This is a genomic window from Vibrio sp. 10N.286.51.E5 (genome assembly GCF_041469125.1).
Classification (GTDB): domain Bacteria; phylum Pseudomonadota; class Gammaproteobacteria; order Enterobacterales; family Vibrionaceae; genus Vibrio; species Vibrio crassostreae_C.
Window position 1 is genome coordinate 1 of the sequence record NZ_JBFRJZ010000020.1, and the last position, 93,866, is coordinate 93,866.

Here is a 93,866-nt window from a genome sequence, read left to right on the forward strand (position 1 = left end):
ACTATTGGGGGTCAGTTCAATATCGCTGGCTTTGTTTTTATTTACAGAGCTTTATTTATCAGCCCATGGACCTAATTAACCCGTTAACACCGTGTCTTCAGGGTATTTCAACAAGGAAGGTTCTGGGCGAGCTAGCATATAAGCCAAGGTCAGGGGGCCGATACGTCCAATCACCATAACCACAATCATGATGTATTTACCTGGCTCAGTCAGGTTTGCGGTTAAGCCAGCTGTTAAACCAACCGTTGCAAAGGCAGAAATCACCTCAAACATGACTCGATCAAACGCTGCCTTTTCAGTAAGCATTAACAAAAACATCGCGGTGGTTAATAACGCCCCACTTACCACAATAATGGCCAATGACTTTGTTACCGCTTGCCAAGTCACAGTGCGCTTAAACATCACCACGTGCTTTTTCTGACGGAGGAAGGTCCACGTTGCGACAAAGGCTACTGCAAAGGTCGAAACCTTAATACCACCACCTGTTGAGGTAGAACCAGCACCAATCAACATCAGTACAATCATTACCAGCAACGCAGGCTGTGTGTACTGAGACAAATCCACACTATTAAAGCCAGCAGTACGAGCACTTGCCGACTGAAAAAATGCGGCTAGCCACTGTCCTTGAGTCGATAACCCTTCCATGGTTGCTGAGTTATTTCTTTCTAGCAGCCAGAACAATACCGTACCTACCAACAATAGAGTCAGAGTGGCGGTTAGCATAATCTTGGTGTGTAAATGAAGATGTCGAAAACCTTTACGCCAGTTACTCGATAGGTCGCCGACGACTGTGAAGCCTAGCCCACCGAAAATAAACAAGCCAGCTAAGGTGAAGATCACCAGCGGATCATCAACAAAACTCATCATACTGTCTGAAAACAGTGCAAAACCTGCGTTATTGAATGCAGATATCGCATGAAATAGAGCATAAAAACTGCCCGTTGACCATCCCATCTCAGGTACCCAGCGGAAGCAGAGCAATACAAAACCGATAAATTCAGCCACTAATGCAAAGATGATGATCTTCTTAACCAATTTACGAAGGTTAATCTTACGATCTTGGCCAAGCGCTTCTTTCGCGAGTGCTTGTTGTTTAAGGCTTAACCTAACACCGAACATGTAAAGCAGTACCGCAGATAGAGTCATCTGCCCTAACCCGCCGACTTGCATCAAGAACATCAGTAAGATTTTACCCGCCAAGGTGAAATGCTCACCGGTATCGACAACACCTAATCCTGTCACACTGATCGCCGAGGTTGCTGTAAACAGTGCATCCGTAAAACTTAGGCCTGTCACAGAGAATACAGGCATCGTCAACAATATTGCAGAGGGGATAAGTACGCCTAAGAAGCTCGTAAGGATAATCTTAGGTTCAGAGCCTTTACGTGGCTTTTTATCACTCTTAAGCGTGTAGAAAGTACCTTTTCGTTTTAACGAATTCATACTGTTACCTTATTGCCAATTACCAATTGCGTAGCTTTCTAGATAAGGTCTCTTTCGGCCCAGCGATGATCACCACATCCCCAATTTCTAAACTCACATCCAGTTCTGGAGCTTTAGTTAGGTTCGGTCCTCGCTTGAAGCCAAGTACTTCAACACCATTTTCTTTACACAGCTTAAGGTCGCCAAGTTTCTTACCCAACAAATTAGAACCAATAACAATCTCCGTCATCGCTAAACCGCTGCCAAGATCGATAAACTCAAGAACGCGTCTATCCAACATTTTACGCGCAACACGAATGCCCATATCTCGTTCAGGCATGATGATATGGTCAGCACCAATCTTAGAGAGAATCTTGCCGTGAAACTTATCGTTCGCCTTTACCCAAACAGCTTTTGCGCCTGACTCTTTTACCACCAGAGTAGTCAGAATACTGGAATTAACATCAGAGCCAATCGACACCATCACCATGTCGTAATCGTCGAGTCTTAACTCTTTAACTGTCTCCTCGCTTGTACAGTTCGCAACAATCGCTTGTGAAACAAAAGCCGCCGCTTCTTTCACTCGCTCTTCATCAATATCGACGGCCAGTACCTGTGCCCCTGAACTTTGTAGCTCTTTGCAAACAGACAGACCAAATCGCCCTAAACCGATAACTGCATATTGTTTGTCGCTCATTTGAAATCCTGTTTAGAAATTTTAATTACACGGGATAGCCAAACCTACATTAGTTTCTATCTCAAAAAAAGTTAGTTCTGCAAGAATAAGGTTATACTATTGTCATAATCGCTTGATTTATAAAGGTAGAGAACAACTCGAGTTTCTGCTAATTTCCAATTCATAATTTCTGCGGCAGCACACACAATGAATGAATTCATAACCCAAGTACAAACCTACATCAACCAGAGCCATAGTGATTGGGCAAACAGCGTCCTATTCATCACTATTGCGAGTTTTCTCGCTTGGGTAGCTTGGCGAATTATCCATAATCGCTTAGAAATTCTGGTTCAGAAAACCCCATTCCACTGGGACGATCTACTGTTAGAAGCACTAAAAACCCCTGTCAGCACATTACTTTGGTGTTGGCCTGCTACAGTCTCTATCGGGCTAATACTTCAAGACCAGTTTGGCAATGAAATCAATTGGTTAAAAACGCTTAAACACATATTGATTATCTGTACATTCGTTTGGTTTACCTTACGAATGATCACTAACACTGAAGCCTATGTCTTAGAGCAAAAAACCAGAGACGAAACCACTGTACAAGCGATAGCGAAAGTCGCTCGCTTGTTCTTTATGGTGATGGGCGGCCTAACCATTATGCAGGCATTTGGGCTCAGTCTTTCCGGCTTACTCACCTTTGGTGGTGTTGGTGGCTTGATCGTCGGTTTAGCGGCTAAGGACTTACTGTCGAATTTCTTCGGTGGCATGATGATTTACTTCGACCGCCCTTTTAAAGTCGGTGATTGGATACGTTCTCCCGATCGTCAAATCGAAGGCACTGTCGAACGCATTGGTTGGCGCATGACGATCATCCGCACTTTTGATAAGCGTCCTTTGTACGTGCCAAATTCGGTGTTCAGTAGTATTGTGGTAGAGAATCCATCGAGAATGTTGAATCGTAGAATCAATGAAACCTTTGGTCTTCGTTATCAAGATGCAGACAAATTGGCGCTCATTGTTGATGATGTAAGAACCATGCTCGAGACCCACCCAGATATTGATGCCAAACAGACGTTGATCGTTAACTTTGACAAATTTGGGCCATCAACGCTCAACTTCTTTATCTATACCTTCACAAAAACAGTCAACTGGATCAGGTACCACAAAGTGAAGCAAGACGTTCTGTTACAGGTTCTGGCGATTATTCATAAACACAATGCAGACATCGCGTTCCCAACACAGACACTCAAGATTGACCCTCAAGACTTTTCTAATGTTCAAGATCATAACAGCGTTCAAAGCCTAGGTGATAATCAGAATATTAGCGATCCCAAAGACATGTTGAACTCCCCTACGGAAGGTCATCGATAGTCATATCCTTCTTGGTTATCGATAAGTAATAAGCGTGAAGCGTGGTAATATGATTGCAGTATTCTAATGCACCTAATTACCACGCTATGATTTTACCTGTCATTCTAGCCGGCGGCTCCGGAAGTCGTCTCTGGCCACTGTCTCGCGAGCTTTACCCTAAGCAATTTCTCAATATTGCCGGCGACCAGTCAATGCTTCAGCACACACTTCAACGCCTGCAAGGCCTTGAAGAGCACTTGATGGATAGTAAATGCGATGCCCCATTCATTATCTGTAATGAAGAGCATCGCTTTATTGCCGCTGAACAAGCTCGATCAGCTAACATTCAACATAGTGGTATTCTGCTAGAGCCAGTCGGTAGAAATACAGCCCCAGCCATTGCGCTTGCCGCCCTAAAGGCTTTAAGTAAACCACCGCTTAATGAACAAAGCGCATCCGACCCTATCTTGTTAGTGCTGGCTGCTGATCATCACATCGCGAAAACCTCTGAATTCCAACAAGCGATTAGTCGTGGTGTTGATTATGCAAAACAAGGCAAGCTGGTGACATTCGGTATAACACCTAGCTCCCCAGAGACTGGCTATGGCTATATCAAGCAAGGAGAGCCTCTTTCCTCCAGTGCTCAAACTGATACTAATGGAACAGAGCAGCCAATCAATCACGCCTTCGCCATAGAATGCTTTGTAGAAAAGCCAGACACAGCAACAGCAGAAGAGTACATCCACTCAGAACAATACTTATGGAACAGTGGCATGTTCATGTTTAAGGCATCACGCTATGTTAAAGAACTCGCCGAACACCACCCTGAGATAGTAGCGGCTTGTAAACTCGCTCTTGCAACGCAAAATACCGACCTCGACTTTATCCGTATAGACGCTGAAGCATTCAAAAGCAGTCCAAGTGATTCAATCGATTACGCCGTGATGGAAAAGACCTCGCACGCCGCGGTGATCCCGATGGATGTCGGCTGGAACGATATTGGCTCATGGTCCGCGATCTGGGATGTAAGCGAAAAAGATCAGCACAATAACGTCATTGAAGGTGATGTGTTAACCGTCGACTCTCAACACAACTACATCCATGCTGAAAATAAGCTGGTTGCGACGGTAGGTGTCGACAACCTGATTATTGTCGAAACCAAAGACGCTATATTGGTTGCAAATAAAGACAAGGTTCAGGGTGTTAAATCGATTGTCAGTCAACTAAATCAAGCGGGTCGCACAGAACATGTGCATCATCGTGAGGTGTTTAGACCTTGGGGTAAATACGATGTTATCGACCTAGGCAAGCGCGACAAAGTTAAACGTATCACCGTTAAACCCGGTCACAAGTTGTCGTTACAAATGCACCACCATAGAGCGGAACATTGGGTAGTCGTGGCGGGTACTGCGAAAGTGACCAACAATGAGAAAACCTATCTGGTTGAAGAAGATCAATCCACTTACATCCCTTTAGGTCATATTCACAGCCTAGAGAACCCAGGGGATCTCCCACTCGAGATGATTGAAGTACAAACAGGCAGTCATTTAAGTGAAGGCGACATCATTCGATATCAAGACAGTTATGGGCGAGACGTGCGCAAGCAACAAGTCCACTCATCAAAGCACAACCAAACGAAATAAAGCAGCGACAAATCGATGAAACCAACATTAGACCTAAACTGCTTTAAGAACAACGATATCCGCGGCGTCATTGGTAAACAAATCAATGAGCCACTCGCCTACCTGCTCGGTAAGGCATTTGGCGAATACGTCCTATCCGCTAAGCCTGAAACCTCACTCGATGGTTTGGCGCAGGTAGTGATTGGTCGTGATAACCGCAAAACCTCCCTGTCATTACAAGAAGCCATGACCAAAGGCTTAATCGAGTCAGGGATTACCGTCATTGATCTAGGTATGACTGGCACTGAAGAGGTCTACTTTGCGACTCGTTACCTAAAAGCGATTGGCGGAATACAAATCACAGCCAGCCACAACCCAATCAATTACAACGGCATGAAAATGGTCGGTGTAGACGCTAGCCCTATCAGTAAAAACAGTGGTTTAGATGAAATCAAACGACGCATTGAAGAACTTAATCAAGAGCTGAACTGCAATTTACCGTTCGTTCATGCACAACCAAGTAACTCTAGTAGATCGAACAGTATTCTTGCTCCGTACGTCGAGCACCTACTCTCGTACATAACCCCATCAAAGCTGTCACCAATGAAGATTGTGGTTAATGCTGGGAACGGTGTTGCAGGACATATCATTGATGCTTTAGATAATAAATTTAACGAACTCGGTGTCCCTATCACCTTCATCAAAGTTCATCATAACCCTGATGGAAACTTCCCAAATGGTATTCCAAACCCTTTGATTAGAGAGAACCAAGCAGCCACTCGAGATGCCGTTTTAGAGCATTCTGCCAACCTTGGAATTGCTTGGGATGGAGACTTCGACCGCTGCTTTTTCTTTGATGAGCAAGGCAATTACATCGAGGGTTATTACATTGTAGGGTTGCTTGCTGAAGCATTCTTGGTCAAACAGCCTAACACGACTGTATTGCACGATATGCGCATGACCTGGAACACAATTGAAATCGCAAAAACGCATGGTGGAAAAGCGATTGGAATTAAAGCAGGACACGCACTGATCAAAGAGAAGATGCGTGAAACGAATGCCGTCTATGGGGGCGAAATGAGCGCACACCATTATTTTCGTGATTTTGGATATTGCGATTCAGGCATGATTCCTTGGCTATTGGTTATCGAGCTGATGTCGAAAACTCAACAATCTCTTCACCAATTAACGAGTACTAGTATAGATAGATTCCCCTCTTCCGGGGAGATCAATCGAAGAGTCTCAGACCCAGAGCAGGTCATGGCTTGCGTGTTATCGCACTACCAAGATCATGCCGTTGAGATCGATCACACAGACGGAATCAGCATGAATATGGGCTCATGGCGCTTCAACTTAAGAAAGTCCAATACCGAGCCATTAATACGCCTTAACGTTGAAACCAAACAAGATAAAGCTTTACTGTCACTTAAAGTCGACGAGTTACTGTCTTTTCTCATTTAAGAATACAGACACTTCCAGTTTTCAACTAAGATCCACTAAAAAGCCCTTATTAGCTGTTGCTAACTAAGGGCTTTGAATTTTAAGTAGCTTAATCGCTGACTGTAATTAGTCTATTTGTTACGACGAGCTTCAACAGCGTCTGCCAGCTGGCGAAGTACTGTTTCAGTGTCTTCCCAACCAATACACGCATCAGTAACAGATTGGCCGTACGTTGCAGCTTTGCCCTCAACCAGGTCTTGGCGACCTTCAACAAGATGAGATTCAATCATCACACCAAAGATAGCTTTGTCGCCACCAGAAATTTGTGCGCTTACGTCATCAGATACGTTCATTTGACGCTTAAACTGCTTAGAGCTGTTTGCGTGGCTGAAATCGATCATCACTTTTTGTGGAAGACCAGAAGCTGCTAGCTCTTCTTTAATCTTACCAACGTGTTCTGCGCTGTAATTTGGCTCTTTGCCACCACGTAGGATGATATGACAATCAGGGTTACCTGCTGTTTCAACGATAGCTGAGTGACCGTACTTAGTTACTGATAAGAAGTGGTGAGAAGCGCTAGCAGAACGAATAGCATCTGTTGCAATCTTGATGTTGCCATCAGTACCATTCTTAAATCCAACTGGGCAAGATAGGCCAGAAGCCAGTTCGCGGTGAACTTGAGATTCTGTAGTACGTGCGCCGATTGCACCCCAGCTGATTAGGTCAGCAACGTATTGAGGCGTGATCATGTCTAGGAATTCGCTTGCCGTTGGCATGCCCATGTCAGTTAGGTCCAGCAGCAGCTTACGTCCTAGACGAAGGCCATCATTTAGCTTGAACGTATCGTTCATGTACGGGTCATTTATTAGGCCTTTCCAACCAACAGTTGTACGTGGTTTTTCAAAGTAAACACGCATTACGATTTCAAGGTTATCACCAAGTTCGTCGCGCAACACTTTCAAACGTTTACCGTACTCAAGAGCAGCTTCTGTGTCATGAATAGAACATGGGCCGACAATAACAAGCAAGCGATCATCGCTCTCTTCTAAAATATTGTGGATCGCTTTGCGGCTTTCAAAGGTTGTAGAAGAAGCAACTTCTGTCGCTGGAAACTTTTCTAAAACAGCAACAGGGGGTAATAACTCTTTTACTTTGTTAATTCTTACATCATCAGTCTGGAACATTGCTTACTTCTTCCTTTTTTCTATCCTTGAGCTGAATGTACGTTGTCTCACGTCACTTTCTATCAGCACTAATCTTCTTGTTCCCTGTAACTTAACTAGTAAAAACTCTAGTTTCAATCACTAATTAAAAATAAACGCAATTTTTTTTGTGTTTTATATTTAAAACACCCTGTATACCATTATTTACACGCTATCGATTGCGTATTTTATAGCAAGGTAAGAAGAGCCATTCTTCAAGCTACATCATGCATGTAAAATTGTGTCGAACTCAAAAACAAAAAAGCTCACGTGATCAGCGTGAGCTTTTATTTAATTACATTATTTTCAATGGCTTGACGACACTATCAAGCCCTTCAATTTTCAGAGCAAGGCACAGTTTCAATAAATCGCCGAGTTCACCAGACGGGAATCCCTTTTTATCAAACCACAGCAAATATTCTTCAGGTAAGTCAATCAGTGTACGACCCGCGTACTTTCCAAATGGCATCTGCATTCGAGCCAACTTAATCAGGTTCTCTTTCTCTAGCATTATTCGGTCTTTACTATGCGTCATCTATGTTGTGTAGAGTATCACCTAAACGTTCAACCCAATAGTTGATCGCGTCTTTGGCATCATCCAGCGAATCAATCATGGTTGAAAAATCTTTGTTACCCGCTTCACGGTCGATGGCTGCAAACAGTGGTGTGCCCTCTTGAGCATCACTGACCAATAACTCTACACTCGCACTCCCAACATTGGTGTGCTCACCAGTCGTGACCTTAGATATGGTTGACATCGCAAGGCCAAACGGCAGAACGCTGCTCGTTACAGCTAAGAGCGGATTGGGCGTTTCAACGTTACTCAGAGCGATACTCAAGCGGAGCGTTTTTCCTGTCGGTTCATCGACAATCGTTTTATGAGGCGATATTTTATCTTCCAAGCACGCAACCATGTGCTCAGTGAGTTCCTGAATCTCTTCCTGATCCAACGAACCTTCTTCTGCTAAAACAAAAATTTGGTCGATCACTACAGAATCGTAGTCATCTAACTTGGATTTCAAACGCTGCGCGTCACGTAGCCCAACCCTTGCCCAAACCAAGTCGACGCCTCCGTCAGGCCCAGCCTGAAAATCTTCGTAGCTGGTAAATTTAGTAGCGGTTCTAATTGGGCCGCCTGCACAACCAAGCAAGAAAATGCTGGTTGCAACAAGCAAAAGGACTTTTAAAGGGTTCATAACGCACTTAGTCAAAATTAAGGAATCTAATTAAGTATGACATACCCTATGTGAAAAGGTTGTAGAAAAAGGGGGTTAAAAATCAGAGCTAACTCTAAAATTAATCATGTTGAACAGTGTGTGCGTACTCTACAATTACCTGATTTCCTTCAATATAAGCATTTTGGATCTCACCATCAACACTCATTCTACTTTTCAGGTAGACCACTTTAGGCCCCGATTCATTGACCTCTTTTAGCGAGGGGAATACATTCCTTGGTTCCAAATGAAGTAAACGACAAAAATGACTAATGAAAGACATGGTTAATGGCGTCTCCCCTCTTAGCACTCTTGAGAAATCAAGCTGGTTCATGCCTAGCTTTTTTGAAAACTCCATCTGCGTAATTCGCATTCTCGATTTTTGTGACATCCACGTTTGATACAACGCGTCTCTGTCTAGTTCTGTGAATTCCATACCGGCTCCTTTATATAATTCATACCAATCAATTGTCCGGTTTTTCATACATGGCGTGTCAGGGTTCGGTTAGTGGAAACCAAAGGTTTGGTTTTGATATGTGCACAATTGTTGTACAGAGCGAAGCGAAACAACCCAAAGTCATTCACTAAAACGATTAGATCAAATACTTTCTTTATTTATATCAATAATTTATATGTTAACGAACTAAACATATAGCAAGTTAATTTGTATCAAGAATTAAAAGTTCGAGATTGGCATTCCACATTTCAATCGATTGATTCGCATTTATAAAACTGGTTGGCTACATTTCGATTGCTCAAACGCACTTCTGGCAAACTATTTGAAAGAATAGGACGCAAAGCCGCCGGTCTGTCGACAAATATTCTGTCTATGATAGCGGGGCCGCCACTTAATAGAATTTAAGTGTAAATGCATGCCGGGGTGTTCTCTTTTTTGTCGGCCAAATACAGTAAGGACAAATAATGAAACAACTCCAAAAAAAATCACTCATCGCGCTATCGCTTCTTAGCGTAAGCGGTGCAAGCTTCGGTCACGGTTATGTCTCGGCATACAACAATGGCGTAGCTGAGAGCCGTGTTGCCCTATGTAAGTTCCCTGCGAGCGATACGCAAGAGAAAAACACCAACTGTGGGGGTATCCAATACGAACCACAAAGTGTAGAAGGCCCTGAAGGCTTCCCAGAAGTTGGCCCTGCTGATGGGAAAATCGCCAGTGCGCAATCTTCTTTAGCAGCAGCACTAGACGAACAAAAGGCAGACCGCTGGGTTAAACGCCCTATCAAGTCTGGTTCTCAATACTTCGAGTGGACATTCACAGCTAACCACAAGACTCGCGATTGGAAATATTACATTACTCAACCCGACTGGAATCCAAACCAGCCGTTGGCTCGCAGCTCTTTTGACTTAACGCCATTCTGTGTTGTTGAAGGCAATATGGAACAGCCACCGATGCAAGTCAGTCACTTGTGTAATGTGCCAGAGCGTGAAGGTTATCAAGTGATCCTTGCCGTATGGGATGTAGGTGACACTGCAGCGGCTTTCTACAACGTTATCGACGTGAAATTTGATGGTGACGGCCCTATCATTCCTGATTGGGATCAAGGTGGTCAAATCAACCCGACACAAGACCTGAATGTTGGTGACGCTGTTTATACGCGTGTATTCGACCAGTCTGGTGAGAACGCTTCATACAGCACTGAGCTTGTGATTGAAACTTCTGAACAAGGCAAAGCCAATAACTGGTCTTACGCGCTTGCTTCTAAGATCAACCAAGAGCAGACGCAAATCAAAGCAGGTCAATTGAATGACCAAGGCGATTTCGCACCCGTTTACGGCACGAATCCTGTTTATCTAAAAGCAGGCTCTGGCTTTAACAGTGTCGAAATCGGCTACAAGATTGATACTCCAGAACCCGAGCATGATCTTGAAGTCTCGGGCTTAGAATCAGAGTACATTATCGATGAGAGCCAACCTACTCAGCTTGATCTTACGTTAGCGGCAACAGGCGATATCCAAGCTGAGCTTACCGTGTACAACCATCACCGTGAAGCACTTGCATCTCAGAAATCGGATCTAACAGACGGACAAGTTGAAGATGTTCAACTGACTCTTTCTAAGTCTGAAGCTGGCCACCACATGCTTGTGGTTGTGACGAAAGATGACCAAGGTAACTTAGTGGATCAGAACACGCTTGATTTTCATCTAATGGACGAGCAAACGCCGCCACCAGCGGGCGATTACGACTTTGTGTTCCCAGAAAGCATTGAATCTTACACTGCAGGAACAAAGGTTCTGAGCAGCGATGGTGGTGTTTATCAGTGTAAAGAGTTCCCATACTCTGGCTACTGTGTTCAATGGGCTCCAACAGCAACTCAGTACGAACCAGGTGTCGGTTCACACTGGCAAAGTGCTTGGAACAAAGTGGACTAAGTACTCGCTAGATACTTACTTTGTATTGGGTGAGTTTTAGTCATCAACCAAACAAAAACGGATGCCCAAAGCATCCGTTTTCTTATTCTGTAACAGCTGAAGCATCAGTTATCAAAGTAGATAGTGGTCCGCCAACAGAGCGACAAACAAGATCATGAGATGATAGATGGAGAACTTAAAGGTCTTCATGGCCATATTGGGTTCATCACGATATTTCAGTACCCAAGCGTGATAAACAAACCCGCCGTTGAGCACCAATGAAGCGCTCAGATATATCCAGCTGCTCATGCCAACCAATACAGGCAATATACACACGATGCTAAGCAAAAAGGTATACAGAAGAATAGACGTCTTGGTGTATTCGATTCCGTGAGTCACAGGTAACATGGGGATGTTCACTTTGGCATACTCATCACGACGATGAATTGCCAACGCCCAGAAATGAGGAGGTGTCCAAATAAAGATGATCATCACCAACAACCAAGCATTTGAATGCAGTTCATTGGTAACCGCCGTCCAGCCCAGTAGCGGAGGCATTGCACCAGCGATCCCTGCTATCACAATATTTTGCGGCGTTGCTCGCTTCAAGTACATGGTATAGATGACCGCATAGCCCAATAAACTTGCAAAGGTTAGCCAAGCCGTGAGTTGATTGACCCACACCACTAACGTAGCGAACCCAAATAAGCCGATACCTGCTGCAAAGCTAAACACACGCACACTACTCAGCTCACCGGATGGTAAAGGGCGTCGATTTGTTCGAGTCATCTGGCCGTCGATCTTTTTATCGATCAAATGGTTAAACGCAGCCGCTGAACCTGCCATTAACCCTATCCCAATCATTCCGAACAAAGTTTGTTGCAAAGGCAATCCATTCGGCACGGCCAAACACATCCCAACCAATGTTGTCAGCAACATCAAAGCCACCACTTTAGGCTTAGTCAGCGTTAAATAAACTTTCCAAGTGGCTTTGTTTTTTTCAGCCTTTTCGTTACTTAAAGTTATGTCATTATTGGCTGTTATCTTATGAGTTAAGGCTGCGTCTTGAGCCACCACTTCATACTGTGTTGACGTTCTACTGACCATGATTACCTCCTTGTAATACACTGTTCTTCACCAAGCTCTCACTCGGTTTGCGTTGCCACACCACAAAATTGGTTACAACCATGCTGATGAGCAACATTACTGCGACTAGGTTATGCAAAACCGCAACTGAGATTGGCAGGTGAAACCATACATTACTGATCCCAAGGCTGATTTGAGTAAACAACACTATTGCGACAATCATGCTCAGCTTTTGGTGAGGCACTTGGCCAAACTTCCATAACTGGTACACGACCATCAGCACCGTTAATGTCGCCACAATAGCCCCGAACCTGTGCATGACATGTATGGTAAGCCTCGCGGGATACTCCAACACACCAAACTCATAGTTATCGTGTCCGTGTTGAGCAAAATCGAACGCATTTTTGAAATCGAGGTAGCTCATCCAGTTACCTTCACAAATAGGCAATTGGGTACACACCAAAGCGGCATAGTTTGACGATGTCCAACCACCAAGCAGTATCTGCCCAACCACAATGAGTAACCCAAACAACGCCCAATATTTAAGTGTTGGAGAATAAGAAGCCTCGCCAAAACGGCTTTGGAATTGAGACAAACGGCAGTAGAGCAGACACAACAGTGACAGCAACGTGAAGCCCCCCATCAAATGCGCCATAACCACAACGGGCATCAACTTAAGAGTCACCGTCCACATTCCAAGCAAAGCCTGAAAAATCACAGTGGCAGAGATAAGTAATGGAAGACCAACTGGTGTGATGTTCTTTTTAATACACCAAGCTACAACGACAAAGATAAGCAACCCTAATGTTCCTGCAAAGTAGCGATGGATCATCTCTATCCACGCTTTGTCTGCTTCAAGAGCTCGCTCTGGAAATTGCAGATTGGCTTGACTCACCGCTTGGGCATCAGACGGAACGGTGATCTTACCGTAACAACCCGGCCAGTCAGGACAGCCAAGGCCAGCATCAGACAGGCGTGTATAAGCTCCGAGAACAATCACGGTAAGGGTTAACAAGATAGTTAATCTCATCACAAGCATCAGTAAATCAGGGGCTTTATTCTGCATCACTTATCTCCCTATACTTATTCCCTTTCGCTGCTTAAGCTCAAGCATTTGCGCCATCAACTACCCAACTCGTGACAGCTTAAGTAGCTTTCTTAAATCATGAATCATACCTTTGGATTGCCCGACTAACTGCGACGGTTCCGACACGCTTTTGTACTCCATAACCAACTGTCCTAGCGGGTCAATAATGACAATGGAAGCCGGCGAAAACTCGGTGCTTAACTGATCACCACCAGCTAACAAAGATAAATCAAGCTTGTTGAGCGAACCCGACAACGAGTTACCTTCTGAGACGAAAACAACGGCGGTCACTCGCTCTTTATTTTTCCCTAACGCTAAGTAGCTTTGATTCAAATAATGAAGCTGTTGTTCACACAAGCTTTCGCACTCCATCGGTGCGATATACCCCACAACCCAACCCTCTCCTGCCATGGGTACCGTTACGCCAAAATCCGCTAGTGTAATTCTTGGTTCTACCAATTCGCCTGAGTTAGTGACACCTGACGTATACCAATTCTGATCCAACACAGTTTTGGCGATAATGGCTGGCAAAGCGAAAATTAAAACGAGTCCGATTAATACCAAGCGTCCTTTAGTACGACGGCTTCTGAGCTCAGCCATGTTTGCCTCGGTAATTTCCCTGTTCACTTGTGCTTGAGATTTATCCATCCTTATTCCTCGTGATAGGTGTTGCTTTTAGGTACCGATAGCTAATCAACAACATCAAAAACAAAAGTACCGCAGCCATAACAAACCATTGAAATGAGTAACCAAAATGCTTCTCAGACCTCATCGCCGTTGGACGCCATAACATTTCATAGGGCCATGAATCTAAACTCTGAGGTTGGAAGACAAAGGGCAGCACTTCTTGTCCTGTATACTGTGATAACGCTGCTATGTTTAGGTTTTGGATTCTATTCGGTGTCGTATTTTCTAAACCCAACTCATGACTTAAAGGATTAATTGAGCGTGTATACAAGCGCCCTGACATTTTGGTTGGTACAGTGATACTTCCTAATTGCGGTAGTTCTCTTCTGTCATTACTTGCCGGAACAAACCCAAGATCGATCAACAACTGTTTTTCAGCCACTAAGGACTGGTTTCCATCTTCAAAGCGAACCTCACCCAACATGTAAATCACATACCCTACCGTTCCTTGGCTTATCTGGTTGTCTAACAAGAGCATCAAGCCGCTCGTATTGACTAATTCAACATCAGCCTTTAACCCGTTTAGGGTTTGAGGATTTAATGACTCTTGACCAGATAAATCCAGCTCTCGCAACTCAGAAATAACGACACCCAAAGGTTGTGACGAGAGATGTGCTCTCTCAGCTAATTGCTGTTCATAACGTAATTTCTCGTTACCACGATCGAGTTGCCACAAACCTAACTTGATTAAAGCGCCGACTGAAACCACAGTTAAAACAACCGCTATCCAAAAACCTTTACTGCGGAACTTGTGTTCATCATCAATCAATCGGTTTGGAGTTATCACTATGGCGTCATCTACCTTTGTTCTGTTATTTAAAGTCGTCTTGGTCGCTTTGCTGTTTTTTATCGCTTTCAATTTGATGAAAGGCCTAATCCAAATCGCCTCGGGCAAACACAATGGAAAAAGGCTCAGTCACTTCTTGGGGCGTCGTGTCATGTGGTCAGCCGTTGTCGTGCTACTTTTATTACTTGCTTTGGGATCAGGAGTGATAACTCCTAACCCTCGCCCCTATTAATCCCCGATAGGCTCAGCAGTTAAAGCACATAGACAAATACAAACAGGCCTAACCAAACCACATCAACAAAGTGCCAATACCAACTGCCCGCTTGGAACGCAAAGTGGTCTTTCGGAGTGAAGTGGTCTTTCGCAACCCTTGCCAGCAACACAATCAAAAAGATCGTCCCTAAACAGACATGTAAGCCATGAAACCCAGTAAGTAAAAAGAAGGTATTACCGTAGATGCCAGACTGAAGTGTCAGCCCCATCTCTTGATAAGCGTGAAGATACTCTTCAACTTGGAAGAACAGGAAGAAGCCAGCCAGAACAATGGTTATCTCCAACCACACGATCAAAGCCATACGCTTATTTTGTTCAAGACTGATATGTGCCATGTGCAGCGTCACAGAGGAAAGCAGCAGAATAATGGTGTTCTTAAGCGGGATACCTTGCCAAGGCATGGCTTGTGTCGTTACGCCATCAGGGGTCGTCGTTAGTGGCCAAATTGATTGGAACATCGGCCACAATACTTCATGGGTCATTTCATTATTGCCCGCACCACCAATCCAAGGCACAGAAATCATTCGAGCATAGAAAAGCGCGCCAAAGAAAGCGCCAAAGAACATGATTTCGGAAAAGATGAACCAACTCATTCCTTGTCTAAAAGAACGAGAAATCTGCTCAGAATAGAGACCACTCAATGATTCTGTGATCACATTGCTAAACCAACCTGCGAGCATGTAAAGCAGCACAGCAAACCCGACTAACAACACCGCTTTGCCAAACACACCACCTGCGGCGTCGGTGCCCATGTTTTGCACCGTCAAGCCAGCGCCAACTGCGACCAAAAACAGTGCTACAGCACCCACCAATGGCCAGTGGCTTTGGTGTGGAACGAAATAAACTTCCTTTTTAGAACTCATCGCTCAACTCCTTTTGTTGATACTGGTTCTGTAAATCCCTAGTTACTTGCGAGTACGTTAGACTCAGATTTATTGGCCGCAGCACCCACCTCATTCGTGATATTGAATAATGTGTAAGAGAGCGTCAGCGTATGTATCGATTCTGGAATATCTGGCTCAATGTAAAATATCAAACCCATTTCTGCGCTCTTGTGCCCGTCCAATGGCTGCTGATTAAAGCAAAAGCATTCCATCTTATTGAAGTAGGTTGCCCCCATACCTGGAGAAACCGACGGTACGGCTTGGCCAACCAATGAGGCTCCAGAAAGGTTTTTGGCAATGTAGTTAGTTTGAACCACCTCACCAGGATGAACCTCTAACACTCGAACTTCAGGCGAAAACTGCCATGGCATATCTGGCTTGATGTGGGACATGAATTCGACTCGAACCGTACGAGAGTAGTCTGGCTGCATTCCCTGAGGTTGCACCGCTGAAACAGTATTAGTTTTGCCATTGATGCCTAAGGCCTCACACATGACATCGTAGAGCGGCACCAAAGCGAAACCGAAGCAAAACATCGCAACCACGCTCAACACCAAGTAGCCCGTCAGCTTTTTGGTCGATCGCTTATTAGACACGCGCTTAGGTTGTTTTTTATCTTGATTGGGATCGCTTTGCTTATCACTCATGGTTCTGCCCTCTAATCCACTTTCGGCGGATGGGTAAAGGTGTGGTGAGGCGCAGGGCTTGGTACTGTCCATTCAAGACCTTCAGCTCTATCCCAAGGCTTACTTGGCGCAGGCTCTCCCCCTCTTACGCACTTAATCGCTAGCCATAAGAAAATTAGCTGAGACAACCCAAACGCAAAACCACCAATCGACACGACTTGGTTAACGTCAGCAAACTGAATCGCATAATCAGGAATACGACGCGGCATACCCGCTAACCCTAAAAAGTGCATCGGGAAAAACAGTACATTAACTGAAATCACCGACGTCCAGAAATGCCACAGGCTGAGCTTGTGGTCGTACATATGTCCGGTCCACTTAGGCAGCCAATAATAGGCAGCAGCCATACTCGAGAACACGGCACCGGTTACCAGAACATAATGGAAGTGAGCCACAACAAAATAAGTATCGTGGTATTGGAAATCAGCTGGCACGATAGCGAGCATCAATCCAGATAACCCGCCAATCGTAAACAAAACAATGAAGGCAATCGCAAACAGCATTGGTGTTTCAAAGGTCAAAGCACCGCGCCACATGGTCGCCACCCAGTTGAAGACTTTCACACCGGTCGGCACCGCTATCAACATGGTGCAATACATGAAGAACAGTTCGGCAAATACTGGCATACCCGTGGTGAACATGTGGTGTGCCCAAACCAAAAATGACAACAGTGCGATACTACAGGTCGCATAAACCATCGAGTGATAACCAAACAGGCGCTTACCACTGAATGCAGGGATGATGGCTGAGACAATACCAAAAGACGGCAAGATCATGATGTACACTTCGGGGTGCCCAAAGAACCAGAATATGTGCTGGAACATGACGGGATCACCACCACCAGCGGCATCAAAGAAACTAGTCCCAAAATATTTGTCAGTCAGTACCATGGTCACCGCACCCGCGAGCACGGGCATCACGGCTATCAGCAAGAAAGCGGTAATTAACCAAGTCCATACGAACATCGGTAGCTTGAACCAAGTCATGCCCGGTGCGCGCATGTTCACTATGGTTACGATCACGTTAATCGCCCCCATGATCGAACTGATCCCCATAATATGAACTGAGAATACGAATAGCGCGGTACTGTCTGGCCCATAAGTTGTCGAGAGTGGCGCGTAGAAGGTCCAACCAAAGCTCGGGCCGCCACCCTCTGTAAACAAAGATCCGATTAAGATTAGAAACGCAAAAGGCAAGATCCAGAAACTGAGGTTGTTCATTCTCGGCAGCGCCATATCTGGTGCACCGATCATCATCGGAATCATCCAGTTAGCCAAACCCGTAAATGCAGGCATTACGGCACCGAATACCATGATTAAACCATGGACTGTAGTCATCTGATTGAAGAAATCTGGCTCAACGAGTTGCAAACCCGGTTGGAACAGCTCCGCACGGATCACCATCGCCATTGCGCCGCCCGTTAAGAACATTGCAAAGCTGAACCACAAATAAAGTGTACCAATGTCTTTATGATTGGTTGAATACAGCCAACGAGCCCAGCCTTTAGGTGCCGCATGTGAATCGTGATCATCAACAGGCAAATCATTATTGCCCAAGGTGCCTTCCGCAGAATGGCTCAGTACTTGATCTTCTGCTGGAGCCGATTTCACCGGCTTATTGATTGGTGAACTCATAACTGATCCTTAGCATCATTTTGTGCATCATCCGTTGAGCTTTCAGAACTGCCTTCTTGCTTCGCCTTATAAGCGTTGATATCTGAGGCCTGAACAATATCGCCGGTATCATTACCCCAAGCGTTTCGTTGATAAGTTACTACCGCTGCGATCTCTTTCTCGGTTAACTGATTATCGAATGCTTGCATCGCCGTACCGCCACGACCATAAACAATTGTGTCGATATGAACATCCACATCACCAAGGGCAATAGGACTTCCTTTGATGGCAGGGAATGCTCCAGGAATGCCCTCACCGTTTGCTTGGTGACAAACCGCACATCGAGTTTTGTAAACCTCTTCACCGATGGTATTCAACTCCGCCAAGGAAAGTGACGCACCTAATGCATCTTTTGCGGCTTGTTGTTCGGCTATCGCTAACTCTTTCTGCTCCGCTAGCCATGCGTCAAACTCATCTTCTTCCATGGCATGCACCACGATCGGCATGAAACCATGGGCACGACCACACAACTCTGCACACTGCCCTCGGTAAACACCAGGCTCATCTATCTTAGTCCAAGCCTCATTAATAAAGCCCGGAATGGTATCTTTCTTAACGGCGAATGCTGGCACCCACCATGAGTGAATCACATCATCGGAAGTCATCAAGAAACGGACTTTACGGTCAACAGGCAGTACCAGCGGCTTATCAACTTCTAGCAGGTAATGCGCGCCTTTCACTTCGAGGCCTTCAATCTCTTTGTCACTGGTCGCTAGAAGGCTGTAAAACTCGACGTCTTCACCAAAATAGCTGTAATGCCATTTCCATTGTGACCCGGTGATTTTAACGGTCAGATCTGATTGGGAGGTATCTTCCATCGCTATTAAGGTTTTGGTGGCGGGTATCGCCATAGCGATGAGAATGATGATAGGGATGATGGTCCAAAGAATTTCGACTTTCGTGCTTTCGTGAAAATGGGCAGCAACTGCGCCCTTCGATTTCCTGTGCCTCAAAATCGAATAAAACATCACACCAAAAACAACAAAGGCAATCGCACAACAGATGTAGAAGATCAGCATATGAAGTTCATACACCTTACCACTGATCTCAGTGACGCCTTGAGTCATGTTGTAATCACTGCTAGCGTGCACTAAAGGCGATACTAAAAGCACAACAAAACTCTTCAAAAGCCACGCTAGCCTAACCAGTAATCTTTTCAAAAGATCTCTCCTTGTCCTTCCTAATTAGATACTTGCGACCTAAATGTCGTTGCGAACTGGACAACATTCATTGTTATTCCGGCTACACATGAAAAGGCTGAATCTCAATCTACAACTCACATGGAACTAGCCTGTGAGCAGGCTACTGACCTCATATAAACCCAAGAACTAATACGGTTCAAAAGCGTTGGAGGTTTCCATGAAAGATTCAAAAACGGCGAATTTGTTAAATTTTGTTATATTTATGTAAGAGGCTAGTTAGTGATATCCAATTATTCAAGGTAAGTTTACTTACTAAACAGTCAATTATTTGAAGTGGCTTAATCTACGTGCCCTCGTGCCGTTGGAATTTATTTTATATCGAGTTTTACGATTGCTTTCATGGAAATGAGAATTAATATCACTTAAATTAAATCAACGGTAAGTCATACAGACATTAATAGGTTTAGTGATTATGCAAGATGCAATGAATTGGTTAGCGAGAGACCCAGATCCAAGAACTCGTGAAGAACTTCAACACCTCATCGATGAGGGAATGCACGACGAACTTGAAGACCACTTTACTCAACGATTAGAGTTCGGAACGGCAGGACTTAGAGGCAAAGTTGGATGCGGCCCAAATCGAATGAACCGTTTAGTCATACAGGAAACAGCAACCGGGCTCGGCCACTACTTAATCGAACATATCGCTAATGCGACCATCCGCGGTGTGGTCGTCGGTTATGACGGCCGTTTAGATTCAAAGCAGTTCGCGATTGATACCGCTTCCGTACTCACGGCTTTAGGCATTAAGGTTTATCTAACCTCGAACGTCGCGGCGACCCCTATCGTTGCTTTTGGTATTGAGCACTTCAACGCCGCAGCTGCCGTTGTGGTGACGGCCAGCCACAACCCACCAGAATACAATGGTTTCAAAGTGTACTGGGAGAATGGCGCTCAAATCATTCCTCCTCACGACGCGGGTATTGCCGCTGAAATCGATATCGCATCAACCAAGCCGCTCCCTTTAATGAGCTTAAGTGATGCTGAAACGCAAGGTAAGTTGGTGTGGTTAACTGAAGGCTATTATCAAACGTACCGCGCTGCGATCAATCAGAGCCCATACGTGAGTAAAGAGATCGAATCGGCGAACACCACCATCACCTATACCGCAATGCATGGTGTCGGCGCACAAATGGCTGAGGATCTACTTCACGATTCTGGTTTCCATAAGGTGTTCAGCGTCGCCGAGCAAAGAGAGCCCGATGGTAACTTCCCGACCGTCAACTTCCCGAATCCGGAAGAAAAAGGCGCGATGGATCTGGTGGTTAACTTAGCAAAAAGTGTCGATGCCGACATTGCTTGTGCCAACGATCCAGATGCAGACCGATTTGCGGTTGCAGTGAGAACAGATGATGGCTCATACAAAATGCTAACAGGTGACCAAGTCGGCGTGCTATTCGCTCATTATCTACTCTCAAAGCCGCATACCAAAAACCAATTAGTTGGTAACAGTATCGTATCTTCAACCTTACTTGAAAAAGTGGCTCAATCTCATGGTGCGACTTATTTCCAAACGCTGACAGGTTTTAAATGGTTGGCGAATATTGGCATGCAATTAGAAGATGATCAGAACGAGTTCTTGTTTGCCTATGAAGAAGCGCTAGGCTACACAATTGGTACTCAAGTACGAGACAAAGATGGGCTGTCTGCTATTGTCGTGTTTGCTCAATTGGTTGAGGAGTTAAAATCTCAAGGTCGAACAGTTTGGGATCTTCTCGCTCAAATTTCATTTGAACATGGGGTTCATACCAACGCTCAGCGAAGTATTGCACTAGACCCAGACTCACCATCGATTGGTTCTAAGCTCCGCTCGGCACAGCCTAAAGCAATCAACGGTGTCGCTATCTCTGTAATTGAAGATTTGCAGTCTTCTTTACGCTTCGTCATTGGAGGCAATACTGAAGCCATTAACCTGCCTGCAAGTGACGTACTCATCTATCATCTCGAAGATGGTTCACGCATTATCGTAAGACCTTCCGGTACTGAGCCAAAAGTTAAGGTCTACTATGAGACGGTGACAAAATTTGAAGGGACAGAAACCTACGAAGACACTCGCCTGCGCGGTGAGAAGTACATGGAGAAACTGATTGAACAACACCAACAAGAGTTGAATTCATAGCGATTTAGCGCGTTCAACATGTAACGGTTAAATATAAAAAATGGACGCTCGTAGCGTCCATTTTTGTCTCAGCGGCTAACCACGAGAAGATGTCTGATTTGATTCGTCTACGAAGTAAAGAAAGAAGACAACATCCAGATAGCTAACACGATGAAAACTCCGCCCATGACTTTCTGTTGATAGGTACGAAACTTCGCGTTTTCTACGAGAGATTTACCAATCGTACCCACTAACGCCACCAGCAAAAAGTTAAACGTTAAGCCGAGAACATTCAGTAATAAACCCAGAACAAGCATCTGCTGACCGGAAGTCGCTTCAATATTCGTCGACACAAACTGAGGCAGAAACATCACAAAGAAAACCAACGCTTTAGGATTAAGCAGGTTACTGATTAGCGCTCTTTGATAGTAGGCTTTTGCTGCAAAGTTATCGCTTAACTCAGGCGCGTTACCCTGCTCTGTTCGCAGGCAGTCCCATCCCATCTTCAACAAGTACGCGCCGCCTAACAAATGTAGAGCTTTAAGCGCTATTGGGCTCATTGCGATCAACGCTGATACACCCATAGCCGCTAATACTGTCAGAATGATACCAGAAGTCGCATTACCTAGGCTTGCAAACACGCCGACCTTACGGCCATAGCTCATGCTTGAACTCGCAATCAGTAACATATCAGGGCCAGGTAAAAGAAGAAGTGCAACAACGGCAGTCAGGTAGACAGGTAAAATGGTTAAGTCGATCATGAGGGTCAGCATTGATAAAAACGGAGGCGGATTTTATATCAATTACTAACACCCTTCCAGATGCAATCAGTTGTTCGACGTTTATTTAATCGAATTAAAAACCAACATTAAGCGACAAAGCCAATTTATTAACTAAATAGAAAAGACTAATTAACTTGCTACCCATTCGATCTCAATCAATGTCGTATCGCCACACTTTAGGCGACCAAGGAAGATATCGCCTCGATGTACGGCCCCAACACCTTTTGGCGTACCTGTCATCACAACATCGCCGTCTAGTAAGGTGGTATAAGAAGACAGCTCTTCTAGGATAGTTTTTGGAGAGTAAAGCATCTGCTCAACATGTCCTTTCTGAACACGAACACAGTTAATAAATAATTCTAGGTTTAAGTCAGAGAGATCAAAATTATCAACGGGAACAAAGCGACTAAAGACAGCGGAACCATCAAAGGCTTTGGCACGCTCCCAAGGTAAACCTTTGGCTTTTAAACTGCTTTGCAACTCACGCTTGGTAAGGTCTAAGCCGAATCCCACAGCAGAGTATTCACCGTTTTCAACAATAAAACAGATCTCTGCTTCGTAGTGCAGCGCTTCTTGATGAAAAGAAGACAGGGATGACGTAACGCTGGTACTTGGTTTATTGAAAACCACCATAGAGTCTGGGATTGCGTTATTGAGTTCTTCGATGTGATCGACATAGTTACGCCCAACACACAGCACCTTAGTTGGGGTTGCTGTTCGTCTCGAATTCATCAGCTGTTCGTGATCGACAACACTGCTCATAGTTTATCCCTGAACTATTTTTTTGAGTGGAGAGTTTAACGCATCATAAAATGAGAGTCTTCGACAAGATGGTTACCAATATCTAAATTCTGATCTTTAGCTCAATTCGATGATTTGAAAGCGTTTATACGAAGGTCGCAATAGTGCGAAATCACCATTCAAGACAAAAGCCCAAAACGAAAAAAGCCCTCTCTAACCAAAAGGTTTGAGAGGGCTTAGCATGGTGTCTAGGACAGTATCCTAAAAGGTAAACCTAAGGAGTAAACACTATGCTAAATCAGTCTGCGACTTATAGGTAGTAACGAGCACCAAGTAGCCACTGGTCGTCAGCTTTTTCTTTGTACACACCAGAACCTTGTAGGTCGAACTGGTAACCAGCAAAGCCTACGAACTGAGATGTGAAGTTGTACTCAGCTTGTAGAGCAGTTGTAGCAAATACTGTTTCACTCATCTTGTCGTCTTCTACCGCTTCGTAGTTAACGCTTAAGTTCAGGCTGTTAGAAAGTGCGTAAGAAGCAAGTAATTCAACTGCAACTGTCTCTTCTAAAGCAACACCAGCGCTTGAGTTCATGTAGTTATTCATAGCATAAACACCAGCTAAGAATAGACCTTCAGAACCGTAAGAACCGTAAGTAGCACTCACTACGTTAGAATCAGCGGTTTTAGAACCACCGCCAATGTTACCAAATGTAACATCACCAGTGTTGTATGCGTAGTTTGCTGTGAAATCAGCAATTGCGTAGTTCAATGCAATTTGAGCACGGTTACCGTATTTGTTTGTGTTTGTATCTGAAACTTTATCAGTCTTGCGGCCTTGCCATGCAACACCTACGTTTAGAGAACCAGCGTTACCAAAATCGATAGCATTGCCGTAACTCACCATCTCTTCGCCACGACCAGTACCTAGGTTACCGTGATCGTCGTAGATGAAGTCATTCGCGAATGCGATTGGCATATCTGCAACACCAGCAACGTTGTAGTATGGCGCCCATTGAGTACCAACAACACCACGACCGAAGTCTTCATGAGTTAGACCAATGTAGCCAAGACGAGTTGTGAATGACTGATCACCACCGTCAAGCATGTTTAGCGCCCATTCACCTTTAGCATCAGCAGTAAAGCCGTTACCAAGTTCGTGAGTTGCACCGAAGTTGATACGTGGAGAAACAGTTTCAACACCGATGTCATCGCTGTTTTGACGATCGTCGCTGTTTACATCACCAACTGCAACTGAAACGTGACCGCCAACTGAGAATGTTGTGCCGTCTTCGTTGTAAAGTTCTACTGCAACTGCCTGTGTACCAAATACTGCACCAGAAATTGCTAGCGCTAAAAGTTTCTTATTCATTTGTCATGTCCATTATGTAACTGGGTGAGTTATTCACTAACAACCTCGTGCTTACGGAGAAGTTGTTACCTGCATTTAACAAGTAGGCAAACCCTAATATACGAATGACAAGAAAGTTGCATTAAAATATATAAAATAAAAAAAATCGCACTATAAAAAACAAAAATACCTTTTAAAACAGTTGATTAACAAGACAATTACTGAAATCTCCTTTCATTCTTTGAGATAAATACTTTGATTATTTTTGATTTTATAATCACTAAAAAAGCATTAAAAATCTAAACCCAAGGTAACTCATCAGACCATCGAGAGGCTCGCCTTTGCCTTTGAAACATTTTGTAACACGTAGAGCTCAGCTGAAATATTTAGCTTTGTGAAACAAATCCCAATATGAGCTAGGAAAAATCGTTCAATAGAAAGTTCATTAGAGAAAAACAAAAAAAGGGCAACCAATCAGCAACTGGTTGCCCTTCATAACTCATCATTGAACTCTTATTTGAAGCAAACCTCAGCCCAACGAGCTAAACCTGCAGTTACTGAACCGAAGTAATTACCACTCACAATCGGTACATTCGGCACAGCTTGTTGTACGGCTTCACGAAGTATCGGTGAACGAGCGGAACCACCCGTCATGTAGATTACGTCTGGCTTTTTCTGGCCTTGTTGAATCGCTTCTTTAACCAACTCAATCATCTTAGACTTTGGTGTTTCAATCGCTTCAACCATCTGTTCGACTGAGATATCTACCTCGACCAGTTCAGAGGCAACATTAATCGCAGCACGATATTGAGGGGATTCTGCCAGCGCAATCTTGGCCTCTTCCGCTCTACGCACAATACCGTAACCCAAAGTGTCGTGATAAACCTTCATCAAACGTTCTAGCTTTTGAGGCTCTGACGCTTCTTTACGAAGTAATTTTAATGCCGCTAGGTTTTCTCTTGAATAGAAGTTCTTTTGAGCTTCAACATTATTAATCGCAATTGGGTTCCAGAATTGAGTCAGTGGCATATCAATACCCGAAATGCCTTTGCTGCCCATACCAAAAGGTGACATCAGTTGTTTGAATGCAAGATAGATATCGAGGTCATTCCCCCCTACCCTTTGCCCACTGTGTGCCAACAAGCTCTGGGTACGATCCGCTTTACCAGACCACGTTGGTCCCATTTCTAATAATGAGCAATCGGTGGTACCACCGCCAATATCAACAACCAATACTGTTTGGTTTTCAGTTAATGTGCTTTCGTAATCAAGGCCTGCGGCTACGGGCTCAAATTGAAAAGCGATATCAAGGAAACCGGCACGCTTAGCTGCGCGAGACAGTATGTCTTCAGCTTGTCTGTTCGCCTCTTCACCACCTCGACCGTGGAAGTTAATTGGTCGGCCGATAACAGCTTGCTTGATCTGCTCTTGAGTCGTGAGTTCGGCTTGATTCTTGATATTTGCCATCATGGCGCACACTAAATCTTCGAAAAAGCTCACCTGCACATCATGCAGTCCACTCGCGCCAAGGAAAGATTTAGGGGACTTAACATAATAAACATCGCGAGGGTCTTCTAAATATAAGTCCAACGCAGCCTGACCAAATGCCATGTCTTCTGGCACTAAGTCGATACTCTCTTCTCTGTTCAGCGCAATCGCACGTCGTAGTACTTGCTCACCGATCGCATCACTCGGCTTGATATTCAAGTGGCGGAATAGATGTTCAGAAACACTCTCACGAGTAGGCGCAAACACGGTTGAGGGAATATAGTGGTTGTTACCTTCTAGCGGTAACAGGCTTGGCTCTCCATTAACCATCGCCGCGACAGAACAGTTCGCTGTTCCATAATCAAATCCAATAAACATAATATCCCCCCACTCAACAAAAGGGGCGAGATGCTACATGAAAAGCCTAAAAATTACGAGGTCATTTCTAAATTTAACTGAGTAATTTCTTAGCTTAACGGCTCTTCAAGAAGAAACAAATATGCTACATTTCAGCCCAAATGAATCACAGGTTAGAGAAATGAAAACACCTTGCCGAGCGGCTTGTAAAAATAATGGCGGAATGTGTAGTGGCTGCTTTCGAACAATGGATGAAATTATAGGTTGGAAAGGCTTATCTGAAGAAGAGCAAACGTCGGTTATGGATAATCTTAGTGGCGCGAGTTCGACTCACCAATGTCCACAGTGTAATGAGCCAGCTCAATGCGATATCAGTGCGGGCAAAGAGACGTGTTGGTGTTTTGAGTTAGAAAAACGAGATACTAGCGATATTCCAAAGGCTGGAGTTTGTATGTGTCGTAAGTGCTTGTCTGCCCTGCCCGTTCAGTAGTTTAGAGCCCATTTAGTAAGTTACTGGATAGCAAGTTACTAGCCAGTTCAACATAGACAAAAAAAGCGAGAGGTTGTTTTCTCGCTTCAAAATACTGAGATTAAATTTCGACCTAATCGTTACCTGGTTAGTGTCTACTTCACTTTTGCAACCAGCGCAGGCTGAGAAAACTGGATACCATTCCAGCCATGAACCATAAAGTTACGAATATTTTGATGGTCGCTGTTCTCAGGAAAACCTAGCACGTCGTTACGATAAAATTGACCAAAACAAGCAAGTGTTTGCTCTGCTGATAGGCCTTGCTCTAAACCAAAAGCAAAAATCTTGCACGAACCATTATTCTGCCCTGCAGCGTTCACTACCTCACCATTGCGAAATTCGCGCTCAGAAAAATCATAGTGAGCTTCGATCACTTGCATTGTATCTTCAAATTGCACGGCCTCTGGGGTTTCAGCCAGAGTATTCAATAAGGTTTCCAGTTCCATTTACTATTTCTCCATCAAGTATATATCTGTCAGCAGTGTATCTTGTTTTACGACAAGAGTAAGCCGTTGTTTACTTGAGATAGCGATTCACTTTTTTGTTGTACGCTGCTATTTACTTCAATGAAACTAATGACATAGTTTTATCAGGGCGTTATATTATTTTATCAAACGATTAACATTGTTCAGTAACGAATATGCATAAAGATAAAAACTTAGAACTGTTCAGATACCTAAAGCCAGGTACAAAAACAGCAGGTGTATTGGAATTTGGCCCAGACGACTCAATCCAGATCAGTACACTTTATATCGGACACAAAGAAGATCAGTACCTCATCCTAGAGCTTACGCAAAAAGCGACAGAAGCACTGACGCTGAGAAAGCTCACAAACGTTGATATTATTGTTCGTGCGATTACCGACACCGAACTTGGGCACATTGTCGCGTTCAAAACCAATGTACTGGCTCATATCACCTCTCCAGCACATCTAATCTTCCTTCGCCCACCCTCAAACTTTGCAACCAAGCCTATTCGTGAACACGAAAGGTATAAAGTACGTCTCAGCTGTGAAGTCACTTTTGATACCTTGTCGCTGGATGCCACACTAGTCGACTTTTCAGCGTCAGGGTGCGGTATCTATCTTACCCAGCAATCAGATATTGATGTCGGCTGGAAGATAAAAGTTAATTCTGACTTAAATGAGTACTTAGATGACGATCTTGTCTACAAGGTGGTAAGTAAGAAAAGGCAAAGACAAGGCTGGCTGCTAGGTATCCAATTCCCTGAACACCTAGATATGAGTGATGAGTTGAAAACGCTGCTATTGGAACAAGCCTTTGTCGCTGGCTCGATATAAAGGCAGAAAATTAGTTACTTCTCTTCAACAGACTCCATTAAAGAGCACTAAGTTAAAGCCTAGTGCTCTGTGTCATTCCAGTATGAGTTTTTGAAATGAACAAACGCTTGGTGGAGCGACTCTTCTTTAATCGGCTTTACAATCACGTAATTCGCCCCTGCGGCCATAAAGCTGTCTCTAGTTGACTCTTGAGCATCAGCGGTACACGCATAAATAGGGGCTGACACACCAATCTCACCTCTTAGCTGCTGAGTGGTTTCAACACCACCGAGATTAGGGAGTTGGTTATCCATCAAGATCAAGTCATAGGTAATCGTCTTAGCCATCTCAATCGCTTCTAAGCCATCTTTTGCCCAGGTGACGACCATGCCATATTTCTTACAGAAAGCCTGAGCAATAAAGGCGTTGGTGTGATTGTCTTCCACCAGCAACACATTCAAAGGTCGACTAAACAACGCCTCTGGCTCAACCTCAGCTTGTTGCTTAGCATCGACTAATAGCGGCTTGGCGTGTACGACTACAGGAATTTCTATCGTGAGCTCTGAGCCTTGACCTATCACGCTGCGGACTTGAATGTCCCCTTCCAGCATATCGACCAGATTTTTTACAATTGTAAGTCCTAAACCAGTGCCACCATATTCACGAGTGGTGGTCTCTTCGGCTTGAACAAAGGGTTCAAAAACAGCATCAATTTTGCTTTCATCAATACCAATGCCAGAATCTTTCACTCGAACGATCAAGCTGGCGTGATCGGAGTTAAAGATACTCTCGATCTCAAAGCTGACGGAGATACCGCCTTGATGAGTGAATTTAAAAGCATTACTCAACAGATTAAACATGATCTGATTGAGGCGTACTTGGTCGGTATTGATTTCAATGTCATCAACCAAGTGATTCACAATGGTAAATTCGACGGATTTATCTTCACACAGCGGTCGATAGATGCTGTCTAAGGTATTAACTAACTCCCCTAAACGGAAGTCTTTCTTTTGAATATTAAACTGCCCTTGCTCAATCTTTGAGAAGTCCAAGATATCGTTAAGTACCGCCAGTAAATGTTCCGCACTATTACACAGTACATCCACCTGCTCGCGATTATCTTCATTGTGCATAGAGCGCTTGAGCAGCTGAGACACACCGAGAATACCGTTGAGCGGCGTGCGAATCTCATGACTCATCTTAGCTAAGAAGTCTGCTCGCACATTCGCAAGATGCTCAGCTTCTTCTCTTGCTCGATCAGCCTGTCTTTCCGCCTCGATTAGCTTAGTAATATCTTGCCCTTGTACCACCACTCCTGTGATGCCGTGTTCCACGCGAATAGCAGACATGTTCCAACGAAACACCTTTTCACCAATGGGTACGTTAATACCCGTCAGTTTAGAACCCTGAACCACCATTTGAATATTAGGCAGCATTCGCTGCTCAAACTCTTGGGCAATTGGACCATAATTGTCATCAGCATCGAACAACGCCATGCGAGCGGCGGGGTTCATCTGAATCAAATCGCCTTTTTCAGACCAAACTAAGATAGGCGAATGAGCAAAGTTAAAGAGATCTTGGAATTTTTGATTCTGTTCAGATAAGCGCTCAAAGGTGTCTTCAAGAGTACAACCAATATGGTGAAATTCGAAAATGTTAGAGCCATCGAACTTGTTGTACTCTTCGCTAGCACTTGCCGAACGAGTAAAGTCCATTAGCTTATCAAGCTCGGCTGAGACTCTCTTTTGAATCCAAGTTCGAGCAAAAAAAGACATCAATATGATCACCACAATCACCACGATGATCGCACGCTGATAATTCTCTTCTAACGCAATGAAATTATTATTTTTTTGAACAGCTCGAATGATTAAAGGAGTTTCAACAGCATTAATCTTAATGGTTGCGATGGTAACGAAATGACGCGGCAACTGTTCGTACATTTGGTAATTGAGGATGTCAGTAATGGTGTAGCTTTCATCACCACTGAATGTCGATGTCACCGGTGTACCGTGCGCTTCAATCACGATATTTTCGCTATTACTGCCCTGTTGGATTGACTCAGCCAAAGAGAAGTTGTTGTCAAGCACAATGGCGATATAGAGTTGACCAAGGACTTCCCCAGTAGCGTTATCAACAATAGGGGTACGGCGAGCCAACAAGTGACGCTTACCTATATCTGTCCTCAGTTTAATAAAATGCCAATTACTGCTGAACGAAACCTCATCAGAAATATGCTTTAAGTTGGACTCATCCAAACCATAAAATTGACTGTTGCCGTCTTCCCAAGCCAAACCATCGTGGGTTGAGACAAAGCGTAAATCTGGTGCATGATCCGGTTCACGTTGGTCAACACCAAAGAAAAAGTAGCTCAGAGTCTCGTCATTACCCGTATCAAAGTACTCTCTGAGAGTTTCACTGTGTGAGCTACTGTCTTGATGGATTTGCAGCACCGACAAACGATAATCAAACATGTTTTGGATCAGGCTTGAGGTTTGCTGTACCGTTCGATTCGTCTCTTGCTGTACGATATTACTGCTGGTTTCATAATTATGAATAAGCACGCCAAGTGCCATCACGCCTATCACCAAAATAACGATACGCGTAATGAGTCTAGCTAAAGTGTTTCTAGGTGTACTGGCGTAACTTTTCTTCATTAGTGACCTGAGTACCTAAATGCTCGCTGTTTAAGTTCTGAAATACGTTCTGGGGAATCTTCCTTGGTGACAATTTCAAATTCACCAGAGTAAACGGTAGGCACTTCCAAACCGGCTAGATCCCACTTGATCGCCTCTGCCATTGCAATGCCTGTATCGTCGTTCATACGCATGACAGTAACATCTAGGTCGCCCCTTGCAATGGCTTCAAGTTCAGCAGAGCCGCCTCCCCAACCATTCACTAAGATGTCTTGGCCCGATTCACGAATCGCTTCCATTGCACCGAGAGCGACATCCGTTGAACATGCATAGATAAAGTCTAGATCCTTATCGTTCTCTATGCTGATTTTAGCCGCTTGGTAGCCACTGTCTTTGTTTGATTTTGTGTAAAACGAAGACTTAAGGGTAAAGTTGGTATCCGTATTCACTTCATGGATAAAAGTATCTCCACGCGCATCACTGATATAGCCTTGTGAGTAATACAAAACAGAATACTTACTGTCTGGCGGACTTACTTGTTTAAAATAGTCCGCCAGTTTTAAACTGCCTGTCGCATGGTCAAAACCCACATACATAAATGGCTGTCTATCTGCCCAAGCTCGCACTGGCGTCGTGATATTTTGAAGAATCAGTTTGGTGTCTGTAGAGGTCAACACGTGCTCGATAAACTTGCGGTGGCGCGTGGTATCTAGCGTGAAAATCAAATAATCCGTCTTGTTTTCAATCGCTTCTTGCAACGAAATACTCTGCTGCGCGAGATCGGCATTAATACGGGTAAACACTTGATTTATTTGATAGCGGATCTTCAGCCTATCGAGACGCTTCTCAAAAGCTTGAATATTGCGAACCCAGTAATCCGAGATCTGTTGGCCCGGATACACCACGGAAATCGTAATTGGTTTGTCTTGGATTCTTCTCAGTGGCACAGGGTGATTTTGTACAGCCTCGACCATTTTATCGGTCAATGCTCTTTGTTCTGGAAAAGTGGAAAGATAATCTTGGTATTCCCAGTACCCATTGAGGACATGAGTACCATGGGAGAGAGCGGACGCAGAAAATACGGCAAGTCCAAACAACATCAGTAAACGTTTCATATTTTTCTCGTTTTATATGAGCTACTTTGGCTCATTTTTTAACCTAGCATGACACCATCTCTTTGTATGGCTAATGGATATTATGTAGGACAACGATGATAAATGATAGCGTCTAACACTAATTAGAACGACATTCTAAATGAGCAATATGTTAATTTGGAATGGAGATTAAGAACAACGAGTTAAATTATGATTTCAGCCCATTCACGGTAAGAGTAATTACCATTTAAATTCATAAGCTTAGCTAGAGCCGATATAGCTCCTTACACTATTAAGATTTAATCAATAACAAACATTTTAGCTATGAATTATGAGACTTCGATATATTGAATTTTGTCTTTTTGCCACTCAATAATCAGTTTGAGTGATACCAGTTTTTCTTTGCGGGATTTGGGCAACTGCTTGATCGCGTATTCGGTTTTCAACGCCTCACTTTTTGAGCCAACACCAAAGCTCCAAACCAGCTTAAGTGGGCCTTTACCTTTTAAAGCTTTGGCGCCTTTACCGGTTTGATGTTGTTCAAATCGACGTTCTAGATTGTTCGTCACGCCACAATAAAGGGCATTGTGACGATTGCGGATCAAGTACACGACCCAATCCGCATTTTTATCAGCATCTGACATTTAAAGCAGTGATTCAACCAGAGCCTTAAGCTCTGCCACTTCTGCTCGTAGGCTTGCAACTTCAGACTCAAGCTCTTCAAACTTTTCACTCGTTGCAGAGGGGGCAGCCGCGCTTACTGATGCCATCGCAAACGCTTCAACGTCCACTTCACCGCTCAACAAATGCTGGTAGCGTGATTCACGTTTACCCGCTTCGCGTGGCAGCTTCACAACCAAGGCACCTGCTTCTCTTGCAGCGAGTTTGTCTAATGTTGCTTCTACTTCTTTCACATCACTAAAGTTTGCAAGGCGACCCGTTCGAGTACGAAGTTCACCGGGTGTTTGCGCACCGCGCAGTAACATACAGCAGATGATTGCACGCTCTTGCTCTGTAAATTGCAGATCGCCGAACTCAGTGTTGCAGAAACGATGCTGATACTTATTAACACGGCTATTGAAGCTGCTCTCATCACTCACCATGCGACGTCCGATTAAACCATCAACTGCATCTAAAACATCTGACTCAGAAAGAGAGAGAACAGGTTCACGGTTACTCTTTTGATTGCATGCCGTGGTTAAACTGTTCAGTGTCAGTGGGTAATGATCGGGAGTAGTGACTTCTTTCTCGATCAAACAACCGATAATTCTCGCTTCAATTGGGGAAAGTACTGTGTTCATCGTTTTTCCTTTTTATTATTTTGATAATTCCATCTCAACACCTAACAATGCAGTAACTAGTGTTCAGACAAAATTGGTACTCGTTTCTTTCTGCCCTGTTCATCAATCATTATGATCTTAGAACGGTTTAGCTCTATTTCCACGACTTCCAAATAAGTACGCTCTTGTACATACGCATCACGAAGCTTGTTTTGTTCTGCTGAAGATTCAGTGACATTCTCGTCCAATTCTTCGTTTTCCAATTGTTGTTGATTCATTTCACATTTCGTATCAATGCAGTATCTACATGGGATACTAACTTGAACGGTAAGATAAAAACAATCACACATCAGCGAGAGTGACGAATAATTAAACAACCTTACTTTTGCTTTGATCTAAAGACTGTTACATCATCAATTGATGTGCTTTAATCAGAAGCAGACAACGTATTTGACGAATAGGAAAAGGAATCTATGAGCAGCGTATTTGAAATTGTTAACCAAGCACGACGTAAGAACAAACTTAAGCGTGAACTTTTAGACAACGAAAAGAAAGTTCGTGACAACCGTAAGCGTGTCGACCTTCTTGATAACCTACTTGATTACATCAAGCCAGAGATGACCCACGACGAGATCCTAGGCATTATCAAAAATATGAAAGCTGACTACGAAGACCGTGTTGATGACCACATCATTAAGAGCGCAGAGATTTCTAAAGCGCGTCGCGATATCAGCCGTCGTATTCGTGAACTAACAGAAGAAGACAAGCAAACCCAAGGTAAGAAGTAATCTAACCGAGTAAATTGACTTGCAATAATGTTAGCAACCCACTCTTTGTAGTGGGTTTTTTTGTACGTAAATTCTATCGTCTATACTTAATTGAACGTAAATGATTTGGTGACAGCAAGTTATCAAGTGAAGGTAAGTTACTAAGTAAACGCAAGCAATGGAGTGACCCTATGTACGCAAGTATTCTGATTACCTTAGCGCTATCATCAACTCAGCCCTACCCCGAAGAATTTGAGAGACTTTACACTGAAGAGACAGAAATCACTTATGACGATCTCGTGGTCGATGTTCATGGCTACAAGGTTCCGACCCGATCAGCATTTCGAGGTTGGATGCTCCTCAATCACGCTCAAGACCAAGTGAGAGCAATCGGACAACAACTCAAGGACAATGGCGTTACTCAGAGCATGCCTCTGCATCTCGTTCTATTGCAAGGGACGGATTGGGCAATGAGTAATACAACCTTGTTTACCCTCCCAAATAAGAAACATGTGCCAAACATGATCAATACCCTAAAGTACATACAACAATATATTGAGCCTGAAATCGGTGTTGTTATACCAGTATCTGGAGAGCGAACCGATATCTACAATCAACAAGCTGGTGGTGCACTGCGAAGTAAGCACTTAGAGTTTTGTGCCTTAGACCTAGTGCCTGCAAATGACATTACTCGCGAAGATCTACACGTGAAACTTAAAAATATTCATTCGGAATTCGGGCAAAAAAATAATGTTGGGCTTGGTTTATATTCAGGTGTTCGATTCCACATCGATACTTGTGGGTTTAGACAATGGTAAAGAAACACGATCAAGTCATAAAGACCTGCAATTTGCACGTGTCACTTAGACTCTAAAAACAAGCGAAATTACATAAGATTATGATTTTAAATGTAAATTAAAACTGGAACGCTAATTGATATTAATAACAAGTATCATAATTATTAATAGCAATTAGGAATTCAATATGAAGACGATGACTCAACGCTTTCAAACTCTGCTTTCTGTTTCAAACTTCAGTCTAGCTATCACAACCTTGCTTATGCTTCTCAGTATTATTGTTGCTTATCCAATGGCCGATCACTTCTCACGGCCAATTCAAATCGTCGCCCACATCAGCACCATCTTAGTCGCAGCCTTGCTGAACATCAGCTATGTCGGTCGTTGCCTTGCACAATACAACCTTGGATTGGAAGTTCGTTAAGTAGCGCCGCGCTAGCCTTGATACGGGAGCCCTAGACAATATCAAGGCTACTGAAAAGATCGTACAGCTGGTGAGATTTATAGGGTTTAGGTAAGTAGGCGTTCATACCGGCTTCAAAACAATCTTTGATGTCTTCTTCTAGAACACTGGCGGTTAAAGCTATGATGGGTAATGGTGTGACTTGTTGATCGGCTTCCCACTGACGTATCGCACGAGTCGCCGTTATGCCATCCATAACAGGCATCATGCAGTCCATTAAGACTGCATCAAACTGAGCACCCTGGGTGATGACATCCACCGCTTCTTGGCCATTACTGGCAATCAAATATTCATAACCCGCTTGCTCAAGGAAGAAGCTCGCTATTTTTTGATTCATCAGATTGTCTTCAACGATCAAAATGCGTCGATTCAGAGAGCGAACTTCTTCATCTTTTGCTTCCACTTGAGGCGTTTGCTCTTCGCCCACATCGAGAGATTGTAAGCTGGTTAAGAAACGTCGGCCCAAGAATGGCAAGGTATGAGTCGAGTGGACCGTTTCTCTGATTAGGTTGGTTTTAAATAGGTGATGCTGACAAACGATGACGCGAGCAAGAGGATATATCACCTTCAACGTCGCAAGATCTTTTTCCATAGAGTGGTGCAAGGTATGACAATAAAGTATGAAGTCACTTTCTTTTACACTTTCACTAAGGGCAGCAATGGATGACACCACATTGGCTCGAACATTCAAACGCTCACACTCTTTAACGAGCTGATCGAGGTAATTGAAAGAGTTCGAGATGATGGTCGCTCGGCTCAGGTTATCGAAAGTTTGAACAGGCGCTTCTACAACATCGACATACAAACAAAAAGTGAATGTAGAGCCCTCTCCTTTCACTGAACGCGCGGTAATGTAACCACCCATCAAATCAACAAGCTGTCGACAAATCGCAAGCCCTAACCCCGTACCGCCAAATTGACGGGTAATGCTGCCATCTTCTTGAGTGAAAGGTTCAAATATGGACTCTAACTTCTCGGGCTCAATCCCAATCCCGGTATCAGACACGCTGCATTCAAGCTTGCCCCTGCCCATAGACATAGGTGTATAAGCAATGTCAGTTGTAATTGTGCCCTTAGAGGTAAATTTGATGGCATTAGAAAGCAGATTGGTCAGCACCTGTCTCACGCGGTACTCATCGAAAAACAGTTGTGACGGCGTTTGATAATCGATATTGATGTCGAGCTCAATATCCTTACTTATCGCTTTCGACTGAATCACACTCACAGAGTCATAAACCGCTTCTCGCAAATCAGCATTGTGTGGTGACAACATCAAGTTACCCGACTCGATTTTAGACAGGTCGAGTATGTCATTCAGCAGCACCAGTAAAGAGTGAGAGGACGATTCGATATCCCCCAGTACTTCTTGTTGATTTGGGCTCAGTTGGCTTTGAGATAAGATCTCAGCCATGCCAATGATCCCGTTAAGTGGCGTGCGTATTTCATGTGACATATTTGCTAAGAATGCGCTTTTGGCTTTGTTAGCCGAAATCGCGTCTTCTTTTGCTGTTATCAACTCTTTGTTGTGCAGATAGTTGCGTTCCATCACTCGATTTAGGGTTTCAGTGAACTCGGCAAGCTCATCGTTCCCTTGGATACGAATCACCTTTGGCTGGCCGTAGCTATCAGCGCATTCCGACACACCTTTCAAAATAATCGACAGGTTTTTGTTTAAGCGCAGAGATGTCGCAACCCCAAGCCACATCAAAACACCAGAAGCGATGAGTATAAGCAACGTCATGACCAAGGTTTGCCTTTTCTGCAACGCGATATTCTTGGTCAGTTCAAACTGTATTTGATTGGTGTAAGCGCCAATCGCGTTTGAAATAGCCCGTTTTTTAACCTCTAAGCTTTTCAAGTGTTGATATATTTCGGGTGATGAAAAGTCCCCTTTGAGGATTCGAGATGTAAATTTGTCTTGGAATTCATCTTTGGCGACAGCGTTTAGCAACTGTCTAATGTTTGGAGAACGCGTATCCGAACGGAAAAATGTATCTAATAGCTGTTGCTGCCTCTCTAGAGCAGCGACATAGCTAAGCAAGTATTGGTTTTTAAACTCTGGGGAGCGATTCAAACTGAAGCTTAACCACGCTTCTCTCTGAGTCCAAAACACATAATGCGTAAGATTGATAAACATCGCTTCCGCTTGACCAATATTGCCATCGACTAAAGCCATGCGATATTCGGACAGCTCCATCAGCACGTCTTTTAACAAGTCGAAAGCGCGCTCTGTCAATTTTCTGCTGTCTGTCGTTTCAGGTGTACTAGCTAGGATCATCAACAACTTTTTCAATTCAGCTAACTGAGGGTCAATACTCCAATTGCTGTCGAACCGTTGAAGTCGCATTCCATACTGAGTCAGTCTATCCAGTTCTGATTGCAGTGTTAAAAGCAACTGACCTTTCTCAGGGGAGTCATTAGACAGCACCAACCATCGATAAGCATCACTTGAAACCGTATTAAAAAATTGAAGCGCTTCGACCTTAATACGCGTTGTTTCAAGGTGATTCATCTTCTCATCGTTCTTAAGCACTTCATTCACTGTAAACCCGAACATAATGAGTACAGAAACCGTGGAAAGAAAAATAAGACGCCATCTAATTGACATGTTTATCATTTTTATAACTACTCCCTTCCCGAAAGTAATTTACCTAACCCAAATTAAGAATAGGACATTAACAGAGGGTTATTGATCAAATTGGATATGAACAAACGATACTCTGAGCCCAGAACGAAAAATTAAAGCCAACTGGTATCCAGAAAAGTGCTTTAAAGCGGAAAGGCGTGCTTTTATTAAGACTGGTTTAAACAAGCGAGGTTTCAGTGAGCAAAAGGTAAACAAAAGACGTTTTCTCCAGTTATTATCACCGGCATAACAAGTACACATCCACATTCTGCGGCTCAACTAGACTGTGAATAATGACTCTGCGTGCTAACAAAGTGGATAGTTAGGTTAAAATTGTGACATCCAATCGTTTGCGTGATGCACTTTTCACACTCAAGCTAGGCTTATTCAAAGGTCGAACATCAATACTCGTTAATTCCCTTATTTATCGTTTACTGTTTACGTGTAACTTGAGTTAACGATCACACCTTTAATGTTCAATATAACCTGTATTACATATTATCCTTTGAATTGAGTATTTTTTGACGAAAAATAAGTGCTACAGATTGTTAAAGTCAATAGTCTTTATCTACGTTCAAATCTTGATTTATGGCTAATATAAAGCCAATTTACAGATATTTTGTCTGCATTTATTTTTCCTAGCAGAATAACCCGTCGCACCTTACAATCCTGCCACATAAAAATTACAAGTTACACACAAGGTATATCAGCACATTTAAGTGGCAATAGAGACCACAGACTGATGCCTCAAATCCCCTATGCTGATTGGCTTCCCTACAACCGCCATGAATGCAGAAACTTAACGTGAAAGGTCCCGAGTAAAGATGAGTCCCGAAAAGCACCTCCTAGATTGGCAAACTAGTCAAACCATTGCTGAATCCATCGCTCCAACTTTAGGTCAGTTATACCGTCAAAAAGGCGTAGAAGTTATCCTCTTTGGTAAGACCTTAGTTAACGCGACAACTATCGACATCATCAAAGCTCACCGCATCGCAAAACGTTACACTGGTTCTCCTCTTACAGCAGAACAGACTCAACCTATCATTCAACACCTTCTCTCTATGGACTTATCTCCATGTCGTATTGATGTTGGTCGCCTTGCGCATTCATTCTGGCAAGATCGCGAAGACACACATGGGTTGGATGATTTCCTACAAACTGCACTTATCGAATCGCTTGAAGGCGATGCAATGACAGAACCTCGTGACGTTGTATTGTACGGTTTTGGTCGTATTGGCCGACTGCTAACTCGTCTGTTGATCGAGAAAAGTGGCCCGGGGTACCCACTGCGTTTACGTGCAATCGTTGTACGCGGCGGCAAAGATGGCGACCTAGAAAAACGTGCAAGCCTGCTTCGTCGTGACTCTGTACACGGCCAATTCAACGGCAGCATTGTTGTAGACCAAGAACGCAAAGCGATCATCGTTAACGGTAACTTCATCCAAGTTATCTACGCAAACAAACCAGAAGAAGTGGATTACACGGCTTACGGTGTTGAAAATGCACTTGTGGTTGATAACACAGGCGTATGGCGTGACGCGGAAGGCCTGAGCCAACACGTTGCGTGTAACGGTGCGAAGAAAGTGCTACTGACTGCACCTGGTAAAGGCGACATCAAGAACGTGGTATTTGGTGTGAATGAAAATGTTATTCAGCCAGAAGACACCATCATCTCTGCAGCAAGCTGTACTACTAACGCAATCACGCCAGTATTGAAAGCGGTTCACGACAAGTTTGGCGTGCTGTCTGGTCACATCGAAACGGTGCACTCATTTACCAATGATCAAAACCTAATCGATAACTTCCACTCGGGTGATCGTCGTGGTCGTGCTGCATCATTGAACATGGTACTGACATCGACTGGCGCTGCTAAAGCAGTATCAAAAGCGATGCCGGAAATGGAAGGTAAGCTAACAGGTAATGCGATTCGCGTTCCTACGCCAAACGTTTCAATGGCAGTTGCGAACCTAAACCTTGAGAAAGGCACAAACAAAGAAGAGTTGAACGAGTACCTGCGTGAAATGGCGCTGTCTTCTGCTTTGTCTGCACAAATTGATTACACAGACTCGACTGAGATTGTATCTACCGACTTGGTTGGCTCTCGTCACCCAGGTGTGGTTGACGGTGTGGCGACTATCGCACAAGACAACCGTGCCGTGCTGTACATTTGGTACGATAACGAGTTTGGCTACAGCTGCCAAGTTGTTCACTGTATGGAACAGATGATGGGTGTACGCTACAAGACATACCCAGAAGTTTAATTAACTTCGCTCTTGTAGATACGTCCATCGCAACAAGCTCCACAACATAATAACTATATCTGCGAAGTCTGTATGGACTTCGCAACCCCTTTTGTTTTACTCCCCCGTATAAACAAGAGGGTTGCCACTTAGATCTGCTCTCTCTAACTGATCTAGGTGGCCTTTTTACATCTAGCGCCCTAACTTTTATCGCTATAATAAGATCTTGTCTTCATCACTCTTGCACAGCTTTACGTCTGTTATAACTCAACCTCAACATCTGACTGAATCGAGCTTGAACATGCAAGCACGTAGCCCTGTTCAATCTGCTCTGGCGTCAATGTTTCTTGGCTGCTTGATTCCACAGATCCTTTGGTCACTTTGCATTTACACGAACCACAAATCCCACTACGACAAGCGATAATAATTGGAACGCCTGCTTTTTCTAATGAATCCGCCAATGGTGTGCCAGTTTCCGCTTCAACTTCAGCGCCGAACGCAGGCACAAATACCTTAACAGCACTATTCGTATCGTCAGCAATTTCGGCGTTTGACGCTTCTGATTGAGCATCCTGAGTAGCAGGAGTAAAGCTTTCTTGATAGAAGTTATCCATGTTGAACTCAAGCTCTTTCAGATAACTCTCAATATCTTGCATGAAGCCGACAGGCCCACACAGGTAAACCGTTCTATCTAAGATATCTGGGCTCAGTTTCACCAACCAGTTTTTATCTAAACGACCTTGAGGGGCGGTTGTTCCTTCGTTGTCTTTTAACAGCAGTTTTAAGTTGAAATTCGCATGTGATTCATCGAGCTGATGAAGTTCTTGAAAGTAGATAGTCTCAAGCTTGTTGCGTGCCATGTGGACGAAATCAATCTCAATGTCACTGTCACTGTCTTGAGACAGCCAATATTTTACCATCGCCATTACGGGTGTAATGCCACAGCCCGCACTCACTAGCGTTACTTTCTTTGTTGCCGTTGGCATGCAATCAATACAGTTAAACGAGCCTGCCGGCTTCAACACAGAAACCTCGTCACCTTCATCAAGCTCATCAACAATAAAGTTCGAAACCAAGCCACCTTCCACACGCTTGACCGTCAACTTCAGGCGGTTATCTTCGGGGCAAGAAGCCACGGAATAAGCACGGTAATCCGTTTTCGTCGGCATATCTAAACCCAAGGTGATGAACTGACCGGGCTTAAAATTGAAATGTAAGTCTTGTGGAATACTGCCAAGCTCAAAGCTGACCGTATCTGGCGTCTCGTGCCATTTCTTTAAACACACTAAATTGATTGAATCGCTATCCGACCATGCATACATAGTTCACACACCTTACTGATACTAAAGAATTAAATCTAGAAAGCCCCGCCGCTGCACGTTCCTAAAGAACAGCAACAACGGGGCTTGGGAGTGGGCTTATATTAAGCCGCTAAGATTGTTTTAAGATCTTGCTCTGGCGTTGAGATAGAACGCATGTCGAACTCGTCTTGAATAATCTTTAGTAGGTTCTCTGTTAGGAAAGCAGGTGCTGTTGGCCCTGTGTAAATGCCTTTCACACCAAGAGCAAACAGAGTAAGCAGGATAACGATCGCTTTTTGCTCGAACCAAGAAAGAACCAGTGTTAGCGGTAGTTCGTTGATGCCACAATCAAACTCTTGCGACAGCGCAAGAGCAAGCTGAATCGCTGAGTAAGCATCGTTACATTGACCAACATCGAGCAGACGTGGAATACCGTTAATGTCACCGAATTGGTTTTTGTTGAAACGGAATTTACCACACGCCAATGTCAGGATTACTGAATCTTCTGGTGCTTGAGCTGTGAAATCTGTGTAGTAGCTACGTTCAGATTTGTCGCCATCACAACCACCCACAAGGAAGAAGTGCTTGATGTTGCCTTCTTTCACTTGTTCAACAACCGCAGGCGCAGCTTCCATCAAAGCATTACGACCAAAGCCGACAGTGATCATTTGCTCGATCTCGTCATGCTTGAAGCCTTCTTGCGCAAGAGCACAATCAATTACTGCACTGAAATCGTCACCTTCAAGGTGAGCAACACCCGGCCAGCCTACGATGCTACGCGTAAATAGGCGGTCAGCGTATGAGCCCACATCAGGATTAAGCAGACAGTTCGATGTCATTACGATCGCACCTGGGAAGTTCGCAAATTCTTTTTGCTGGTTCTGCCAAGCACTACCGTAGTTACCCGCAAGGTGTGGATATTTGTTTAGTTCAGGGTAGCCGTGTGCAGGTAGCATCTCACCGTTGGTGTAAACGTTAATGCCCTTGCCTTCCGTTTGTTGAAGGATCTTTTCTAGATCATGCAGGTCGTGACCAGAAACAAGGATACAGTGACCTTGCTTCGTCTTCACATTCACAGTTGTTGGTTGAGGGTGACCAAATGTATCTGTCTCGCCTTTATCCAGCATTTCCATGACTTTGTAGTTCATCAAGCCAATCTGCATAGACGTATCTAACAGTTGTTTTAGGTCTGATGGATCCGTACCTAGGAAAGCCATGATTTCATGGTATTCAGCAAAGATAGCATTGTCAGTTTGACCAAGAACACGTGCGTGCTCCATGTAAGCTGCTGCACCTTTTAGCCCGTAAAGACAAAGAAGGCGAAGACCAATCACATCTTCGTGTTGAGAGTCGTGACCACGGTTTACCGCCGCTTGAGGGGCAAGCGCCAATAGCTCTGAAGAGTCCGTTGGAAGGTCGAATTGAGCAGCAGCAGAAAGCGCTGGGATCTCAAAACCAATCAATGTCGCTGCCGCGCGAACCTGTTGTTCTAAGCGCTGCTTAAATTCATGAGATTGCTGTGCAAATTCAATGATACGAGCAGGGTCGAAGTTAACGTTGGTTAATGTTGCGAAAAACGCTTTTGGCGCCCACTCGTCGATTTCAGTATCAATAACATCACACGCACGGCCCAAATTGGCCCAAAAAGAAACACCTTGAAGAGAATGCACCAACACGTCTTGAAGGTCGGATACTTCAGACGTTTTTCCACACATGCCTTGTGCGAAAGAACAGCCTTTTACGGTTGGGGTTTGAATTGTTTGTTCACATTGAATACAAAACATATAAGGGCTCCAGTAATTTTTATTAACTGTAAGTACTTTGCTTACAGTGACTTATTCCAAACCCTATAGAGCATTAAGCGTGCCAACCTTTAAGTTATTGATTTTATTTAACTTAGTTTTATTCCATATTTTTAGTGCGTGATTATGACTACATATAAACTCCCTAACAGCACACATTCGTGTCATAGTGACTCTCTGAGATTTATTAACGACGTTCATGTTTCGTTCAGAATAGAAGCGATAAAGTAACAACATAGAAAAAGAGGAATGAATATGAAAAATATATTAGTTACGATTGTTGCATTGTTTACTGGCCTTTTGGCGTTATTCACAAGCTTGATCCTTGCTATTCCTTTAGCTATTGCAGCTTTAATTACTGGCAAGCGCATTCAGAATCAAATGAAGAAACAAGGTTTCGCAGCACATATGAACACTCGTCAGTCATCAACCAATGATGCCGGTGTTATTGAAGGTGAATACGAAGATCTTTCAAGCAAAAAGTAACCTAAACTTTAGTTTCAGACATAGTGAAAGCACAACAGAGACAAAATTACATAATGCAAAGAAAGCCCCTGCTAGCACTGCTGGCCTTAACGACTTTAAGTCTCGTTGGTTGTTCCAACGAGACACCGATACCCGCTTACGAAATATCTCCAGACTTACCTAGCTATCAGCAAGACAGCTTCGATGCCTACGTTAATGACACCCAAGATTGGTTATTGAAAAACCGTGTGTTCATGACGGAAGACAAGCAACTCGAGATCCAACTCAATTCACCAACCGAGTATCAACCAACCTCGCCAAACGGTAAGGCGGTGTTATTGGTTCATGGATTAGGCGACTCACCTTATTCATTTAAAGACATCGCTACGCATTTGGCAGAGCAAGGTTACTTAGTGAGAACCGTATTACTTCCGGGTCACGGCAGTCGCGTGGGTGATTTAATGCAGCCGAGCCTAGAAGATTGGCAAGGTGTGGTCGCTCATCATACGAAGTTACTTGAGCAAGAGTATGATTCTGTTTGGCTAGGCGGCTATTCAACCGGCGCGAACCTCGTGACTTCACAGGCGATGAACGATCCTAAGATCTCTGGGTTACTGTTGTTCTCTCCTGCGTTTCAACCAAGCTCGTCTGCTGTTCAATACGCAGGGCTAGCAAGCTACTTTGTCACTTGGGCTGATCAAGATCCTGAAGACAATGTGTTGCGTTACAACTCGTTGCCAATGAACGGAGCCTCGGTTTACTACGAGACATCAGAAGTCGTACGTGATGACTTACAAGATAAACACTTCGACAAACCAGTGTTTATTATGATGAGTGAAGGCGACAGCGTGATTGATACCAACTACGTTCAGCAAGCCTTTACTGAATCAATGCCGAATCCAAACAATGTGTTGGTTTGGCAAGGAGAGACGACTCTCGAGGATCCTCGCGCTGTTCAGTACAGCATGAAAATTCCAGAGCAACGTATCTCGAACGGCTCTCACATGGGCTTACTGTTCTCACCAAATAACCCTTATTACGGAATCAATGGTAGCGAGAAGATTTGCTCCAATGGTCAGGCAGAAGGCTTTGAAGAACAATGTAACGCAACCAGTGAGGTTTGGTATTCAGCTTGGGGCTATCGTGAAGAAGGGAAGAACCATGCGCGTTTGACCTACAACCCCTACTTCTCAGACTCGATGGCGAAGTTAGATGCCGTGCTGAACTCTGAAGGCTAATACGCTCAAGCCTTTCGAAACCAATCCATAGAACTCAAAAAGGCTCACTAGATAACCTCTAGTGAGCCTTTTTAATGAGTGTCGTTTCTGGTGAACGTCTAGGGTCTGTTGACCTTTAGAGCTGATTTTTGCAGCACTTTGTGGGAAATTTCTACAAGGCAGAGGCTTTGAAGTGTAGCTAGCCTATATGAGAAGCCGATAACGCAGTAGAAATGAACCACAAAGGCTGCCCGAAGGGTTCGGCTAGAATCGTTTTATGCTTTGTTAAGAAGTATTAACTTAGAATGACTAGGCTACATACTCCTTGCCGCGCCTAAAACGATTCTATCTCGAACAAAATTTAACCACTAAAAGTTAACAGACCCTAGTTACTTATTCTTATCGTTTACTGCTATATCGTCCACACCACGCGAACAGCAAGCAGGATCAGCACCACGCCAGATAGTCGATCAATCAACTGAGCTTTCGAGCGAATACGTTCAACAATCAACGGGCTAGACAGTACCAAGGTGATAAAGGTGTACCAAAGGCCGTCGACAATCAGCGGCGTTGAGACAATAATCACTTGATTGGTCAGTTCATTACCTAGCGCTACAAATTGGCTAAACAGAGCGATGAAGAACAATGCGATCTTTGGGCTCAAGATAGAGATCAAGAAAGCCTCACGAGCAGACTGCATGTAACTCATCTTTTCACCCGCTTCTAATTTCGCGGCAACACCACCTTTCGAACGTAACGCATTAACGCCAAGATAAAGCAGATAAGCAGCCCCCGCTAAGCTAATACCTTTAAATAACATTGGGGATTGCTCAAGCACAACGGCTAAACCAACAATGGTTGCGAACGCATAAATACCGATACCAGCAGCGTGTGACCAAGCTGCGATAAGCCCGTTCATACGGCCACCAGCCAAACTGTGTTTAGCGATCATCGCCAAGCTTGGGCCCGGAGACATTGCACCCAACAAGCAAATCGCTAATAAAGAAAACCAAATTGTTACTGTCATCATTCCATTCCTAATAAAATAAAGCGTTCCAGCTGCACGCTCTACGCTTAATACTCAATACTTGGCACTTACCATAATTCGCAGGAGGTATTATTTGAAATCAAAGATTATCATCACACCTATGATTTCAAGTCATACTGATATTGTAACTCGACTTTTGCATGGCTTGGAATGCTTTTTCTCGCGCCCATTTGTGGGCAGAGTCGCTGTCATATTTAGGATGCCACATTAACCAATAGGTATGCATTTCCTTATCAAATGGCAACGAAAAGTAGGTAGTATCGAGGTGTCGACCTAGGTTATAGGCGATATGTTCTGGCACGATCATCAGATAGTCGTCTTGCAATAACACAGTACCAGCAGATGAAAAGAACGGAACCTGTAAAGCCACTCTTCGCTTCAGCCCTTGCTTCTTCAATGCTATGTCCGCGTAACTGTCTTTATCTCCACCACCCGTCACTTTGATGTGAGAGTAGTGAACAATATCTTCTGCACTCAAAACCGCTTGTTGAGCCAGCGGGTGCGACTTTCGCATCAAACACACCGACTTATCTTCACCAAGTTTGATACTTGAGACATGTTCTGGCTTTGTGGGAAACATACTGGAAGCCAAATGAATCCCAGACTCGTTCAGTGCTTCAAGGTAGTTTGGCTGCCACAATCGATAAGCCAAATTAATGTTCGGCGCTTCAGCAGACACCTCTGCCACAATCACAGGAAGAATATACTGAGCAACATAATCACTCGAAGACAACACCAATTCACCCTGCCAGTCTTGCGGCTCGAAGGGTTTATCATCTAACAGGTGGTCAAACTCGCCAAGCAGGTCGTCGAGTTTACCTTTGAGTAGCAATGCACGGTTGGTCGGCACCAGTTTGTTGCCGTCACGGACCAGCAAAGGGTCGCCACACAAATCACGTAACTGGCTGAGCTGACGGCTCACCGCGGATTGTGTGATATGCAAACGTTGGGCGGCACGGCTCACATGACACTCTTCAAGAAGTACATGCAGTGAACGCAGTAGGTTTAAGTTGATATTGCCTAACATGAATGCACCGTCGCATTCTGTTTGTTGAAAAACTCGGTCAAAACCGTATGAGTCATTAAGTGGCGAAGATCCGGGTAACTTTGCAGCTGATCGCGAACTCGGTTCAAGCTCTCCATGCTTTCCACTTCCACGTACAACATCATATCTGTCTCACCGCTAATAGAGTGGCACCATTGCACCTCATCAATACTCTGGATTTGTTTCGCGTAAGACTCACAACTATGGTCACTACTCGACATGTCGAACTTCAACAAGATATAAGCGCACACATTCTTCGTTTGGTTGGGTTCTGCCACTTGAGCGCAGTAGCCCGTAATCACTTTGTCGCTTTCCAGTTTCTTGATTCTGGCGTTCACCGCTGAGCGCGAGAGGCTGACATCTCGGGCGATATCGCTCACTGAGCATCGTGCATTGGTTTTGAGAATATCCAAAATCTGGCGATCAAATTTATCCATGCTTCTGATTCTTTTCATTTATTGTTCTATTTATAACGCCTAATTTGACACAACTTTCCTACTTATAACAGCCATTCTGACAGCCGACACTTTCACACTGAATCGGATTAATACCGTTAAAATGACGGTGTCTTACGACGTTTCGCTAGCTGTATTATTGATGTCAACAATGTATGCTCTCAATCATAACTTCTCACACACCAGAAGAAAGTTACTGGAAGACCGTGACCAGAATCAAATAGCTAGGAGAGCGAATGACACAACTCAAACAAGAAATCACGCTTATTTCAGGAATCGGACAACTCTCGACGACCTTGCTAGGCACTGGATTATTTATGATCCCTGCGATCGCAGCAGGCATTGCAGGACAGTTGTCTCTTCTCGCTTGGTTAATCCTGTTTATCGCTATTTGCCCGATTGCACTGACCTTCGCATCATTAGGAAAACGCTACCCGAATGCAGGTGGTACTGCCTATTTTGTGCGCCAGGCGTTTAGCGAGCGATTAGAAACAAGCGTGGCGTGGTTGTTTGTGAGTGTTATTCCTGTCGGTATTCCAGCGGCCATTGCACTGGCTGGTGGTTTTGCTCAACAATTGTTACCCGCACCTCTCGATACACCACTTGGTGCTCAATCCTTTACCGTCGCCCTGCTTATTGCCGTCAATTTGATGGGCAGTAAATCTTCTGGCCGACTGCAAACCGTGATCGCATTGTCGATTTTTGCCTTAGTCAGCGCTTTTGTTTGGAAAGCCGACATCACGGCAACCGATGTTGCTCTTCCTGCCATCTCATCCAATTCAATGTGGTCTATCGGCGCTGCTTTAGCTGTCATGTTTTGGTGCTTTGTCGGAATAGAAGCTTTTGCTCACATGGGAGAGGAATTCAAAAATCCACAACGTGACTTCCCAATCGCCATCATTGCAGGCTGTTTTGTTGCGGGGCTAGTGTACTGGGCTTGTTCAGTAGTGATTCTTAAGCTGGGTGCTTTCGGTTCATCTGAATTCGATGCCGCATCCATCCCTTGGGTAACAGAACAACTGTTTGGTAATGGCTTCAAAACCGTCATCAGCGTGCTGGGGTTCTTTGCTTGCTTTGCCAGCCTAAACCTTTACACACAAAGCCTGTCTCGGATGATCTGGGCTCAGGCCCGCCAACACAGCCCTGCAAGTCGAATGGCTCAACTGAACAGCCGCGGCGTACCGCTCTACCCAACGTTAGCAATTGGCTTTGTCGTGCTTATTTCGTGTGTGATTGGTGAGCTGTCTAATTTAGACCTTGAGTTCTTTCTCAAGCTCGCCAACGGTATTTTTGTTCTGGTTTATCTGCTCGCAATGTTAGCCGCTTGCCGATTACTAACAGGCGCATCTAGATACACTGCCATGCTTTCATTGGTCATCTGTACCTTGGTGTTTATCTGTTTAAGTTGGTCGATGCTCTATGCTGTGACTGTTTTTGTGACATTGTCACTCCCTTGGCGGAAGTGGCTAGGTAAAGGTAAACCCACCGTCTCTATCGACAAGTTGTAACTCGATTCGTGATGAATCAGAAAATGGTAAACAAGCCCTACCAATATTACTGATAAAAAAGCCGAGCGATCTGTTTGATCTTCGGCTTTATGTCAGCCAATCGGATATTTCCAAACCCCAACACCACCCCACTCCAATCACGAGCATCACTTGATCCATATTCATAAAAATCAAACGGACGAATGATGATATTTTCAAGCTCAGCTCTATGACTCCATTCAGTCTCAGATATACCTTGATACCACTTCACGGTCACATGTAGCCCTGCTGCCTGACTGATCACTTCAAGATCACCGTTAAACTCGCTTTCAATCGCTTCTATCATGGCTTCATACTTGAGTTTGTATGACCGACGCATCTTTCTAATATGACGCAGCAAGTCGCCTTCTCGAACAAAATCCGCCAAAGCTTCCTGTGTGTGGGACGCCGTGTCTCCAGTAAGCGCGTCTTTGATCTCAAGACACTTCGCCACCAGACTTTCTGGTACCACTAAGTACCCTAATCGAAGGCCATTGAACATAACCTTACTCAGAGAGCCGACATAGATGATGCGATCATCGAACCCCAACTTTCCCGCCAACCCTTGCATGCAGGTATAAGGGCGATGAGCAAACTGGAACTCACTGTCATAGTCATCTTCAATGATCCATGACTGATGTTGATTGGCCCAATCGATCAGTTTAAGGCGCTGCTCAGTATTTAAAGTCGTGCCCATTGGGTATTGGTTACTCGGTGTGACATACAGAGCCTTAGCATTACTGGCCAACACTTTCTCAATATCCAACCCCACCTTTTCACGCACACTTACACCTTCTAACTCTAGTCTCAACAGATCGATAATTTTATGTACTTGTCGATAACCGGGTTCCTCCACGAGGATTTTGTCGCCCATCGCTAACGTTGCCATTAATCCGATTGAGATGGCTTGCTGCGCACCTGCGGTGATGATGATTCTGTCGGCATTACAATGAACGGAACGACTGCTTGCAAGATACCCACTCAACGCTTCCCTCAAGGCTGAGCTTCCCTGAACCTCTTGATTGCCCGCAATGTTCTGACGTGTAGAGTGACGTTGCAGCAACCTCTGCCATTTCGCAAAAGGGAACGCATCTAAGTCAGGAACTCCTGGGGCAAAGCTGCGGTTAATGTCGTTAGGTGTCGCTATGTTTGTACTCGGTTTACTGACTGTTTGTTTGACCTTCGGATCCTGAACACTGTTTGGCTTAGACAAACTTAGAAAGTGTTCTGGTTGTTCAACCGAGACATAAAACCCTGAGCCTTGCTTACTCTCGATATAGCCTTCAGTAACCAGTTGTTCGTACGCATAAATCACCGTATTTCGACTCACCGATAACTCGACAGCCAACTTACGTGTTGAAGGTAACTTACTGCCCTTGCTCCATAAATCTTGAACGATCTTCTCTCTTATCGCGTGGAACAAGGCGGTTTGACGCGTGCCGTGTTGTTCGTCTAACTGTAGATCACCGACATCGATAGGCTGCATAACTGGATCCAAATAGTGTTTAAAAGTGGCTCTATTTAATAGACCAGTTAATCGCTACATTAATCAAAAGGCAATGATTAAGGAGCGATTATGTTATCTAACACGAAAAGAACCACGATTAAAAAAGGGGCTCACAAAGCCGTATTTGAACAAGAGAAACTGCACCAAATTATTGATGAGAGCTTAATCGCACACATTGCATTGCAGGGCGAACAAGGACCAATGGTCATCCCGATGCTCGCGTGGCGAGTGGGTGATATAGTCTACATTCATGGAGCTAAAAACAGTCGCCTACTAAAAGGACTAAAAAAGGGAGAACCAACCTGTTTAACGTTCACCTTGTTCGATGGTTGGGTGCTGGCTCGTTCGGCATTTCATCATAGTGCGCATTATCGTTCTGCTGTGGTATTGGGGTCATTTTCAGTCATCGATGACAATCAAGAAAAGGATCGCTTGTTGAATATCTTTATTGAGCAAATCGCACCGGGCAGAACCGATGAAGTGAGGCTCAGTAATGAAAAAGAACTCACTGCGACCGAGTTGTTGGCGATACCTTTAACAGAAGCTTCCGTGAAGATTGGTAAACATGGAGTGAATGATGATAAAGCCGATATGGACATTCCAGTTTGGGCTGGCGTATTACCCTATAGAACTGTTGTTGGGCCGTTAGAAACCGTTCCAGAACAAGAAGGCATCATTGAAACACCAGATTACCAACAAGCTTATGGTGAACGCTGGTATCAGAATTAACACTCGAAGATGGTGAACTTGATAAAATTGTATACAATCTGAATTACAAAAATTTAACATGACTCAATAATGTAATCAGACGATGAAAACGAACAAGGATATTCTGCCGTTTCAAGGCTTGCTCAATGGCATTGGGCAAGTCTATTTCACACCGTCTATCATGACGTCGACTTTGCTGTTGCTTGCCATTTCTATTGAGTCACTGGCGCTGGCTTTTCTTACCTTACTTGGCGCCAGTTGCAGCTATGCATTAGCTTTCTATGGCTATATGTACACCAACACCAACAAGTCAGTTGACGACATTGATAGTGGAATGTACGCGCTAAATGGCGCTTTGATTGGTTTATTTATCGGTAACTTTTTTGGTGTGACACCATTATTGGCTTTAGTGACTGCGTTAGGTGCATTACTCACGGTGCCGATTGCCCACATCGTATTCAGTTTTGAGAAATATCGCGGTTACACTAGCGCCTTTATCCTCACCACTTGGCTGATTTATATTATCCAATCAACCTTTGAGCTGTCAGCGTTTTCTGCACCTGATTCCGCACTGATGCCACTCATCAGTATTGAGGCTAACTCGTGGTTCAACCTGCCGACAGTGGTGATCCCGTTGTTAAAAGGGATAAGCCAAGTCAGCTTCATCGAAAATGCGTTGTCGGGGCTCGTTATCTTAGTCGCCATCGCACTCAACAATATCAAGTATGCCATTTGGGTTATGCTCGCAGTAATAATTAGCACCGTATTTAGCGGGTTGATTGGCGCTTCTAACGAACTGGTAGCCCAAGGTCTTTACGGGTACAACGCCATTCTTGCCACTTTAGCACTTGTGCCCTATCCGCGAATCCGTTGGCCGTTAATCCTATTAGGCATGCTGTTAAGCTGTCTCATCACACTTGGTTTTCATGAACTGTCACTGTTACCACTCACCGCCCCTTTCATTTTGAGTACTTGGGGGATGGTTTACTTGTCCAGCCTGATCCATAAACGAACCATAAGTTAGCTCTGAATAGTTACAGGCCAGTTTTTAGGCGCTCAACATATTGCTTGGGTGTCAAACCTCGATGTTTCTTAAACATCCGATTAAAGCTCGCGACATTGGTATAGCCGAGCCTCGTCGCGACTTTATCTATTGGCACTGAATACATCAACAACTCCACCGCCACATTACTTAACGCATAGCCCATAATGGTAGAAAAGTTGATGCCTAAGTTATGCAATCGACGTTGAAATTGCTGTTCAGATAACCCAAGCAAACTCGACACTTTATGCAGTGTTGGCAGGCCGAAATGGCGACTGTAATTGATCATCTCATAGGTCACCTTATGCTCATCCGCGGCATCAGGCATGTTGAGGTAATTATCTAAGTCATGAAAGTTCATTGCCAAGCTCATCTTGCCGCTAGAAGGGGCTTGATTGCTCGATAACCTCGACTGGCTTGGTATCCAGATTTCAGTTCGTGGCTGGCCCCACTGAATATTGCACCCAAAATACTCTTGATAGAGTTGAGTGTTCTCGCGATAACCTGCGATAGAGACGGCTGCGGGAGTAAAGTCGTCTCCCAAGTAACGCCTTAATATCTTCATCATAAAGATGGCAACTCGAATTGAGTCATGAACTTTACCCACCTCAGTATAAGCAGGATTGTCGTAGCACCATTTGATGAAATTACCGACTTGAGCGCCATATAGAAAAGCCCCGGACTGCAAACAGTGCAACCCGATGTTAACTCGACGTATAGACGACGCCAGATCGTGCCCCGAGAAAAACCAGTTCGAGAGAGGGCCTAGCCTTTCAATATCCACCCTATCAGCAAGCTTCAAGATAATATCGGGAGGCTCAGTGGCTCAGGCTCCACATATTCAGCTGCGTCCCGATTCAACTAATGTGTCGGGAAAAACTTCCAAAGTCCACATCGACCCAAACCAGGATGTGACTGAAGGACAGCTAATTTACGAAATTGATGACACTAAATATGTCATCGCAAGAGACAAAGCCAGCGTTCAACTTGAATCTGCAGAGGTCGCTTTAGACACAGCTCGTCAAGAAGTGAGCATTGCAAAAGTCAGCTATCAATCGGCGCTTGAAGACATCAAAGCTTCAGTCGCACAAATAGATTCGGCTAAAACAGACTTAGTACTGCAGTCAAAGACGCTTGATCGTTACCAGAAGCAAAACAAAGTGGTAGAACATACGATCACTGAAACTGACATCGACCAACAAACAGCAAAGGTAGACTTAGCGACGTATAACGTTACGACATTGGAATCTCAGCTTAGCAAGAAAGAAGTCGATGCCGAGAATGCGAAGTTGAACATCCACAAAGCTGAAACCAATGTGAGCAAGAAGCAAACTGAGGTCGATTCAGCAAAGGCAACACTGGCACAAGCACAATGGGACTTGAACAGCACCAAAGTCACGGCACCGACTGACGGCTTTGTAACGAACTTTATTCTTCGTGAAGGTCAGCGTGTTTCAATGATGCCTCGTATCCAGATGTATACCGAAGAGAAGTACGTGCTGATGCGAGTTAACCACCAAGCGATTCGTAATATTAAGGTCGGTCAACCTGCGGAATTTGCGACAGCGGTATACCCAGGAAAAGTGTTCTCTGCAACCGTAGAAGGCATTGTAGAGGCCACTGGTGAAGCGCAAGCAAGTTTGCTGGGTATCGATGAGCAGGTTCGTGTTACCACAGGCAAAAACCTTCAGAACAAGCACCACTTTGTTCGTTTAAAAATTGATGAGGCAGAGGGTTACGATATTCCTGTTGGCTCTGTCGGATTAGCGTGGGTAAGCGGTGAGAAGCCTATCAGCTTTATGGCGTTCCTAGACGTAATACGCGGGATCATCATTAGAATGAAGTCTCAACTGTACTTCTTCTACTCCATCTAATACTTCCTATTGGTGAAACAATACCCAAGCCCGTGCGCTCTTAGATCGCACGGGCTTTTTGTTTATTTCACCATTCGTCGCCAGAAAGAACACAAACCCGAAAAACGAATAAACACTCTAAAGTTGCAAATCGCAATTGCATTTTGCAATTGGGTATTTCAAAAACGCAAATTAAACGCTCAAATACGCACCAGATTGCTATAAAACTGCCGTTTTACGTGGTTTTAAAAGTTGGCACACTAACTGCAATGTATATATTGACCCTTCTTAAGCCGAGGGTCACCTAGCCAACTGACGTTGTTAGTGAACCTATTCTTGTTCACAAAATATATAGGCCAATTGCGATTATTGCGATTGGCTATTTTTTTGCCTGCAGTTTGGCCAACCGCCCTCTTTTTCGATACAGACACCCATTCAGACGTATAATAATAAGCATTCATAGCCAACCAAGAACAGCAGATAACCAACGCATTATAGAAAACGTTTTCTATTTGTTTTTTTTAAATAAAGACAGAAAATAACCCTATGTTTTACAAGATAATTACTGCAATAACTGGTTTTTATGGGCAATTATTGACAAAATTAGCATTGACTATGTGATTTATATCACCATAATGCGCAAGTTTGCCTGCAATACGGCGACCGTTAATTTTAATTTTGATCATTTGCGGAGGTAAAAAATGGCTGCTGATAATAACTACAGTCTAGGGCCGGTTCCTACATCGGCTAGGAAAGGAGTCGCTTCACTCACCATGGTAATGCTTGGACTCACTTTCTTCTCTGCAAGTATGTGGACAGGTGGTTCACTCGGGACAGGTCTTTCATTCAACGATTTCTTCCTCGCCGTTCTCATCGGTAACCTAATCCTCGGTATTTACACTTCTTTTCTTGGCTACATCGGCTCATCTACTGGCCTCTCTACCCACCTCCTTGCTCGTTTCTCTTTCGGTACTAAAGGCTCATGGCTTCCTTCTGCTTTACTTGGTGGTACACAAGTCGGTTGGTTTGGTGTGGGTGTTGCGATGTTTGCTATTCCAGTACAAAAAGCAACGGGCATTGATACCAACACCTTGATTATCGTATCTGGCTTATTGATGACGGGTACAGTGTACTTCGGCATTCAAGCGCTAATGGTGCTTTCAGCGATTGCAGTGCCTGCGATTGCGATTCTGGGTGGTTACTCAGTACTGACTGCGGTAGACAGTGTTGGTGGACTAGAGCAATTGCAACTTATTAAACCAGAGACGCCAATGGACTTTTCAATGGCTCTTGCAATGGTTGTAGGTTCGTTCGTAAGTGCGGGTACGTTAACGGCCGATTTCGTTCGCTTTGGTAAAAAGCCAGCAAGCGCAGTATTAATTACTATGGTTGCGTTCTTCATCGGTAACTCGCTGATGTTTATCTTCGGCGCAGCAGGAGCAGCAGCAACCGGTCAGGCTGATATTTCAGATGTGATGATCGCGCAAGGTCTGCTGCTTCCAGCCATCATCGTGCTTGGCTTGAATATCTGGACAACCAATGAAAATGCACTTTATGCATCCGGTTTGGGTTTATCTAACATCACTGGTCGCTCAAGTACTACAATGTCAATCATTAACGGCATTATCGGTACGATTTTCGCACTTTGGTTATACAACAACTTCGTTGGTTGGTTAACCTTCCTTTCGCTGGCGATTCCACCAATTGGTGGCGTAATCATCGCCGACTTCTTCGCGAACCGTAAACGTTACAAAGATTTTGCAAATGCAGAGTTCCAAACCGTTAACTGGGCTGGCATTATCGCGGTAGCAACAGGCGTAGCCGCTGGTCACTTCCTACCTGGCGTTGTTCCTTTGAACGCAGTGTTAGGTGGTGCAATCAGTTACCTCGTGCTTAATCCTCTATTGAACAAAAAAGCTCTGAAATCTCAGGCCGCTTAAGGACACACTATGACAACCTTATTAATCAAGAACGCGAAACTTCAAGACCAAGAAGGCTTGAAACAGATTCTGATTGAAAATGGTCAATTTTCTCGCATTCTCGATAATGGCGCGCAAATCAATCATCAAGGCGACATCCTTGATGCTGAAGGTGGCATTGCAGTTACTCCTTTCTGTGAACCGCACATCCACCTAGATACTACTCAAACTGCTGGTGAGCCTAACTGGAACATCTCTGGCACTTTGTTTGAAGGTATTGAGCGTTGGGCTGAGCGCAAAGAACTGCTATCAATCGAAGACGTAAAGTCTCGTGCCAAGCAAACACTGAAATGGCAGATAGCTAACGGTGTTCAACACGTTCGTACACACGTTGATGTGTCTGACCCAACACTCGTTGCGTTAAGAGCGATGGTTGAAGTTCGTGAAGAGATGAAAGAGTGGGTCGACATCCAGATCGTTGCATTCCCTCAAGAAGGTATTCTTTCATACCCTAACGGCAAAGAGTTGCTTGAAGAAGCAGTGAAGATCGGCGCTGACGTTATCGGTGCTATCCCTCACTTCGAATTCACTCGTGAATACGGGGTTGAATCTTTGCATTATGTGTTCGAGCTTGCACGCAAGTACGACTGTCTGATCGACGTTCACTGTGATGAAATCGACGACGAACAGTCTCGCTTTGTGGAAACATTAGCAGCTCTTGCTCATAAGTTTGAAATGGGCGAGAAAGTAACTGCTAGCCACACCACTGCAATGGGTTCGTACAACGGTGCTTACACATCTCGCCTGTTCCGTCTATTGAAGATGTCAGGTATCAACTTCGTGGCAAACCCGCTAGTGAACATTCACTTACAGGGCCGTTTCGACGATTACCCGAAACGCCGCGGTGTAACGCGCGTTAAAGAGATGCTAGCAGCAGACATCAACGTTTGTTTTGGCCACGATGATGTGTTTGACCCATGGTACCCACTGGGCACAGCGAACATGCTTCAAGTTCTGCACATGGGACTGCATGTAACACAGGTTATGGGCTACGACCAAATCAACAACTCACTTGATTTGATCAGCAAGAACTCTGCTCGCACATTGAACATTCAAGACAACTTCGGTATCGAAGAAGGTAAGCCAGGTAGCTTGCTGATTCTTCCTGCTGACAATGGCTTTGATGCAGTACGCCGCCAAGTACCAGTGCAGTACTCAATACGCCACGGTAAGGTGATTGCAGAGACTCAACCAGCGAAAACAAAAATAAATTTAGATCAAACTGAAGATATCAACTTTAAGCGTTAATATCGTCTATACTAATGATCAAAAGGAAGCTGAGATGCTTCCTTTTGTTGTGTTGGACGAAGCGACAAAACTATCACTAAATCAGTGTAAATCTTGTACATTCGCACGGTATGACAAAAAAAGCACAAATTTCTTAAGCAATGCGTGTACATCTCAAAAGACTGTGTTAACATGCTCTCGCTCTGTTAGCCGGAGTTATTTAAGTTAGATGAATAGTAAAAAATTGACATGTAAAATCGTTACCCGTTTTTGTAAGTAGTTTTTCCTTATTTCTTAGCAATATTAAATAATTCAATTATCAGCGCATTGCATTAAATGCAATCAACAACTTAGAAAATTTATGAATAAGGGACAAATTATGTCTAACACAAATACTGGCACTGTAAAATGGTTTAACGAAGAGAAAGGTTTCGGTTTCATTTCTCAAGACAACGGCGGCGCTGACGTATTCGTACACTTCCGTGCAATCGTTTCTGAAGGCTTCAAAACTCTGAAAGAAGGCCAAAAGGTTTCTTTCGAAGTTGAAAACGGTCAAAAAGGCCTACAAGCAGCAAACGTTGTTGCTCAATAATTAGCTCTTATAGCTAAAAAGAATTTTAAAGCGCTGATTTTTATCGGCGCTTTTTTATGCCTGCTTATAAACATTTCCCCTCTCGATACAGGCTTTCCCCCGTAAACTCTGAACAAATGCAAATCACCAGCCAAGCGTCCTCAACCTAGACTTTCTCAGTTAAAGCTCAACGATCAATTTACGTCACTTTTTGTATGCACTTCCCTAGACAACACTTAATTCTCAGCAATCTTTTGATACTAACTCACGCTACGCCGAAAGTTTGATAAGCCCAAATATGGTTAAAGAACAATCCATTAGATTACGCCTATGAATACGCAATCGATATTCACAATAAAAATGAGTTATTTATCCAACCCTCATCCACTAATCATATAATTTTTAAAGCAAAGACCTTCGAAATCCGCTAACCTTGTTCGCAAGTGGCTTAGTTGTTTTGGTATCTGCAGTAAAAATAATGAACAAAGACGAATTTCAGAAATCCACCGCAAATCTAAAAAAAGCGGTGCCTCTTATGATGAAGAACAGGGTGTCAACGACACCTGCAAATTACGCACTTTGGTACACCTATGTCGATAACGCTATTCCCCAGCTGACTCAAGACATGGATGGTGTTTTAGAACACTACGGTATTTGTCCTCCTGCCGTTGGTGAGCAGCTATACAACAATTATGTTGCCAGCAAATCCGAAACCAATATCAATGACCTTCGCGCTAATTTGGAACTGTTAGTTTCTGAAGTTTCCAATTCAATGAATGACACCCTGACCGACACCTCCGCTTTTTCTGACATGATCGATAAAAGCTTCGAGGACTTGGCTCGTGTTGATAATGAAAGCCTATCTATTGATGAAGTCATGTCCTTAGTTCGACAGCTGGTGTCTGAATCCCGTCATATTCGTCACTCTACTCAGTTTTTAAACTCTCAGCTAAACTCTGCAACCTCAGAGATCACCAAGCTAAAAACCCAGTTAGTAGAAGTTCAGAAAGATGCGCTTTTCGATAGTACAACCACACTCTATAACCGTCGCTCTTTCGACCGTGACATAGAAACCCTTTGTGAAGCACAACAATCTTTGTGTCTGATTCTTCTCGATATCGACCACTTTAAAAATTTCAACGACACCTATGGCCACTTGTTTGGCGATATGGTGCTTAAAGCGATCGCTCGCAAGCTGAAGTTAAGTTGCCGTGAAGGTATTTCTGCCTATCGATTTGGTGGTGAAGAGTTCGCGCTGATTGTGCCTAACAAGTCTTTGCGTATTGCTCGTCAACTCGCTGATACCAATCGTCGCTCTCTAGAAAAGCTGTCGATTAAAGATCGCCGCAGTGGTCAACAAGTCGGCAGTATCACTGCATCGTTTGGTGTCGCTGAACTTGAACCCGGCGAATCAGCTCAATCGCTGATTGAACGTGCTGATAAGCTACTTTATGAAGCGAAATCACTTGGCCGTAACCGAGTCATGCCTTTGTAAAACACACCAACAATGCTCTTATCGACATATTAGTCGGCTCGTATTGAGACTAGAAAGCCCCAAAGTTCATTATCTTCGGGGCTTTTTCTTTAGTTGTATAAATTACTTTAGCTAACTAGGATTCACCGTTAGATCTGGAAGCAATAATTCAAGCAATAGTCTTCACCACTCTTTGCTCTGAACTCTTTATCTTCACTGCATGCCTTTGGTTTACCCTTTGCGTCACCTTGAATCAAACTGATCCAGTGGCGCATCGCTGCAATGGTCTCTTCACGCATTGTGGTTGTTGCTTCCATTGGTGATTGGCCAAACGTGGTGCATGATTCCAACTGAATATCATCAATTTCTACTAGCTCAATACAACCTGTCCCTTTGTGGCAACCAAACATCACCTCTAGGTGGCTGCCACTGCCATCTCGAAACAAGATAGAGTCTGGGTCGTTCTTCTCACCCATGTACGCTACAAACTGCTTAGGGTGCTTCAGACCGCTGTGCTGACCGTCTTTAAAGTAAGCCATAATATGGCGGTAATCGACTACGTAGCTGGTTACGTCTTGATGTGAGCCATTCTCTAGTGGGAATAGTCGATCAAGCAGCTGCTTTGCTTTCACTTGCTTTTCAGTTTGCTGATTAGCATTGATTGTCTCCACGGCAAAGACAGCTTCAGCGATAAATGGCTTTGATTGTTTTTGGATTTCTGTTTTATCGAATGTAAGCATATTCATAGTCTTTCCCTCTTGACCAGTCCGGTGATAACCACCGATTTCTACAGCAAAAATGTGTCCTAGAGCAATTATTCCAAACTAACGTTTAATTTATTTGTCATTTTGTGAATTGCTTAGTTTGTAGATTAGCGCTTTTTTACATACAATTTCACAACAAAAATTTTACAATGTGAATTTTACAAATATGGCCTTGTCAAAAAGTTTAGTTCGTCAGTCACATTTCCTAGGTACGAAAATACGTAACCTAAGAAAACGTAACCATTTAACGATGGAAGACCTGTCTGCGCGTTGTATTAGAATCGACCCAGAATGTGCTCCTTCCGTTTCTTACCTTTCAATGATTGAACGTGGAAAGCGGGTTCCGAGCATCGATATGCTGGAAGTGATTGCACAGGTCTTTCAGAAGAATCCGACGTGGTTCCTCGACGACGAATCTGAACAACAAGCCATTGCTCCTGATAAGGGGAATCGTGGTGGGATAAGTGGCATGGCGCTCGAGCCGAGCTTCCTATTCTCAAACGACATCCTGCAAATTGCGATTCCTGAGATGCTGTCACAAACGGGCATTTCAGGCCGCCAGTTTGCGCACCTCTTGATTCGAGCACACCAAGAGAGCAACCAGAACCACTTCCCTGACCTTGAGCGCGCTGCGGAAGAAGTAGGCTTAAAACGTCTTAACCTCAGCGTAGAAGACCTGATAGACATCGCTAGAAGCCTAGGAATCAACATCCGCTGGGTGACGCGCACGCCGCAAGACGTCGTCGATGAGCTCGGAATTAACGCTAAGCAGTTAGTGACCTCCTTCTTTGAGCCTCCCGGTACTATCTTCTTAAACGAGATTCTTAAAGAGTATCCAACTCGTCTGAAATACGACCTTTCGGTTTATATCGGTCATTGCATTCTGCACAGCAAAGAAGGCCTAAAGAGTGTGTTGTCGGTCGGTAACAACAACACGTGGGACGACAACCAGGTATCAGGCTCTTCACAGCTCAACTCCCAAGATATTCTTCAAGCATGGCGAGACTTTGAATCCAGCTTCTTTGCTGGCGCACTTCTGTGCCCGAAAGTCCCGTTTAGGCAGCTACTTGACCGCACTGGTTACGAAATCGACGTTCACAAAAGAGCAGGGGTTTCCCCCTCTGTTGCGATGCGTCGAATGACTGTAGTATCGCCCTACCCTCACTGGCACTACTTTGATGCTTATGGGCCGGGGAAACTCAAGGCGGTATATCGCGGGAACGGGATTCCGCTACCTTGGGGAAATATGAGAACGGTCGCTGACCCATGTCAACATTGGGCTGTGTTCCGTCGATTATCAGAACCTCGAGCGGGAAGCTCGGCTCAAATATCCATTTTGAACGTGGGTGATGAGCCAAGAATCTACTGCTGTGAATCCATCAATATGACGGATCCTGCGGGTAACAATCGTGTGTTGTGTGCTGGTATAGATCTCAACCCTGCGATTGATGCTCAAGGCGGTAATTCAAGAGACATAGCAGAGCAGCTTAAAGCGTCATGCGTTAACAATGGTGGCTCTGTGGCAATTCCGCGTAACATCAAAAAAGATCTCACGACAATAGCCAAGATTCTAAATATAAATTGGATTGAACGTGGGATTGAGACAGAGGCGAGGCTTATCTGCTCCAGAGGTGGAGAATGCCCACGCCAACCAAGCTGTTACTCTAAGTGTGGTGAGTAAAAAAGTAATAACAAAAAATAGAACCTAAATTTCAGGCAAAAAAAGACCAATCACAATAAGGGTGATTGGTCATATATTTTGTGTGAACAAAAAAGGTTCACTAACAACGTCAGTTGGCTAGGTGACCCTCGGCTTAAGAAGGGTCACCATTACTAATGCAGCATGCGTGCCAACTTTTAAAACACGTATTTACTACGCATCTGGACACGTATTGGCCGGATATCCTTGTTTGTTTTGCAAACTGGAATTGCAAATTGCAAAATCCAACAAAAACGCTAGTGATTATGTTATTATTAATGAATAATTAAAGATTCATTACCCTTCCCAAAAATGTCATATTTCCCTTAGATTCAATCACTTTAAACAGCAATAAACCTCCCCTAGCTTACTCAAGCTATACGGTTACTCAACATCAACAATACCCCAAACAGCGCCCATAAAAAAACGCGAACATTGAGATTCAATATTCGCGCTTATTCGATTTCTATGACAGAAAGAACTTAACCCACCAGACGCCTTTTTATAAAGCGACTCCTGTTCATTGCTCTTTCAATATCTCAGAAAAGATTACTTCTGAGGAGCTGGCTTAGAACGGCTTCGAGACGGTTTGTTTGTCGAAGGTTTGTTGCTTGTCGGCTTATTTGACGACTTGCTTGGGCCGTAGCTACCGCCGTAACCAGACTTCTTAGGTTTGCCTGCAGGTTTACCCGCGTTGTTTGGCTTACCAGTACCGTTAGATTTACCCGCACCGCTTGGTTTGCTCAGAGTGTTCTGAGCACCTGCGTTATTTGCAGCAGGTTTCTTACCAGATGTCGGCTTACGCTTTGGAGCCGAACCATTACCAGCTACATGACGCTTGTTCTTACCTGCTGGCTTGTGCCCGCGAGCGTTATCACCAGAGCGTTGACCATCAGCATGTTCACGTGGCTGTTTTGCTTTCTTCGGTTTCTTAGGCTTGATTGGACGTGACTCCAACCGAGACTCAGGTAACTTATTTACTGGAGAGAAACCTTCCAGTTCACGACGCTCTAGCACTTGTTGAATCAGGCGTTCAATACCGAACAGCTCACCCACTTCATCAGCACAAACCAATGAAATCGCTTTACCTACTTCACCTGCACGGCCAGTACGACCGATACGGTGTACATAGTCTTCTGATACATGAGGAAGATCGAAGTTAACTACTTGAGGCAGTTGCGGGATATCGATACCACGAGCGGCGATATCAGTTGCAACAAGTACTCGTACCTTACCTGTTTTGAAGTTCTCTAAGGCTTTAGTACGTGCACCTTGGCTCTTGTTACCATGGATAGGTGCAGCAGTGATGTCTTGCTCTTCAAGGAAGCGAGCAAGCTTGTTCGCACCGTGTTTCGTCTTGCTGAACACCAACACTTGTTGCCAATCGTTATCTTTGATTAGCTTCGCTAGCATTGCGCTCTTTTTCTTTTTGTCTACTGGGTAGATGCTTTGCTCAACCGTTTTTGCCGTCGAGTTTGCAGGGCTTACTGAAATCTCAACAGGATTGTTCACTAAGCCTTTCGCTAAGCTGCGGATATCATCAGAGAACGTCGCTGAGAACAGTAGGTTCTGACGCTTCTTAGGCAAGAAAGCTAAGATCTTACGAATATCGCGGATGAAACCCATGTCTAGCATGCGGTCCGCTTCATCTAGCACTAGGATTTCTAGTTGGTCAAAACGCACTGCATTTTGGTTGTATAGGTCAAGTAGACGACCAGGTGTTGCCACCAACACGTCACTACCTTTACGCAGTTTTTGCATCTGAGGGTTAATCTTCACACCACCAAACACTACCGTCGAAGTCAGCGGTAAGTTAATGCCGTACTTCACTACGCTGCCATTCACTTGCGCAGCAAGCTCACGAGTTGGCGTTAGCACGAGCGCACGAACTTGGTTCTGACGTACGCGAGTACCTTTCGATAACATTTCAAGAATAGGTAGCGTGAAGCCTGCAGTTTTACCTGTACCTGTTTGAGCAGCGGCCATAACATCTTTGCCCGTTAGGACAGCTGGCACGGCTTTCTCTTGTATTGGTGATGGCTTATCGTAACCTTGTGCTTCAATAGCTTTAAGGATCGGTTCAGAAAGGCCAAGGGAGGTAAAACTCATAGATTATTTTCTCAGTTGAATAACATTTAGTATGAGCAACACGTTAAAAAGTGCGTTGCTTCAGCTTTTGCTCATCAAATACATTGATACGGAGCAAAGCGCGGTATTCTGAGGCTTTTCCCCCCATTCAGCAACTAAATTCTAATCGCAGCTAAAATTCAACCTAGATAACTTGTCGCTTCTGTTCGTACATTTTTTCATCAGCGGCTTTCAAGAGCGCATCGACATCATTGTAGTTACTATTGTGAATAACCCAACCCACACTGATTCTGAGATAAATAGAGTGCGCTTCGTACACAACTGGCGCCGAGCATATCGCCTTTCGTAGTTTAGTCACGATTGAAGATACGTGTTGATCATCGATAATGCGTGGCAACAAGACCAAGAACTCATCACCGCCTATCCTTGCAACGATATCTGAAACACGCAGCTCACTTCTTATGCGGTTAGCACACTCGATCAATACCTGATCGCCTGCCGCGTGACCATAAGTGTCGTTGATTGCTTTAAACCCATCGAGGTCGATATTTACAACAGCAAAGGTTCTCGCTCTCTGTTTTTGAGTGGTTTTGAAAGCCTGCTTGAGGCTATACATGAAGTATCGACGATTCGGTAACATCGTTAGCTCATCATGCATAGAGCGGCTATCTGCAATCCGGTACAGACGATAAATAGTAAAGAAGGCAAACGCCAACACTAATATAATGGAGTAGCCTACCAGCCTTACCGCTTGGATTCGATACCAAGGCTCATCCATCAATACATGTTCGTTACCGGAGAGAGCCAGGTACCAACCCCCGTATGGGAAACTCACCTGTTCAGTGGCGAACGCATTATCGAACACATCCTGAGTGCCATAAAAGACAGCGCCATCTTTCCCTGAACTGTTTGCACCACGAATTGCTAATTCATACTTGTTCTCTATCTTGCCGATTCCAACATCTTCAAACAGCTCATCTAAACCGATAACAGCACTGGAGACACCCCAGTAATCTTGATTGAAAGGCGGGTCTCGGAAGATCGGAGTGCGTGCAATGAGGGCTTGTCCACCTTGAAACAGCTCAAAAGGACCGGCAATAAAGGTGTTGCCAAGATTACGGGCTATCTCAACAGACTCCCATTGATTTGGGTGATCACGATAATTAATACCGAGAATCTGCTCATTACCTTCCATCGGGTAAACAAAGTTTAGAATGTCGTCTTTGGCGAGTCCGATAAGTCGAATATGGAAGCCATCTTGAATGATATTCTCAGCAATCTTATCCCAATTTTTCACCTCACCATCGGGGTTGATGGTCACTAAGGTCGAGAAATTATTGAGGATATACATATCTGACACGATCGCGGCTTCAATCCGAGAACGAATAATGGATAGTTGCTTTTTTGCCTCTGAATACGATTCGTTTTTAAGAAAAGTTAATTGCTTGGCATGAAAGAACTCAATTGCGCTTACTATCGCAAGGAAAAAAAGAAAAGATACTACTCTGGCAGACCACTGCTTGCTAGAACCACTTGGCATTTACGAACCTCTAACACTATTGTTCTATATACTGCCTTATAACGGCTCATTTCTGGCTTATTGCCCCAGTATGCCGCTAAGTCATTAAAAATCCATACTAATGTCGACTATCTATCAAATATTGGGTGATCCATCACTTCAAACTTCTTTACTAAACGAATGGTTTAATCAAAAAGGGTTAGTGAACCTTATAAAGCTTACATTGTATTGACTCAACGCTTACATTGAAGGATTCATCAATGTTATTTTACATAGACTAATAATCAGCTTGGTACCTCACGACATGAAGTTAAAAACTATCACACTGTGTACATTGCTATCAGCCTCGGTTGCCGTTCACGCACAAGAAAACGTTCAAGCGCCAACCGCAGTGAACGTTCAATCCCAAGCAGATTCGCTCAATTCTCAAGAACAATCTTTCAAGCAATCTGCAGACCTAATTCGCACCACCTACGAAAGCCAGCTTTACACCCTGCCTGCATTCAAAGAAGGTCACTACGGGCTGCGCATGTATCGTCAAACATTAGACGATAAGTATTCAGCGGCGGTGTGGAGCGACATGGCTCGAGTGGCAAGCAAGCTCAGCACCCTGTCGAATGACGTTCAAACCATGGAACAAATCGTACTCTACTCAGAGAAGCGAGTTGCATCTTATATTGGTGATAACGATGAGCGCAGTATTCGACGCTACAACATCACCAAGCACATGCCTGAATACCTTTACCTTGGTGTTGACCTTCTAGGCTCTATGGCTCGTGCTAACGAATACGGTTTAGAACACAAGAACGATGCCAAGCTACGCGAAATCATTCGTCGCTATGACTTCTCACGATACGTGACCAATGAAGACATGGTGAAAGCGTGGGCCGCTCAATTAGCGAATCAGGTTTACTGGTTGCGCCAACTGGGTGAGCAGGATGTCGTTGATGAGTTTGTCGATACCTTCAAAAAAGCGTATCCAGACGATAAAGACAAAAAACTCTCAAGCCAGCAATTCGGCAATAAGATCTATGGTATGACACACGTCATCTTCGGCGACTCAGAATATTACCAACATCAAGTAAGCGAACAAGACCATCAATGGATCTACGATTACTTTAGAGAAAACATCGATACGATTCTGCTGCGTGCGAAAGAAGATGTGATTGCTGAGGTTGGATTAACCTTCTTATTGGCAGGTTTAGAAGATGACCCAGTTCTAGAGAAAACTCGACTCGCGATTCAAGCTTCAATCGATGAGAAACAAGGCATGATCCCTTCTATCACTGGTGATTTTGATCTTGAGTACGGTGAACACCGCAACGTGTTAGCAATCATGCTACTCGATTGGCAGCAAGTGAATGAAGCGCCGACTTATGAAGGCAACCCTAAGGTGTTTACTAACATCCCTTACGGACTCATTAAAAACCAACCACCGAAGAACTAGCAACATACCTAGCCTAGGTTCATCATAGAACCCAAAAAGCCTCATACCTTTCAAGGCTGCGGCTTTTTGCTGTTTACTACGTCAGTACTCGTATCAAAAGTTGTTAATATCAAAACCTGCATAAAGATAAAAACAAAGACGACATCAAGCTCCTGACACGGCTTTGTTCATCACTATCGTAAAATCCCCTTCTGCGTAGCCCTCCGTTAAAGAGACATCATCGCAGAGCGTTTTACAGAAACGATAGACACCTTGAGGGTGATAACTCATCAAGGTATTACGCGAAGGATACTGGCTTGAGTTGAGAAGATTAAAAATCACCGTCTGATTCGCCAGTTCATACATGCGAGTAATCATGTTTGTCAGATAATCAGAATCACGAGAGATGTAGTTCAGTGAACCACTAGCGATGACAATGTCGTGCGCCTCAAGGTTCATTTTGCTCATATCACCCGCCAAAAACTGACAACGATCTTCTGTGTAGTTTTGCTTCGCCTTCTTAAGAAAGCCTGCGTGTTGGTCAACGCCGGTATAAGATTGAATACGATAGATGCTGTCGAGCAGTTCAAACAGCTCGCCATAGCCGCAACCCAAATCTAAAACACTCTTCTTTTCGAAGTCCGCCGCACGAGCGATTACTTCAAAGCGACACAATTGACTCTCTTCGCTAGTCCAACCTAAAGCTTTAGCCTTGTCGCCATTCGAGCGGTTAGTTTGTTTCCGATGATAGCGATACACCTTCCAACGATCGAGCCAGTGCATTCAAATCAGCCCTACTTCAATGAACATCAGCACACCTTGATAAGATTAAGCTTTAGAACTTGAAGAAAAGAGCCCACCGATTTTATAACCGATCGCATAGCAAACCACGGCGACAGTAACAAACACCAATGCCGAGAAGAAATACGCTACAGACGCTGCGACACCAGCCCCCCACACCACGCTGAACACCAAACCGAGATAAGCCTCTTTTGGCCACTGGTCGATAGGAAACTGAGCGCCGCCAGCAATTAGGTAAACCATCGAAAACAAGCCAATGAAGGTAACAATAAGACCGATGAGAACGCGAATGTTCATGGAGAGACCCTTGATTAATTTAGCTTGGTTGCCATTGTTCCTAATCGAAAGCGGATATGCTTAGTCGGAACCGAATATTCTCAATCGAAATCGAATGTTCTTAATCGAAGCCGAATGTTATTAATCGCAACCTGATGATATTCAAGTATATCGGATAAAAGGAACTGGCTCTATTACTCTTCCGAGTGAGCTTTTACTCACTATAGACAAATCACAGTCGACGGCCAAAACCCGATTTCGCCTGATTAACAGGCACAAAAAAGCGGACACCCTTCTTACGTTAACTCCGTAAGCAAAGTGTCCGCTTTAACTGAATCTAGCTTAAAGCAGGATGAAAATACCCGCTAAGCATGCACTCATTAGGTTTGCTAGCGTACCAGCAGCTACAGCCTTCAAACCTAAGTTTGCAACTTCAGCACGGCGCTCTGGTGCCATAACACCGATTGAACCTAACTGAATTGCGATAGAACCAATGTTAGCAAAGCCACACAGAGCAAAAGTCACGATTACTTGGCTGTGTTCAGATAGTAGCGCTTTGTTCTCAACGAAGTCGATGAAAGCAACAAACTCGTTCATAACGATCTTCTGACCGATGTAAGAACCTGCCATCAATACTTCATCACTTGGGATACCGATTAGCCATGCAAGAGGCGAGAACAGGTAACCGAAGATAGCTTGCAGCGTAATACCCGCAAAACCGAACGTTTCACCTAGGCTTTCTAGGCCAGTGTTGACCATCGCAATCACACTCACGAAGGCAACCAACATAGTACCAACCGCTACCGCAACCTTCATACCGTTCATCGCGCCGCTTGCCAATGCATCAATCACGTTGCTTTGGTCAGCTTTATCTAGTTCGATATGGTCGTAATCACTTGGTGTGCTGCGCTCAGGAACGATGATCTTCGCCATTAACAGACTGCCCGGAGCCGCCATAAAGCTTGCAGCGATAAGGTATTTAAGCTCAACACCGAGGCCAGCATAACCACCAAGTACACTACCCGCTACCGACGCCATACCACCGGCCATTACAGCAAACAGTTCCGAACGAGTCATAGACTTTAAAAAGGGACGAATTAGAAGAGGAGACTCACCCTGAGAAAGGAAGATATTACCTGTAGCAACCAGAGATTCAGCTTTACTTGTACCCAGCAGTTTTTGCACCGCTCCGCCCAAGATTTGAATCACTTTTTGCATAACGCCTAAGTAATAAAGCGCAGAAATCAAAGCACTGAAGAAGATAATGATTGGAAGCACGCGAACCGCGAAAATGAAGCCTTCAGTAGCAAGGTCACCGAAAAGGAATGCGATACCAACGTCTGCAAAACCAAGCAGGCTAGAAACACCATTACTTAGGCTTGTTAGCGCCAATTGTCCCCATGGGAAATACAATACTAAGGCTGCAAATCCGATTTGAAGTAATAGTGCACGAGAGACCGTTTTCCAGTTAATTGAAGAACGACTTTCAGATAGCAGGTACGCGCAAGCAATCAGTGCAAGAACACCGACAAAACCAAATAGAATATTCATAATGTGTCCTAGTAATCCTTAAAGAGTGAACATGAGCCAAGCAAATGACATCAAAGGAACAGGACAAAGAACCGCAAGCAAAACGCTACGCGATGAAGGAGCTAACAGGGTTAGCGAATGTAACAACGAGTTGTTCATGTAAAAAATCACCTTATACAAGCAGTGGAACGTAGCTGGTCCGGTCCGTGGGGTCATTCACATATCCATGTGACGGCTTGTATTGGCTAAGCACCGGCTTAAAACCGGAAGAGAAGTATAAACAGTTAAGTGAGACTTTCATCACATTTTTTGACGCAAACGATCGCGCGGTCAAGGATTAAGCAAAATGTATTGTTTGTCGTCATTTTCGTGCTTCAAAACTGTAAACAATCTGTAGGGAGTTGAATTTGTAATGTTAAGTCTTTAAGTGTGTGAGCGTAATCACTCGGTTAATTCTGTGTGATTCTTACTGCTTTTCTGTGCTCTGCCTCATTTCCCGAGACTTCAAGATTCATCTTAAGTTTAGATGCGTATATACTTTGTGTGATCTCACCAAATAATTATCTATAAAATACCAATAGAGCTGATTAGATATAACAGCCATTGAGACTAAGAGAGGAAACACGTGAAGAAAATGGAAGCTCCGCACGACATGAACAATGGAGCTAGATTCAAAACAAATAGACACGGCTATGTGACAGTAGTTGAATATTATAATACCTATACTGTTATTGTCGCGTTTGAAAATACCGGAAATATCCGCGCTATCAGTGCAGCGAAATTACGTACAGGTCAACTCACCGATCGTTCGGTTGCTCCTGAGTCAATTATGATTGGCGAACAGGTTGAATCGGTTAAACACGGAATATTAACCATTACTCAAGTTGAGTCTGAAAATATTGTCGTGTTAACAAATGCTGATAATGAAGAAATTAGAATGCTATTGCCAGCAGTACAAAAAATGAAAGACAAAGTTGAAGATATTGATGAAGATAAACTTGAAGCATCAAAACCAACCTCTCTAAGCCAGCTAACTAAAAGAAGTAAAAAGACTAAAGACGTTAATAGCATGCTTAAGAAAATGCTTACCGATTACGGCCGATACGATTAATTCAATATTTTGTCTTAGCTAAACCTTTCAAGATTCATATTCTAATATCCAAATAAAGATCCTCCTCCCTTTCTAAATAAAAGACGTTGCATATTCGAGTGAAAAGTTAAATTTGATCAAAGTCTCACTCTGGATCTTTACTACAAATTAACGAGATCTCCATCACAATCTCATTTTGGTTTTGTGATGGAGATCTTATTGAAATCTGAATACTTCCATTACTATGCTCTCACACAATAAGAGAACGAAGTTTCTCAACCCCTAAAATCCAATTGAGACAAATATTATGAAAAAGATTCTTGTAGTTTGCGGTAACGGCCTTGGTACTTCTCTAATGATGGAAATGGCAGTAAAAGAAGTCGCTAAAAAAATCGGTTTCGAAGCAGAAGTTGATCACGAAGATCTATCATCTGCAGCATCAAGCAATGCGGATATTTGGGTTGCAGCAACAGACGTTGCAAACCAACTAAAAGACGCTGGTAAAGAGAATATCATCAGCCTTAAAAATATTTTTGACAAAGCATCTATTGAAGAACAACTAAAAACTTTCATGTAAGGTCAAAATTATGCAAAACTTTTTCGAGTTCATGCTCGGCTTATTAAAAGAGCCGGCGATCATGGTAGGTTTAATTGCTTTTATCGGCCTGGTTGCACAAAAAGCAGATGTTTCTACCATTCTAAAAGGCACAATTAAAACCGTAATGGGTTTCCTAATTTTAGGTTTTGGTGCTGGCGCTCTTGTTGGCGCACTAAATAACTTCTCTGTTGTATTTACTGAAGCATTCGGCGTAAGTGGTGTTATTCCAAATAACGAAGCAATTGTTGCATTAGCACAAGAAGCATTCGGTTATGAAATGGCTCTAATTATGTTCTTCGCATTCGTTGTGAATATTTTATTGGCTCGTTTAACACCTTTAAAATATATTTTCTTAACGGGTCACCACACAATGTTCATGTCTATGCTGGTAGCGGTAATCCTGTCTACAGCTAACATCGAAGGCACTGCTCTCGTTGCAATCGGCTCGATCATTGTGGGTTCACTGATGGTTATCATGCCTGCACTTGCTCAAAAATACACAGAGAAAGTGATGGGTACTGATCAGTTGGCGATGGGTCACTTCTCAACGTTCTCATACTTAGTATCGGGTTACATTGGTAGCAAGTTTGGTGACACTTCAAAATCAACAGAAGACATCAACGTACCTAAAAGCCTAATGTTCCTGCGTGATACGCCAGTTGCTGTAGCAACAACAATGGCTATCTTCTTTATGTTTGCCTCAATTGTTGCTGGCGGTGACTTTGTTGAAACAGTATCAGGCGGTCAAAACTGGGTAGTATTCACCTTCATGCAATCTCTTGTGTTTGCCGGTGGTGTTTACATCGTACTGCAAGGTGTGAAGATGCTGATTGCTGAAATCGTTCCTGCATTCAAAGGTATCTCTGACAAGCTAGTACCGGGCGCAAAACCTGCTCTAGACTGCCCTATGGTATTCCCTGTAGCACCAAACGCGGTACTTATCGGTTTCCTTTGTTCTTTCGCTGCTGGCCTACTAGCAATGGCAGTTCAAGGCGCGCTTGGCTGGACAATCATTGTAGCTGGCGTCGTTCCACACTTCTTCGTAGGTGGTGCAGCAGGCGTTTACGGTAATGCGACAGGCGGTCTACGCGGTGCAATTCTCGGTTCATTCACGCAAGGTCTGTGTATCTCTTTCCTACCAATGCTACTGCTTCCAGTACTGGGTGGCCTTGGTCTTGAAGCGACAACGTTTGCTGACTTCGACTTCGGCGTTGTTGGTCTTATCCTAGGGTGGATTGTTTCATGAGCTTATTCGATTTAATTGGTAACCAAGGCGTTATCATCAACTCTGAAGAGAACCTAACGGTTGATGCTGCGATAGATGTGACCTGTTCAACACTGCTAGCGAGCAACAAAATCGAAGCAAACTATGTTGAAGCTATCAAGCAAAAACACAAGGATATTGGCGCGTACTATGTTCTAGCACCAAAGATTGCGATGCCTCATGCTCGCCCTGAAGATGGTGTGAACGAAGCATCACTGCAAGTAACGGTATTCAAGAAGGGTGTTGATTTAGAGTCAGAAGACAACGGTGACGTTTACCTTTCGATTACTCTGGCAGCGATGGACTCAGATAGCCACATCCATACGATTATGGCGCTATCAGAGTTGTTCCAAAATGATGATGACATCGATGCCATCATCGCAGCGGAAACTGAGCAAGCGATCATCGAGATCTTAAAACGATACTAATCTCGATATAAAGATCCTGATAAGCCCCCATGAAAAAAGCGATAGCCTCGGCTATCGCTTTTCTGTTTCTGGTGCTTGGTCATTTCTCATCGAATATGAGTTAAGGCATCACACCTAGAAAGCATTCAGTGGCGTTAAAACGCGTACATTCGTTTGTCTGTCGATAATTCAAAGCAATATTGCGCGTGTTTATTAAGGCACTCAAACACTTCTCGATCCAACTTAAAGTTATCAACGTGGTCCCTCAAAATAGCGAGAGTCTCTTCTAACGTCATGCCTCCACGATAAGGTCGAGACTGAGTTAGCGCTTGAAACACATCCACCACAGCAACAATTCGACTGGGTTGATCCAACTCTTCCGCCGTTTTTCCCATTGGGTAACCCGAACCATCTAACCTTTCATGATGATTAGATGCCCACTGACAAACCTGAGGTGAACTGAACAACTCCTGCAATGCGAATCGAGTGTCCGTTGCATGGCGTTTAATACAGCAATACTCTTCTTCAGTGAGTAAATCCGGCTTATGCAGAATGTCATTAGGGGTTTGCAGTTTACCGATATCATGGACTAACCCAGCCAGATAGAGTTTGCGCTGAGTGGTGTAGGAATAACCCAGCTGTTTGGCGAGGTATTCTGAAAGCTGCCCAACCTTTAAAGAGTGCTTAAAGGTAAACGAACTTTTGGTATCAACAACATTGGCGATAAACTCGGCAAAGGCCACCGTCTCATCCAGCGACATTTGCTGGGAGAAAAATGGCACAGGTTCAAAGTTATCCCTCATGTTCTCGATGTATGGAATCTCCATAGAAAACCAGAAGTCATCCAAATCAACCAACTCGCACATGTGTTGCACAAGGTTGGTTTCGAACATCTCATCCGCTTGTTCAGTCAAACGTTCAATGATGCTCGCTTTGCCATCTGGTGTTAGGTTTCCATAACGATCAGAAGAGGTTATGCCGTATAGATAATCGACTCTATCGGCAAGCATCACGATGGCAGCTAGTTCTCTTTCTAACTCGCTGATATGAATAGCCCTTAGCTCAGACCACGGAGTATGGTGATAAAGAACCGGCTTAGCAAATATAGAAAGAACTGGGCACTCTTTTAAGATTTGGTAGCCCTTTTGACAATGGTGATAGCTTGAGTCAGGTACAAACCCAGACGTTAAACTGAGCTGTTCATCAATTTGCGAGACACCACAGTCGTGAATCAAGCCTAACGAAAACGCGAGCTGCGCTTGCTCTTCTTCCCACCCCACACTCAGAGCACATCGATACGCGATATAGCCCACTCTCTGTCCATGATTTTTACTTTCGAAACCGACGTTATCAAGCGCCTTAGCAATACCGAATAGAGCCTTCCTTAAGTCCACGGTCACGTCCTGGCAATGTTGATTCATTATTTAAGCCTAGCATTTTTATATTTTTTATATATTTAGGCCGCTAATACTAATGCATAGCTAGGGCGTGTTGATCTTTCGTGAGTGTTTTTTGAACAGCATGGTAAAGAGTTATAATTTGCTTCGCCAAAAGTAAAACCATAACCAATACCATGCCAAGAACAATGCTAACTGATATTCGCTGGGAACTGCTACTCCAAGTTATGAAAAGTACAGGTCGTATTTACGATAAAACTGAACATCGAATGACATTTGAAGGAATACTTTATCGAATGAGAACAGGTATTCCTTGGCGAGATCTACCCTCTGAGTTCGGAGAGTGGAGTACCGTTTACAGACGATTTAATCTTTGGTCAAAGAAAGGGATTTTAGATAATCTTTTCAAAATCTTATCTAGCATGGCTGACTTTGAATGGGTATTTCTTGATGGCTCTATAGTTAGAGCGCATCAGCATAGTACAGGTGCAGCTACTGAAAGTTCAGAGCAAATAGGAAAAAGTCGCGGGGGCAACTCAACCAAAATTCACTTAGCTGTAGATAGTGGTGGCCTGCCGATTTGCTTTGATTTATCAGAGGGACAACGCCACGATATAGTGCATGCCGAAAGCTTAGTTGAGCAACTCGAAGAAGTTAATACCATCGTTTGTGATAAAGGATATGACAGCGAACCTTTCCGTACTTTTGTTAAGGAACGTGGCGGAGAAACGGTAATTGCTAAACGCAATTACGGACAAGATATAGACAAAGACAGTATGGATTGGTGTCTATACAAGTATCGTCACTTGGTCGAAAATGCCTTTGGGAGAATTAAGCATTATCGAGCTATTTCAAGTAGATATGACAAGCTAGAAAGGAATTATGCCAGCATGTTATCGCTGGCATTCATGTTAATGTGGCTACCGATGTATTGTTGAACACGGAATGTACAGCAAAGATCAACACGCCCTAATAATTATATACACAACTATTGTAAGGTTTAATGAGTTTCGTGATAGAACCAACGTATCACGAAAAATCCGTGCTACCAATGGTTGCATATTAAAAATCATGCGACATTATAGCCTGCCGACTAAGATTCGCTTAAATAAGCAGCCATAAGAAAAGGAAAGACATGTTTAAAACGGTTATCGACAACGAACTCTCCATCGCATTGGTTGAAGAGAGCTTCGCTTCTCACTACGCGGAAATCTCACAAAGCCAGAATGAGTACCTAAGTCAATGGCTCGTGTGGCCGCCACATTGTAAAACCGAGCAAGACTTTAGGATCTTCATCCAACGCTCGCTACACGATTATGCGGAAGGGAAAAGCATGACCTGTGCGATCGTGTATCAAGACAAGGTCGTCGGTAACTGCAGTTTCAATACTATTGATCATGATAAGCAAAAGGTGACGATAGGTTATTGGTTATCTGAGACATACCAAGGAAAGGGGATTGTGACGCGCGTTGTCCAGAAGCTGATTGATGTTGCTTTCAATGAGTTAGATATGGAAAAGGTAGAGATATCAGCCGCAACCGGTAACCAAAGCAGCCGCAAGGTTTGTGAGCGCTTACATTTCACGTTAGAAGGTATTATAACTCGTAACGAGAACTTGAATGGCCGCATCGTAGACCACGCTATTTATGGACTTCATCGCTCTAAGCTCTAAGCTCTAAGCTCTAAGCTCTAAGCTCTAAGCTCTAAGCAGTAGTACTAAGAAGTCACTAGCTTGTAAATCGGAATATGAAAAAGCCACGGTATTAGTCCGTGGCTTTGTTATTTGACGAGCCTGAAGAGTTCTTAAAGCTACAGTTTATGCGATCTTAGGAATCACGATACTGAACTTGGCACCACCATGGTTGCTGTCGTCGATTTTGATATCCCAAGAAAGTTTTTTAGCCGCCGATAGAGCAATCGCGAGGCCTAACCCCAATCCACCTGTGGTCGACGTTCTGCTTGAATCTAATCGAGAGAACGGTAGAAATACCTCATCACGCTTATTCTCCGGTATTCCAGAACCATTGTCTTCAATCACCACCAGCCAGTTTTCTGAGTTCTCATCCAGCGTCATCCACACTTTGTCTTGTGTGTAATTACCCGCATTCTTGAGAACGTTATCGAACACCAAGCGTGCCATTGAGCAATCACACTTAATCTTGCACTCTAGCTGTACCTTAGATTCAAAGGTGGCATTGTCTAGTTTCGAGTAACGAATTCGGTCTAGGCAATACTCACGAAGATCGGAGGTCACTTTAACGAGCTCAAAGAAAGAGTTATCCATGACATTCAACTTCGACAGCATGATGATTTCTGACGTGAGCTCGTTGATATCCTCAATGTAGGTATCAATGTCATCGAAAAGAACCTGATGATTATCGGGGGCTCCCCTTCTTAGGATATCGGTCGCCAGTTGAATACGACTTAGCGGAGTTCGTACTTCGTGTGGGATAGCTTGAGCGAAAATATGACTTTGTTTTACTTTGCTTTCGATCTCTTCAGCCATGAAGTTAAAACTGCTGGCCAAATCAGAAACAGGATGGATGTCGTCCATGTCAGATCGAGTACTAAGCTTGCCCTTACCAAACTGTTTCTGCTTCTCGACGAGCAACTCTATTCTTTCTTGAAAACGCCTCACAGGTAAGTAAACACTTGCTCCAATCGCCACAATCACAGCCAACAACAGCCCTAACAAAAAGTGTCGTTCTGAGTCTTCGTACCATTCAATGTCAGGAGAGAAAAAGTCCCCTACCTCACTGAACCCAAAACTGAATTTAGAGTTTGGTAGCTGAAACACGGTCGAATAGAGGTTGTCATCACTTAGATATATCGGCACACCGTTTAAGGTTGTGTATAACTCACATTAGTTGGCAAGGCGCCTCGCCCGACCAATTCTCCAACAGGCGTAAATTGAAGATATAAAATTGTTGGTAGCCTGTTCTATCGAGCTCTTTATAGAGTGAGTTTTCTTGATTGTGTTGACGAACATACTGCTCCGCAAAGTAGATGCCATCATTGAGGAAGGTTTCGATCTCGGTGCGTCGCATGTGCCCCTCACCAAGGTTCAAGAACAAAAATATCGTTGCCGACATCCCAGTCACAATCCCAAGGTATAAGCGAGCAAACATCGAAACCGAGCGAAGCTTCGTAGCAATGAACTTACGCAACCAGCATGTACCCCTTGTTGCGAACCGTACGAATCAACTGTTTGTCTTTTGCGTGAATGCGCAGCTTTCGGCGTAACCCAGACACGCGCATATCAATCGAGCGGTCGTTGAACGCGTAATCTATCCCTCTAAATAACTGACAGCACTGGTCTCGAGTCACGACCTGACAGATGTTATTAACGAGAAGGTTTAAGATTTCAAATTCAGCAGAAGTAAGCTTGAGGTTTTGGCCGTAGAGCGTGGCACTTTGAGCAGAGCTGTTGATTACAATATCGCACTGTTTTTCAGCCGTAGTTTCTTGCGCAGTTTTTACGGGAGTCGCTCGACGCAATAACGCTTCAATTCGCGCTAACAAGGCATGGCCACGAATCGGTTTGGCAACGTAATCGTCCGCACCAAATTTAAACAAGCTGACCTCGCTCATTTCATCGGCGGAAGCCGTTAGCACTAAAATCATTCCATTGTAAAACTCACGGGCTTGACGGCAAATTTGCGCGCCGCTCATCCCTGGAAGCATCAAGTCCAACAGCACTAAATCAGGTTCAATACTACGGATCGCTTCAAGTGCCAAGTTCCCTTGATGAACAACGCTAACATTGTAACCTTCAGCTTCGAGGTAAAGCGTCGTTAGACGAGCTATCTCTTGGTCATCTTCAACAATGAGCACTTTGGTTTTCGACATTCCTATCACCAGTATTTATTAAAAGCGAAGGCAGTATATATACTGGTCATAGATCATCAATATTGGAATCAGAGCCCTACATTTACCGTACGCAAAACATAGTAATCACTTTTGTACATACACGTTTACAGAATAGAGAACCAACAACCGGTGCGCCTTGGTTTATCAAGGTTTCCTCCTTCAGAGCACACCATTTTGATGTGCAAGGAAAGTGGCTCTTTGATAAAAGCGAACTGCTGCTAAACCTAACCTGTACAACAAAGCAAAAAGAGAAGCTGATAAAAGCCAGATACAACGCAGAACACGACTGTTTAACGGAGCTTTATAATCGCCGTGGGATCAGCAACCTTCTAGAAACCAGCATTGCCTATCGCTCACCGTTTGAATTGATGTTTGTCGACCTTGATGGCTTCAAATTAGTTAATGACACTTATGGGCACACTGTCGGAGACCAACTACTCAAACAGGTTGGTGAACGCCTTAAACAGTTGGTTGATGAGAAATGCATGATAGGGCGATTTGGTGGCGACGAATTCATTGTGATTGCCCACACCTGCCGAAATCAAAATATCCCACTACTTTGCTCTCGCATCATTGATGCCTTAAACCGAAGTTTCCATATCAGAGGCATCGGCAGTTTATCTGTCGGTTGCAGCATAGGTACCGCGCATTTCCCTGATAACGCGGTTGACCAAGAAACATTGCTAAAGCAAGCGGGTATGGCGATGCATCTTGCAAAAGCGAATGGTCGAAACCGCTTCCAAACGTTTACCCCAGACTTAGCACAAACCCTGCATCGCAAAGTAGAGATCCGCCATCGACTGGCACGCGCCATAGAAAACGACGATCTCAACCTTCACTACCAACCGATCATGAACACCAACAGCGACAAGGTGAAAGGGTTTGAAGCCTTGCTTCGATGGTCAGACAAAGAGCTAGGTAACATAGGCCCTGATGAGTTTATTAGCTTAGCGGAGGAGACGGGGCAGATTGTACCGCTCGGGAAATGGGTTCTGAACTCTGCACTCAAACAGCTATCGATATGGCAACGTGAGTTTGATAGTGAGTTGATGATGAGTATCAATATTTCGAGTATTCAGATGCACGCGACCTTTGCCGAGCAGCTATTAGCAATGTTGAACTTCTACAATATCCAACCTCAAAGCATCGCCCTTGAGATCACCGAATCTTCCATGATCTTCAAGCATGGTGAAGTCAGGCAAGCGTTAAGCGATATTTCTAAATTGGGCGTAGAGCTTCACCTTGATGACTTTGGCACAGGCTACTCGTCACTGTCGATGTTGCATGACTTACCGATTAGCACCGTGAAACTCGATAAAAGCTTCGTCCACGGTTCACACAAAGGGAGCAAAGCGATTGTCCAAGCCACCCATGCTATCTGTGAAAAATTGGGGCTAAAAGTGGTTGCTGAAGGTGTCGAAACCGAAACGCAAAAAGCGTTCTTAATCGATTGTGGATACCAGTATCTTCAGGGATTTTTATTTAGTAAACCAATTCCCTCAAATGAAGTCGAAAGTCAGTTTTTGAATGGTCGACAATCCTACAATTAAAGACTTATTTATCAATAAATTAAGTCGTTTGAATGCTTCCTAAACAATCGGCTGCTTTGGGTGTGTACGCTTACGTATGCTTACATAGCGTTTAACAGTAAGAGGAAATAATTAAGCTATTGTTTATATCGAAAATTACTTAGAAATTCACACAATAAAACACCAAACCATTATACCCACTAACTGTAATGACTTTGGTATTTAGATTACCCTCATTCCGTCCCTTTAGCAGAGCAAATAATCGGTAACCATGAACAGACAAAACGGCTTCACTCTTTTAGAACTCATCATCTCTGTATTAATTTTAGCGATCGTTTCGGCGACAGCTATGGTCAAGTTCTTAGACGTTCAAGGAAGTGCTCGGGCGAGTAAAATACATGATGTGGCTGGTAACCTTCGCACGGGTATCGATATGATCTACGCGAAGTCAGCGATTGCTGGCGTTGAGGATGAGTGCAACTATGTTGAAAAGACGGAGATTGAGACCTACTACGTTTGTCATGGTTACCCAATCGCCTATGTTGACTCACTAAGAAGACTGCTCAATATCGACGCAACAGAGCTTCATGTCATCAACAAAGAAGTAGACTCTGGCAGCAATGCAGAAAGAGTAGCCGCCATCTCTTTCGACACCGAAAACTACACCTATTCGCCAGAAGGAGACTTTTGTCAGGTGCTTTATCAGCCAGAAAAAGAACCACAGATCGTGGTGCTTGATGGTGCATGTTAAATACTCAACGATTGCACGCTTCCATAGTTAACACAAAGCCACCGCAACAGATCTTTGAATATCATGTGGTTACGCTAACATTTGCTCAAAAATAACACTAATTGATCTAACTTGTTGCTGCTTATACTTTTAGGCAGTGCTCATGGTATAACACCAACCTCATTCATATCTTATTTTCATCACTAGCCGATTAATATTTACATAGACACATATTTGATACATATGTCAATAATAATTCCATTAAAATTCTTTAATCAACACATCATGATAAAAATCATCCTTTCCCTATTTTAAATATCCCACCTTAAAGTTTAATTATTTAAATTTCGTAACAGAATAAATTAAAGTCAATCATTCAACAAATATAATTAATTCTATCATTGATTACTTTAATTAAATCACCAAAACAATACGCCACATAAATTATATTAATATCACATAAAATGACATAATTTAATTTTATCATGAAAAATTCTGATAAATCTCACACATCGATAAACCGAATGAATACCATCAGAAGCTACATTAGAAACCTCTAAATCCAGTCGCTAAACCTACCGCGTAGAAGCTGTGAAATGGATAAATACCAAAACAAATGGATAAATCCCCCTTACCCCTTGTAAATCATTGGCTTTCATTTATAAATTCAACTTTTGGGTGAATATCTCCATAACCTTTCATTAAAGCCCAAATTCTGCGATTAGTATCAACATCTTGAGATAAAATGGTGACATTTTGGTTATATTATTTAGATCGAACTCTTGTGTTGAATGAAAATCCCAGCCATCACATATCCATCACACAAATATAATAACTATCGCTTAGGAGTTAAGCTATGCACTGTTCTTTCAATATAAATAACAATAATGAGAGCTTGCAACTAATCTACAATGAAGAAAAAATATACATAAAAAGAGACAGTAATAAGATATCAGAGGAAACTCTTAATAGTAAAGAGAGTTTTGTTTTCAAATACCTTATTGAACACTCGTCAATATCAAACCCTCAATCTGCACGAGATGTTGAAGAATCTTTTAAATTACACTTTGACGAAGAGTTTAGCTTATACGCGTTAAAAAATATTATTGCTTCTATAAGAAAGAAATATCGAAGCTTATGTAAGAAAGCGAAGGTAGATAATAATAGCGAACTTATCTCTAACCTTTATAAGGTAGGTTACTTTATCGATCTCGATAAAAGCTCAACCAACCGTATCGCACCTAAGTACGACATCAACCAGTTCAAGCCCAGCCAGTTCGAGATGTTGAAACTGATGTTCAACAGCTATCATCGAGAGCTAATTAAGGCTCTGATAGCCGTGTTCACCATCTCTTCCTTTTTCCTATTCGTTGTCTACTTTTCCCAAATCCTTTATACGACGAAGATTGCGAATGAATACAGTGAGAACACCAAACACATTGCCGCAGAAGTCATGGACTACGGTTGCGATAGCCACGGGGCTGTGCACTCGCTAAGGCACTCGCTCAACCTTGATTCTGTCGTCATGACCACACCTTATGACTCCTGCTATATCTCTAAAACACGTTCTAAGATGATAGAGCTCAATCAATTAGACGACTTCTACGATAGTGCTGACTTTGCCTATTCACGCTTCATGGATACCGAGCACGACATTGAGATGGTTGCTCGAATATCTAAACGATCTATCGAAGCTCGATACAAGAACTCACTATTGCCTCTATTAGTCGATTCGATTTCCATCCAGAAGAATGGTTACCACATCTTAAACCTTGGCGAAGAGAGTAAATCTATCTATCAAACCTCCCTACCAACGGGTGCAACCATCACCTTCTACAGTGACGACATTGTTGCACTATGGATTGCGCTTTCTCTGATACTCGCCACCCTGCTTTATCGCTCCTATATTCTGGGTTTCGTGATCTACCTGTTTCGTTGGAAACACATCTCCTTTGAAGAAGAGCCGATCATCAACACCGAAGACAACTGCGTCCTGTATTACGAGTTGCTATCTCGTGTGCGTAACGTTGGCGTTTTAAGCTTCATCAACACCATGAGACGCACCAATTTACTCACCTTTCACACTATCTTGCTCATCGAGACGGTCAGAAAAGCCAAATTACACAACAGCCATGCGTCTATGGTGTCAACGTGTGTCCGAGCGCTTTGGTGGGATCGAACTTCGCAAGGCTCAGAGAGCATTTGGCCGTGATGGAAGCGAATGAATTTGTCGTCGAGATTACTGAATATTCGAACATTGGCTATGGATGTGAGGTTATCGATAACATTAAGGATATCAAAAAGCTTGGTATCACTATCGCTCTGGATGACTTTGGTACGGGCAATAACAACATCGAAATCATCAATGTTATCTCTCCGGCCTATCTAAAACTGGATCGTTGCTTTGTTAAGGATATCGAGTCAGGAGAGCACCATCAGGGTGTATTGCTTAATATCTCTGAGATTGGACGCTTATCAAATATCACGATGATTTATGAAGGTGTCGAGACGCGCAGGCAGCAATATATCTTGTGTCAGCTAGGCTACAACTTACATCAAGGCTATCTGTATAGCCGGCCCAATGACTCAGAGGAGCAATAGGCCCCCCTAATAGAAACCTTGACGAGCAACCATTGCCTATTCAAATAATCATCGCTCATACAGCTGCTTGAAGCCCACAAGGATGTGGGCTTCAAGTACCCTCCCCGCCAAACATGCTTTATCCAACTATAAAAATATCCGATCCATTTTCATAAAACCCTTGCCAATTCGAATAAAAAGGTTAGTGTTATACACATGTATATCACCATGCAGTTTTGATTATGACCGAATGGAAAGACGACCAACCGATTTTTAGGCAACTTGCCTCAAAGATCAGTGACCAAATTCTTCAAGGTGTTTGGTTAGAGCAACAAGCATTACCCTCTGTGCGTGCGGTTGCTGCCGATCTCAAGATCAACCACCTTACTGTCATGAAAAGCTATCAGTTACTGGTGGATGAAGACTTGGTAGAGAAAAAACGCGGCCAAGGCATGTATGTGGCCGAAGGGGCACTTCAAAAATTGAAAGAGTCTGCACACCAATCATTCATCAACACACAGATCCCAGCCATCGCTGAGACGCTAGGCATCATTGATATGAGTGTCGAAGAACTCGTGAAACAGCTAGCACAACATATAAAGGACAAGTCATGAGTACTTTACTTTCCGTGAAAAACGTAACCAAAACCTATTCAAATCAAGTGGGTGTCGAGAACATCAGCTTTGAGTTAAAACCGGGGCAAGTGCTTGGACTGCTGGGCCATAATGGCGCAGGGAAATCGACACTGATCAAATCACTGCTTGGTGGACACAACTATCAAGGTGAGATTGAAGTAAACGGCTACCACCCTATCCACCAGCACGCAGAGCTCATGCAGCACTTGTCGTACATCTCAGATGTTAACGTGTTACCAGAGTGGATGACGGTTAAACAACTGCTTCGATACACACAAGGTGTGCACCCTAGCTTCAACAAGCAAAAAGCAGAACAGACATTAAGCAGCACCAACATCAAGCTCTCTTCGACTATCAAGCAGCTTTCTAAGGGAATGAAGGTACAACTTCACCTTGCGATCATCATCGCGACTGACACCCAAGTGTTGATCTTAGATGAGCCTACACTTGGCCTAGATTTACTGTACCGCGATACTTTTTATCGCCATCTACTTGAGTGGTTCCACGACGGCGAACGCGCCATGATCATTGCAAGCCATGAGGTTTCAGAGATTGAACATTTATTAACGGATGTTCTGATTTTAAAACAAGGCCATTGTGTGCTGCAAAAGAGCATGGAAGACATCGAAAGCGACTATTTCATTATTGAAGTCGCAAACAACCATTCAAGCGAGATTCAGAAACTCAACCCACTGACCTCACAATCAGGGCTAGGCACTACTAAGTGGTTATTGGAAGGTCAATACAAAGCGCAAGTTGAATCACTGGGTAACATCTATAACGTTGGTCTCGCAGATCTATTCCTTGCAACACAGACGGAGAAGGCATAATGCATCCAAGTTTTTACATGCTAGAAAAAGAACTCATCGAGCACAAAATTAACACTCGATTGCCTCTGTTTGTCGCGTTATGTGGTTTCTTACTGTTCGTTAGCCTGTTCTTCAATGGCGCAGCGCAGCATGAGTTTTTCTTCGAAATGCAAGTGAACGGTGACGTGAGCGACATCCACAGAGAGTTCGCACAAGACCTCAACTCAGTGATCTACTTTGGCGCGGGCCTTATTTCACTGATCCTATCAACGCTTTACATCCCTAAAACGCTGCGTAAAGAGCGCCAAGAAGGCAGTTCGATGTTTTGGAGAAGTATGCCGGTATCTAACGCAATGACTCACGGTGTGAAACTCGGCTTCGGTTTAGTGGTTATTCCCGCAATCTGTGCGTTGCTCGTGCTGTTCGCCGATTTCCTATTCTGGATATTGAACGTCTCTAGCGAGCAGCAACTGGCGCTACTGGTTGAGCAGCAATCCCTACTGTACGTGCTGAGCAACTGGCTCGTGTTCTTTGGGAGAATGTTGTTAGTTGCACTGGTTTTACTACCACTGGCAACCGTGACCCTAGCGATTTCGCAGTTGGTGAACTCTCCATTGCTTGTCATTTTTATCTCAAGCTATGCGATTAAGTTCCTCTCTGTCGCTGTATTTGGGTTCTATGGCATCAACGATTTCCTATCTCTCATCGCATCACTTCCAATGAAGGTACTGACAGCAAGCAACCCATTCAGCGCGATTGCAGAAGCGCCGATTTTATCTTTAGGTATTTACGCACTGATCGGTGTTGGTGGCTATCTACTGAGCCTAAAGCTAAATAGAACGGATGACGCGAGCTTAAAGACGCTATTCCAACGCTAGAGTCTATCCTAAGCACGAGTCTTTATCGGGCAGTCACATCAGGTACCAAAATCTAAATCAAAGCTTCTGAGAAATCGGGAGCTTTTTTATTATCAGGACGTTAGCGAATACGGGGATGCGAAACCAAGGAATAAGGAACAAGGAACAAACAAGTTTTAATTTGGAGAACAGGTTTAACAAACGAAGATAAACTTAGAGGAGGTATTAATGAGCTGACATTGAATTGCATTGTTGTTAATGCCTGCCAGCTCTTTGGGGATGATTTCGCTAGTCGCCGACCAGATGAAGGTCCTTGAGAGTGCTAATGAAATCAGTTTGTTGCGTTTTACATTTTATTAAGCTTTTCAGCTTTTAAAGCTTTACGATTTAAAGCTTATTTCTTTGATGCTTCTTTTGACGTGTCTTTCCAGTATTGGATACGAACGCGATGAAGCTGTGCTCTTCTCATTTTTTTCATAAGGGATATTTCCTTTTCTTTAACTGCTCTTCATGAGCTATTTTTATTGCCAACCATTCGAATCTAACGGTGTTTGATGCCCAGATCAATGATACAAATCACAAAATATATAGAGTTTTGAGTACCATTTACATCAAAGTATGACCTAGATATCAACTATGGCTCAATTCAATCCTATGAGCCGCTGTTCAAAATTAAGGTTAGTTCTCTCAGATGACAAATTCATTTCAGTATCAATACAGTTCAATGATACTAATTTAATAGACCGGACCAACGTTGATTTAGTTCCAGTGTCTTGTCATTTGTTGATTACATCACCTTTAAAGTTACGGTGTAACTAAAAAATACATTCAATGTGAACTAATAATCGCCACATTAGCCTATACGTTACAACATCAAAATGGGATTATGTTTGTAACGGATAGAGCTTTTGATAGAAAAAATCCGTAATGGACCAAATTAAATAGACGTAATTAAATGGACGTAATTATGAGTAAAGTAATTCTGCAAGGGCATATTCTAGTGCCAGACAACGATCTAGAAGCCGTCACACAAGCCTTAGCTGTGCACAAAGAACTGACACTAGAAGAACCTGGTTGTATGGTCTTTCGAATCAGTCAAAGCACCCTTAAACCTAATCGCTTTGAAGTGTATGAAGAATTCACTAGCCGAGAAGCATTCGAAGCCCACCAACAGCGAGTAAAAGCATCTGAATGGGGTGCAATCTCTCAGAACGTGACACGTCACTACCAAGTCACCGATGTTCCGACATCATAATGATACATCCGCTAGCCAAGCGCATCGTCACGTTGATCAAACAAGATCCCTTACGAATGAAGGTTTTAGACCGTGTCGCTCAGTTGGATTTACCGCAGTGTTACGTCGCTGCGGGCTTTGTGAGAAACCTCGTTTGGGATCACCAGCATGGTTATGCCTCCCCGACTCCATTCAATGATATTGATGTGATCTACTTTGATCCCATTGATACCTCTTACGAATCGGATCTTAGATACGAGGCTCAGCTTAAACAACGGTTACCCGAACTGAATTGGCAAGTTCGCAATCAAGCCTACATGCACACTAGAAATGGGGATGAACGTTACCAAGGCTCATTGGATGCGATGAGTTATTGGCCAGAGAAAGAAACCGCCGTCGCCGTGAAACAAAGCCTCCATGGAAACATCGAGTGTATTTCTGCCTTTGGCTTAGAGAGTTTGTTTGATTTGCAAATCACACCCAATCCAAAGCGTAGCCGAGATATCTTTGATCAAAGAGTGCAATCCAAAGGTTGGCTAACCCAGTGGCCCAAGTTAACGATGAGTCACAGTTAACTAGCAGTCGAATTCAAACGCTAAAACCATTGACTAAAAGTCCAATCAGATCGAACATGCCCCACTTACTAGCTTATTAAGTTAGTAATTAACCAACTCATCAACCACGCGTGGCGACTAGCTGCTACGCTCTCTCGTCATACTGAGTAACGACCATGAACCAACAATACATGCTGCAAGCACTCGAAGCTTCGCGCCAAGCCTTACCTGATTGCCAACCAAACCCGCCAGTAGGGTGTGTTTTGGTGAAAGACGATAAGGTGGTGTCTGTTGGATACACGCAAAAAGTCGGCGGAAACCACGCCGAGGTTGAAGCACTCAATAACTATAACGACAAAACGGACGGAACAATGGAAGGGGTTACCGCTTACGTAACTTTAGAGCCATGCTCTTTTGTTGGCAGAACTCCCGCTTGCGCCAATACATTGGTTAAAGCAGGTGTAAAACACGTAGTCGTGGCGATGCTAGACCCAGACCCTCGTAATAATGGTCGTGGAGTTGCCATCCTTGAATCGCACGGTGTGAAGGTAGATGTGGGGTTATGCCAAGCGCAAGTGAGCACCTTTTTAGCCCCTTACCTTGGTAAGTCCTAGATCTTAAACAGCCAGTATTAGTTCAATTTCACTCGATAAAGCGGATTGACTGGCTTATCGACAAAATACGACCAAATATGATCGTAGACGGCATGTTGGTTGGGGAACGGCGCTAACGCTTTTGCTTCTTCTAAATTACACCAGCGGTACTCGGTGTGTTCGTCATTCAGTTCAATCGCTTGGTTGGGTGGGCATAGCACCGCAAACACAGGGATTAGCTGAATCACATTCACGTGCGCCTCATAAAACTGCTCCAGAAACTGCGCGTTATACAAAGCTTCCACTTTAATTTGGGTCTCTTCTTCAAACTCGCGCACGATAGCCTGCCAGCCTGTTTCTCCCGCTTCAATCGAGCCTGCAACATGGCACCAAAACTCACCTTTAACACGCTTCATTAATAGCATTTTCATTTGTCCGTCGATCTCTGAAATAGCGACACCGGAGACAATCGAAGTATTGAGTGGAATCATAACGTTACCTTAGGTTGAACAAGAGGGTGGCAAGGCTACCACCCTTGGTTTGTTAAATTGTCTTCTATGATTAAAAACGAGAAGTTACTCATCAATTAATGGCGTTCAAGCCATAACTCATGGGTTCAGTATTAACCGTCTCGCTTAGCTATCCAGTAATAGAGCCATTTCTTATTTGAGGCGCTTTTCGATAAAGAGTAGAATCGCCGCCTTGTACTGTGTTTAACGTCTCTAAACATACACAGTAGACTCACAACCATTTATCACCACGATATAAGTATTAATACGACTATGCACTCATCAAAACCAACGCACGACTCAGAAAACAGCCACACACCTGAGCATTGCTTCACTCGTTTTCAACAGCCGATCGAGTCATATTCGTTGCCTGAGCGTTTCACATTCCCGTTCTACTACGAACCGCACCCACTGTGTGAAATCGCATCTCATCAGCTTCAACAGCATCTAGAAACACAAACCGACTGGCAGCATGACTTCGGACTGGATTCTGACGCTGGTCGCGGCAAAATGTTTGGTGTGTTACTGGTGAAAAGTCCTGAAGGTGAATTGGGTTACTTCTCTGCTTTTTCAGGGAAAATCGCCGACCAAAACCTACTGCCTCACTTTGTACCGCCCGTGTTCGACATGCTCAGCAGCGACAGCTTTTTCCATCAAGACACAGCCGACATGATGGCTGTCAACGCTGAGTTTAAAGCGCTGCAAGCAAATACTGAATACCTTGAATTGTGCGAGCAACTGGCACAGCAAAAAGCGCAAGCCGAGCAAGAGATTGAAGCTCAACGTCTATTGATTATTGAAGGCCGAAAAACGCGTAAAGAACAACGTGAACAAGGTAAAGAAAACCTTGATGAGCAAGCTTTCGAACAGCTAAATAATGAGCTAAACAAAGCCAGTGTTGCCGACAAGAACCAGCAGAAGTACCTAAAACTTAACTGGGAACAGACCCTGCAAGTGTTGCAAGCTAAAGTTGATGTGTTCAACACTCAACTGGCTGAGCTAAAAGAGCAAAGAGCACACATTTCTCATCAGCTTCAACACAAGTTGTTTTCACAATACGCTTTCCAAAATGCGGAAGGAAACGTTGAAGACCTTAACCAAATCTTTGAAAACACGCCAAACAAGATACCACCAGCGGGCTCTGGTGAATGCGCTGCGCCTAAATTGCTGCAATACGCGTACTTACATGGTTACACGCCACTGGCATTGGCTGAATTTTGGTGGGGCCGCTCTCCAAAGTCGGAAATCCGCAAGCACAAGAAATACTACGCTTCTTGTCAGAGTAAATGTGTGCCGATTTTAGGCCATATGATGAAAGGCCTAGAAGTCGATCCAAACCCATTGCTAGAGAACCCAGCAGAAGGCAAAGAGCTGGATATTCTGTTCCAAGATGAGCACATCGTGGTAGTACACAAGCCAGCAGGTTTTCTATCCGTGCCGGGTAAAACCATCAAAGATTCCGCCTACACACGTGTTCAAGAAATGCATCCCGATGTTGAAGGCCCATTTGTGATTCATCGCTTAGACATGGCGACCTCTGGCATTCTAATCTTCGCTCTCACACGACGTGCGAACAAGAGCTTACAGAAGCAGTTCATTACTCGTGAAGTCGAAAAGCGTTACGTGGCAATGATTGAAGGCGTTCTAACAGAAAATGAAGGCTATGTTCGACTGCCATTGCGTGGTGATTTGTATGACCGCCCTCGTCAAATTGTCTGCTTCGAACACGGCAAGCCAGCAGAAACCAAATGGGAAGTGATTGAGCGAAACGGGCAAACCACTAAGGTTTACCTGCATCCTAAAACAGGGCGTACACACCAGTTGCGTGTTCACTGTTCACACCAAGAAGGCCTTAACATGCCTATCGTCGGTGACGGCTTGTATGGCAATAAAGCCGACCGATTGCACTTACACGCAGAAAGACTTGCGCTGCACCACCCAGTCACCAAAGAGTGGATGGAATTCCAGTTCGACGCCGAATTCTAAAATCTCTCATTAGTACCGAGCTTTGATAAGGAGTCACAACCGCTTGTGGCTCCTACCTCTTTTGGGTATATATCCACGCTTATTGCACTACATCAAGATTCACTTTGTTGTGAAGAGTAGCATGCCCACCTTCTTCTCTCCTTGAGGCCTTTGATATGTCATCAGCTGCTTTGAATTTACAACCTAACAAACTGACTTCCCCATTAATTGCGACGCAAGCACCAAGCTTGAAGCCACTTACATCCAAAAAGCCAGACTTAAACTCGGCAATGCTCAACTTAATTGAAGAAGTTAAAAACGAGCTCCCACTTTACGAGTCAGAGACGTTTATCTGTGGTCCAAAAGGAAATTGCTCGGGTTGCTCTAAGAAACTACTTGAGATGGTCGACAGCGAGTTAATGTATTGGGAGCACAGTATTTCCATTGGCCAAGGCCCTAACTTCGAAGAACTGCGCCGCTTTGGTAAACTATGCAGCAGCGTTCGACGTGGTTTAGAGCGTAACGGTTTAGTCGAAAAACGCCCAAAGAAAAGATAACAAGCCAAGTCGATAATCATTACAATGTGTCGCTGGCGATTACAAGCTACACTGCTACTAACTGATTGAACTCGTTAGCTATAAAAGCAATAATGTTTTGTAATACAATTCAGTGCACAGACCGACTTCGTAGATTCGAACTCATTAGAGATAAGTTCATCGTTACTTTCACCATATTCTTGAACGACTCTATCCTTCTTGTCTGACGTGCCTTAGCCTTCTGTATAGCAATATCACACAAATTAAAAACCTATTTTGGACAACGGAGAGCCACCTTGAAGAGACCACAACCAGTACTGGGTAAGACCGGTATGCTATTTTTTCTCGTCATAATAAGTGCTTTCCCTCCATTGACTATCGACCTTTACTTACCTGCGCTTCCGCAGATGGTCGAGGTGTTTAATACTTACCGATCCATGGTCAACCTAACCCTGAGCAGCTACTTCGTTACTTACGCCATCGGTCTTTTGTTCTGGGGGCCGCTCAGCGAAAAATTCGGTCGTAAGCCGATCCTATTAATTGGATTAGCGGGTTATATGGTCGCGAGCATATTGTGCGCGATGACCAATAGCATCGAACAGTTAATTGGTGCTCGTGTATTCCAAGCCTTTGCTGGTAGTGCTATCACCGTTATCGCTACCGCCATTGTCAAAGATCTTTATGATGGCAGAGAACGTGAAAAGATCATGGCGACTATCATGTCACTGGTGATCATCGCGCCAATGGTTGCGCCTGTATTTGGTGCCTTTCTACTGAAAATTGCGTCTTGGCGAATGATGTTCGTCACCCTCGCCATTTTTGGTGCATTTGCGTCAGTATTAGCTTGCTGCTATCGAGAAACGCTCGAAACCAAATACCAAGGTTCCATGTTCCGTTCATGGGGAAGAATGGGCGTGGTCATGAAAAACCGCTCGTTCCTCAAGCTACTGGTCATTTTCTCTATCATACCGATGGCGTTGATGGGCTTTCTTGCGGCGGGTTCTTATATCTACATCGATCGCTTTGGATTGACCGAACAACAGTTTAGTTACGCGTTCGCATTCAATGCACTGTGTGCCTCATTTGGTCCAACAATCTACATGAAGTTGTCCTACCGAATGCCGGTTCAAAAGGTCATCTCCGGGTGCTTTGCTTTATTAGCGCTTGCGGGCATCTTCACCCTAACCATTGGTGACCTGTCCCCTTGGTTCTTTATGTTCATCGCAGCACCAGCGACACTGATGGCGATCATCATGCGAGTACCGGGTACCAACTTGATGTTGAACCAACAAGATCATGACACAGGCTCTGCCGTCGCACTGATTCAGTTCTTCAGCATGATTTGTGGCTCACTTGGCATGGTATTAGTTTCAATACGCCCAGAGTCACTGATTGAAAACCTAGGCTTTATCCAATTATCCATCGGTACGCTTGGTGGCCTGATGTGGCTAATGGTTAGAAACAAAGAGTTCGTGACTAAGAAGCTGAATTAAAGCTCTCAAGCCTAATTGTCATTCACACTACAATAAACTTGAAAACCGCTATAACGAAATTAGAAACCGTCTACATAGGCGGTTTTCTTGTATTTGAAGACGTACATTGAATTTTCAAGCCATGAGTTTCACGCACAAAAAAGCTCCTATTAAGGAGCCTTCTTATCAGAGCCAGTGAGCACTCAGTTTGGTCAATTACTACTAAGCGTTAGCCACTTTACGCGCTGGGTGTTTAATAAACACAGCGACTACAGCCACGATTGCAAGCGCGAAACAGTAGTAAGAGTTAGACACGATCTCTAGCGGCGATAGGTTAAACACAGAGCCTAATAGCAATACCTGAGCACCGTAAGGCAGTACGCCTTGAATCACACACGAGAAGATATCCAATAAGCTTGCAGAGCGGCGTGGAGATACATCGTTCTCTTCAGCTAATTGGCGAGCCACACTACCAGAAACAATGATTGCTACGGTGTTGTTTGCCGTACATAGGTTCACCATTGATACCAAGCCTGCAATGCCTAGCTCACTTGCGCGGCCATTCGCTTGCTTAGAGTGTGAAGAGCCAAACGCACGAATCACACCACTTACCAAGCTAGTCAGGAACGCCAATCCACCTTGGCGACGCATTAGCTCACTCAAACCACCAATCAGCATCGACAGTAAGAAGATCTCCTGCATGTTGCCGAAGCCTGCGTAGATATCTTGAGCGTAATCCGTCATACCGTAGTTCTCAACAGAACCTAGGCTCACGCCACCCGCCAGCAAGATACCAATCGTCAGCACAACGAATACATTCATACCCGATACAGCAAGAATCAAAATAGTGATGTACGGAAGGACTTTCAGCCATTCAATTGGGCCTGTTTCAGGAACTTGAGTTGCTGTGCTGTTGAAAGCAAAGATAACAATCGCGATAAGTGCAGCAGGAAGTGCTATACGGATGTTCTCTTTAAACTTGTCTCTCATCTCACAGCCTTGCGAGCGAGTCGCGGCAATCGTGGTATCCGAGATGATAGAAAGGTTGTCACCAAACATAGCGCCACTTAGCACTACGCCAGCGGTTAGAGGAATACTCATACCAGCTGAGTCAGCAATGCCTAGTGCAACAGGAGCAACCGCAGCGATAGTACCCATAGAGGTGCCCATTGCTGTCGCAATGAACGCCGAAATAAGGAAGATGCCCGGTAGGATCATGCTCGTTGGGATAGCCGATAGACCAAGGTTTACCGTCGCGTCCACGCCACCAGAAGCTTTAGCCACAGCAGCAAAAGCACCCGCCAATAGGTAGATCATACACATTGCGATAATGTCTTTGTGACCCACGCCACCTAAGAACTGCTCAATCGCACGGTTCAATTTATCTTTGCTCAATAGCAACGCTAACATCACAGCAGGCAGAGCCGCAATCGGAGCTGGAAGTTGATAGAAAGCAAAATCGACGCCTTGTAGCGACAGGTATGTACCCACGCCAATAAACAGCGCAAGGAAAACGATCAGAGGGATAAGCGCCACTGCAGAAGGGGCAATTACCGCGTTAGAATTTTTTGAATTGGACATGGAACGACAACACAATAGAACAGGAAGGTGAGCAGACTAATGTCACACTTAGAACTTGTCAACGTCTAGACGTCTAAACGCCTAATTTAATGCAAAGTAATAAGAACCCTATTGAGCATCACGTAATAAAAAAGGTTCATCGCGGCT

The 93,866-nt window shown here is 44.0% G+C and carries 81 protein-coding genes, 4 pseudogenes and 1 riboswitch; of the genes and pseudogenes, 42 read left to right on the forward strand and 43 right to left on the reverse strand.

Annotation, left to right across the window (positions count from 1 at the left end):
- Nucleotides 1-75 precede the first annotated feature (75 nt).
- Both AB4161_RS06850 and AB4161_RS06855 read right to left on the reverse strand, forming a co-directional pair.
- Nucleotides 76-1,443 (reverse strand): TrkH family potassium uptake protein, encoded by a 1,368-nt coding sequence (locus AB4161_RS06850; protein ID WP_372083062.1) that lies wholly within the window; start codon nt 1,441-1,443, stop codon nt 76-78.
- A 19-nt stretch (nt 1,444-1,462) separates the two neighbouring features.
- Entirely contained in the window at nt 1,463-2,119 is a 657-nt protein-coding gene (locus AB4161_RS06855) for a TrkA family potassium uptake protein (protein WP_017065605.1), read from the reverse strand.
- Between the two features lie 186 nt (nt 2,120-2,305).
- Between AB4161_RS06855 and AB4161_RS06860 the strand changes: the two genes are divergently transcribed.
- The 3 genes from AB4161_RS06860 to AB4161_RS06870 all read left to right on the forward strand — a co-directional run bounded on the left by AB4161_RS06860 (nt 2,306) and on the right by AB4161_RS06870 (nt 6,537).
- Nucleotides 2,306-3,475, forward strand: coding sequence for a mechanosensitive ion channel family protein (locus AB4161_RS06860; protein WP_017061743.1), 1,170 nt, complete (start codon nt 2,306-2,308; stop codon nt 3,473-3,475).
- 86 nt (nt 3,476-3,561) lie between these two features.
- Nucleotides 3,562-5,097 (forward strand): mannose-1-phosphate guanylyltransferase/mannose-6-phosphate isomerase, encoded by a 1,536-nt coding sequence (locus AB4161_RS06865; protein ID WP_372083091.1) that lies wholly within the window; start codon nt 3,562-3,564, stop codon nt 5,095-5,097.
- A 15-nt stretch (nt 5,098-5,112) separates the two neighbouring features.
- Entirely contained in the window at nt 5,113-6,537 is a 1,425-nt protein-coding gene (locus AB4161_RS06870; RefSeq protein WP_102332022.1) for a phosphomannomutase CpsG, read from the forward strand.
- A 110-nt stretch (nt 6,538-6,647) separates the two neighbouring features.
- Here the strand turns inward: AB4161_RS06870 and aroG are convergent, their stop codons facing one another.
- From aroG to AB4161_RS06890, 4 genes are all read right to left on the reverse strand, one after another.
- Nucleotides 6,648-7,700 carry a 3-deoxy-7-phosphoheptulonate synthase AroG gene (gene aroG / locus AB4161_RS06875; RefSeq protein WP_017061746.1) on the reverse strand — a complete coding sequence of 351 codons (1,053 nt, stop codon included), beginning with the start codon at nt 7,698-7,700 and terminating at the stop codon, nt 6,648-6,650.
- A gap of 313 nt (nt 7,701-8,013) precedes the next feature.
- Nucleotides 8,014-8,229 (reverse strand): DUF3820 family protein, encoded by a 216-nt coding sequence (locus tag AB4161_RS06880; protein ID WP_061017501.1) that lies wholly within the window; start codon nt 8,227-8,229, stop codon nt 8,014-8,016.
- 13 nt (nt 8,230-8,242) lie between these two features.
- Entirely contained in the window at nt 8,243-8,914 is a 672-nt protein-coding gene (locus AB4161_RS06885) for a DUF3313 domain-containing protein (RefSeq protein ID WP_372083063.1), read from the reverse strand.
- Between the two features lie 100 nt (nt 8,915-9,014).
- Nucleotides 9,015-9,368, reverse strand: a complete 354-nt coding sequence (locus AB4161_RS06890) for a hypothetical protein (protein ID WP_017068634.1) — start codon at nt 9,366-9,368, stop codon at nt 9,015-9,017.
- Nucleotides 9,369-9,691: 323 nt separating this feature from the next.
- Nucleotides 9,692-9,781, forward strand: a riboswitch (cyclic di-GMP riboswitch).
- 72 nt (nt 9,782-9,853) lie between these two features.
- On the opposite strand from AB4161_RS06890, the gene gbpA reads away from it, so the two are divergent.
- Nucleotides 9,854-11,320: an N-acetylglucosamine-binding protein GbpA gene (gbpA, locus tag AB4161_RS06895; protein ID WP_229648182.1), complete on the forward strand. Its 1,467-nt coding sequence runs from the start codon at nt 9,854-9,856 to the stop codon at nt 11,318-11,320.
- A gap of 111 nt (nt 11,321-11,431) precedes the next feature.
- On the opposite strand, the gene cyoE is transcribed toward gbpA, so the two are convergent.
- Genes cyoE through AB4161_RS06915 form a run of 4 tightly spaced genes read right to left on the reverse strand, consistent with a single transcriptional unit; the run spans nt 11,432 to nt 15,060 of the window.
- On the reverse strand, nt 11,432-12,406 hold the full coding sequence (cyoE, locus tag AB4161_RS06900) for a heme o synthase (protein ID WP_372083064.1): 975 nt from the start codon (nt 12,404-12,406) through the stop codon (nt 11,432-11,434).
- Nucleotides 12,396-13,451, reverse strand: coding sequence for a heme A synthase (locus AB4161_RS06905; protein WP_372083065.1), 1,056 nt, complete (start codon nt 13,449-13,451; stop codon nt 12,396-12,398). The genes cyoE and AB4161_RS06905 overlap by 11 nt, the downstream gene beginning before the upstream one ends.
- A gap of 60 nt (nt 13,452-13,511) precedes the next feature.
- The gene (locus AB4161_RS06910; RefSeq protein ID WP_372083066.1) at nt 13,512-14,120 is read right to left on the reverse strand and encodes a hypothetical protein; all 609 of its coding nucleotides are present in this window, start codon (nt 14,118-14,120) and stop codon (nt 13,512-13,514) included.
- A complete protein-coding gene (locus AB4161_RS06915) occupies nt 14,113-15,060 on the reverse strand; it encodes an SURF1 family protein (protein ID WP_372083067.1) in 948 nt (315 codons plus the stop codon). Before AB4161_RS06915 ends, AB4161_RS06910 begins: the two co-directional genes overlap by 8 nt.
- Here AB4161_RS06915 and AB4161_RS06920 point away from each other — a divergent pair.
- The gene (locus AB4161_RS06920; RefSeq protein WP_017064837.1) at nt 14,948-15,178 is read left to right on the forward strand and encodes a DUF2909 family protein; all 231 of its coding nucleotides are present in this window, start codon (nt 14,948-14,950) and stop codon (nt 15,176-15,178) included. The two genes, AB4161_RS06915 and AB4161_RS06920, sit on opposite strands and share 113 nt — an antisense overlap.
- A 19-nt stretch (nt 15,179-15,197) precedes the next feature.
- On the opposite strand, the gene AB4161_RS06925 is transcribed toward AB4161_RS06920, so the two are convergent.
- The 4 genes from AB4161_RS06925 to coxB are packed head-to-tail and all read right to left on the reverse strand — an operon-like array spanning nt 15,198 to nt 19,622.
- Nucleotides 15,198-16,082: a cytochrome c oxidase subunit 3 gene (locus tag AB4161_RS06925; RefSeq protein ID WP_009845661.1), complete on the reverse strand. Its 885-nt coding sequence runs from the start codon at nt 16,080-16,082 to the stop codon at nt 15,198-15,200.
- 38 nt (nt 16,083-16,120) lie between these two features.
- Nucleotides 16,121-16,750 carry a cytochrome c oxidase assembly protein gene (locus tag AB4161_RS06930; RefSeq protein WP_372083068.1) on the reverse strand — a complete coding sequence of 210 codons (630 nt, stop codon included), beginning with the start codon at nt 16,748-16,750 and terminating at the stop codon, nt 16,121-16,123.
- A gap of 11 nt (nt 16,751-16,761) precedes the next feature.
- The gene (gene ctaD, locus AB4161_RS06935; protein WP_372083069.1) at nt 16,762-18,423 is read right to left on the reverse strand and encodes a cytochrome c oxidase subunit I; all 1,662 of its coding nucleotides are present in this window, start codon (nt 18,421-18,423) and stop codon (nt 16,762-16,764) included.
- On the reverse strand, nt 18,420-19,622 hold the full coding sequence (gene coxB, locus AB4161_RS06940) for a cytochrome c oxidase subunit II (protein WP_017064841.1): 1,203 nt from the start codon (nt 19,620-19,622) through the stop codon (nt 18,420-18,422). Before coxB ends, ctaD begins: the two co-directional genes overlap by 4 nt.
- Before the next feature lie 454 nt (nt 19,623-20,076).
- Here coxB and AB4161_RS06945 point away from each other — a divergent pair, with 454 nt between their 5' ends.
- Nucleotides 20,077-21,783 (forward strand): phospho-sugar mutase, encoded by a 1,707-nt coding sequence (locus tag AB4161_RS06945; RefSeq protein WP_372083070.1) that lies wholly within the window; start codon nt 20,077-20,079, stop codon nt 21,781-21,783.
- Between the two features lie 107 nt (nt 21,784-21,890).
- Here AB4161_RS06945 and AB4161_RS06950 read toward each other — a convergent pair whose 3' ends face one another.
- The 4 genes from AB4161_RS06950 to yegD all read right to left on the reverse strand — a co-directional run bounded on the left by AB4161_RS06950 (nt 21,891) and on the right by yegD (nt 26,499).
- Nucleotides 21,891-22,523 carry a LysE family translocator gene (locus AB4161_RS06950; protein ID WP_017068640.1) on the reverse strand — a complete coding sequence of 211 codons (633 nt, stop codon included), beginning with the start codon at nt 22,521-22,523 and terminating at the stop codon, nt 21,891-21,893.
- A gap of 150 nt (nt 22,524-22,673) precedes the next feature.
- Entirely contained in the window at nt 22,674-23,306 is a 633-nt protein-coding gene (locus AB4161_RS06955; RefSeq protein ID WP_372083071.1) for a fumarylacetoacetate hydrolase family protein, read from the reverse strand.
- Between the two features lie 289 nt (nt 23,307-23,595).
- The gene (locus AB4161_RS06960) at nt 23,596-24,654 is read right to left on the reverse strand and encodes a porin (RefSeq protein WP_372083072.1); all 1,059 of its coding nucleotides are present in this window, start codon (nt 24,652-24,654) and stop codon (nt 23,596-23,598) included.
- Nucleotides 24,655-25,146: 492 nt separating this feature from the next.
- Nucleotides 25,147-26,499, reverse strand: a complete 1,353-nt coding sequence (yegD, locus tag AB4161_RS06965) for a molecular chaperone (protein ID WP_017064846.1) — start codon at nt 26,497-26,499, stop codon at nt 25,147-25,149.
- Nucleotides 26,500-26,659: 160 nt separating this feature from the next.
- Between yegD and AB4161_RS06970 the strand changes: the two genes are divergently transcribed.
- Nucleotides 26,660-26,968, forward strand: a complete 309-nt coding sequence (locus tag AB4161_RS06970) for a DUF1289 domain-containing protein (protein WP_080582242.1) — start codon at nt 26,660-26,662, stop codon at nt 26,966-26,968.
- A gap of 134 nt (nt 26,969-27,102) precedes the next feature.
- Here AB4161_RS06970 and AB4161_RS06975 read toward each other — a convergent pair whose 3' ends face one another.
- Nucleotides 27,103-27,453, reverse strand: a complete 351-nt coding sequence (locus AB4161_RS06975; protein WP_017061764.1) for a HopJ type III effector protein — start codon at nt 27,451-27,453, stop codon at nt 27,103-27,105.
- A gap of 194 nt (nt 27,454-27,647) precedes the next feature.
- On the opposite strand from AB4161_RS06975, the gene AB4161_RS06980 reads away from it, so the two are divergent.
- Complete coding sequence (locus AB4161_RS06980) at nt 27,648-28,307, forward strand: PilZ domain-containing protein (protein WP_017066093.1); 660 nt, start codon at nt 27,648-27,650, stop codon at nt 28,305-28,307.
- A gap of 59 nt (nt 28,308-28,366) precedes the next feature.
- On the opposite strand, the gene luxQ is transcribed toward AB4161_RS06980, so the two are convergent.
- The 5 genes from luxQ to AB4161_RS07005 all read right to left on the reverse strand — a co-directional run bounded on the left by luxQ (nt 28,367) and on the right by AB4161_RS07005 (nt 33,571).
- A complete protein-coding gene (luxQ, locus tag AB4161_RS06985; RefSeq protein ID WP_372083073.1) occupies nt 28,367-30,940 on the reverse strand; it encodes a quorum-sensing autoinducer 2 sensor kinase/phosphatase LuxQ in 2,574 nt (857 codons plus the stop codon).
- Complete coding sequence (locus AB4161_RS06990; protein ID WP_371720949.1) at nt 30,940-32,034, reverse strand: autoinducer 2-binding periplasmic protein LuxP; 1,095 nt, start codon at nt 32,032-32,034, stop codon at nt 30,940-30,942. The genes luxQ and AB4161_RS06990 overlap by 1 nt, the downstream gene beginning before the upstream one ends.
- A gap of 308 nt (nt 32,035-32,342) precedes the next feature.
- Nucleotides 32,343-32,657, reverse strand: a complete 315-nt coding sequence (locus tag AB4161_RS06995) for a GIY-YIG nuclease family protein (protein WP_017061768.1) — start codon at nt 32,655-32,657, stop codon at nt 32,343-32,345.
- Entirely contained in the window at nt 32,658-33,314 is a 657-nt protein-coding gene (locus AB4161_RS07000) for a YceH family protein (RefSeq protein ID WP_017061769.1), read from the reverse strand. It lies immediately after the preceding gene.
- Nucleotides 33,315-33,370: 56 nt separating this feature from the next.
- Nucleotides 33,371-33,571 carry a hypothetical protein gene (locus AB4161_RS07005; protein WP_017061770.1) on the reverse strand — a complete coding sequence of 67 codons (201 nt, stop codon included), beginning with the start codon at nt 33,569-33,571 and terminating at the stop codon, nt 33,371-33,373.
- Between the two features lie 195 nt (nt 33,572-33,766).
- Between AB4161_RS07005 and AB4161_RS07010 the strand changes: the two genes are divergently transcribed.
- The 3 genes from AB4161_RS07010 (at nt 33,767) to AB4161_RS07020 (ending at nt 35,281) form a co-directional block, all read left to right on the forward strand.
- A complete protein-coding gene (locus tag AB4161_RS07010; protein WP_004730049.1) occupies nt 33,767-34,081 on the forward strand; it encodes a DUF496 family protein in 315 nt (104 codons plus the stop codon).
- A gap of 170 nt (nt 34,082-34,251) precedes the next feature.
- Nucleotides 34,252-34,878, forward strand: coding sequence for a D-Ala-D-Ala carboxypeptidase family metallohydrolase (locus tag AB4161_RS07015; protein WP_372083074.1), 627 nt, complete (start codon nt 34,252-34,254; stop codon nt 34,876-34,878).
- Nucleotides 34,879-35,044: 166 nt separating this feature from the next.
- Nucleotides 35,045-35,281: a hypothetical protein gene (locus tag AB4161_RS07020; RefSeq protein ID WP_372083075.1), complete on the forward strand. Its 237-nt coding sequence runs from the start codon at nt 35,045-35,047 to the stop codon at nt 35,279-35,281.
- 31 nt (nt 35,282-35,312) lie between these two features.
- Here AB4161_RS07020 and AB4161_RS07025 read toward each other — a convergent pair whose 3' ends face one another.
- Nucleotides 35,313-37,877, reverse strand: a complete 2,565-nt coding sequence (locus AB4161_RS07025; protein ID WP_372083092.1) for an ATP-binding protein — start codon at nt 37,875-37,877, stop codon at nt 35,313-35,315.
- 893 nt (nt 37,878-38,770) lie between these two features.
- Between AB4161_RS07025 and AB4161_RS07030 the strand changes: the two genes are divergently transcribed.
- Nucleotides 38,771-40,207 carry a glyceraldehyde-3-phosphate dehydrogenase gene (locus tag AB4161_RS07030; protein ID WP_017068649.1) on the forward strand — a complete coding sequence of 479 codons (1,437 nt, stop codon included), beginning with the start codon at nt 38,771-38,773 and terminating at the stop codon, nt 40,205-40,207.
- A 239-nt stretch (nt 40,208-40,446) separates the two neighbouring features.
- Here AB4161_RS07030 and AB4161_RS07035 read toward each other — a convergent pair whose 3' ends face one another.
- Nucleotides 40,447-41,508 (reverse strand): hybrid-cluster NAD(P)-dependent oxidoreductase, encoded by a 1,062-nt coding sequence (locus AB4161_RS07035; protein WP_136982710.1) that lies wholly within the window; start codon nt 41,506-41,508, stop codon nt 40,447-40,449.
- 101 nt (nt 41,509-41,609) lie between these two features.
- Nucleotides 41,610-43,271: a hydroxylamine reductase gene (hcp, locus tag AB4161_RS07040; RefSeq protein WP_048608912.1), complete on the reverse strand. Its 1,662-nt coding sequence runs from the start codon at nt 43,269-43,271 to the stop codon at nt 41,610-41,612.
- Between the two features lie 273 nt (nt 43,272-43,544).
- Between hcp and AB4161_RS07045 the strand changes: the two genes are divergently transcribed.
- On the forward strand, nt 43,545-43,775 hold the full coding sequence (locus AB4161_RS07045) for a hypothetical protein (protein WP_017061777.1): 231 nt from the start codon (nt 43,545-43,547) through the stop codon (nt 43,773-43,775).
- 53 nt (nt 43,776-43,828) lie between these two features.
- Nucleotides 43,829-44,992, forward strand: coding sequence for an alpha/beta hydrolase (locus AB4161_RS07050; RefSeq protein ID WP_372083076.1), 1,164 nt, complete (start codon nt 43,829-43,831; stop codon nt 44,990-44,992).
- A 391-nt stretch (nt 44,993-45,383) separates the two neighbouring features.
- Here the strand turns inward: AB4161_RS07050 and AB4161_RS07055 are convergent, their stop codons facing one another.
- The 3 genes from AB4161_RS07055 to AB4161_RS07065 all read right to left on the reverse strand — a co-directional run bounded on the left by AB4161_RS07055 (nt 45,384) and on the right by AB4161_RS07065 (nt 47,501).
- Complete coding sequence (locus AB4161_RS07055) at nt 45,384-45,998, reverse strand: LysE family translocator (protein ID WP_017061779.1); 615 nt, start codon at nt 45,996-45,998, stop codon at nt 45,384-45,386.
- 127 nt (nt 45,999-46,125) lie between these two features.
- A complete protein-coding gene (locus AB4161_RS07060; protein WP_372083077.1) occupies nt 46,126-47,046 on the reverse strand; it encodes a LysR family transcriptional regulator in 921 nt (306 codons plus the stop codon).
- Nucleotides 47,040-47,501 (reverse strand): Lrp/AsnC family transcriptional regulator, encoded by a 462-nt coding sequence (locus AB4161_RS07065; RefSeq protein WP_017061781.1) that lies wholly within the window; start codon nt 47,499-47,501, stop codon nt 47,040-47,042. The genes AB4161_RS07060 and AB4161_RS07065 overlap by 7 nt, the downstream gene beginning before the upstream one ends.
- 254 nt (nt 47,502-47,755) lie before the next feature.
- Here AB4161_RS07065 and yjeH point away from each other — a divergent pair, with 254 nt between their 5' ends.
- Nucleotides 47,756-49,027: an L-methionine/branched-chain amino acid transporter gene (gene yjeH, locus AB4161_RS07070; protein ID WP_017066490.1), complete on the forward strand. Its 1,272-nt coding sequence runs from the start codon at nt 47,756-47,758 to the stop codon at nt 49,025-49,027.
- A 46-nt stretch (nt 49,028-49,073) separates the two neighbouring features.
- On the opposite strand, the gene AB4161_RS07075 is transcribed toward yjeH, so the two are convergent.
- Nucleotides 49,074-50,531 carry a PLP-dependent aminotransferase family protein gene (locus AB4161_RS07075; RefSeq protein ID WP_065585005.1) on the reverse strand — a complete coding sequence of 486 codons (1,458 nt, stop codon included), beginning with the start codon at nt 50,529-50,531 and terminating at the stop codon, nt 49,074-49,076.
- A 90-nt stretch (nt 50,532-50,621) separates the two neighbouring features.
- On the opposite strand from AB4161_RS07075, the gene AB4161_RS07080 reads away from it, so the two are divergent.
- Nucleotides 50,622-51,281 (forward strand): pyridoxamine 5'-phosphate oxidase family protein, encoded by a 660-nt coding sequence (locus AB4161_RS07080; RefSeq protein WP_017061784.1) that lies wholly within the window; start codon nt 50,622-50,624, stop codon nt 51,279-51,281.
- Nucleotides 51,282-51,363: 82 nt separating this feature from the next.
- A complete protein-coding gene (locus AB4161_RS07085) occupies nt 51,364-52,284 on the forward strand; it encodes an urea transporter (protein ID WP_372083078.1) in 921 nt (306 codons plus the stop codon).
- A gap of 10 nt (nt 52,285-52,294) precedes the next feature.
- Here the strand turns inward: AB4161_RS07085 and AB4161_RS07090 are convergent.
- A pseudogene (locus tag AB4161_RS07090) lies at nt 52,295-53,125 on the reverse strand (helix-turn-helix domain-containing protein); the annotation flags it as partial.
- On the opposite strand from AB4161_RS07090, the gene AB4161_RS07095 reads away from it, so the two are divergent.
- The 5 genes from AB4161_RS07095 to AB4161_RS07115 all read left to right on the forward strand — a co-directional run bounded on the left by AB4161_RS07095 (nt 53,124) and on the right by AB4161_RS07115 (nt 59,427).
- On the forward strand, nt 53,124-54,176 hold the full coding sequence (locus AB4161_RS07095; protein ID WP_372083079.1) for an HlyD family secretion protein: 1,053 nt from the start codon (nt 53,124-53,126) through the stop codon (nt 54,174-54,176). The pseudogene AB4161_RS07090 and the gene AB4161_RS07095 sit on opposite strands and share 2 nt — an antisense overlap.
- 680 nt (nt 54,177-54,856) lie before the next feature.
- Nucleotides 54,857-56,095, forward strand: a complete 1,239-nt coding sequence (gene codB, locus AB4161_RS07100; protein ID WP_032545811.1) for a cytosine permease — start codon at nt 54,857-54,859, stop codon at nt 56,093-56,095.
- A 9-nt stretch (nt 56,096-56,104) separates the two neighbouring features.
- Entirely contained in the window at nt 56,105-57,382 is a 1,278-nt protein-coding gene (locus AB4161_RS07105) for a cytosine deaminase (RefSeq protein WP_017068656.1), read from the forward strand.
- A 358-nt stretch (nt 57,383-57,740) separates the two neighbouring features.
- Nucleotides 57,741-57,953, forward strand: coding sequence for a cold-shock protein (locus tag AB4161_RS07110; protein ID WP_004740083.1), 213 nt, complete (start codon nt 57,741-57,743; stop codon nt 57,951-57,953).
- 457 nt (nt 57,954-58,410) lie between these two features.
- On the forward strand, nt 58,411-59,427 hold the full coding sequence (locus AB4161_RS07115) for a GGDEF domain-containing protein (RefSeq protein ID WP_017060611.1): 1,017 nt from the start codon (nt 58,411-58,413) through the stop codon (nt 59,425-59,427).
- 128 nt (nt 59,428-59,555) lie between these two features.
- Here AB4161_RS07115 and AB4161_RS07120 read toward each other — a convergent pair whose 3' ends face one another.
- Nucleotides 59,556-60,152: a malate synthase gene (locus tag AB4161_RS07120; protein WP_017060610.1), complete on the reverse strand. Its 597-nt coding sequence runs from the start codon at nt 60,150-60,152 to the stop codon at nt 59,556-59,558.
- Nucleotides 60,153-60,321: 169 nt separating this feature from the next.
- Between AB4161_RS07120 and AB4161_RS07125 the strand changes: the two genes are divergently transcribed.
- A complete protein-coding gene (locus AB4161_RS07125) occupies nt 60,322-61,851 on the forward strand; it encodes a DUF3612 domain-containing protein (RefSeq protein ID WP_081090203.1) in 1,530 nt (509 codons plus the stop codon).
- Nucleotides 61,852-62,418: 567 nt separating this feature from the next.
- Here the strand turns inward: AB4161_RS07125 and AB4161_RS07130 are convergent.
- Both AB4161_RS07130 and AB4161_RS07135 read right to left on the reverse strand, forming a co-directional pair.
- Nucleotides 62,419-63,978 carry a DEAD/DEAH box helicase gene (locus AB4161_RS07130; RefSeq protein ID WP_372083080.1) on the reverse strand — a complete coding sequence of 520 codons (1,560 nt, stop codon included), beginning with the start codon at nt 63,976-63,978 and terminating at the stop codon, nt 62,419-62,421.
- A 163-nt stretch (nt 63,979-64,141) separates the two neighbouring features.
- Nucleotides 64,142-65,497 (reverse strand): diguanylate cyclase, encoded by a 1,356-nt coding sequence (locus tag AB4161_RS07135; RefSeq protein ID WP_102398618.1) that lies wholly within the window; start codon nt 65,495-65,497, stop codon nt 64,142-64,144.
- Between the two features lie 283 nt (nt 65,498-65,780).
- On the opposite strand from AB4161_RS07135, the gene AB4161_RS07140 reads away from it, so the two are divergent.
- The gene (locus AB4161_RS07140) at nt 65,781-66,923 is read left to right on the forward strand and encodes a DUF3541 domain-containing protein (protein WP_017060606.1); all 1,143 of its coding nucleotides are present in this window, start codon (nt 65,781-65,783) and stop codon (nt 66,921-66,923) included.
- 144 nt (nt 66,924-67,067) lie between these two features.
- On the opposite strand, the gene AB4161_RS07145 is transcribed toward AB4161_RS07140, so the two are convergent.
- The 3 genes from AB4161_RS07145 to AB4161_RS07155 form a co-directional block, all read right to left on the reverse strand.
- Nucleotides 67,068-67,685, reverse strand: coding sequence for a class I SAM-dependent methyltransferase (locus tag AB4161_RS07145; protein ID WP_017064868.1), 618 nt, complete (start codon nt 67,683-67,685; stop codon nt 67,068-67,070).
- A 45-nt stretch (nt 67,686-67,730) separates the two neighbouring features.
- On the reverse strand, nt 67,731-68,000 hold the full coding sequence (locus AB4161_RS07150; RefSeq protein WP_372083081.1) for a hypothetical protein: 270 nt from the start codon (nt 67,998-68,000) through the stop codon (nt 67,731-67,733).
- A gap of 321 nt (nt 68,001-68,321) precedes the next feature.
- Nucleotides 68,322-69,530 carry a NupC/NupG family nucleoside CNT transporter gene (locus AB4161_RS07155; RefSeq protein WP_017060598.1) on the reverse strand — a complete coding sequence of 403 codons (1,209 nt, stop codon included), beginning with the start codon at nt 69,528-69,530 and terminating at the stop codon, nt 68,322-68,324.
- A 613-nt stretch (nt 69,531-70,143) separates the two neighbouring features.
- Between AB4161_RS07155 and AB4161_RS07160 the strand changes: the two genes are divergently transcribed.
- From AB4161_RS07160 to AB4161_RS07175, 4 genes are all read left to right on the forward strand, one after another.
- Nucleotides 70,144-70,620, forward strand: a complete 477-nt coding sequence (locus AB4161_RS07160; RefSeq protein ID WP_372083093.1) for a hypothetical protein — start codon at nt 70,144-70,146, stop codon at nt 70,618-70,620.
- 286 nt (nt 70,621-70,906) lie between these two features.
- Entirely contained in the window at nt 70,907-71,176 is a 270-nt protein-coding gene (locus AB4161_RS07165; protein WP_017064872.1) for a PTS sugar transporter subunit IIB, read from the forward strand.
- A 10-nt stretch (nt 71,177-71,186) separates the two neighbouring features.
- Nucleotides 71,187-72,443: a PTS ascorbate transporter subunit IIC gene (locus AB4161_RS07170; RefSeq protein WP_017064873.1), complete on the forward strand. Its 1,257-nt coding sequence runs from the start codon at nt 71,187-71,189 to the stop codon at nt 72,441-72,443.
- Entirely contained in the window at nt 72,440-72,889 is a 450-nt protein-coding gene (locus tag AB4161_RS07175) for a PTS sugar transporter subunit IIA (RefSeq protein ID WP_372083082.1), read from the forward strand. Before AB4161_RS07170 ends, AB4161_RS07175 begins: the two co-directional genes overlap by 4 nt.
- Nucleotides 72,890-73,023: 134 nt before the next feature.
- Here AB4161_RS07175 and AB4161_RS07180 read toward each other — a convergent pair whose 3' ends face one another.
- On the reverse strand, nt 73,024-74,289 hold the full coding sequence (locus AB4161_RS07180; protein WP_029235617.1) for an HD-GYP domain-containing protein: 1,266 nt from the start codon (nt 74,287-74,289) through the stop codon (nt 73,024-73,026).
- Between the two features lie 152 nt (nt 74,290-74,441).
- On the opposite strand from AB4161_RS07180, the gene AB4161_RS07185 reads away from it, so the two are divergent.
- Both AB4161_RS07185 and AB4161_RS07190 read left to right on the forward strand, forming a co-directional pair.
- Complete coding sequence (locus AB4161_RS07185) at nt 74,442-75,203, forward strand: IS5 family transposase (protein ID WP_372083083.1); 762 nt, start codon at nt 74,442-74,444, stop codon at nt 75,201-75,203.
- A gap of 197 nt (nt 75,204-75,400) precedes the next feature.
- Nucleotides 75,401-75,937 carry a GNAT family N-acetyltransferase gene (locus AB4161_RS07190; RefSeq protein WP_017069226.1) on the forward strand — a complete coding sequence of 179 codons (537 nt, stop codon included), beginning with the start codon at nt 75,401-75,403 and terminating at the stop codon, nt 75,935-75,937.
- A 144-nt stretch (nt 75,938-76,081) separates the two neighbouring features.
- Here the strand turns inward: AB4161_RS07190 and AB4161_RS07195 are convergent.
- A pseudogene (locus AB4161_RS07195) lies at nt 76,082-77,432 on the reverse strand (sensor histidine kinase).
- On the reverse strand, nt 77,425-78,114 hold the full coding sequence (locus AB4161_RS07200) for a response regulator transcription factor (protein WP_372083084.1): 690 nt from the start codon (nt 78,112-78,114) through the stop codon (nt 77,425-77,427). Before AB4161_RS07200 ends, AB4161_RS07195 begins: the two are co-directional and overlap by 8 nt.
- Nucleotides 78,115-78,296: 182 nt before the next feature.
- Between AB4161_RS07200 and AB4161_RS07205 the strand changes: the two are divergent.
- From AB4161_RS07205 to AB4161_RS07245, 9 genes and pseudogenes are all read left to right on the forward strand, one after another.
- Nucleotides 78,297-79,685: pseudogene (locus tag AB4161_RS07205) on the forward strand (putative bifunctional diguanylate cyclase/phosphodiesterase); the annotation flags it as partial.
- 250 nt (nt 79,686-79,935) lie between these two features.
- The gene (locus AB4161_RS07210) at nt 79,936-80,415 is read left to right on the forward strand and encodes a type II secretion system protein (protein WP_017060589.1); all 480 of its coding nucleotides are present in this window, start codon (nt 79,936-79,938) and stop codon (nt 80,413-80,415) included.
- An 835-nt stretch (nt 80,416-81,250) separates the two neighbouring features.
- Nucleotides 81,251-82,995 (forward strand): annotated as a pseudogene (locus AB4161_RS07215) (EAL domain-containing protein).
- Nucleotides 82,996-83,216: 221 nt separating this feature from the next.
- A complete protein-coding gene (locus tag AB4161_RS07220) occupies nt 83,217-83,588 on the forward strand; it encodes a GntR family transcriptional regulator (RefSeq protein WP_017079597.1) in 372 nt (123 codons plus the stop codon).
- Nucleotides 83,585-84,439, forward strand: coding sequence for an ABC transporter ATP-binding protein (locus tag AB4161_RS07225; protein WP_017072200.1), 855 nt, complete (start codon nt 83,585-83,587; stop codon nt 84,437-84,439). The genes AB4161_RS07220 and AB4161_RS07225 overlap by 4 nt, the downstream gene beginning before the upstream one ends.
- A complete protein-coding gene (locus AB4161_RS07230) occupies nt 84,439-85,296 on the forward strand; it encodes a hypothetical protein (RefSeq protein ID WP_372083085.1) in 858 nt (285 codons plus the stop codon). The genes AB4161_RS07225 and AB4161_RS07230 overlap by 1 nt, the downstream gene beginning before the upstream one ends.
- Before the next feature lie 946 nt (nt 85,297-86,242).
- Entirely contained in the window at nt 86,243-86,530 is a 288-nt protein-coding gene (locus AB4161_RS07235; protein WP_372083086.1) for a putative quinol monooxygenase, read from the forward strand.
- Nucleotides 86,530-87,084, forward strand: coding sequence for a nucleotidyltransferase family protein (locus AB4161_RS07240; protein WP_372083087.1), 555 nt, complete (start codon nt 86,530-86,532; stop codon nt 87,082-87,084). Before AB4161_RS07235 ends, AB4161_RS07240 begins: the two co-directional genes overlap by 1 nt.
- Before the next feature lie 155 nt (nt 87,085-87,239).
- A complete protein-coding gene (locus tag AB4161_RS07245) occupies nt 87,240-87,677 on the forward strand; it encodes a bifunctional diaminohydroxyphosphoribosylaminopyrimidine deaminase/5-amino-6-(5-phosphoribosylamino)uracil reductase RibD (protein WP_017060582.1) in 438 nt (145 codons plus the stop codon).
- A gap of 17 nt (nt 87,678-87,694) precedes the next feature.
- On the opposite strand, the gene AB4161_RS07250 is transcribed toward AB4161_RS07245, so the two are convergent.
- Nucleotides 87,695-88,147: an NUDIX pyrophosphatase gene (locus AB4161_RS07250; protein ID WP_016769103.1), complete on the reverse strand. Its 453-nt coding sequence runs from the start codon at nt 88,145-88,147 to the stop codon at nt 87,695-87,697.
- Between the two features lie 291 nt (nt 88,148-88,438).
- Between AB4161_RS07250 and AB4161_RS07255 the strand changes: the two genes are divergently transcribed.
- The 3 genes from AB4161_RS07255 to AB4161_RS07265 all read left to right on the forward strand — a co-directional run bounded on the left by AB4161_RS07255 (nt 88,439) and on the right by AB4161_RS07265 (nt 92,159).
- A complete protein-coding gene (locus AB4161_RS07255; RefSeq protein ID WP_372083088.1) occupies nt 88,439-90,151 on the forward strand; it encodes a pseudouridine synthase in 1,713 nt (570 codons plus the stop codon).
- Nucleotides 90,152-90,306: 155 nt separating this feature from the next.
- Complete coding sequence (locus AB4161_RS07260) at nt 90,307-90,687, forward strand: hypothetical protein (protein ID WP_017064884.1); 381 nt, start codon at nt 90,307-90,309, stop codon at nt 90,685-90,687.
- Nucleotides 90,688-90,998: 311 nt separating this feature from the next.
- Complete coding sequence (locus AB4161_RS07265) at nt 90,999-92,159, forward strand: multidrug effflux MFS transporter (protein WP_372083094.1); 1,161 nt, start codon at nt 90,999-91,001, stop codon at nt 92,157-92,159.
- Nucleotides 92,160-92,360: 201 nt separating this feature from the next.
- Here the strand turns inward: AB4161_RS07265 and AB4161_RS07270 are convergent, their stop codons facing one another.
- Entirely contained in the window at nt 92,361-93,719 is a 1,359-nt protein-coding gene (locus AB4161_RS07270; RefSeq protein ID WP_372083089.1) for a Na+/H+ antiporter NhaC family protein, read from the reverse strand.
- Nucleotides 93,720-93,866: the final 147 nt, after the last annotated feature.

Coding starts and splice junctions, on each gene's coding strand:
- AB4161_RS06995 (WP_017061768.1), bottom strand. CDS start 32,657: ATGTCAGATGCTGATAAAAATGCGGATTGGGTCGTGTACTTGATCCGC.
- AB4161_RS07050 (WP_372083076.1), top strand. CDS start 43,829: ATGCAAAGAAAGCCCCTGCTAGCACTGCTGGCCTTAACGACTTTAAGT.
- AB4161_RS07085 (WP_372083078.1), top strand. CDS start 51,364: ATGAAAACGAACAAGGATATTCTGCCGTTTCAAGGCTTGCTCAATGGC.
- AB4161_RS07190 (WP_017069226.1), top strand. CDS start 75,401: ATGTTTAAAACGGTTATCGACAACGAACTCTCCATCGCATTGGTTGAA.
- AB4161_RS07155 (WP_017060598.1), bottom strand. CDS start 69,530: ATGAATATTCTATTTGGTTTTGTCGGTGTTCTTGCACTGATTGCTTGC.
- AB4161_RS07145 (WP_017064868.1), bottom strand. CDS start 67,685: ATGCACTGGCTCGATCGTTGGAAGGTGTATCGCTATCATCGGAAACAA.
- AB4161_RS06950 (WP_017068640.1), bottom strand. CDS start 22,523: ATGATCGACTTAACCATTTTACCTGTCTACCTGACTGCCGTTGTTGCA.
- AB4161_RS07270 (WP_372083089.1), bottom strand. CDS start 93,719: ATGTCCAATTCAAAAAATTCTAACGCGGTAATTGCCCCTTCTGCAGTG.
- AB4161_RS06890 (WP_017068634.1), bottom strand. CDS start 9,368: ATGGAATTCACAGAACTAGACAGAGACGCGTTGTATCAAACGTGGATG.
- aroG (WP_017061746.1), bottom strand. CDS start 7,700: ATGTTCCAGACTGATGATGTAAGAATTAACAAAGTAAAAGAGTTATTA.
- AB4161_RS06930 (WP_372083068.1), bottom strand. CDS start 16,750: ATGAGTGATAAGCAAAGCGATCCCAATCAAGATAAAAAACAACCTAAG.
- AB4161_RS07035 (WP_136982710.1), bottom strand. CDS start 41,508: ATGTATGCATGGTCGGATAGCGATTCAATCAATTTAGTGTGTTTAAAG.
- AB4161_RS06850 (WP_372083062.1), bottom strand. CDS start 1,443: ATGAATTCGTTAAAACGAAAAGGTACTTTCTACACGCTTAAGAGTGAT.
- AB4161_RS07130 (WP_372083080.1), bottom strand. CDS start 63,978: ATGAGTTTTACCTCCCTTGGCCTTTCTGAACCGATCCTTAAAGCTATT.
- AB4161_RS07180 (WP_029235617.1), bottom strand. CDS start 74,289: ATGAATCAACATTGCCAGGACGTGACCGTGGACTTAAGGAAGGCTCTA.
- AB4161_RS07175 (WP_372083082.1), top strand. CDS start 72,440: ATGAGCTTATTCGATTTAATTGGTAACCAAGGCGTTATCATCAACTCT.
- AB4161_RS07235 (WP_372083086.1), top strand. CDS start 86,243: ATGAGTAAAGTAATTCTGCAAGGGCATATTCTAGTGCCAGACAACGAT.
- AB4161_RS07255 (WP_372083088.1), top strand. CDS start 88,439: ATGCACTCATCAAAACCAACGCACGACTCAGAAAACAGCCACACACCT.
- AB4161_RS07150 (WP_372083081.1), bottom strand. CDS start 68,000: ATGAACATTCGCGTTCTCATCGGTCTTATTGTTACCTTCATTGGCTTG.
- AB4161_RS06865 (WP_372083091.1), top strand. CDS start 3,562: ATGATTTTACCTGTCATTCTAGCCGGCGGCTCCGGAAGTCGTCTCTGG.
- yegD (WP_017064846.1), bottom strand. CDS start 26,499: ATGTTTATTGGATTTGATTATGGAACAGCGAACTGTTCTGTCGCGGCG.
- AB4161_RS06880 (WP_061017501.1), bottom strand. CDS start 8,229: ATGCTAGAGAAAGAGAACCTGATTAAGTTGGCTCGAATGCAGATGCCA.
- AB4161_RS07220 (WP_017079597.1), top strand. CDS start 83,217: ATGACCGAATGGAAAGACGACCAACCGATTTTTAGGCAACTTGCCTCA.
- AB4161_RS06945 (WP_372083070.1), top strand. CDS start 20,077: ATGCAAGATGCAATGAATTGGTTAGCGAGAGACCCAGATCCAAGAACT.
- AB4161_RS07200 (WP_372083084.1), bottom strand. CDS start 78,114: ATGTCGAAAACCAAAGTGCTCATTGTTGAAGATGACCAAGAGATAGCT.
- AB4161_RS07025 (WP_372083092.1), bottom strand. CDS start 37,877: ATGTTCGGGTTTACAGTGAATGAAGTGCTTAAGAACGATGAGAAGATG.
- AB4161_RS07115 (WP_017060611.1), top strand. CDS start 58,411: ATGAACAAAGACGAATTTCAGAAATCCACCGCAAATCTAAAAAAAGCG.
- AB4161_RS07105 (WP_017068656.1), top strand. CDS start 56,105: ATGACAACCTTATTAATCAAGAACGCGAAACTTCAAGACCAAGAAGGC.
- AB4161_RS07230 (WP_372083085.1), top strand. CDS start 84,439: ATGCATCCAAGTTTTTACATGCTAGAAAAAGAACTCATCGAGCACAAA.
- AB4161_RS07160 (WP_372083093.1), top strand. CDS start 70,144: ATGGAAGCTCCGCACGACATGAACAATGGAGCTAGATTCAAAACAAAT.
- AB4161_RS07165 (WP_017064872.1), top strand. CDS start 70,907: ATGAAAAAGATTCTTGTAGTTTGCGGTAACGGCCTTGGTACTTCTCTA.
- AB4161_RS07110 (WP_004740083.1), top strand. CDS start 57,741: ATGTCTAACACAAATACTGGCACTGTAAAATGGTTTAACGAAGAGAAA.
- codB (WP_032545811.1), top strand. CDS start 54,857: ATGGCTGCTGATAATAACTACAGTCTAGGGCCGGTTCCTACATCGGCT.
- AB4161_RS07060 (WP_372083077.1), bottom strand. CDS start 47,046: ATGTTAGGCAATATCAACTTAAACCTACTGCGTTCACTGCATGTACTT.
- AB4161_RS06925 (WP_009845661.1), bottom strand. CDS start 16,082: ATGAGTTCTAAAAAGGAAGTTTATTTCGTTCCACACCAAAGCCACTGG.
- AB4161_RS06885 (WP_372083063.1), bottom strand. CDS start 8,914: ATGAACCCTTTAAAAGTCCTTTTGCTTGTTGCAACCAGCATTTTCTTG.
- AB4161_RS06990 (WP_371720949.1), bottom strand. CDS start 32,034: ATGAAACGTTTACTGATGTTGTTTGGACTTGCCGTATTTTCTGCGTCC.
- AB4161_RS06980 (WP_017066093.1), top strand. CDS start 27,648: ATGCATAAAGATAAAAACTTAGAACTGTTCAGATACCTAAAGCCAGGT.
- AB4161_RS07185 (WP_372083083.1), top strand. CDS start 74,442: ATGCCAAGAACAATGCTAACTGATATTCGCTGGGAACTGCTACTCCAA.
- AB4161_RS07010 (WP_004730049.1), top strand. CDS start 33,767: ATGAGCAGCGTATTTGAAATTGTTAACCAAGCACGACGTAAGAACAAA.
- AB4161_RS07015 (WP_372083074.1), top strand. CDS start 34,252: ATGTACGCAAGTATTCTGATTACCTTAGCGCTATCATCAACTCAGCCC.
- AB4161_RS07000 (WP_017061769.1), bottom strand. CDS start 33,314: ATGAACACAGTACTTTCCCCAATTGAAGCGAGAATTATCGGTTGTTTG.
- AB4161_RS06920 (WP_017064837.1), top strand. CDS start 14,948: ATGGCGTCATCTACCTTTGTTCTGTTATTTAAAGTCGTCTTGGTCGCT.
- AB4161_RS07240 (WP_372083087.1), top strand. CDS start 86,530: ATGATACATCCGCTAGCCAAGCGCATCGTCACGTTGATCAAACAAGAT.
- AB4161_RS06955 (WP_372083071.1), bottom strand. CDS start 23,306: ATGAGCAGTGTTGTCGATCACGAACAGCTGATGAATTCGAGACGAACA.
- AB4161_RS07135 (WP_102398618.1), bottom strand. CDS start 65,497: ATGCCAAGTGGTTCTAGCAAGCAGTGGTCTGCCAGAGTAGTATCTTTT.
- AB4161_RS07045 (WP_017061777.1), top strand. CDS start 43,545: ATGAAAAATATATTAGTTACGATTGTTGCATTGTTTACTGGCCTTTTG.
- AB4161_RS07260 (WP_017064884.1), top strand. CDS start 90,307: ATGTCATCAGCTGCTTTGAATTTACAACCTAACAAACTGACTTCCCCA.
- AB4161_RS06870 (WP_102332022.1), top strand. CDS start 5,113: ATGAAACCAACATTAGACCTAAACTGCTTTAAGAACAACGATATCCGC.
- AB4161_RS07065 (WP_017061781.1), bottom strand. CDS start 47,501: ATGGATAAATTTGATCGCCAGATTTTGGATATTCTCAAAACCAATGCA.
- AB4161_RS07140 (WP_017060606.1), top strand. CDS start 65,781: ATGAAGTTAAAAACTATCACACTGTGTACATTGCTATCAGCCTCGGTT.
- AB4161_RS07170 (WP_017064873.1), top strand. CDS start 71,187: ATGCAAAACTTTTTCGAGTTCATGCTCGGCTTATTAAAAGAGCCGGCG.
- luxQ (WP_372083073.1), bottom strand. CDS start 30,940: ATGAAGAAAAGTTACGCCAGTACACCTAGAAACACTTTAGCTAGACTC.
- AB4161_RS07225 (WP_017072200.1), top strand. CDS start 83,585: ATGAGTACTTTACTTTCCGTGAAAAACGTAACCAAAACCTATTCAAAT.
- AB4161_RS07120 (WP_017060610.1), bottom strand. CDS start 60,152: ATGAATATGCTTACATTCGATAAAACAGAAATCCAAAAACAATCAAAG.
- yjeH (WP_017066490.1), top strand. CDS start 47,756: ATGACACAACTCAAACAAGAAATCACGCTTATTTCAGGAATCGGACAA.
- AB4161_RS07075 (WP_065585005.1), bottom strand. CDS start 50,531: ATGCAGCCTATCGATGTCGGTGATCTACAGTTAGACGAACAACACGGC.
- AB4161_RS06975 (WP_017061764.1), bottom strand. CDS start 27,453: ATGGAACTGGAAACCTTATTGAATACTCTGGCTGAAACCCCAGAGGCC.
- gbpA (WP_229648182.1), top strand. CDS start 9,854: ATGAAACAACTCCAAAAAAAATCACTCATCGCGCTATCGCTTCTTAGC.
- AB4161_RS07030 (WP_017068649.1), top strand. CDS start 38,771: ATGAGTCCCGAAAAGCACCTCCTAGATTGGCAAACTAGTCAAACCATT.
- AB4161_RS07005 (WP_017061770.1), bottom strand. CDS start 33,571: ATGAATCAACAACAATTGGAAAACGAAGAATTGGACGAGAATGTCACT.
- ctaD (WP_372083069.1), bottom strand. CDS start 18,423: ATGAGTTCACCAATCAATAAGCCGGTGAAATCGGCTCCAGCAGAAGAT.
- AB4161_RS07245 (WP_017060582.1), top strand. CDS start 87,240: ATGAACCAACAATACATGCTGCAAGCACTCGAAGCTTCGCGCCAAGCC.
- AB4161_RS06860 (WP_017061743.1), top strand. CDS start 2,306: ATGAATGAATTCATAACCCAAGTACAAACCTACATCAACCAGAGCCAT.
- AB4161_RS07080 (WP_017061784.1), top strand. CDS start 50,622: ATGTTATCTAACACGAAAAGAACCACGATTAAAAAAGGGGCTCACAAA.
- AB4161_RS06970 (WP_080582242.1), top strand. CDS start 26,660: ATGAAAACACCTTGCCGAGCGGCTTGTAAAAATAATGGCGGAATGTGT.
- cyoE (WP_372083064.1), bottom strand. CDS start 12,406: ATGGTCAGTAGAACGTCAACACAGTATGAAGTGGTGGCTCAAGACGCA.
- AB4161_RS06855 (WP_017065605.1), bottom strand. CDS start 2,119: ATGAGCGACAAACAATATGCAGTTATCGGTTTAGGGCGATTTGGTCTG.
- AB4161_RS06960 (WP_372083072.1), bottom strand. CDS start 24,654: ATGAATAAGAAACTTTTAGCGCTAGCAATTTCTGGTGCAGTATTTGGT.
- AB4161_RS07265 (WP_372083094.1), top strand. CDS start 90,999: ATGCTATTTTTTCTCGTCATAATAAGTGCTTTCCCTCCATTGACTATC.
- AB4161_RS07210 (WP_017060589.1), top strand. CDS start 79,936: ATGAACAGACAAAACGGCTTCACTCTTTTAGAACTCATCATCTCTGTA.
- hcp (WP_048608912.1), bottom strand. CDS start 43,271: ATGTTTTGTATTCAATGTGAACAAACAATTCAAACCCCAACCGTAAAA.
- AB4161_RS07055 (WP_017061779.1), bottom strand. CDS start 45,998: ATGACAGTAACAATTTGGTTTTCTTTATTAGCGATTTGCTTGTTGGGT.
- AB4161_RS07250 (WP_016769103.1), bottom strand. CDS start 88,147: ATGATTCCACTCAATACTTCGATTGTCTCCGGTGTCGCTATTTCAGAG.
- AB4161_RS06905 (WP_372083065.1), bottom strand. CDS start 13,451: ATGCAGAATAAAGCCCCTGATTTACTGATGCTTGTGATGAGATTAACT.
- AB4161_RS06910 (WP_372083066.1), bottom strand. CDS start 14,120: ATGGATAAATCTCAAGCACAAGTGAACAGGGAAATTACCGAGGCAAAC.
- AB4161_RS07020 (WP_372083075.1), top strand. CDS start 35,045: ATGAAGACGATGACTCAACGCTTTCAAACTCTGCTTTCTGTTTCAAAC.